Genomic DNA, 87,500 nt, shown 5'->3' on the forward strand with positions numbered 1-87,500 from the left:
CGAGGTCCTCACTACGCCCAACGCGAAACAACAACGCGCGCTCGATCTGCTCCAGCAGATCCGTCTGTAGACAGAAACCGGAACCCCAAACTCACGCCAAGTGCTTGTCGTGCAAAGACAAACTCGCTCGGCGATTGGAGGAACTTCGGTCTAGAAGCCCGCCCGGCCTCAGACTTCCGTATCGATCCTGCCGCCGACCAGCGCGTTGCTGTTGATTCGCGTGGTCTTGGCCGCGGCCTTGGCACTTTCGAGCGCCTTGATGCTGTTGTCCTGGACCGGCCTGGCGGCCTGTTGCTGCAGCTGCCCGATCTGCTGCTGGATCATCTGGATCTCGTTCGTCAACTCGGTGAGCTGCTGCTGGACGGCCTTCTTCGCATCGCCTTCGGCCATGGTCGTGAGGGTCTTCTGCAGATCCCTCGACTGCTTCTGCAACGCGGTCGCCTGGCGCTGCAGCGCGGCGATCTGCGCGCTGATCTTGCTGCTGTCGACACCCGAACTCCCACTTACCGACCCTACTGCGGAGACCATGCTTCACCCATTCGTTGAACGATCATGATCGGTTATCGGCACGGCTCGCGAAAACTTGAGGGCCCGTGATCAGATCTGCGCGTTCTCCTTGTGCGCCACCTGCTGCAGGCTCTCGTAGATGAGCCGGCGCGGCGCGACCTTCCACTCCAGCAGCGCGTCGATGGCAGCCACGCAGCGCATTGCGAGCAGCGAATGCCCGCCGAGGTCGAAGAAGTTGTCGGTCCGGCCCACGTTCTCCACGCCCAGCAGCTCCGACCAGATGCCCGCGATGACCTCCTCGCTGTGCGTCGCCGGCGCGATGTAGGCGCGGCCGTCGGCCAGCACGATCTCCATGTCTGGCGCGGGCAGCGCGGCGCGGTTGATCTTGCCGTTGGGCAGCAGCGGCATCGCGTCGAGCCGCACGAAGTGCTGCGGGATCATGTACTGCGGCAGGCGCGCGCGCAGGTGCTCGCGCAGCGCGGCCGGGCTCGGCGACTCGCCATCGCGGGCGACGTGGTAGGCGACCAGCCGCACGTCCTCTTCGCTGCGCGCGCGCGTGACCGCCACGCAATGGGCCACGCCGGAGTGGTCGAGCAGCGCGGACTCGATCTCGCCCAACTCGATGCGGTAGCCGCGCAGCTTGACCTGATGGTCGGCGCGTCCCAGGTGTTCGAGCACCCCGTCGTGCCGCCAGCGGCCGAGATCGCCGGTGCGGTAGAGGCGGCCACCCGCGTCGCCGCTGAACAGGTCCTCGACGAAGCGTTCGGTCGTCAGGGTTTCGCGCTGGTAGTAGCCGGCCGTGACGCCTGCGCCGCCCACATGCAGTTCGCCCGGCACCCCGATCGGGCACACGTGGCCGTGTTCATCGAGCGGCCATACGGTCGTGTTCTCGATCGGCCGTCCGATCGCGATGCCCTTGCGTGGCGACTCGACCTTCCAGGCGGTGGTCCAGACCGTGGTCTCGGTCGGGCCGTAGATGTTCCAGAGTTCGCCCGTGCGCTCCATCAGGCGCTCCGCCAGGATCGGTGGCAGTGCCTCGCCGCCGATCAGCGCGCGAAAGCCCGGCGCTCCCATCCAGCCGGCTTCGATGAGCATGCGCCATGCGGACGGGGTGGCCTGCAGCAAGGTCGCGCCATGGCGCTCCAGCAGGGCGCGCAGTGCCACCGGGTCCTGCGTCTGCGCGTGGGACGCGATGACGAGTCTGGCGCGTGCGGCGAGCGGCAGCATCAGGTCGAGCACCGAGGGATCGAAGGACGGGCTGGTGATGGCCACCACGCAATCGTCGGCCGAGAGGCCTGGCATCTTCCGCATGCCCGCGAGGAAATTGACCACGCCGCGGTGCGGCACGCGCACGCCCTTGGGCTGACCGGTGGAGCCCGAGGTGTAGATCACGTAGGCGTCGTCCGCCGGTGTGGGATCCAGACCCGGCCTGGGGTCCAGCGCCCGGCTCGACATGCCGCTCGTCAGGCTGGTGTCGTCGAGCAGCAGCATCGGCAGGCCGAGGCCTTCGAGAATGGCGCCGGTGTCGCGCCGCGTCAGCACCGCGGCGAGGTCGGCGTCGGCCGCCATGTAGCGCAGCCGGTCAGCCGGATATTCGGGGTCCAGCGGCACGTAGGCCGCGCCGGACTTCATCACGGCCAGTTGGGCGATCAGCATCTCCGGACCGCGTTCGATGCACAGTCCGACGCGCTGGCCCCGCGCGATGCCGCGCTCGCGCAGCGCGCGGGCGAGCATGTTCGAGCGCGCGCCGATGTCGCCATAGCTCAGTTGGGCGCCATCGGCATCGATGACGGCCACGCGCGCCTGGATCTCCGGCGCCTCGATGTCGACATGGCGGTGCACCAGCAGCTGCGCTGGCAGTGGCGCGCGGGCGCCGTTCCATCCGTGCCGCAGGAGGTTCATTTGCGCAGGCGACAGCATTTCGTGCTCGGACAGAGGGCGCTGCGGCTGCGCAAGCAGGCGGTCGACCAGCGCGAGATAGTTCTCGAGCATGCGCGTCGCGCTCGCCGCCGCGTAGAGGTCCGTCGCATATTCGAGATGAATGCGCTGCGTGAACTCGGTGTCGACGTGCATCGAAAGGTCGAACTGGGCGGCCGTCCGCTCGAAGTCGAATTCGTCGACTTCCAGGCCGGAAAAATCGAGTTGCCCGACGGGCGCGTTCAGCACGTTGAACAGCACGCGCACCGGCCCTTCGGGCCGCAGGCTGCGATCGTGTCCGAGCGCGTCGATGAGTTCATCGAAGGGCGCGTCCTGGTGCGTGAATGCTTCAAGCGCATTCCTGCGCACGCGGTGCACGAGCTGCGTGAAACCGGGGTTGCCCGACAGGTCGGTGCGCATCACGAGCGTGTTGACCAGCGTGCCCACCAGATGCTCCGCGGCGAAGCGGTGGCGGTTGGCGATCGGTATGCCCACCGAGACGTCTTCGCTCTTCGTCTGGCGCGACAGCATCAGGGCGAAGGCCGACAGGAGGATGACGAAGGGAGTGACGGCCTCGCGGGTGCCGAATTCGCGCATGGCCTCACGCAGTCGCCGCGGCAGCTCGGCCGAGGCGCGCGCGCCCTTGAAGCTCGCCTTGGCCGGACGCGGGAAGTCGGTCGGCAGGTCGAGGTCGGGCAGGTCGCGCAGGCGCTCGCGCCAGTAGGCCAGATGCGGCCGGCGAGCCTCCACGGAATCCGGGTGCCGCTGCCAGGCCGCGTAGTCCGCGTATTCGATGGGCGGCGGCGCGGACATCGGGGCCCGGCCTTCCACCAGCGCGGCGTAGGCGCTCAAGGCCTCGCGCATCAGCAGCGCGGCTGCCCAGTTGTCGGTGATCGCGTGATGCATCAGCCAGAAGAGCACATGCTCGCGTTCGTCCAGCCGCAGCACGGTTGGCCGGTGCAGCGGCGCCTTCGAAAGGTCGAAGGACTGCGACGCCCGGTGCGCCAGCAGCGCCCGCGCGTGCGCATTGCGCTGCGCGCCGGGCAGATGCCTCAGGTCGATGAACTCGATCGGCACGGCAAGCTCAGGCTCGATCCATTGCATCGGCTCGTTGTCGCCCATCACGAAGCAGGTGCGCAGGCCTTCATGCCGCGTCACCATCGAATCGAAAGCCTGCTGGCACAAGGCCAGGTCGAAGGCGCCGCGCAGGCGGATCGCGATCGGCACGTTGTAGGCCGTGGAGGTGGGTTCGAACTGCTGGATCACCCACATGCGGCGCTGCGAGAGCGAGGCGGGCAGGGCCGCGCCGCGGGCCACGCGTGCGATGCCGTCGCCGATGCCGGGCGCCCGCGCGTCCCGCAGGTGCCTTGCCACTTCCACCGTCATTGCCGCGACGCTCGCATACTCGAACAAGCCGGCAAGCGGGAGCTCCACACCGAAGTGCGCCTGGACGCGCGAGAGCACCTGCGTCATGCGCAGCGAATGCCCGCCGAGATCGAAGAAGCTCTCGTGCACGCCGAATGCGCGCGTGCCGAGCACTTCCGCCCAGATATCCCACACGGCTTGCTCGTTGGTGTCGCGCGGCATCAGGTGGCCAGGGCGACTCTCGCCGCCCGCGTGCTCCTGCGGGGCCGCCGTGTCATCCGCATCGGCGCCCGTCGAAGCGATCAGCGACAGCTCGCCGGCGAGGAAGGCGTCGCGGCAGCTCTGCCGCTGGATCTTGCCGCTGGACGTTCGCGGCAGCGTGCCGGCGCGCACCAGGGCCACGGTGTGCACCGTCACGCCGTGTTCGAGCGCGATCGCGCGGCGCACTTCGCGCAAGACGGCCTGCGTGTCGGTGGCGGCGGCGCGCCGGTCGAGTTCGAGCGTCAGCACCACCGCCTCGCCCGCGGACGTGTCGATCGCAAATGCGGCGCCGTGTCCGGGACGAAGCGCGGGGTGGGCGCGTTCGGCGGTCCATTCGAGATCCTGCGGATAGTGGTTCTCGCCGTGGACGATGATGAGGTCCTTCAGCCGCCCGGTGACGAACAGCTCGCCCTGGTCGAGGAAGCCGAGATCGCCGGTGCGCAGGAAGGGCCCCGCGCCATCGGGCAGATAGCCGCCGAAGCTGGCCTCGCTGGCCTCCGGCTGCATCCAGTAGCCGCCGCCCACGCTGGGCGAGCGCACCCAGATCTCGCCGATCGCGCCATCGGCGTGGACCTGCCTGGTGTCGGGGTCGACGATCATGATCGCGGTGTCCTGCATCGCGCGGCCGCAACTCACCAGCCGACGCACTTCGCGCGGACTCCAGGCATGCGCCGGCACGGCCTCGAAGCGGTTGTGCAGCAAGGCGGCAGGATCCGCCGCCACGATGCGCGGCGGTGTGTCGGAGGTGGAGGAAGACACGCCCAGTACCGCCTCGGCAAGTCCGTAGGACGGCATGAAGGCTTCGGGGCGCAAGCCCGCGGGCCCGAAAGCCGCGAGCAGCTTCTCGACCGTGTCGGCGCGGATCGGTTCGGCGCCGCAGCTCAGGCACAGCAGGCTGTCCAGACGTGCCTCGACGGCCTTGCCTCCGAGCGCCTGCAGGCAGGCCGCGAAGGCCGACTCCGGCGCGCCCGAGTGCGTGATGCGATGTTCGCCGATCGCCTCCAGCCAGCCGAGCGGCCGGCGCACGAAACTGACAGGCGACATGAGGAAGCTGCTCGCACCCGCGAGGACGGGCGTCAGCACGCCGCAGACCAGACCGTAGTCATGAAAATGCGGCAGCCAGCTCAGCGCGCGGGTGGTGTCGTCGCATCGGCCCGCCGCGATCAGCGCGCGCGTATTCGCAAGCACGTTGGCATGGCTCAGGCGCACGCCGCGCGGCGAGGAGGTCGAGCCGGAGGTGTACTGCAGGTAGGCAAGGGTGTTCGGCCCGAGCGGCGGCGGCTCGAAGGGCCGCGGGTCGGCCGCCAGCCGCGCCGCATCGGGCAGCGCCTGCCAGCGGGCCATGGCGAAGGTGCCGGGGTCGAGCGCCGCGGCGGCTGCATCGAGCAGCGAGGCGGTGCTCAGCACCAGCGCGGCGCGCGAATCGGCGATCACGCTGCGCAGGCGTGGCGCCGCGCGATGGAGGCGCATCGGATCGGGGGACGGCACCGGCACCGCCACACGGCCGCTGAGCAAGCAGGCCCAGAAGACGCGCACGAAGTCCAGCCCCGGCGGAAAGGCAAGCAACACACGGTCGCCCACCCGGGTCGATGTCGCGAGCCATGCCGCGGTCTGCCGGACATCGCGCAGCAACTGCTCGTAGCTCGTCTGCGCCGGCGGTGTCCTGGCGTCCGTCAGGAAGGCGAAGGCCAGCTTCTGAGCATGGGCGCGACATCGCGCTTCGAAGACGGAAGCCAGCGTATCGCCATGATCGGCGACGCGAAGTGGCGGGAGCGAGGGAGTGGATTGCGAGTAAAGCACCGGATCAGGCCGTTGATGGCGCATGCCGAGACCTCGACAGGCAATAAGAAGGAAGATTTCTTCATTATGTGTGTCGAAGGGGATTCAAGCGCGCGCATCGGTCGCCTGACCGTGTAGTAGTTCGCCTACGCGCCGATGGGATCAGTCCTTTTCAGGGACCTGCGCGCGATTCGGCCGCGCTCAGAGTCTGGCTTCGGCGTGCCCGATGCCCGGGAATTCGACGCGCACCGAGTCGCCAGGCGCCAGCGGCAGCAGTCCCACCCACGAACCGGTCGTGACCACTGTGCCCGCCGGCACGCTGCGACCGTCGCGCGTCGCATGCCGCAACCAGGTGGGCAGGCCCCACGCCGGGTCGCCCAGCGGATGGGTGCCGATGTGCACCAGCGGCTCGCGCGAGCCGATGTGTGTTTCGCAGCGCTGCGCCGCCCAGTCGCGCGCGGCGTAAGGCACCCATTCGCCCAGCACCAGCGCGCCGTGGGATTGCAGATCCACCAGGCGCAGCAGGGCGGGTGCCAGAGAGCCCTCTTCCCATCGGGAGTCGACGATCTCGATCGAGACCGTCATCGCGTCGACCACCGTGCCCGCGTTCTGCGGCGTGAGCGCGGCCGCGCGCTCGGGCGTGACGGTTTCGCCCAGCCGCAAGGCGATCTCGCTTTCCATGCCCGGCGTGTTGAAGCGCATGTCGCCGAAGCTGGCGGGACTCGATCTCACGCCGGCGGGCGGCAGCGGCGCATGGGTCAGCACGGCCTCGCGCGAAGCGCCGCCGGATTTCCAGTGCACAGGCATCGCAGCAGCCCCGAACCATGCCATGGCATCGGCCAGGCGCTCCTGCGCGACATAGGCCTGCGCGGCATCCATCACGCTGTCGTGCCACGGCGCGGCGCTGATCGCGCGGCCCTCGCGCCAGGCCGACGCGAGCGCTTTCACCAACCCGTCCACTGTCTTGCCCATCATCATCCTAGCCTTCCACCCTCACGTTGCCGTCCTTGACGACCTTGGCCCATTTTGCGATCTCGCTGCGGATGAACAGGGCGAACTTCTCCCGCGAGCCGCCGCCGTCCTCGGCGCCATACATGTCCATGCGCTCCTGCACATCCGGCATCGCCAATACCGTGTTGACGTCGCGATTGATCTTGTCGGCAATGTCGGCGGGCAGCTTGCCCGGGCCGGCCAGACCGTACCAGGTGGTGGCATCGAAACCCGGGAAGCCCTGCTCGTCCATGGTCGGAATCGTCGGATGGCCCTTGGCGCGCTTGAGCCGCGTCTGCGCCACGCCGATCACCTTGCCGCTTTTCACGTGCGGGGTGGCGGCCGTCATGGTCTCGAAGCTGTACTGGATCTGGCTGCCCATCAGGTCGGCCAGCAGCGGGCCGCTGCCCTTGTAGGGCACATGCAGCGCATCGACGTGCGCCTGCAGCTTGAACATCTCCAGCGCCATGTGCTGCGCCGAACCCGCGCCGGCCGAGCCGAAGCTCACCTTGCCGGGCTCGGCCTTGCAGAGGGCCACGATGTCCTTGACGGTCACCGCCTTCTGCGTCGGGCTGGCGATGAGCAGATTGGGCGTCACGCCCACCAGCACGATCGGCACGAAGTCGCGCTCGACGTTGTAGCGCAGCCTGGGCTGCAGGCTGGGCGCGAGCGCGTGGCTGTTGATGTGCGCCATCATCAGCGTGCTGCCGTCGCTGGGCTGCTGCGACACGTACTCGGCCGCGAGCACGCCGGCCACGCCGCCCTTGTTGTCGACGATGACCGACTGGCCCCACATGATGGAGAGCTTCTGCGCCACCACGCGGGCCAGCGCATCGGTGCCGCCGCCGGGCGGAAAGCCGACCACGATGCGCACCGGGCCGGAGGGCCATTCCTGCGCGAAGATGGCGGGCGCGCCCAGGGCGGCCACCGCGGCGCCCGCCGCCTGGATGAGGGAACGTCGTTGCATGGGTTTGTCTCCGTTGTTGTTGTTGCTCAGGCCGCCTGGCGCAGCGCGGCCGTCGCCGCGTGGCTGGCGAAGTGGTCCATCGTGGCCTGCACCCCGCTGCCGGCGAGCTTCACGCCGCAGAGCTTCAGGCCCATCTCCACGCCGGCGACCATCGCGACCAGCGTCAGGTCGTTGCTGTCGCCCAGGTGGCCCATGCGGAACATGCGGCCCTTGAGCTTGCCCAGGCCGGTGCCGAGCGAGAGGTCGAAGCGCTGGTGGATGAGGCGGCGCAGTGCGTCGGCATCGACACCCTCCGGCGTGATCACGCCGGTGAGCACCGGCGAGTACAGGGCCGGGTCCGCGCACTGGATCGGCAGGCCCCAGGCCTCGACCCCCGCGCGCACACCCGCGCCCCAGCGCAGATGCCGCGCGAAGACGTTCTCCAGCCCCTCGCCGAGGATCATCTCCAGCGACTCCGCCAGGCCGTAGAGCAGGTTGGTGTTCGGTGTATAGGGCCAGTAGCCGTCCTTGTTCATCTCGAGAATCTCGTCCCAGGCCCAGAAGGCGCGCGGCAGCCTGGCGCTCCTGCTCGCCTCGATGGCGCGCGGCGAGAGCGCATTGAAGCTGATGCCCGGAGGCAGCATCAGGCCCTTCTGCGAGCCGCTGACCGTCACGTCCACGCCCCATTCGTCGTGCCGGTAGTCGGCGCTGGCGAGCCCGGAGATGCTGTCCACCATCAGGAGCGCCGGATGGCCCGCCGCATCGATGGCCTTGCGCACGGACGCGATGTCGGAGGTGACGCCGGTCGAGGTCTCGTTGTGCACCACGCACACGGCCTTGATCTTCCTTTCGGTGTCCTTGCGCAGGCGCGCCTCGATCAGCTCCGCCTGCACGCCGTGGCGCCAGCTCGCGGCGTTCGGGAGTTGCGCGTCGCTGCCGGGCCAGGCCAGGAACTCGGTGGCGACGCCCAGCCGGGTCGCCATCTTCTGCCACAGCGTGGCGAAGTGGCCGGTCTCGTACATCAGCACCTGGTCGCCGGGGCTGAGCGTGTTGGACAGCGCAGCCTCCCAGGCGCCGGTGCCCGAAGCCGGGTAGATGACCACCGGATGCCGGGTCTTGAAAATCTGCCGGATGCCCGCGAGCACCCGCAAGCCGAGGGCCCCGAACTCGGGACCGCGGTGGTCGATGGTGGGCAGGCTCATCGCCCGCAGAATCCGGTCCGGGACGGGGCTCGGGCCGGGGATCTGCAGGAAGTGCCTGCCGGTGGGATGGAAATCGAGTTGGAGCATCGGAGCTGTCCTTTCTTTATTCAGTTTTGCATTCAAAAATCAAACCGGCATGCAGGTTATCCCCTAGAAGCACAGGCTTGAGACACCCCAACTTTGCATTCAAAATGCATTCAAGAGAATCGATCCATGGCAGAAATCATTGAAATCTCGCGCCTCGCGCTGCATGACCAGGTGGCGTCGCGGCTGCGCACGATGCTGGTCGAGGGGCTGATCGCGCCCGGCGCCAAGCTCAACGAGCGCGAGCTGTGCGAGCAGCTGGGCGTGTCGCGCACGCCGTTGCGCGAAGCCATCAAGCTGCTGGCCGCCGAAGGCCTGGTGGACCTGTTGCCCAACCGCGGCGCGGTGGCCGTCAGGCTGACCGAGGCGGATGTGCTCAACACCTTCGAACTGCTCGCCGCGCTCGAAGGCCTGTCGGGCGAACTCGCGGCGCGGCGCATCAGCGACGAAGCGCTCGCCGAACTGCGCGCCCTGCACTACGAAATGATGGCCTGCTTCGCGCGGCGCGATCTCTCCGGCTACTACCGCATCAATGCGCGCATCCACACCGCCATCAACGACGCCGCCGGCAACCCGGTGCTGGCGAGCACCTACCGCTCCATCAATGCCCGCGTGCAGTCGCTGCGCTTTCGCACCAACCAGAACGAGGCGAAGTGGAAGAACGCGGTCGCCGAACACGAACGGATGATCGAGGCCCTTGCCGCGCGCGACGCGGCGGCGATGCGCTCGGTGCTCGTCGAACACCTGCTGCGCAAGCGCGACACCGTGCTGGAGCTGATGCGCGCCGGCGAGATCTATCCCCCAGCCCGAACGAACGCCAACGCCAAGAGCTAGACCCATGCGCATCGACCCCGCGAGCCATCTCCAGCCGGCCGGCACCGTTCTTCCGCCCAACGAGACTTGCGAGGCGCTCGCGCGCAGGCTGCGAGCCGAGACGCAGGGCGAGGTGCTGTTCGACGATGCATCGCGCGGACGCTACGCGACCGACGCGTCGATCTACCAGATCATGCCGGCGGGCGTGCTGGTGCCGAGGACCGAGCGCGACGTGGCCATGGCCATCGACATCGCGCGCGATCTCAAGGTGCCGGTCCTGGCGCGCGGCGGTGGCACCAGCCAGTGCGGCCAGACCACCGGCGCGGCGCTGGTGATCGACAACAGCAAGTACTTGCGCCGCGTGCTGGCTCTCGACCCCGAGGGCCGCACCGCCACGGTCGAGCCCGGCATCGTGCTCGATCACCTCAACGCGCAGCTCAGGCCGCACGGGCTCTGGTATCCGGTGGATGTGTCGACCAGCGCGCAGGCCACGCTCGGCGGCATGGCGGGCAACAACTCCTGCGGCTCGCGCTCCATCGCCTACGGCAACATGGTCCACAACGTGCTGGGCGCGAGCGCCTGGCTCTCCGATGGCGAACTGGTCGACTTCGGCCCGGTGGCCACGCTGCGCGCGCGCGCGACGGACATCGCGACCACCGTGCGGCAGCTCGCCTGGCAGCTCGGCGGCGAGATCGATGCGCGCTGGCCCAAGGTCATGCGCCGCGTCGCCGGCTACAACCTCGACATCTTCGACAACCAGAGCGAGAAGCCCTACACCAGCGACGGCAGCGTCAACCTCGCGCACCTGCTGGTGGGCGCCGAGGGCACGCTGGCCTTGACGCGCAGCCTCACGCTCAAGCTGGCCGAGCTGCCGCGCGCGAAGGTGCTCGGCATCGTCAACTTCCCGAGCTTCCGCGAGGCGATGGATTCGGCGCAGCACATCGTGAAGCTCGGGCCCACCGCCGTCGAGCTGGTCGACCGCACGATGATCGAGCTTGCCCTGGCCAACCCCGCCTTCCGCCCGACGGTCGAGACCGCGCTGATCGGCCGCCCGGCGGCGATCCTACTGGTCGAGTTCGCGGGCGGCGACAAGGCCCCGCTGCTGCCCAGGCTGCGGGCGCTGGTGGAACTGATGGGCGACCTCGGCCTGCCGGGCAGCGTGGTCGAGATGGCCGACGATGCCCGGCAGAAGAACCTGTGGGAGGTGCGCAAGGCCGGCCTCAACATCATGATGAGCCTCAAGGGCGACGGCAAGCCGGTGAGCTTCATCGAGGACTGCGCCGTGCCGCTCGAGCACCTGGCCGACTACACCGATGCCCTGACCGAGGTGTTCGCCCGCCACGGCAGCCGCGGCACCTGGTATGCCCATGCGTCCGTGGGCACGCTGCATGTGCGGCCGATCCTGGACATGCGCGCCGATGGCGCGGCGAAGATGCGCGCCATCGCCGAAGAGGCGAGCGCGCTGGTGCGCAAGTACAAGGGCGCCTTCAGCGGCGAACACGGCGACGGCCTGTGCCGCGGCGAATGGATCGAATGGCAATTCGGCCCCGCCATCAACGAAGCCTTCCGCGCCATCAAGCACAAGCTGGACCCGATCGACCTCTTCAACCCCGGCAAGATCATCGACCCGCCGAAGATGGACGACGGCGCGCTGTTCCGCTTCGCGCCGGCCACCGCCCCGCGCCCCTACAGGCGCATCGCGCTGGTGCCCGTGCTCGACTGGTCCGCATGGAACGTGCGGGCCGACCCGGTGACCGAGGTCACGACCGAGCCCGGCACCGGCGGCGACGTGACGGGCGGCTTCGCCATGGCCGTGGAGATGTGCAACAACAACGGCCATTGCCGCAAGTTCGACGCCGGCACCATGTGCCCGAGCTACCGCGTGACGCGCGACGAGAAGCACCTGACGCGCGGGCGGGCCAACACGCTTCGCCTCGCGCTCTCCGGCCAGCTCGGCCCCGAGGCCTTCACCGGCGAGGCCATGCACGAGACGATGGACCTGTGCGTGGGCTGCAAGGGCTGCAAGCGCGACTGCCCCACGGGCGTCGACATGGCGAAGATGAAGATCGAGTTTCTCGACCACTACAAGAAGAAGCACGGGCACAGCCTGCGGGACAAGCTGGTCGCCCGCCTGCCGGAGTACGCCCATGCCGCGAGCCGCGTGCCCTGGCTGATGAACCTGCGCAACACCGTGCCGGGCGCTGCGCGCCTGGCGCAGAAGCTGCTGGGCATCTCCGCGAAACGCTCGCTGCCCACATGGCGCGGCGACACCTTCTGGCACGCCAGGGATGCATCGATGTTCGTGAGCCGCGAGGTCGCCATCGCATCGGCATGCAACGGACGCAAGGTCGCCGTGCTCTTCGTCGACACCTTCAATGGCATCTTCGAGAGCGAGAACGCATTTGCCGCCGCGCGGGTGCTGAAGGCCGCAGGCTACCTGCTGCACACGGTCGAGAAGGCGGGCGGCCACCACTGCTGCGGCCGCACCTACCTGGCCAGCGGCATGGTGGCCGAGGCGAAGGCGCGCGCCGGTGCGCTCATCGATACGCTGCTGCCGTTGGCCGAGGCGGGCATCGCGATCGTCGGACTCGAGCCTTCCTGCCTGCTGACGCTGCGCGACGAGACCCTGGCCATGGGCCTGGGCGCCAAGGCCGAGACGGTGGCGATGCAGGCGCTGCTGTTCGAGGAGTTCATCGCGCGCGAGGCGGCGGCCGGCCGCTTCAAGCTCTCGTTCAAGGCCGCGGGCCAGCCGATCCTGCTGCACGGTCATTGCCACCAGAAGGCCTTTGGCGCGGTGAGTCCCATCCTCGACGTGCTTCGGCTCATTCCGGGCGCGAAGCCGGAACTCATCGAGAGTTCCTGCTGCGGCATGGCCGGCAGCTTCGGCTACGAGGCGTCGCACTACGAGGTGTCCATGCAGATGGCCGAGGCCGGCCTGTTGCCCGCGGTGCGCAAGAACCCGGATGCGATCGTGGTGGCCGACGGGACGAGCTGCCGCCACCAGATTGCCGACGGCGCGCAGCGCGAGGCGGTGCATGTCGCGCGCCTGCTCGATACCCTGCGCGCCTGACGCGCGCCAGTCGATTCCTACACGCGCAGTGGTCGTGCGCGCATTGGCACGCCGCCGCATGGCCCTAGATTGAAGCAGCGCCAGGGAGTAGCGCGGCAAGCATGACAGACGCAGCCGGCATGCCGCACGAACAGCACGTCAGGATCCCGACCATGCCCTGTCACTCTGTGGCCGCAAGGCTGTGCGCGCTCGCGACGCTGGCCGTCGCCGCCTTCTTCGTGGCGCCGCGCGTTCGCGCCGAGCCTTCTCCAGCCCTGGACCGCTTCAGCTTCTCGATCGGCGCCTTCGATGCGGATCCGACGCTCAACGCTTCGGTGAACACCCGCTTCGGCAGGCTGGACACGGGCGACATCGGCCACAGCAACGTGACCATGCCGCGCATCCAGGCCGACCTGCTGCTTGGAGACAGCCAGGGATTCTCGTTCGACTACTTCCGCTACAGGCGCGACTACTCGCGCTCCTTCGCGGGCAGCGCGGCGCTCGGCTCTGCGCAGCTGAACGCAGTGGGCAACGTGGATCTCGGCCTGCAATTGGACTTTGCCAAGCTGGCCTACCAATGGTGGATCGGTACCGGCAACACGGTGCTGGGCCTTGGCGCCGGCGCGGCCTACTACCGTGCGACGCTGGACACCCATGCCCTCGCCTCGGTGGATGGCACGACCGGCATCGTTTCCCAGCGTGACAGGGACGACGCCGTCGCACCCTTGCTGCAGGCGGGGGTGCGCCATGCGATCACGCCCGACCTGCGGCTGTTCGCCGACGCTTCGGGCGTGTGGAAGAGCAACGGCAACTTCCACGGCAGCATCTACAACGCCGCGCTCGGGGTCGAGTGGTTCCCCGTGAAGAACGTCGGCGTGGTCCTCTCGTACAACGTGACGGATATCGACCTGAAGCGGGACTTCGACAACGGGGAGGCCAGCGCGCGCCTGCGCGTGAAGCTCAGGGGGCCGTCGGCCTTCCTCAAGGCGCGATTCTGATCCCGCCACCCGGGCACGCGGCCCGGGTCCTCCTGCTACAACCGGACCGGCGAGATCTTCGCGCCCTGCACCGAGACACCGGCTTCCAGGCCCACATTGGTCAGCACGAAGCCGACCACGGGCTGGCGCATCGTGTTGGTGTCGATGTTGCCGTTGGCGCCGATGGTCGCGACCGCCACCGTGGCATCCACGCCCGCCGTCCAGCCGCTGCTGTTGCGGAACTTGTCCAGCGCTTCCTGCGTGGTGAACAGATAGATGACCGCCTTCGATTGCGCGCCGGCCTGGAAGCCGATCGAGCCCGCGGTGGTGCTGTAGTAGCCCTGCGTGCGGCCGCCCACGCGCAGCGCGCCGCGGCCGTATTCGGCACCCACGACCAGACTGGCACCGACGACCGCCGGGAACACCAGCACGCCCCTGGACTTGCCCACCAGTTCGCGCGAACCGGCGACGGTGTCGTACAGCTTCGACAGCGTGGCATCGACCTGGGCGTCGATGGAGCTGCGTGACGAGGTCGCGCTGGCGCGGTCGTCCGGACGGGTGGTGGTGCAGCCGACAAAGGCGATGCTGCAGAGCGCGACGGCGGCGACGGCGCCGAAAGTGCGGAGGTGTTTGGTGTACATGGAGAGATCCTTTCGAAGATTCTTTCCAGATGGTAGATCGGCAAGAGTGCCTCCAGGCGCGCTTGAGAAGCCCTCCTACGCGAAGTCGGGCGATCAGGGAAGGGAGGCTTGCGCCGCCTCCTGCAGGATCCAGCTCTCGAAGGCCTGCACCCGCTCGGGCAGGGGCCGCTCGCTGTCGTACGCGAGGTAGTAGGCCCCCTGCGTTTCCACCTGCAGCGCAAAGGGCGCCAGCAGCCGGCCGGCCGCGATGTCGTCGCGCACGAAGGCATGCAACGCGACCATCACGCCCAGCCGGTCCGCCGCCGCTTGGTAGGCCAGCGCCGCATTCTCGAACTTGAGGCCGCTGTTGCCATCGATGCCCGGCGCCCCCGCGGCGGCGAGCCAGGTCGGCCAGTCCTTCGGCCGGTTCATCGAGCACAACAGCACGTGGCGGGCGAGGTCGGCGGGCCTGGCCAGCGGCGGCCCGCTCTCGAGCAGACCCGGCGCGCAGACCGGCAGCAGTGTTTCGCCGAAGAGCCGCCGGTAGCCCGGACCCTCCGGCGGGCTGGACTCGGAATGAATGCTCACATCCACTTCTTCATGCGCGAAGTCCGCGCGCTGGTGTGAGGTGGTGATCTGCACGTCGATGCGCGGATGCAGCGCATGGAAGCGCGCCAGCCGCGGCACCAGCCAGCGGATGGCGAAAGTGGGCGGCAGCTTGATGCGCAGGCGCCGCTCGTCCGGGCTGGCCTGCAGCTGGCGCGTGCCGTATTCGATCTGGTCGAGGGCCGAGCGCACGGTGCCGAAGTAGGCCTGCCCCGGCTGCGTGAGCTGGATGCCGTGGCGCCCGCGGTCGAAGAGCCGAACCTTCAGCCAGTCCTCCAGTGTCGCCACATGCCGGCTCACCGCGCCTTGCGTGACGAACAGTTCCTGGGCCGCCCGCGTGAAGTTGCCGCAGCGCGCGGCGGCCTCGAAGGCGCGCAAGGCATTGAGGGGCGGAAGACGACGCGACATGGTGGGAACCCTGGTTGAGGCATGAGCTTTAGTCATGCGATGCATGCCTTAATTGTCATTGATGGCTGGCGGCTTCACAACATAGCATCGAGGCCATTCAAAGACCGACCGGAGACAAGACTATGATGAAGAAAGCGCATGCCTGCGCGCACCTTGGCCTCAGGGCCTGCCTGCTGGCGGTGACGCTCGCCGCGGGCACGGCGGGGGCCCAGTCCGGCGCGGCGGCCTACCCGACGCAGCCCATCAAGCTCATGGTGCCCTGGCCTCCCGGCGGCGGCGTCGACACCACGGCCCGGATGATCTCGGAGCCGATCGCGAGGCGGCTCGGACAGCCCATCGTCGTCGACAACCGCGGCGGCGCCGGGGGCAACATCGGCACCGAGATGGCGGCCCGCATGAAGCCCGACGGCTACAACCTGCTGATGGCGTCCATCAGCCCGAACGCCGTCAACGTCCACCTCTATTCGCGGCTGGGCTTCGACCCCATCAAGGACTTCGCGCCGATCGTCTACGTGTCGAACGTGCCGAACATCCTCGTGGTGCCGGAGGATTCGCCGGCCAGGACCGTGCAGGACGTGATCGACATGGCGCGCGCCAATCCCGGCAAGCTCAACTACGGCTCCGGCGGCATCGGCTCCTCGCAGCATCTGGCCGCGGTGCAGTTCATGAGCGCCGCCAAGATCGACATCGTGCATGTGCCCTACAAGGGCACCGCGCCGGCCGAGTCCGATCTCGTGGCGGGCCACATCTCGCTGATGCTCGACACCACCACCTGCCTGCCCTTCGTCGCCGCGGGCAAGCTGCGCGCGCTGGCGGTGGCGTCGAAGAAGCGCAACCCGCAGCTGCCGAACGTGCCCACCTTCGACGAGGCCGGCCTGCCGGGCGTCTACGCGTCGTCGTGGTACGGGCTCATGGCCCCGGCCGGCACGCCGCGCCCGATCATCGACAAGCTCAACGCCGAGGCCAACCTGGCGCTGCAGTCGCCCGAGCTGAGGCGGCGCATGGCCGATTTCGGCGCCGAGGTCGGCGGCGGCACGCCGGAAGAATTCGGCCAGTTCATCGTCTCCGAGATCAAGCGCTACGAATCGATCGTGCGTCTGTCCGGCGCCAAACTGGATTGACCCCCAGGCTGCGCGCCCTTCGTCTCGCCCGGCGGAGCCGGTTCCGCGGGGTTCCTGAAATGGATCTTCCTTCATGACTCTCACAACTTCGCCGCCGGGCACCCTGTTCGACAAGATCTGGGCGCGGCACGTCGTCATGCGGCGTGACGACGGCCAGAGCCTGCTCTACGTCGACCGCCACCTGGTGCAGGACGGCTCGGCCCCCGCGTTCGAGATGCTGCGCCAGAAGGGCCTCGGGGTGCGCGCGCCGCAGCGGGCCTTCGCGACGCCCGACCACTATGTGCCCACCGACGCGCGTTCGCTCGACAAGATCGCCGACCCTGAGAAGCGCGCGATGGCGCAGGCCCTGGAGGACGACTGCGCCGACGCGGGTATCCGCTTCTTCGGCCTCGGCGACGAGCGCCAGGGCATCGTGCATGTGGTTGGACCCGAGCAGGGGCTGAGCCTGCCGGGCACGCTGATGGTTTGCGGCGACAGCCACACCTCCACGCATGGCGCGCTGGGCGCGCTGGCCTTCGGCATCGGTGCGTCGGAAGTGGCGCACGTGCTGGCCACGCAGACGCTGTGGCAGCGCAAGCCGCGCACGCTGCGCGTGAACGTCGAGGGACGGCTGGGCGCGGGTGTCACGGCCAAGGACATCATCCTCGTAGTCATCGGCCGCCTCGGCACCGCCGGCGCGATCGGCCATGTGATCGAGTACGCCGGCGAAACGATCCGCGCGCTTTCGATGGAAGCGCGCATGACCGTGTGCAACATGTCCATCGAGGCCGGCGCGCGCGCCGGGATGATCGCGCCCGACGACACCACCTTCGAATGGCTTGCCGGCCGCCCCCACGCGCCGCAGGGCGCCGCGTGGCAGGAGGCCGTCGCGCGCTGGCGCTTGTTGCCCAGCGATGCGCAGGCGTCGTTCGACAAGGAAGTCACGCTTGCCGCCGGCGACATCGCGCCCATGGTGACATGGGGCACGAGCCCCGAGGACGTGCTGCCGATCTCCGGCCATGTGCCCGACCCCGCGAACGCGGGCAACGACGAGCGCCGCGCCGCCATGCGCCGCGCCCTCGCCTACATGGGCCTTCGGGCCGGCCAGCCGCTGACCGACATCGCGGTGCAGCGCGTCTTCATCGGCTCCTGCACCAACGGCCGCATCGAGGACCTGCGCGGTGCCGCCGAGGTCGCGCGCGGGCGCCGCGTGGCCGAGGGCGTCGAGGCCTGGGTCGTGCCGGGCTCCGGCCTCGTCAAGCGGCAGGCCGAAGCGGAAGGCCTGGACGACGTGTTTCGCGCGGCGGGCTTCCAGTGGCGCCACGCCGGCTGCTCGATGTGCCTCGGCACCAACGGCGACCAGGTCGCGCCGGGCGAGCGCTGCGCTTCCACCTCCAACCGCAATTTCGTCGGCCGCCAGGGGCCGGGTGCGCGCACCCATCTCATGAGTCCGGCCATGGCGGCCGCCGCGGCCGTGACCGGGCGTCTCGTCGACGTCCGCGCCTTGATGCGGGGACATTGAACACCATGGAAGCCTTCACCCGACTCGATGCCATCGCCGCCCCGCTGGGCCGCGTCAACGTGGACACCGACCAGATCGTGCCCGCGCTCTACCTGCAGAAGCCGCGTTCGGCCCCCTTCGGCGATTTTCTCTTCCACGATGTGCGCCATGACGCGCAAGGTGCGCCGCGGCCCGACTTCCCGCTCAACGAGGCGGTGTACGCCCGCGCGCGCATCCTCGTGGCCGGGCGCAACTTCGGCTGCGGCTCCTCGCGCGAGCATGCCGTGTGGGCGCTGTACGACGGCGGCTTCCGCGCCGTCATCGCGCCGAGCTTCGGCGACATCTTCTTCTCGAACGCGCTCAAGAACGGCCTGCTGCCGGTGCGCCTGCCCGAAGACCGGGTCGACGCCCTGCTGGACATGCTGCGGCGCGCGCCCGGCGCGCACCTGTGCATCGATCTTGTCGCGCGCACCGTGAGCGCGCCCGATGGCAGCGAGGACGCCTTCGACGTCGATCCCTTCGCGCGGCACTGCATGCTCGAAGGCCTCGACGAACTCGACTACACGCTGAGCCAGTCCGCGCGCATCGACGCCTTCGAGCGCGAGCGCGAGCGCATGGCCTGAGCTTCCCACCTCCCCTGTTCAGAAAGAAGTGTCCCAAGATGAAGATCGCAGTGATGCCGGGCGACGGCATTGGCCCCGAAGTGACGGCGCAGGCCGTGAAGGTATTGAAGGCCGTGCTCGGCACGGCGCATGCGCTGGAGCTGGTCGAGGCGCCCATCGGCCAGGCCGGCATCGACAGCGCCGGCGACCCCCTGCCCGCGGCCACCAGCGAGATCGCGCGCAAGGCCGATGCCATCCTCTTCGGTTCGGCCGGCATGCCCGGCGACGAGGCCATCCCTTTCGCGATGCGCCCGGGCGCGAGCCTGCTGCGGCTGCGCAAGGAGCTGGGCCTGTTCGCGAACTTCCGGCCGGCCTTTCTCTTTCCGGAACTGGTGGGGGCCTCCACGCTCAAGCCCGAGGTGGTCGAAGGCCTGGACCTGATGATCCTGCGCGAGCTCACCGGCGACGTCTACTTCGGCGAGCCGCGCGGCAGCGGCATCAACGCGCGCGGCGAGCGCGAGGCCTTCAACACCATGCGCTATTCGGAGCCCGAGGTGGAGCGCATCGCGCATGTGGCCTTTCGCACGGCGCGCGCGCGCGGGCGCAAGCTGTGCTCTGTTGACAAGGCCAATGTGCTGGAGGTGATGCAGCTCTGGCGCGAGGTCGTCACGCGGGTGGGCGCGGAGTATCCGGACGTGGCGCTGAGCCATCTCTTTGTCGATGCCGCCGCGATGCAGCTCATGCGCGCGCCCAAGCAGTTTGATGTGATCGTGACCGGCAACATCTTCGGCGACATCCTCTCCGACGCCGCCGCGATGCTCACCGGCTCCATCGGCATGCTGCCCTCGGCATCGATGGCCGCGGGCACCAAGGGCCTGTACGAGCCGGTGCATGGCACGGCACCCGACATCGCTGGCAAGGACCTGGCGAATCCGCTCGCCTCCATTCTTTCGATGGCGATGATGCTGCGCTACTCCTTCGGGTTGACCGAGCATGCCGAGCGTGTCGAGAAGGCGGTGCGCGCCGTGCTGGCGAAGGGCTTGCGCACGGGCGACATCTTCCAGCCGGGGTGCGAGCGCGTGGGGACGCGCGACATGGGGGAGGCGGTGGTGGGGGCGTTGGGCCTTTGAGCCGGTTTGACGCAGGTGCGGGTCGCGCAGCGCCTGAAGCGTCCCCAATCGTTCGTCTCGAAGTATGAGAACGGCGAACGTCAGCTCGATGTGATCGAATTCGTCGCCGTCTGCAAGGCGATCGGTGCACCTGCGTCGGTGCTGATCGCTCAACTCTCCTGAGCTGCGCCGCGTCACACGCCCTGCGGCTTCTCCTCGCGCCCATCCGGATGCCGCGCGAAGCGCGCCGGATCCCGCCCATGCACCGGCGCGTCATCGCCCCACGGCCAGCCGCCGAACCGGGTACGCCGGTAGTCGGCCATGGCCTGCGCGATCTCGGCCTGCGTGTTCATCACGAAGGGGCCGTACTGCGCCACCGGCTCGCCGATCGGACGGCCTTGCAGCACCAGGAATTCACTCGGCGCGTCGCCGTTGGCCAGCTCGACCTCGGCGTCGGCGCGCAGTTCGATGGCGGCATGCGCATCCACGGGTTCAACGCCAATGCGCACCGAGCCGCCCTTGAAGAAATACAGGCTGCGCCGAGTGCCCTCGCCCTTCGCGGCCGGCAGCGTCCAGCGCGCGCCGGCCTCCATCCGGATCGTCCAGATGGCAAGGTCGGCATCGGGCTGCGAGGCCCATGAGTTCGGCGGCGGCGCCAGCGGTCCGCTGGCGCCGGGAGCGCCGTCCGCCGGCGCGATGCGCCCGGCGATGCTCGCGACCTGCGTCGTGCGGCCGTCGGGATCCGTCGCGGTGAAGCGCGGAATGTCCTCGGCCCAGAACATCGTGAAATGCGGCTCGGCCATCTTGCTGCGCGGGGGCAGGTTCAGCCAGATCTGGAATAGCTCCAGCGGATTCGGCGCGCCCGTATCCAGCAGCGGGAACATCTCGGAATGCACGATGCCCTTGCCGGCCGTGAGCCACTGAACGTCGCCGCCACCGAAGCGCGCCGCCGCGCCCAGCGAATCGGCATGATCGACCAGGCCCTTGCGAACGATGGTCACGGTCTCGAAGCCGCGGTGCGGATGCCCCGGAAAGCCGGGCACCGGATGGCCGTGGTACATGCTCCAGCCGTCCTTGCGGCTGAAGTCCCGGCCCAGGTCGCGCCCCGCCAGCGGGGCGTCGGGGCCCATCTGCGGGTTGGCGCGCGGATAAGCGTCGTCGTGGTAGACGCAGAAGAGGAAGGGGTCGATCGTCTCCCACGGAAAGCCGAGGGCCTTGATCTGGAGGATGGGGCTGGTGGTGCTCATGCGCCTCATGTGGGGGCGACACATGGCCGCGAAAGAGCCGCGCGCAGGACGCAGTGGCGCGATGGGCGCAACAATCTACGCGTCTCGCCGCGCGAGCGGCAAGGACAACCGGAACAGCGAGCCGTTCTCGTTGCTGCGTACCAGCTCGACGTCGCCGCCGTGCTGGCGCGCAACCTCGCGGGAAATGTGCAGGCCGAGGCTGGTGCCCGGCCTGCGCCGATGGTCGCTGGCCCTGAAGTACTTCTGAAAAAGATACGCCTGCTCCTGCGCGGGGATGCCGGCGCCCCTGTCGCGCACGTCGATCCGCGCCACCTGATCGTCGGCTTCGACGGTGATGGCAACTTCGCTGTCCGGCGGCGAGTACTTGAGCGCGTTCTGCGCCAGGTTCTGGAGCACGATCTCCAGCAGTGCCCTGTCGCCATGAAGAGGGATCGATGCGGCAGCGGTCTTCACGTCGAGGCGTTGACCCTCGCGTTCGCCGATCGCCGCTTCGACGCCCTGCACCAGCTCGCGGGCCTCGAAGGACTCGCGCTGCTTGATGGACAGCACGCCCATGTCCAGCTTGTCCTTGGTCAACACGTTCTCGATGAGCAGCGAGAGCCGATCCACCGAGCGCTTGATCTTCTCCATGCGCGGCTTGATGAAGCTGTCGTTGCCCAGCGGCGATTGACGCAGGGAATCCGCTGTCGCTCCGATCACCGCCAGGGGCGTGCGGAATTCGTGCGACACCATCGAGACGAACTGCCGCTGCTGCTCCAGCGCCGCGTGTTCCGCTTCCAGCGAGTTCACGAGTCCGCCCTCCAGGGCGCTGCGGCGGGCCACTTCGCCGCGAAGCGCCGCGTTGGTCTCTGCCAGCTTCTTGGTTCGCATGCGGACCTCGGCCTCCAGTTCGCGCTCGCCGCGTCGCGCCAGCGCATAGGCCCGTTGTCTTTCACGTCGATAGCTGGTCTCGGCCACACGCGTGGCCGCGTGGGCGCGCGCGTGGTGCGCAAGTGGTACGAGCCGGGCTCGACCGTGGCGACGGGTTCCGCATGGGTGCGGCTCAACGCCTGGCACGAGTTCTCCGGCGACACCAGCGTCAGCTACCAGACCGCCGCCGGCCCCCTGGCCTTCGACTCGCACATGCGGGGCACCTGGGGCGAACTGGAAGTCGGCTTCAGCCATGCGATTTCGTCGACCACCTCGATCTTCGCCAGCCTGGACTACCAGCACAGCGTGAACGGAGCGGGCCGCGAGGGCGGCAGCTTCAGCGCGGGCGTGGCCGATGGCGGGCTGCCGGCCGTCGGCCTGGGACTGAGCACGCAGCTCTCGCCCAATGCCAGGCTCAGCACCAAGGCTTCGTACGGCACCGGCGGCAAGGGGCAGCCCAACGTCGCGGCGACCATGGTCGAGCTGGCCCTGAAGTGGTGAGAACGAAGCGGTCGGACCGCGCACGGAGCATCGCATGTCGAGCGATCCCGAAAGTCAGCTCCCCGGCTTCGGGTCACTGCTGCTGCGCACGGCGTTCGTGGTGGTGCCCCTGCATCTCTTCGCGGTGGTCGCCAACGTGCTGTGCCTGGTTGAATTGCTGCCCGACCTGTCCGCATCGGCGCCGGGCCTGCGCGAGCGGCTGTTGATCGGCGCGTTGACGCTGCTGGAGCGGCCCGCGCGGTGGTTGCTGAACAGCGTGAGCGCCGTCAATCCGGCGCTCGATCCGACCATGCTGATCGAATGGCTGCTGGCCATGGTCTGCAACGGTGGCCTCTGGAGTCTGGCGCTGGTGTGCCTGCAGATGTGCATCGTGCGTCCCATCCTGCGAAGACGAGCGAAGGCGCGGCGCCTGGAAGCCTTGCGCCGGCCACAGGACATGGCCGCGCCGTGGTCGCACTGAACGCCCCGGCGCCGCGTGCGCGTCAGATGCCGCCCACGCTCCCCGTGATCGGCAGCACGATGCCTGTGATGTAGCTGGCGCAGCAGGGCGCCGCCAGGAACACATAGGCCGGCGACAGTTCCTCCGGCTGGGCCGGGCGCTTCATGTCGGTCTGCCCGCCGAAGTCCTTCACTTCCTCGGCCGAGCTGTCCGCCGGGTTCAGCGGCGTCCATACCGGGCCGGGGGCGACGGCGTTCACGCGGATGCCCTTGTCCAGCAGATTGCTCGCCAGTGATTTGGTGAAGGCATGGATGGCACCCTTGGTGGTCGAGTAGTCCAGCAGGTGCGCGCTGCCCTCCAGCCCGGTCACCGAGCCGGTATTGATGATCGAGCCGCCCTTCGGCAGATGCGGCACCGCCGCCCGCGCCATCTGGAAGTAGCCCGATACGTTGGTGCGCAGCGTCAGGTCCAGGCGCTCGTCGGTGATGTCCTCGATGGCGGCGGCGTGAAGCTGGAAAGCCGCGTTGTTCACGAGGATGTCGAGCCTGCCGAAGGCCTGCCGCGTCTCTTCGACCGCGCGGTTGCAGAAGGCGGGGTCGCGCACGTCCCCCGGGATCAGCACGCAGCGCCTGCCCTCCGCCTCGACGCAGCGCCGGGTCTCCTCCGCGTCGACCTGCTCCTCGGCCAGGTAGACGATCGCCACGTCGGCGCCCTCGCGCGCATAAAGGATCGACACCGCGCGGCCGATGCCCGAGTCGCCGCCCGTTACCAGCGCCGCCATCCCGTTGAGCTTGCCGCTGCCGAGGTAGCCCGAGGCCATGAAGAGCGGCTGCAGCACCATGTCGGCCTCGATACCGGGCTTCTTCAGGTGCTGCGCGGGCATCGGGTTCTCGGGCTCCGGGCGGTGGCCGGCCTGCATCGGACGCTTGTGCCCGGGGGTGTTGCTCGTCGCGCGGTCCTTGGCGTCCTGCTCGCGCTGCACCTTGCGGTGCTGACCTGCGACGCCCGCTTCGCATCGGGAGTGTGTTTGGAAGGTGGTGTCATGACGGCTCCTGCGAATGAGTGGGGAGAGGGTGAAAGAAGCACTCACCCTAGACCCGCCGGCGCCGCGCGCCGTGTCATCCGATGCCGCATGAGCCGCGTAGACTCGATGAATTCCCACATGGCGCCGGCGCCCGAACCTATGCGTGCGGGCGCCGGCGTCGGCGCAAGCTGCCTCCCTTCCTCCGGAGCCCCCATGAGCACACCACCGACGAGCGTCGACGCGAGCCCTTCCAGCGCCGAGGAGCGCTGGTGGGACAAGCTCGGCCCTGGCCTGATCACCGGCGCGGCCGATGACGACCCCAGCGGCATCGCCACCTATTCGCAAGCCGGCGCGCAACTGGGCTACGGGGCCGGCTGGACCCTTCTCTTCACCTATCCGCTGATGGTGGGCATCCAGCTCGCCAGCGCGCGCATCGGCCGCGTGACCGGCAAGGGCCTGACCGAGACCTTCGCCCGCTTCTGCCCGCGCTGGCTCGTGGCTTCGCTGGTGCTGCTGCTGGTGGTTGCGAACGTGATCAACCTCGGTGCCGATCTCGGCGCCATGGGCGACTCGGCCGCGCTGGTGCTGCATGGCCGCCCCGCCTGGTATGCCGCCGGCTTCGGGCTGGTGTCGCTGCTGCTGCAGGTCTTTCTGCCTTACGAACGTTATGTGCGCGTGCTCAAGTGGCTCACCCTGTCGCTCTTCGCCTATGTGGGCGTGGTGTTCTCGGTCAAGGTCGACTGGGCCGCCGCGATGAGGGGCACCTTCGCGCCCAGCTTGCAGTGGGACAAGGACTACGTCACGACGGTCGTCGCCATCCTCGGCACGACCATCAGCCCCTATCTCTTCTTCTGGCAGGCGTCGCAGGAATGCGAGGAGATCCGCCGCGTGCCGCAGGACCACGCACTGCGGATCGCGCCCGAGCAGGCGCGCCGACAGTTGCGCCGCCTGCGTATCGATACCGTCGTTGGCATGGGCTTCTCGAACCTCATTGCCTTCTTCATGATCATCGCCACCGCCGCCACGCTGCATGCCAGCGGCCATACCCACATCGAGACCACGGCTCAGGCCGCGGAGGCCTTGCGACCGCTGGCCGGCGACACCGCCTTCGTGCTGTTCGCGCTCGGCATCCTCGGCACCGGCATGCTGGCGCTGCCCGTGCTCGCAGGGTCCGCGGCGGACGCGGTGGCGAGCTACTTCCATCTTCGCAAGGGGCTGGACCTGCCGCTCGCCAAGGGCCGCAGTTTCTACGGCATCCTCGCCGCGGCCATGGCGATCGGCATGGCGATCAGCCTGGGGGGCCTCAATCCGATCTCCGCGCTCTACTGGGCGGCGGTGATCAATGCGGTGATCTCGGTGCCGGTGATGGTGGCGGTCATGATCGCCGCCTCCAGCGCCAAGGTGATGGGCAAGATGGTGCTGCCGCTCAAGTGGAAGACGCTGGGCTGGCTCGCCACCGCGGCAATGGGGGCGGCCTCGCTGGCGCTGCTGGTGGTGTCGGTCGCCTGAGCCATGCTCATACGACATCGAACCACTTCGTCTGGTCGAAGGACACCTGGTTCAGATCCCGCTGCGGCGCGATCGGGGTGACGGGGGCTTCGGGGCGCGGCGCGGGCTGGTGCTGCGGCTGCGGTTGCGGCTGCGGCTGCGGCTGCGGCATGGGCCGAGACGCAGGCAGGGGCGTGGCGTGGTCGGGCGGGCTGCGCGTCGCCGTCGCTCGCGGGGTCGACCACGCGCGCTCGATGTGCGGCACCCCGCCGTGGGCCGTCGCGGGCTGCTGCGCGCTGGTGCGCACCCGGCTGGAATCGCGGTCCATCCCGGCACTCAGGGCACTGGCGAGTTCCGCGCGCGCAGCCTTGTCCTGGGCGTCCCAGGTCGCGGCCAGTTGCCGTGCTCGATGCTGGATGTCGAGCGCGAACTCCCCCAGCACGGCGCTGACGGGAGCGCCCGCCAGGCTCTCCAGCATGCGATGGAACTCGCCGTACTCCTCGGCGCGGTAGGGCATTCCGGACGCCACGAGTGCGGTCTTCACGGCCTTGCCCTGGAGCGTGGACATCAAGCAATCGCGCACGCTGTGCACGAGCGCGGTCGGTACATGCGTGGCGATCGATGCGTCCGCGCACGCATGGGGGGCCGTCCGCGCGATTTCCTTGCGCACCTTGCCCGCAAGCTGCTCCCATCGCGCATTCACCGCGCTGTCCACGGCGCTGTAGATCTCGAAATCCGCCTGCTCCTCGCGCTGGCGCCGGGCCCGTTCGTGGGCTTTCTCGGTGGCCTTCGCCCGGTCGGCCGCGCGCGCCTCGGCAACGCCCAGCCGCGCCAGCTCGCGCACCCTCGCTTCCAGCCCGCGAGGGGCTTCGGGCCGCGCGGGTGCGTGCTCCCTGTCCTTGTCGGCCTTGCGTTCGAAGGCGGCGAGCTTGTCCGCCCGCGCGCCGCTCAGTCCCGCATTCTTGATTTCGCGCCGGCTGGGCATCAGGTTCAGCTTCCGCAGAGAGCGCACCGCCTCCAGGGTGGCCCGCGGCGGCGTGCGCGTGGGCTCGCCCAATGCCAACTGGCTGTAGAAGTCCCCATAGCGGTGGTCGGGCTTGCGCTGCGCCCCTCGGGCCGGCATGAGCAGGGCCCGGCACATCCGGCCTCGCGCCTCGGCGCTGTCGCCTTCGCCTTCGAGTACGCGGGCAAGCGTGTCCAGCAACTCCATGAGCGCTTCCACCAGCTGCGGTGCTGCCTGGCGATGCTCGTACTGCCCGATGCGCGTGGCAAGCTGGAGCAGGTAGGACGCGTCCTCGGGGCCCGCCGCGCCGGCGGCGCGCAGGCCATCGAAGATCTCGCGCGCACCGAGGAGCCGCCGCTCCGCCAATTCGGCGAGCAGACCCATGAAGTGCGCGTTTGCGATATTCATGGCGCTTGCTTCGCCGTCGCCCACGATCGTGCGGCCCTGGTTCCAGGCGCCATTGAGCTGCGTGAGCAACTGGGGATCTAGCAGCTCGGACGCCAGCGCGCGCGCACGCTCGTTCTGCTCCTGCGCGACAAGCTCCAGGATGCGCGCCGCATTGCCCGCCATGCGCACCACCGCGGCCACGTGCGGGGCGGCCGCGGGCGCGGGGTCGGCCCCGCCCGGGCCCATGCCACCCGACCTGCCACCCGTGCCCCCCGAGCCGTCCGGCGTGCGCGGGCCCGCGCGTACCGATTTCACTTTCTCCGCGATCTCCTGCGGCAGCGTGTGCGCCTGGATGTCGATGTCGACATCGAAGACCCGCTTCATGGCTTCCTTGTGGCCATGGACGCAGTTGGCCTCGAGTTCGCCGCTGGTCTCGTAGACCGTGAGGAGCGGCGCCTTCGCCAGCCCTTTCAGTATTTCCGCCTGGGCGGGCGAGAGCTCGCCGTGATCGACCTCGATGTGGCCGGCGATGGGCTTGTCCGCGCCGTAGGCGGCGGGCTCCTTGACGAGCCCCTTGACCTTGAAGGTCGTGCCGTCGCTCAGCGTGCCCACCACCGTTCGGATGGAGGTGGGCGTTCCGGGCCGAGGCCCATGGCCGAGGGCTTCCGGCAGCCCATACATTTCCTGCTCCCTTCGGGTCGGGCGCAGCTGCACATGCCCGGGGTCGGTGACGTTCGCCACGCTTTCGCCCGCCGCGTTCTTCCTTACCTTGAATGTCGTGTTCAAGGCCACGGTCCATATGTTGCGGCCGTCGGCGGCGGGGCGCGGGGGAGGTGTGCTGCCGAGCAAGCCGCGCAGCGGCGGAGAGCCGGGGTCGGACGACGGCGACGGGCTCAGGCCCGGGGAAAGGGCCGCATGGCCGGCGGATGCGAGGCCGACGGTCTGCTGGTCGTTCGTCGGGTTCAACTCCAGGCGCGACAAGGAAGGGATTCTTCGCAAGGGTCTTCTCTCAGGGAGGGTTCGGAGGCCTCGCATGCTGTTCGCCCCTGCCTGCGCAAGCCCTTGCGAGGCCCGACGATCTTGTCGAGAAGCCGAAGCTCCAGGGTGCGAGGATCGCCGATACCCAGACGCGCAGACCGGGCTTGACGCCGCCGGATCGACGCGGCTAGGTGCCCGCCGCCGTCACGTTCGGCACAGGGAGAACGCTTGAGATCAACAATTCGCGCAACGCGACGCGCAGCCATGCGCCTCGAAGTCCTATCGGGCTTCGCTTCTCGTCTTCAGTACGCAACACCCCCAACCGACGCCGAGCTTCTGGCGCGCTCGGCGCGAAGAAGGTTGCGGCGCCGAGAAGGTGTATGCATGGAAGACCGCGCCACCGCCGACCGCCGTGTTGACCTGCGGGTCATGCGGCCATCGCCGCTCAGTGGGGCCAGAGCATGGATGCGACGAGAGCGACTTCCTTTGCTGACGCGGGCCACCCGGCGCGACAACGCTGACAGGGCATTCCTCTTCTCGCCGCCGAGCCCGCACAAGGCACCGCACTTCGCTCCCCACAAGGGCAGGACAGGCCTCCCACAGCGAACGGAAGCAACGCGCGGTCCTCGCTTGAGCCTCCGTCCGACAGGCGGACGGGCACTTTTTCGCCCGCTCTTGTAGGCTTGCGCGGTTACAAGAAGAGTTCTGCTGATTCTTGCGGAGGAGCCAGCCTGTGACACTTCATGCCCCCTTCGGTGACACCGATGCGTATCTGTTCCGCGAGGGAACGCACGCGCGGCTGTACGACCGCCTCGGCGCCCATCTGCGGCCCGATGGCGAAGGCGCCTTCTTCGCCGTCTGGGCCCCCAATGCCGCCTCGGTCTCGGTGATCGGCGCGTGGAATGGCTGGGACGCGCGCGCGGACGCGCTGCAGCCGCGGCACGATGCGACCGGCGTGTGGGAAGGCCGCTGCGACGGCGCCCGGCGCGGCGACGCCTACAAGTACCGCATCGTCTCGCAAGGCGGCCAGGTGCTCGAGAAGGCCGATCCGCTCGCGCTCTGCAGTGAGGCACCCCCCGCCACCGCCTCGCGCATCTGGTCGCTCGAATACGACTGGGGCGACGCCCAGTGGATGGAAAGCCGCGCGCCGCGCAACAGCCTCGACGCGCCGATGTCCATGTACGAGGTCCACCCCGGCTCTTGGCGCCGCAAGGACGGCCAGTTCCTGAACTACCGCGAGCTGGCCCATTCGCTGGCCGACTACGTCGTATCGCTCGGCTTCACCCACGTCGAGCTGATGCCGATCACGGAGCACCCGTTCTACGGCTCCTGGGGCTACCAGACCACCGGCTACTTCGCGCCCACCGCGCGCTACGGCACGCCGCAGGACTTCATGTACTTCGTCGACCACCTGCACCAGCGCGGCATCGGCGTCGTGCTGGACTGGGTGCCCTCGCACTTCCCGACCGATGCGCACGGGCTCGCCTCCTTCGACGGCACGCACCTCTATGAGCACGCCGACCCGCGCCAGGGCTTTCATCCCGAATGGAGCTCGGCCATCTTCAACTATGGCCGCGACGAGGTCCGCAGCTTCCTCATCTCCTCCGGCCTCTTCTGGCTCGACCGCTATCACATCGACGGTCTTCGCGTGGATGCGGTGGCCTCCATGCTCTACCTCGACTACGCGCGGCGCGACGGCGAATGGATTCCCAACAGTCGCGGCGGCCGCGAGAACCTGGAAGCGATCGATTTCCTGCAGGAACTCAACCGTGCGGTCTACCGCCAGCACCCCGACGCCTTCACCGTGGCCGAGGAATCGACCGCCTGGCCCAACGTGTCGCGGCCGATCGAGATGGGCGGCCTCGGCTTCGGCATGAAGTGGAACATGGGCTGGATGCACGACGTCCTCGCCTACATGAAAGAGGACCCGGTCAACCGCCGCTACCACCATCACAAGATCACCTTCTCGATGATCTACGCCTTCAGCGAGAACTTCGTGCTGCCGCTCTCGCACGACGAAGTGGTCTACGGCAAGGGCTCCCTCATCAACAAGATGCCCGGCGATTCGTGGCAGCAGTTCGCCAACCTGCGCGCGCTGCTGGGCTTCATGTGGGCGCATCCGGGCAAGAAGCTGCTCTTCATGGGCGGCGAGTTCGCCCAGCGGCGCGAGTGGACGCACGAAGGCGAACTCGAATGGTGGGTCACCGCTCAGCCGGAACACCGAGGCATGCAGCACCTGGTCGGCGAACTCAACAGGCTGCTGCGCGCGGAGCCCGCCCTGCATGAGCTGGACTTCGCGCCCGAGGGCTTCCAGTGGATCGAGGCCGACGACCAGGCCCAGAGCGTCATCGCCTTCCTGCGGCGCGGTCGTGGCCCCGGCGGCGGCGACACGCTGCTGGTGGTCTGCAACCTGACGCCAGTGCCGCGCCAGAACTACTGCCTGGGCGTGCCGAGCGGCGGCACCTGGCACGAGGTGTTCAACAGCGACGCGCTCGCCTTCGGCGGTTCGGGCTGGGGGAACCTAGGCGCGGTACGCGCCGCACCGATGCGATCGCACGGCCAGAAGCACTCCGTCTGCCTGACGCTGCCGCCCCTCTCCACCCTCATCCTGAAGGCCAGCGCCGATGCCTAAGACCCAGAGCCCGATCGTCCAGGCAAGACCCTCCCCGAAGCCCGACCCGAAGACCGCTTCGGCACCCGCTCCACAGCCCGTACCCATCGGCGTCGACGACGGCCGAATCCGTGCCGTCGTCGACGCCGTGCTGCCCGTCGTCGACGGCGGGCGCTTCGCGGCGAAGTGCGTGGCGGGCGAGCGCATGCGCATCACCGGCTACTGCTTCACCGACGGGCACGACGCGCTGCGCGTCATGCTGCGCTGGTGGCGCGAGGGCGAGTCGACTCGGCACGAAGTGCCGATGACGCTGCTCTACAACGACGAGTGGCACGCGGACTTCACGCCGCCCAAGCCGGGGCGCTACTTCTACACGGTGGTGGCCTGGGTCGATGCCTTCGAATCATGGCGGCACGAGCTCGTGCGTCGCGTCGATGCCGACGACATCCGTCTCGCCGCGCGCGTGGGCGCGCTGGACATCCGGGCGGCGGCGCAGCGCGCCACGGCGGGGGACCGCGAGGTGCTGACCGAGTGGGCGCGCTCGCTGGAGGCCGGCGCGGCAGACGCGACGATGGACGCGATCTCCCTCAAGGCCCTGGCGCTCGACGAAGAGCTGGCCGCGGCCGCCGGCCGCCATCCGGACCGGCGCTTCGAAACCCGCTTCGCCGCCGACCTCCCGCTCATCGCCGATCGCCTTCGCGCGCGCTTCAGCAGCTGGTACGAACTCTTTCCTCGTTCGACCGCGCCGGAGGCTGGCGTGCACGGCAGCTTTCGCGATGTCGAGAAACGCCTGCCGCTGATCGCCGGCATGGGCTTCGACGTGCTGTACTTTCCCCCCATCCATCCGATTGGCCGCGCGCAACGCAAGGGCAGGAACAACGCGCTGACGACCGAGCCGGGCGACGTCGGCAGCCCCTGGGCCATCGGTGCGGCCGAGGGCGGGCACAAGGACATCCTGCCCGCGCTCGGCACGGCCGAGGACTTCCGGCACCTGGTGGCGGCCGCCGCGCAGCACGGCCTGGAGATCGCGATGGACATCGCCTTCCAGTGCGCGCCCGACCATCCCTACGTGAAGGCGCACCCGAGCTGGTTCCGCTGGCGCCCGGACGGCAGCGTCCAGTATGCGGAGAACCCGCCCAAGAAGTACCAGGACATCTATCCCTTCAACTTCGAGAGCGAGGATTGGCGGGCGATGTGGGTCGAGCTCAAGAGCGTGATGGACCACTGGATCGCGCAGGGTGTGGGCATCTTCCGCGTCGACAACCCGCACACCAAGTCATTCGCCTTCTGGGAGTGGGCCATCACCGAGATCAAGCGCGCGCACCCGCAGGTGATCTTCCTGGCCGAGGCCTTCACCCGGCCCAAGGTCATGCACCGGCTGGCCAAGCTCGGCTTCTCGCAGTCCTACACCTACTTCACCTGGCGCAATACGAAGGAGGAGCTGACCCGCTACTTCACCGAGCTGTCGCAGGGCCCGGGCAGCGCCTACTTCCGGCCCAACGCCTGGCCCAACACGCCCGACATCCTCCACGCCGAGCTGCAGACCGGCGAGGAGGCGGTGTTCAAGTCGCGCCTCGTGCTGGCCGGGACGCTGTCGGCCAACTACGGCATCTACGGCCCCGCCTACGAGCTGCTCGACCATCTGCCGCGCGGCCCGTCGAGCGAGGAATACCTGGACTCCGAGAAGTACCAGCTACGGGCCTGGGACTGGGGCGCGGACGAAGGCATCCGGCCTTTCATCGCCCGCATCAACCAGATCCGCCGCACCAACCCCGCGCTGCAGGCCGACCACGGCCTGCGCTTCCTCGACATCGGCAATGACCAGCTCATCGCCTACATGAAGGCGTCGGCGGACGGCGCCAACATCGTGGTGACGGTGGTCAACCTCGACCCCCACCATGCGCAGTGGGGCTGGCTCTCGCTCGATCCCGCCGACATCGGCGTGCCGGCGGACCATCCCTTCCAGATGCACGACCTCCTGAGCGAGCAGCGCTTCACCTGGCGCGGGGACCGGCACTACATCCTGCTGGACCCGGGGCGCCTGCCGGCGCACATCCTCGCCGTGCGCCGCCGGCTGCGCGACGAGCGCGATTTCGACTACTACGCCTGAGGCCGCAGACCATGAACGCACCCCTGCCGACCCTGGCGCTCGAGACCACGGAGATCGATACCACCGGCGATCCGACCTGGTATCGCGATGCGGTGATCTACCAGCTCAACGTCAAGGCCTTCTTCGACTCGAACGACGACGGCGTCGGCGACTTCAAGGGGGTGGCGGCCAAGCTCGACTATGTGAAGGACCTGGGCGTCAACACGATCTGGCTGATGCCCTTCTATCCCTCGCCGCTGCGCGACGACGGCTACGACATCTCCGAGTACGAGGACGTGCATCCGCAGTACGGCACGCTGGACGACTTCCGCCACATGCTGGAGGAGGCCCACAAGCGCGAGCTGCGCGTGATCACCGAACTGGTCATCAACCACACCTCCGACGCGCACCCCTGGTTCCAGGCCGCGCGCCACGCGCCACCCGGCTCGCCCGCGCGCGACTTCTACGTCTGGAGCGACACCGACCAGCTCTACGCCGGCACGCGCATCATCTTCACCGACACCGAGCGCTCCAACTGGACCTGGGACCCGGTCGCCAAGGCCTACTACTGGCACCGCTTCTTCAGCCACCAGCCGGACCTGAACTTCGACAACCCGGCGGTGCTGGAGGCGGTCTTCAAGACCATGCGCTTCTGGCTCGACATGGGGGTCGACGGCTTCCGCCTCGACGCCATTCCCTACCTCATCGAGCGCGACGGCACCAGCAACGAGAACCTGCCGGAGACGCACCAGGTCATCAAGAAGCTGCGCGCGGCCATCGACGCCGAGTACACCGACCGCTTCCTGCTCGCCGAGGCCAACATGTGGCCCGAGGACGTGCGCGAGTACTTCGGGGAGGGCGACGAGTGCCACATGGCCTACCACTTCCCGCTGATGCCGCGCATGTACATGGCCATCGCCCAGGAGGACCGCGACCCGATCGTCGAGATCCTGCAGCAGACCCCGGACATCCCGGAGGGCTGCCAGTGGGCCATCTTCCTGCGCAACCATGACGAGCTGACGCTGGAGATGGTGACCAGCCGCGAGCGCGACTACATGTACACCACCTATGCGGCCGACTTGCGCGCGCGCATCAACCTGGGCATCCGCCGGCGCCTGAGTCCGCTGATGGACAACGACAAGGACCGCATCAAGCTGATGAACAGCATGCTGCTGTCGATGCCGGGCTCGCCCATCATCTACTACGGCGACGAGATCGGCATGGGCGACAACGTCTTCGTCGGCGACCGCAACGGCGTGCGCACACCGATGCAATGGAGCCCCGACCGCAATGCCGGCTTCTCGCGCGCCGACCCGCAGAGCCTCTACCTGCAGCCCATCATGGACCCGATGTACGGCTACGAGGCCGTCAACGTCGAGACCCAGCTGCGCGACAAGAGCTCCCTGCTGCACTGGACGCGGCGCATGCTCGCCGTGCGCAAGACCAGCCGCGCCTTCGGGCGCGGGCGGCGCACCTTCCTCAAGCCCGGCAACCGCAAGATCCTCGCCTACCTGAGCGAGCACGACGACGACGTGATCCTGTCGGTGTTCAACCTCTCGCGCGCGGCGCAGCCGGTGGAGCTGGACCTCTCGGCCTTCAAGGGCCGGGTGCCGGTGGAGATGCTGGGCCGCACCTCCTTCCCGCCCATCGGCGAGCTGCCCTATCTGCTCACCCTGCCCTCGCATGGCTTCTACTGGTTCCGCCTCGCCAGCGAGGTGCCGATGCCCAGCTGGCACCAGGAAGGCGTCGCGCTCCAGGACCGCCCGGTGCTGGTGCTCTTCGACGGCTGGACCAGCCTCTTCAGGGAGCGCGTGATGCCCTGGCGCATCGGCTTCGCCGACCGGCTGCGCAAGCAGTTCGAGACCGAGACGCTGCCGCCCCACATCGAGGCGCAGCGCTGGTATGGCTACAAGGGCTCGAAGATCACGCGCGCGCGGGTGCTCGACCAGGCGGTGTGGGAAGCCGACGGCCTGAGCTGGCTGCTGCCCATGCTGGAGCTCGACGGGCCGCCCGAGCACGCCGTCTACTTCATGCCGCTCGCGCTGGCGTGGGAAGACCGCGAGGAAGAGCGCATGAAGAGCCTCGCGCCCGGCGCCGTCGCCAAGATCCGCCAGCAGGCCAACGTCGGCGTCATGGGCGATGCCTTCTTCGACGAGGCCTTCTGCCGTGCCATGGCGCGCGCCATCGTCCGGGAAACGAAGCTGCCCACGGTGGCCGGGAAGCTGCACTTCCGGCCCACGACGCTGGGGCGCGAGCTCGCGATCGACATCATCGCCGAGCTGCCCGTCAGCCGGCCCAGCCTCCTGAGCAGCAACACCGTCATCACGCTGGGCGAGACGCTGTTCCTCAAGGGCTATCGGCAGCTGCGCGGGGGCATCAATCCCGAGCTGGAGATGGGCCGCTTCCTCACCGAGGAGGCCGGCTTCGTGAGCGCCGTGCCGGTGGCCGGCGCGCTCGAATACCTCGGCAACGACGGCACCGTCATGACGCTGGCGCTGCTCCAGGCCTACGTGCCCAACCAGGGCGACGGCTGGGACTACACCCTGGCCTATCTGGAGCGCTTCTTCGCGGAGCTGCGCGATGCCAACGGCGACGCGCGCGCCAATCCGCACGGCGCCTTCCTCGCGCTGATCCAGGTGCTCGGGCGCCGCACGGCCGAGCTGCACAACGCGCTGGCCCGGCGCACCGGCAATCCGGCCTTCGAGCCCGAGCCGGTGACGCAGGCCGATCTTTCCAGGGTCCGGGACACCGCGCGCGTCGAGGCCGAGAGCACGCTGAAGATGCTGCGCGACGCCGCGAGCGCGTTGATCCCCGCGGCACAGGAGGATGCGGCGCGCCTGCTGTCGCGCGCGAGCGAGGTGCAGGCGCACATCGATGCGGTGCGCATCGAAGGCAAGAGCGGCTGGCGCACCCGCTTCCATGGCGACTACCACCTGGGCCAGGTGCTGGTGGCGCGCAACGATTTCGTGATCATCGACTTCGAGGGCGAGCCCGCCCGCTCGCTCGAGGAGCGGCGCGCCAAGCGCTCGCCGCTGCGCGACGTGGCGGGCATGCTGCGCTCCTTCAACTACGCGCGCTGGGCCGCGCTGCGCCGCGCGGCGCAGAACCACGAAGAGCTGGCGCGCCTCGACCAGGCGGCGCGCATCTGGGAGCAGGAGACGCGCGCCGCCTTCCTGGCCGGCTACACCGCGGCCCTCGCGCCGGAGGCCGGCGCCTCGGCCATCGATGCGGAGCTTCTCGATCTCTTCGAGCTCGAGAAGGCCTTCTACGAGCTGCGCTATGAGCTCAACAACCGGCTCGACTGGGTGCCTGTTCCGCTGCAGGGCATCCTGGCCCTGCTCGAGCGCGGCGCGGCCAGGCCGCCGCAATCGCCATAAGACTTCAACCGACGGGAGAGTATCCATGGACAGTTTCGCCATACACCTGGAGCCCTTGCGCGCCTTTCTCTTCCAGATCGGCAGCTACATCCCGCGGCTGCTGTTCGCGGCGCTGGTGGTCGTCGGCGGCTGGCTGATCGCGAAGGTCGTGCGGCTGGTGGTGATCAAGGCGCTGCGGGCCGTCAATTTCCACGTGCTGACCGAGCGCGCCGGCATCGACACCTTCCTGCGCCAGGGCGGCATGGTGGCGGACGCCACCACGGTCTTCGGCGTGCTGGCCTACTGGCTCGTGATCCTGGCTTCGCTGCTGATCGCCTTCAACGGCCTCGGCCTGAGCTACGTGACCGACCTGCTCGGGCGGGTGATGTGGTTCGTGCCCAATGTGTTCGTCGCGCTGCTGATCCTGGCCTTCGGTGCCTATTTCGCGCGCTTCGTCGGCGAGGCCGTGACCACCTACGGCCGCAACGCCGGCATGCAGGATTCGCTGCTGCTGGGCAAGCTCGCGCAGTACGCGATCCTGCTCTTCGTGGTGCTCATCGCGCTCGACCAGATCAAGGTGGGCGGCGACATCGTGCGCCAGAGCTTCCTCATCATCCTGGGCGGCATCGTTTTTGCGTTGGCATTGGCCTTCGGCCTCGCCGGCAAGGATTGGGCCGCCGATCGCATCGAGGAATGGTGGCCGAAGGAGCGCCCGCCCCGGCCCCGGCGGCCGATCGACACCGCCGTGACGCGGGAGACCGCCCCTCGCCGCCCGCCCGGCGCCCTGTGGCCGCCCCGACCGCCCGCTGACAAGGATTCCCCGCTTCCATGACCAAACGCCCCCATGTTCCCCTGACCGCAGTCTGGCCCGGACGGCCCTATCCTCTGGGTGCGACCTGGGATGGCCAGGGCGTGAACTTCGCCATCTTCTCCAAGCATGCGGAGAAGGCCGAGTTGTGCATCTTCGACGACAAGGGCCGCCACGAGCGGCAGCGCATCACGCTGCGCGAACGCACTAACGACGTCTGGCACTGCTACCTGCCCGAGGCGCGCCCCGGCATGGCCTACGGCTATCGCATGCACGGGCGCTACAAGCCCGAGGAAGGTCATCGCTTCAACCCGCACAAGCTGCTGCTCGACCCCTACGCCAAGGACCTGATCGGCGACCTGCGCTGGAGCGATGCGCTCTATGGTTACTCGGTGGGCAGCAAGCGCGGAGATCTTTCCTTCGACCGCCGCGACAGCGCCGCCTTCATGCCCAAGGGCCGCGTGCTGGAGACCGCCTTCACCTGGGGCGAGGACCGCCGCCCCGAGGTGCCGTGGCAGGACATGGTGATCTACGAGCTGCACGTGCGCGGCTTCACCATGACCCACCCCGGCATTCCCGAGCACCTGCGCGGCACCTACGCCGCGCTCGGCTGCGCGCCCGTCGTCGACTACCTCCAGCGCCTGGGCGTCACAACCATCGAGCTGCTGCCGGTGCATTCGTACCTCAACGACCGCCACCTGGCGGAGAAGGGGCTGCAGAACTACTGGGGCTACAACACCCTGGCCTACTTCGCGCCCGAGATGCGCTACAGCGCATCGGGCAAGGTCAAGGAATTCAAGACCATGGTCAAGACCCTGCATTCGGCGGGCATCGAGGTGATCCTCGACGTGGTCTACAACCACACCTGCGAAGGCAACCAGCTCGGCCCCACCCTGTCGATGCGCGGCGTGGACAACGACTCCTACTACATCATCAACGTCGAGAACCGCCGCTACTACGACGACTTCACCGGCTGCGGCAACACCGTCAACCTGGAGCACCCGCGCGCGCTGCAGCTGGTGATGGATTCGCTGCGCTACTGGGCCGAGGAGATGCACGTCGACGGCTTCCGCTTCGACCTGGCCTCGGCGCTGGCGCGCGAGGCGGGCAAGGTGGAAAACCTCGGCGGCTTCTTCGACGCCATCCGCCAGGACCCCACGCTCAACCGCGTCAAGCTCATCGCCGAGCCCTGGGACCTGGGGCACGGCGGCTACCAGGTCGGCAACTTCCCGCCGGGCTGGGCGGAGTGGAACGACCAGTACCGCGACGGCCTGCGCGGCTGGTGGAAGGGCGACGCCGGCCTGGTCGGCGACGTCGCCAACCGCCTCGCGGGCTCGCAGGACCTCTATGGCTGGTCGGGCAAGGGCCCCCATGCCAGCATCAACTTCGTCACCGCGCACGACGGATTCACGCTGCACGACCTGGTCTCCTACAACGACAAGCACAACGAGGCCAACGGCGAAGACAACCGCGACGGCAACAGCAACAACGTGTCGTGGAACTGCGGCGCCGAAGGGCCGACGGACGACCCGGAGATCGACGCGCTGCGCGAACGGCAGAAGCGCAACTTCCTTGCCACGCTGCTGCTGTCGCAGGGCGTGCCGATGCTGCTGGCCGGCGACGAACGCGGCCATACGCAGAACGGCAACAACAACGTCTATTGCCAGGACAACGCGCTCGGCTGGCTCGACTGGACGCCCGACCCCAAGGCGGAGGCGCTGCGCGACTTCGTCGCCAAGCTGATTCACATCCGTCGCCAGCATCCCTCGTTCCGCCGCCGCAGCTTCTTTCGCGGGCAGCCGGTGGGCGACGGCGTGCCGAAGGATGTGGTCTGGCTCAAGCCGGGTGGAGAGGAGATGAACCCGCCCGACTGGGACGACCCGCACGTGCGCTGCCTGGGCATGCTCTTCTCCGCCACCGGCATCATCGATGTCGGGCCGCGCGGCGAGGAACAGCGCGACGACGACTTCCTGCTGCTGCTCAACGCCTATCACGAGCCCCTTCCCTTCGCCGTGCCCGAGCACGAGGGCGCCCGGTGGACCTGCCTGGTCGACACGGCGCGCGACACGCTGGATTCGGTGCCGGTCGCGGACCCGAGCTATCCCTTGCAGGGCCGCTCGCTGGTGCTGCTGCGTCGTGACCGGGTCGCGCCATGAAGCACCTGCATCCCATGCCCTTCGGCGCCGAGGTGCTGGCGTCTGGCGGCGTGCGCTTCCGGCTGTGGGCGCCGGCGGTGGACCGCGTCGTCCTCGAATGGACGCGCGCGCCGCATGCGTGGCGCTCGGCCGCGATGCGCCGCGATGCGCGGGGCTGGCACGAAGCCACCCTGCCCGAAGTCTCGGCCGGAGACCACTACCGCTACCTCCTGCCCGACGGCCTGCGCGTGCCCGACCCGGCCTCGCGCCGCAACCCGGAGGACGTGCACGGCCCCAGCGAAGTGGTCGATCCGCGCGCGCACGAATGGCGCGATGCGGGCTGGGCGGGGCGGCCTTGGAACGAGGCGGTGATCTACGAGATGCACGTCGGCACCTTCACGCCCGAGGGCAGCTTCATGGCGGCGCAGTCGCGCCTGGCCGAACTCGCATCGCTCGGCATCACCGTCATCGAGCTGATGCCGCTGGCCGACTTCCCCGGCAAGCGCAACTGGGGCTACGACGGCGTGCTGCCCTTCGCGCCCGACACCAGCTACGGAACGCCGGCGCAGCTGAAGGCCCTGGTCGACGCGGCGCACGCGCTGGGCCTGATGGTGCTGATCGACGTGGTCTACAACCACTTCGGCCCGGAGGGCAACTACCTGCACGCCTACTGCCCGCAGTTCTTCAACCCGGCGCACCAGACGCCCTGGGGCGCCGCCATCAATTTCGATGGCGCGCATTCGGGCACGGTGCGCGACTTCTTCATCCACAACGCGCTGTACTGGGTGGAGGAATACCGTTTCGACGGCCTGCGCATGGATGCGATCCACGCCATCCGCGACGACTCCCGGCCGGCCATCGTCGAGGAGATCTGTGCGGCCCTGCGGCAAGGCCCGGGCCGCGAGCGGCACGTGCACGTGGTGCTGGAGAACGACCTCAACGAGGCGCACCGGCTGGAGCGCGATGCGCTCGGCATGCCGCTGGCCGGCACCGCGCAGTGGAACGACGACCTGCACCATGCCGCGCACGTGCTGCTGACGGGGGAGGCCGACGGGTACTACGCCGACTACGCCCAGCGCCCGCTGGAGCAGTTCGGGCTGGCGCTGGCGCAGGGCTTCGTCTACAGCGGTCAGCCCTCGGCCTTCCGCGGCGGAGAGGCGCGTGGCGAGGCCTGCGAGCACCTGCCGCTCGGCGCCTTCGTGTCTTTCCTGCAGACGCACGACCAGATCGGCAACCGCGCCTTCGGCGAGCGCATCGACGCGATGGCCGACCCGGTGCTGCTGCGCGCCGCGCGCGCCTGCGTGCTGCTCTCGCCGCACACGCCGATGCTCTTCATGGGGGAGGAGTTCGCGGCCTCCACGCCCTTCCAGTATTTCTGCGACTTCGGCCCCGAACTGGCGGCGGCCGTCTCGGCCGGACGGCGCTCGGAGTTCGGCCGCTTCGCCGCCTTTGCCGACGCGCGCGCGCAGGCGCGCATTCCCGACCCGAACGACGTGCAGGCCTTCATCGACTCGACGCTGCGCTGGGACGAGCGCGAGAGGCCGCCGCACGACGAGGCGCTGCGCGAGACGCGCGCCCTGCTCGCGGCGCGCCACAAGGAGCTGATGCCGCGCCTGGGCGGCGACAGCCGGGTGGCGCAATGGTCCCGTGAAGGCGATACGCTGCGCATCGTCTGGCGACTGGCGCCGCGCGGCGAAGGCACCCTGATGCGCTTGCATCTGGTGGCGAATTTCGGCGCGAAGACGAGCCATCCCGCCGCCCCGCCGGGGCGCGTCATCTATTCGACGGCAGGGCCGCAGGCCGAACCCGCCGGCGGCACGATCGCGCTCGTGCGTGGCGGCGTATGCGCGACCATCGAGGAGCCCGTCGATGCATGAAGGTCAGGTGGATGAAGCGCTGCGGCGCCTGTGCGCCCGCTACGGCATCGCGACTGAATACCACGATGTCTGGGGCGCGCGGCACTCGGTACCGCCGGCGGCGCTGCTGGCCCTGCTGCGCGATGCCGGTGTCGAGCTGCCCGCGTCGGCGGATGGCCCTTGGCGGCAATACACCGAAGCCGATGCCGAGGCCGCCCGCGCCGTATGGCGCCGCGCCCTGCCGCCGGTGCAGGTCATCCCGGTCGGTGCTGCTTCCTTCGGCATCGCGCTGCGCCTGCCGGCGCAGACAGCGCACGTTCTATGGCGTCTGGTCGACGAGAGCGGCGCCTCCCATGAGGGGGCCGTGCAGGCAGCCACGCTCCATGCTGCCGAGCATGCCGACGTCGATGGCGTGCCCCATGTGCTCTATCACCTGGAGATCCCGCTCGCCTTGCCCCTGGGCTACCACCTGCTGAGCATTGCCGGCCTGCCCGGCGAGACGCTCGTCGCCTGCGCGCCCGCGCATTGCCATCGGCCGGCCGTGCTGGATGAAGGTGGCCGCCTGTGGGGCCTGACCCTGCAGCTCTACGGGCTTCGCTCGCAGCGCAACTGGGGCATCGGCGATTTCACCGACCTCGCGACCTTCGTCGCCCAGGCCGCGCGCGAAGGCGCGAGCGTGATCGGGCTCAATCCGCTGCACGCGCTCTTTGCGCACAACCCCGCGCATGCGAGCCCCTACAGCCCTTCGTCGCGCGCGAACCTGAACGTTCTGTACATCGATGTCGAGGCGGTGCCCGATTTCCTCGACTGCGCGCCGGCACGCGCGCGCGTGGGTTCGCCCGACTTTCTCGCGCGGCTGGCGGCACTGCGGGATGCGCCGCTGGTCGACCACGTGGGCGTCGCGGCGGTCAAGCACGAGGTGCTGGAGCTGCTCTACCAGCGCTTCCAGCGCAGGGCGCAGGACGACGCGGAAGTGCGCGCGCTCGCGCAGTTCCGCCTGCGCGGCGGGGAGGCCGCACGCCAGCACGCCCTGTTCGAAGCGCTGCAGGAGCACTTTCATCAGCTCGATCCCCGGGTGTGGGGATGGCCCGCTTGGCCGCCGGCCTACCAGGACCCCGCGAGCCCGCAGGTGGCTGCCTTCGCCACACGGCATGCCGAGCGCGTCGGCTACTTCGAATACCTGCAATGGCAGACCGCGCGGCAGCTCGAGGCGGTGGGCGCGCGATGCGGCGCGCTGGGCATGCCGATCGGGCTCTATCTCGACCTGGCCGTCTCGGTGGACCGCGGCGGCTCGGACACCTGGCGCCACCAGGCCTGCTTCGCCCTCGGCGCGCGCGTGGGCGCGCCGCCGGATGCGTTCAACCCCAACGGGCAGGACTGGGGCCTGCCGCCGCTGCGGCCGGACCGGCTGCGCGACAGCCGCTACGCCGTCTTCATCGAAGCGCTGCGGGCGAACATGCGCGGCGCGGGGGCGATCCGCATCGACCACGTCATGATGCTGATGCGGCTCTTCTGGATCCCGGCCGAGGGCACGGGGCGCGACGGCAGCTACGTTCACTACCCCTACGAGGAACTGCTCTCCATTCTCGCCCTGGAGAGCGAGCGCCACCGCTGCCTCGTGATCGGCGAGGACCTGGGGACGGTGCCCGACGCGATGCGCGAGGCGATGCGCCGCTTCGGCGTGCTCTCGTACCGCCTGCTGTATTTCGAGCGCGAAGCCGACGGCGGCTTTCGCGCGCCCGCCGACTACCCGCGCGAGGCCGTCGTGGCGGTCAGCACGCACGACCTCGCCACGCTGGCGGGCTGGTGGTCGGCGCACGACCTCAGGGCGCGCTTCGCGCTCGGCCTCTTCCCGGACGCGGAGGTCTTCGAGCAGCAGGTGCTGGAGCGCGCGCAGGAGAAGCTGCGCCTCTTGCGGACGGTGCAGCAGCATGTGGCGCTCTCGCCGGACAGCCTGGCCGCCGCGGCCGGCGGCGCGCTGGATGCCGAGGCCGTCGCCGCCGTGCACAGCTTCCTTGCGGCGGCGCCCTCCGGCATCATGATGGTCCAGCTCGAGGACGCGCTCGGCGAGATCGAGCAGGCGAACCTGCCGGGCACCATCGACCAGCATCCGAACTGGCGGCGCAAGTACGGCCGGGGCGTGGAAGAGATGGGCAAGGGCGCCATCGTGCGGCGCCTGTCGGCCGCGCTCGCGCGCAGCCGGCCGCGCCCCCTGCCGCACGGGCAGGCCGATCGGCCGCGCGACACGCTGGTGCCGCGCGCCACCTACCGGCTGCAGCTGCACAGCGGCTTCGACTTCGACGATGCGTCGCGCATCCTGCCTTATCTGTCGCGCCTGGGCATCAGCCACGTGTACTGCTCCCCTATCCAGCGCGCGCGGCCCGGCAGCATGCATGGCTACGACGTCGTGGCCCACAACGAGATCAGCCCCGACCTGGGCGGCATGCCGGCCTTCGAGCGCTTCACCACCGCGCTGAAGGCCCAGGGCATGGGCCAGCTCATCGATCTGGTGCCCAACCACATGGGGGTGCTGGGTTCGGACAACCCATGGTGGACGGACGTGCTGGAGAACGGCATGGGCTCGCTCTACGCGGAGCATTTCGACATCGACTGGCAGCCGCTCACGCCCGGTCTCGCGGGCAAGGTGCTGCTGCCGGTGCTGGGCGACCACTATGGCCGCGTGCTCGACGGCGGCGAGCTGAAGCTGCGATGGGATGGCGAGACGGGCGAGTTCTCGGTTCAGTATCACGAGCACGGCTTCCCGCTCGGCCCGCGCAGCTACCCGGGCATCCTGGAGCGCGCGGGCGCCTACCTGAAGGCGCCGGATGTCGCGGCGGCGCTCGCCAGCATCGCCACCGCCTTCGGGCATCTGCCGGGCGCGCATGAACTCACGGCGCAGGCGATGGGGGAGCGGGCGCGCGACAAGGAAGTGCTGAAGGCGCGCCTCGCCCGGCTGGCCGCCGGCCACACGGCCGTCATCCAGGCGATCGGCTTCGCGGTGCAGGCGCTCAACCGGCCGGGCGCGCGCGACGCGCTGCATGCGCTGCTCGAAGCGCAGGCCTGGCGGCTCGCGCACTGGCGCGTGGCGGCCGACGAGATCAACTACCGGCGTTTCTTCGACGTGAACGAACTGGCGGCCCTGCGCATGGAGCGCGAGGCCGTGTTCGAGGCGACGCACGCGCTCGCCCTCGACCTGGCCGCGCGCGGCTGGGTGGATGGCTTGCGCATCGACCACCCCGACGGCTTGCAGGACCCTGCACGCTACTTCGATCGCCTGCAGGACGGCTTTGCCCTGCGCAGCGGGCGCGGGCTGCGCCTGCCCGAAGTCGACGGCCGGCCGCACCGCCCGCTCTACGTGGTGGCCGAGAAGATCGCGGCGCCGGGGGAGGACGTGCCGGTGGACTGGGCACTGCACGGCACCACGGGCTACCGCTTCGCCAACGTGGCCAACGGCGTGCTGGTCGACCATCGCGCCGCGGCCCGCATCGAGCGCACCTGGCGCCGGTTCAGCGGCGTCACGCAGGGCTTCAGGGAGATCGTCCATGAGGCGCGCCGCGATGCGGCGCTCGGTACGCTGGCTTCCGACCTCGAAGTGCTCGCCATCTCGCTCCTGGGGATCGCCAAGGCCGACCGGCATACGCGCGACCACAGCCTGCACACGCTGCGCGACGTGCTCGCCACCGTGGTGGCGAGCTTCACCGTCTATCGCACCTACAACGCCGAGGAAGCAACGCCGCAGGACCTGCGCTACATCGACGAGGCCATTGCCTCGGCGCGCGAGCGCATGCAGCTGCCCGACCCGACGGTCTTCGATTTCGTGCGCCAGGCGCTGCTCGGGCAGGCGCCCGAAGGGGCGGCGGCATCGGTGCGGCCGAGGCTCCTGCGCTTTGCCAGGCGCTTCCAGCAGTTCAGCGCGCCGGTGGCCGCCAAGGGGGTGGAGGACACGGCCTTCTACCGCTACTTTCCGCTGAGTTCGCTCAACGAGGTGGGCGGCGACCCCGACCTGATCGGCATGACCGTGGCCGAATTCCATGAGGCGAGCAGCGACCGCCAGCGGCGCTGGCCGCACACGATGCTGGCCACCTCGACGCATGACAACAAGCGTTCGGAGGACGTGCGCCTGCGCATCGATGTGCTGTCGGAACTGCCCGCGCTCTGGCGGCTCGCGCTGATGCGCTGGCGTGCGATGAATGCGCCACTGCGCGGCGCGACCTCCGCGGCCCACGAGTACCTGCTCTACCAGACCCTGCTCGGCACAATCGACCCCGGCGAGGTGGATGCGGACGCGCAAGAGGTGTATATCGAGCGCATCGCCGCCTACATGCGCAAGGCCGCGCGGGAGGGCAAGACGCACACGAGCTGGACGCGGAATGACGAGGCCTACGAGCGCGGACTCGAGAGCTTCGTGCGCGCGGCCCTCGCCCTGGGGGAGGAGAACCGCTTCCTGCGCGATCTGCGCGCCTTCGCCGCCGCCCTGAACTGGTACGGCGCCCTCAACGGCCTGAGCCTGACGCTGCTGAAGTACACGTCGCCCGGCGTGCCCGACCTCTACCAGGGCTGCGAGTTGATTGAGCACAGCCTGGTCGATCCGGACAACCGCCGGCCCGTGGACTACGACAAGCGCGCCGAGTGGCTCGAACAACTGCAGGCGCAGGCCGGCGCACAGCCGCTGGAGCCGATGGCGCATGCGCTGGCCCTGGCCGCAGAGAGCGGGCGCGCCAAGCTGTGGCTGGCCTGGCGCCTGCTCTCGCTGCGCAAGACGACGCCGGAACTGTTCCGCGATGGGAGCTATGAACCCCTGGAGGTGCGGGGCGCGCGGGGCGGTCACGTCGTGGCCTTCATGCGCCGCCACGGGGATCGCGTGTTGGTCGCGATCACGGTCAGGCTGTTCGCCGCCCTGGACCGGGAGAGCGGGAGGCCCTGGAACGAGCGTGCGTTGCCCCTGGGCACGGAAAGCTGGGGCGACACCCAGGTCCTGCTGCCCGGAGATGTGGGCGCCGGGGACTTCCATGACTGCGTCGCCGGCGCGCGCTGTGCTGTCCATGGCCATGCCATCGCCGTGGGAGAGGCGCTGCGGGCATTCCCGGGTGCTGTTCTGATCCTGTAGGAAATCTCCGACAGGGGGAATTCGACTTTTACCGACAGACGGAGATATATTTTGCGACTATCGCGGGTGCACCGGTCAGGACGCTGACTCGGGCAAGACATCGGAGACATCGACATGAGCGAGGCGATTTTCTGTTTCGACACGGCGACGGTGAGGTTCGCGATTTATCCCCAGGGAAGACAAGGCCCGCGCATCATCGCCGCCATCGGCGAAAACCCGCTGCGCGACCTGTTCGGCGCGACGGGCGGCGGCGAGACGCTGCTGCGCGCCTACGAGGCCCACGCCGCCCGCATCAATGCCCGCGCGCTGGAGCGCCACCGCGCGAATCCGTGCAAACCGGTGGTGTTGGAGACGGCGGATTTCGAGATCGCGGAGCATCCGGAGTCCGTCTTCTAGAGGGGGCCAAGCCGGCGCATCCCAGGGAACTGTATATTCATACAGATTCCCCAAATGCCCTCCGACCCACTGACTTCACAGCCCGCCGATCAGCCCGCCACCGGGGCAGGCACGGTGTCGGTCCGGGCACTCTGCGCCTTCGCCGCTAAGGCCGGCGACCTCGATCTGCGTTTCGTCCCGGTGCCGAGCGCCCAGGAGGGGCTGGCGGGTCATCAGCTGGTGCAGGCCCGGCGCGGCGCCGGCTACGAGAGCGAGTTGAGTCTTTCCGCGTGCTTCGGCTGCCTGCGGGTGCGCGGACGCGCCGACGGCTACGACCCGCATCGTCGCAGGCTCGAAGAGATCAAGACCTTCCGTGGCGACTTCGACGCCATCAAGGCCAACCATCGCGCCCTGCACTGGGCGCAGGCCCGGACCTATGCCCACATGCTGTGCGAGCGCGATGCGCTCGACCGCATCGAGGTCGCGCTGGTCTACCTCGACCTCGCGACCCAGCAGGAGGTGGTGCTGGACGAGACCTGGACGCGCGAGGCCCTGCGCGAGAGCTTCGAGGCGCTGTGTGCCCGCTTCGTTGCCTGGGCCGAACAGGAGGCCCGCCATCGCGCGGAGCTCGACGCGGCGCTCGGCGCGCTGGACTTCCCGCACGCGGGATTTCGGCCGGGGCAGCGCGAGCTGGCCCACGCCGTCTACCGTGGCGTCGGCGCCGGCCGCCATCTGCTGGCCCAGGCGCCCACCGGCATCGGCAAGACCGTGGCCACGCTGTTCCCGCTGCTCAAGGCGCGGCCGGCGAAGAAGCTCGACAAGATCTTCTTCCTCACGGCCAAGACCTCCGGCCGCGCGATCGCCCTGAACGCGCTGCGCGCGCTGGGGCGCGACGGGCCGGCGCCGCCGCGCGTGCTCGAACTCGCGGCGCGCGAGAAGGTGTGCGAGCATCCGGGCAAGGCCTGTAACGGCGATGCCTGCCCGCTCGCGCGCGGCTTCTATGACCGCTTGCCGGCGGCGCGCGCGCAGGCGGTGCAATCGGCCTGGCTGGACCGCGCGGCGCTGCGGGACATCGCGCTCGCGCACGAGGTCTGCCCCTATTTCCTGGCGCAGGAGCTGGTGCGCTGGTGCGACGTGGTGGTCGGCGACTATAACTACTACTTCGACGGCAGCGCCTTTCTCTTCGCGCTGATGAAGGACGAGGAATGGCGCGTCGCGCTGCTGGTCGACGAGGCGCATAACCTGCTGGCCCGCGCGCGCGGCATGTACAGCGCGCAACTGGACGCCGACACCCTGGGCCGCGTGCGCGCCAAGGCACCGCCCGTGGTCAAGCGCTCACTGGGCCAGCTGGAGCGCGAATGGCAGCTGCTGCAGCGCGACCAGCTGGCCGCCTACCAGGCGCGGGACGACATTCCCGAACGATTCGCCCGCGCGCTGCAGGACACGGTCTCGGTGCTGGCCGATCACTTCACGGCCCAGCCCGAGGATGCGCAGGGCGCGCTGCAGCAGTTCTTCTTCGACGCGCTTCATTTCGCCCGCCTGGCCGAATCCTTCGGCAAGCATTCGGTCTTCGAGGCCACCCTGGGCGAGGGTGATGCGCGCGCCCTGGCGATCCGCAACCTGCTGCCGGCGCCCTTTCTCGAAGCCCGCTTCGCCGGCTGCGTGTCGGCCGCCTGCTTCTCCGGAACGCTCGCCCCCTTTTCCTTCTATCGCGACACGCTGGGCCTGCCCGAAGACACGGCGACCCTGGACGTGGGCTCGCCCTTTCGCAGCGAGCAGCTGCGGGTGCGCGTGGCGATGGACCTCTCGACGCGCTACCGCGACCGCGCCGGGTCGCTGGGGGCGCTCACCGGGATCATCGCGGCGCAGTTCGCGCAGCGGCCGGGCAACTATCTCGCCTTCTTCAGCAGCTTCGAATACCTGGCCAGCGCATCGGAGGCATTCGCCGCGATGCACCCGCATGTGCCGCTGTGGGCGCAGTCCCGCGGCATGCGCGAGGCGGAGCGCGAGTCCTTCCTCGCGCGCTTCGTGACGGGCGGCCAGGGCATCGGCTTCGCGGTGCTCGGCGGTGCCTTCGGCGAAGGGATCGACCTGCCGGGCGACAGGCTGGTGGGCGCCTTCGTCGCCAGCCTGGGCCTGCCGCAGCACAACGAGCCGAACGAGGTCATGCGCGAGCGCATGGAGGCGCTGTTCGGCGATGGCTACGAGTACACCTACGTGTATCCCGGCCTGCAGAAGGTGGTGCAGGCGGCCGGCCGCGTCATTCGCACCGAAGAGGATGCGGGCGTGCTCTACCTGCTGGATGAACGCTTCGCGCAGCGAGAGATCCGCGACCTGCTGCCCGGCTGGTGGCGCATCGAGCCCCTGTTCGCGCGCTGATCGGCCCCGCCGTGACGCACCCGCGCCGGACGCCACCGACGCCCGGCGCGGCCGACTTCCTACCCGCGGCACAAGGCGCGGGCGCACTATCCGGGACCTCGAATCATTGCAAGGAGCTGCCATGCCCAGAGGTGACAAGTCGTCCTATACGGACAAGCAGAAGCGCGAGGCCCAGCACATCGAGGAAGGCTACGAGAAGCGCGGAGTCGGCAAGGGCGAGGCCGAGCGGCGCGCCTGGGCCACCGTGAATGCCGAGACCGGCGGCGGCAAGAAGAGCGGTTCCGGCCGCGGCAAGGCGGAGAACCATGCGCCCGCGCACAAGGGCGGGCGAGTGGGCGGGGCCGCCTCCGCGTCGCGCAGCGCCGCGGCCCGCTCCGCTTCGGCGAAGAAGGCGGCCGCGACGCGCAAGCGCAACGCCGAGCATCGCGGCTGAGCGCGGGGCCGGCGAGGCGACAGGGCGTTCAGCTCATCGGGGATTCCTGGCGCTGCGCCAGCGCTGCCACCTGCTGCTCGATCGCGAACAGGCGCTCGTTGAGGATCGCCGTCTGCAGGCGGAGCGCCTCGATGATGGCGCGGGTCTGCGGATCGGGCGTGTTGGTCGACAGCACGTGCATTTCATGCAGCTTCTTGCGCAGTTCGTTGCTCATGGGGACTCCATCGGGTCGGTGGCCCCCATCGTAGGCTGCAAAGCGCCGTGCCGCCAATAGCCTGATCCGATAGGATTCACCTACCGGCGCCATGTGTGGTGGCGCGAAGGGGGTTGTTCCGATGGCGACATTCCTGGTGGTTCATGGCGCCTGGGCCGCGGCCTGGGCCTGGAAGAAGATGCGGCCCCTGCTGTGCGAGCGCGGGCACGAGCTGTTCACGCCCACGCTCACGGGCCTCGGCGAGCGCAGCCATCTGGCCCACCCGGACATCGATCTCGAAACCCATATCGCCGACGTCCTGGGCGTGCTGGAGTTCGAGGACCTGCGCGAGGTGGTCCTTGTCGGGCACAGCTATGGCGGCATGGTCGCCACCGGCGTGGCGGACCGCGCGCACGAACGCATCGCCCAGATCGTGTACCTCGATGCCTTCATTCCCCGCGATGGCCAGGCGGTTGTCGACCTGGGCGGCGACAAGGCGCGCGAACGCCTGGACGAGGCCGCGCGTGCCGGGGGGGACGGCTGGCGCCTGCCGACCCAGCCGATGCCGCCGGACACGAGCGAGGCCGACCTGGCATGGGCCAACCCGCGCCGCCGGATGCAGCCGCGCAAGACCTTCGAGCAGCCGCTGGCGCTGACCGGCGCGGTGGAGAGGCTGCGCCGGACCTACATCTATTGCACCCGCTTCGGCCAAGGCGACGTGTTTCGGCAGTTCGCCGACCGGGTGAAGGCGGAGCCGCGCTGGCGCTACGAGGACCTCGACGCCAGCCACAACCCCCACATCACGATGCCGGAAACGCTTGCGGCGCTGTTTCATGACATTGCCGGCGACACGCGGACCCGGTGATGAATGTCAGGCGGCGGGGCGGGCTCGCCGCAGCCCCTCGCTCATCGCATCCACGATGCCTGCGTTGGCGGCATCGCGCAGCCGCACCACGCCCACGGGCGGCAGGTTCCACTGAAGCCTCTGCGGCAGCACGCGCGCGCCGCTGGCATCGGCGACTTCCTGCGCGATGTCGTCGGGCAGGATGGTGACCGCATCGGCCATGCGCCTCAGCACCGACACCAGCGTGTTGTGCGCATAGGCTTCCAACAAGGGCACGGGGACCGGCTGCCCCGCCGAGGCGAAGATGGAATGGATCATCTGCCGGATGGGCGTGTCCGCCGGCGGAAAGATCCAGCGCAAGGACACGAGGGCCTCCCAGTCCAGCCCGCGCCGCGCAAGCCTGTCGGCGGCGGCGTGTGAGACCACGAGGCGCGGCTCCTGGTTGTAGAGAAGCTGCTGCACCAGCCCGGCTTCGGCGCTGGCCGGCGTGAAGCGGCAGATGGCGCAGTCGAGCGTGCGCGCCTGCACAGCCTGCAGAAGATTGTGGGTGGTGGCCTCTTCCACGACGAAGCCCATGGGCGGCTGCAGCGCGAGCAGGTGCTGCCAGAGCGCGTCCTGCGTGACGCGCGACAGAAAGGGAATGACGCCCAGGCGCAGCCGCCCCTGCAGTCCGGTGCGCAGGGCCGCAAGGTCCTGGCCGAGCGATGCCGCATCCGCCAGCGCCACACTTGCCCGGGCCAGCACCAGCGCGCCCGCGGGTGTGGGCTCGAGGCCGCGACGGCTGCGGGTGAACAGCGGCGTCTCGAAGACGTTCTCGATCTCGCCCAGCGCGCGCGTGATGGTGGGCTGGCTCAGGCCCAGTTGCCGGGCCGCGCGGCTGACGGAGCGTTGACGGTCGAGCTCGGCCAGGAGCGCGAAATGGCGCAGCTTCAGCCGGGCTGTCAGGTGTTGCAGGGTGGGCGCGGACATAGGGCCCATCCTAAGCAAGATCCATAGCAGCCAGTGCATGCGTGCATCAGGAAATATGCAGCCAGCGCTATCGAGGGTTCCTACACTGCCGGAATGTTCACGACCCGTCCTGAAATCGTCGGCACCCACGGGGTCGCCGCCTCTACCCATTGGCTCGCCTCGCAGACCGCCATGGGCGTGCTGGAGCGCGGTGGCAACGCATTCGACGCGGCAGTCGCCGGAGGCTTCGTGCTGCAGGTGGTGGAACCGCACCTCAACGGCCCCGGGGGTGAGGCGCCGATCCTGCTGTGGAGCGAGCGCGAGCGGCGCATGCAGGCCATCAACGGTCAGGGCTGCGCGCCCGCCGCGGCGAACCCGGCCGCCTTTCGTTCGCTGGGCTTCGAGCAGGTGCCGGGCATCGGCCTGCTGCCCGCGACAGTGCCGGGCGCCTTCGCCGCTTGGCTCACGATGCTGCGCGAGCACGGCACCTGGTCGCTGGCCGAGGTGCTGGCGCCGGCGATCGGCTACGCGCGCGACGGGTTTCCGCTGGTGCCGCGCGTTTCGCAGGCGATCCTGGCGGTGCGAGGCTTGTTTCTCGAACATTGGCACTCGTCGGCCGAGGTGTGGCTGCCCGGCGGCAAGGTGCCGCAACCCGGCGCGCTCTTTCGCCAGCCCGCGCTGGCCGTCACCTATCAGCGCCTCGTCGAGACCGCCGAGCGCGCGGCGGACGGCCGCATCGGCGTGATCGATGCGGCCATCCACACCTGGCACCGGGGCTTCGTCGCGAAGGAGATCGATCGCTACTGCCGGGAGACCGCCGTGCGCGACACCAGCGGTGAAGCCCACACCGGCCTGCTGAGCTACGAGGACATGGCCGCATGGACGGTCCGGACCGAAGCGCCGCTCACCATGGATTTCGGGCGCTACACGGTCGCCAAGTGCGGCTTCTGGAGCCAGGGCCCCGCTTTTCTCCAGCAGGTCGGCCTGCTGCGCCACGCGGGCCTCGAGGCGCACGCGCCCGGCACGGCGGGCTTCGTGCACCGCATCACCGAGGCAGCCAAGTTGGCGCTGGCCGACAGGATGGCCTGGTATGGCACCGCGCCGGGCGCGCGTGCCGATGCGCAGGGGGCCTTGCTGTCGGATGCGTATCTTCGCGAGCGGTGGGCGCAGGTCGACCCGCGACACGCATCTGCCGCATTGCGCCCGGGCCATCCTCTGGGCATCGCACCGCGCATGCCGGATCTGGACGTCAGCGCACGCACCCTGCGCACGGCCGACACGCGCTTCGGTGTCGGCGAGCCCACCTTCGCGGCATTGCCACCGATTGCCGAATGGGCCGACCGCGAGATCTTTGTCGGCGACACCTGCCATATCGACGTGATCGACCGGCACGGCAACATGGTTTCGGCCACCCCCTCGGGCGGCTGGCTGTCGTCGAGCCCCGTGATTCCAGCGCTCGGGTTCGCGCTCAACACGCGGCTGCAGATGACCTGGCTGGACGAGGGTTTGCCCAACGCCCTCGCGGCGGGCGTCGCGCCCTGCACCACCCTGTCGCCGTCGATGGCGTTGCGCGACGGCGAGCCCTACATGGCCTTCGGCACCCCCGGCGGCGACCAGCAGGACCAGTGGTCGGTCGGGTTCTTCCTGCGCCATGCGGTGCACGGCATGAACTTGCAGGAAGCCATCGATGCCCCGGCCTGGCACGTCAAGCACGCGCCCGGTTCCTTCTGGCCGCGACAAACCACGCTCAACATGCTCACGCTGGAGTCGCGCTTCGGCAGCGAGGTGTTCGACCAGCTCCGTGCGATGGGGCACGGCGTCCAGCCCGGCGATGCATGGTCCGAGGGCCGCATGTCGGCCTGCAGCCGCGAGCACGACGCGCAAGGCCGCCTGGTGCTGCGTGCGGCGGCCAATCCGCGCGGCATGCAGGGCTATGCCGCGGGCCGGTGATTCTTCTCTCTTCCTCCAAGGATTCATTCATGTTCAGACGCGCCCTCCGTTGCCTGTCCCCGCTGCTCTTCGCGCTCGCCGCGCAGGCTGCCTTTGCCGCCTATCCCGACAAGCCCATTACGCTGGTCGTGCCCTGGGCGGCCGGAGGCTCGACCGACATCCTAGCTCGCGCCATCGCCGAGCAACTGACCAAGTCGATGGGCCAGCCCGTCATCGTGGACAACCGCGTCGGCGCGTCCGGCAACATCGGCTCCAACTTCGTCGCCAAGGCCAAGCCCGACGGCTATACGCTGCTCGTGGGTTCGATGAGCACGCACGCCATGAACCCCTCGCTGATGCCCAACATGCCCTTCAAGGGCGCGGACGACTTCACGCCCATCGCGCTGGTGGCCAACGTCATCAACACAATGGTGGTCAATCCCTCGGTACCGGCAAAGAACCTGCGTGAGTTCATCGCCTACGCCAAGGCCAATCCGAACAAGCTGGCCTATGCCTCAGCGGGCGCGGGTTCCACCAACCACCTGAGCGCCGAGATGTTCAAGAAGGCGGCAGGCATCGAGATGCTGCACGTGCCTTACAAGGGCGGTGCGCCGGCCGTCCTCGACACCGTCGGCAACCAGACGCAGGTGCTTTTCTCTGCCGGCACGCAGACGCTGCCGCATGTCAAGACCGGAAAGCTGCGTCTCCTGGCCGTGACCGAGCCGAAGCGCTCCGCCCTGCTGCCCGATACCCCCACCGTCGCCGAAACCCTGCCGGGCTATGAGATCAGCGTCTGGTACGCCACTTTCGGCCCCGCGGGCATGCCGGCGGAACTGGTGACCCGCCTCAACACGGAGATCAACAAGGCCCTCGCCGTCCCCGAGGTGCGCGCCCGCATGGACTCGATCGGCGTCGAGCTGGTGAAGAGCACGCCCGAACAACTCGCCGCCACGCTGCGCAAGGACACCGAGCGCTACGACAAGGTCATCAAGGACCTGAACATCAAGCTGGATTGAGCCGCACCGCCATAATCATGCCGTCTTCCGATGCGGCGCCGGACGCGCCACGGTCCGTGCTGTCGCTCGCCGTGTGCGACCGGCTGTGCGATGCGCTGCCGGGCGCCGCCTCCTTCGAGGCCGCGCTGGCGCACATCGAGGCGGCACGCGAGGAGACGCTCGGCCGCGGGCTGCTCACGATCAACATGGACGCGACAACGCCGGAGGACCCGCCCGACGAAGTGCAGCTGCAGCGCCTCTGGTCTTCCGACGCGCTGGCCTACCCGGTGGCGGGTCGCAAGCGCAAGACGCCGACCGCCTGGACGCGGCAGCTTTTGCTGCGCGCCGAGGTCTTCATCGGCGAGGGCGACGCGGCCCTGGCCCAGGTGTTCGACGACCATGCGCGCATCGCTGCACTCGGGCTGCACGCCATCGTGAATGTGCCGCTGCTGGAAGACGGCCGCTGCGTGGCGACCTTCAACGTGCTGGGCGCGCGGCCGCGATGGCAGGCGCAAGAGATCGCCCTGGTGCGACTGCTCGCCTTGCTCGCCACTCCCTGGGTGCTCCAGGCGCGGCTCGACGCGATGCTGCGGCGCGTGCCCTGACCGCGCCCTCCGCCGCACCGGCTTTTCGCGTGCGGCAGGCGCATTTCGCGCCGGCATCGCCGCGTTTCGTCGCAAGCCGCTGGGCAAGGCGCCGCGCCTGCGGGATCGTCGGGTCTCCACTTCCAACGAGGCCCGTCCATGAAGAATCCCCTCGCCACGCTCCTGCCAGGCCCCACGGCCCACGCCTTGTGTGCTTTGCTCCTGGTTGCTCCGCTGGGTGCGGCCGCCGCTGATCTGCAGTTGACCGTCACCGACGGCCCCGCGACGCAGGCCACCTTGTACGTCGCGCTGTTCGACAGCGCCGAGGCCTATGCCGCCGACAAGGCGCTGGCCTCCCAGACCACGCCGTTGCGCGCGGGCGGCGCGCAGGTCGTCTTTCGCGGGCTGCCGCCCGGCCGCTATGCGGTGCGGATGTTCGCGGACGAGAACGGCAACGCGAAGCTCGACACCAACCTGATGGGCATGCCGACCGAGCGCTATGGCTTCTCGAACGATGCCATGGGCCAACGCGCCGCGCCGGCTTTCGACGCTGCGGCGATCGGCGTCGATGCCGATGTCAAGACCAGCGTCCATCTGCGCTGAGGCCGTCATGGAACGACGCGAACTCCTGCGCCTTCTCGTCTCGGCGGGCGCCGCCCCCTTCCTGAACGCGGCCCTGCCGGCGCTGGCGGGGGCCTCGGCGGACCCGGATGACTGGCAGGCCCAGTTCGAGGCCTCCAGCGCGCCGTGGAAGATCGGCTTCGTGACCCCGCCGGGCGACCTGCCGCGGGCGAGCGCCACGGTGCGCGGCCGCTTTCCCGACGCGGTTGCGGGCTCGCTCTACCGGATAGGCCCGGCCGGGCATGACCTGGGCGGCAAGCGCTACCGCCACTGGTTCGACGGCGACGGCATGGTGCAGCGGCTGGTGATCGAAGGATCGCAGGTGCATCACCAGGGCCGCTACGTCGCGACGTCCAAGCGGGTCGCCGAGCTGCGCGCCGGCCACCGCCTGACCGAAGCCTTCGGCACCGTGTTCGCGGACGTCGCGCCGCCGACATCGGCCGACAGCATCAACGTCGCGAACACCAGTGTGCTGCCGTTGCGCGGCGAAGTGCTGGCGCTGTGGGAGGGCGGATCGGCCACGCGCATCGACGCGCGCACGCTCGGCACGCTGGGCCTGAAGACCTGGCGCGCCGACCTCGCCGGCATGCCTTTCTCGGCGCATCCCAAGGTGGACTTGGACGGCACGATCTGGAACTTCGGCGTCGGCTCGGGCCTGGGCCTGCTCGCGCTCTATGAGATTGCCCCCGAAGGAACGCTGCGCCGCGCGGGCATGGTGCCGGTGGCCGAGGTGCCGATGGTCCACGACTTCGCCGTGACCGAGCGGCATCTTGTCTTCCTGATGCCGCCGCTGGTCTACGACGCCAAGCGCAAGGAGGCCGGCGCGAGTTTCCTCGACGCCCATGTGTGGCGGCCCGCGCTCGGCATGCGCGTGCTGGTGGTGGACAAGAAGGACTGGGAGAAGCGCCAGCTCCTCACGCTGCCGGCCGGCTTCCTCTTCCACGTCGGCAACGCGTGGGAAGAGATCACCGCGGGCGGCACGCTGATCCATGTGGACTATGTGCGCTCGGAGAATGCCGACTCGGTGTTCACCACGAATCGCGAGGTGATGCGCGGCCGCCGCGTGAAAAGCAGCGAGCCCCGGCTGACGGTGGCGACGCTGAATCTCGGCACCGGCGAGGCGACGCAGACGCCGCTGGCGGTGGATGCCGAGTTCCCTCGCATCGACCCGCGGCGCGTCGGCTTGCGGCACCGTGGCGTGGTGCATGCGACGCAGGGGATGCGGGAGATTCCGGGCTTCGGCGCGGTTGCGCGCACCGATGTCGAATCGGGTCGCACCGAACGCTTCGCCTACGGCGCGCAGGCGATCGCGGAGGAGCATGTCTTCGTGCCCGACGGCGCGGGGCCGGGCTGGATCCTCGGAACCGCGCTCGACCTGGCGCAAGGCAGGACGCTGCTGTCCTGCTTCGCGGCCGACCAACTGGCGGCCGGACCGGTCGCGCAGGCCACCCTGCCTTACGCCCTGCCTCTCGGGCTGCACGGAGCCTTCGTGCCGGCTTGAGCCGCGTGGGGGCGCACGGTTGGAGCGGCTGCGTCAGAATCCGCAGCTCGTTCCTTCCACGCACTTCCCATGAACCTCGCCGATTCCTTCGCGGACGTCACCCGTTTCGTCGCCATCCGCCGCGACATCCATGCCCATCCCGAGCTGGGCTTCGAGGAGCACCGCACGTCCGAGAAGGTGGCCAGGCTGCTGGAGGAATGGGGCATCGAGGTGCACCGCGGCATCGCCGGAACGGGCGTGGTGGGCGTGCTGCGCCGGGGCACCGGCGCGCGCAGCATCGGCCTGCGCGCCGACATGGATGCTCTGCCCCTGCACGAGGCCAACGAGTTCGAGCACAAGTCCATCCACGCGGGCCGCATGCACGCCTGCGGCCATGACGGCCACACGACGATGCTGCTGGCGGCCGCGTGGCACCTGGCGCAGAAGGGCAGCCAGTTCGACGGCACCGTGAACTTCATCTTCCAGCCCGCCGAGGAGATGGGCAAGGCCGGCGCAAAGAAGATGATCGAGGACGGCCTGTTCGACCGCTTCCCCTGCGATGCGGTGTTCGCGCTGCACAACTTTCCGGTCGGCGACGTCGGGCGCTTTGCGCTCAACGAGAGCGCGCTGATGGCCTCCAGCAACACCTACAGGATCACGGTGCGCGGCCGCGGCACCCATGCCTCGATGCCGCACACGGGCATCGACCCGGTCGGGGCCGTCATCGCCCTCGGGCAGGCGCTGCAGGCCGTCGTGCCGCGCAGCATCGCCAGCACCGAGCGCGCGCTGGTCGCGGTCACGCTGCTGCAGGGCTCGGACGCGCCCAATGTGATCCCCGACCAGGCAATGGTCGGCGGCACGGTGCGCACCTTCTCGATGGCCGCGCTGGACCGCATCGAGGAGCGCGTGCGCGCGCTGGCCAAGGGCATCGCAGAGGCGCACGAATGCACGGCCGAAGTGAGCTTCGTGCGCGCGTCGCCGCCGGTGGTCAACCATGCGGCGGAGGCACGCTTCGCAGCCGATGTGATGCGCGAGGTGGTGGGGAAGGACATGGTCACGGACGACTTTCCGGCGGTGATGGGCGCGGAGGACTTCGCGCACATGCTGCTGGCGCGGCCGGGCTGCTATGCCTTCCTCGGCAATGGCGACGGCGACCACCGGCTCGACGGCCACGGGCCCGGGCCTTGCATCATTCACAACACCTCCTTCGACTTCAACGACGAGATCATTCCGATCGGCGCGAGCTACTTCGTGAAGCTGGTGGAACGCTGGCTGCCGGTCGGCGCCTAAAGAAGCCATCACTCTCCCAACGACAACAAGAAAGCGGTCTTCACCATGTCCTCCCTGCTCTCCCGACGTTACCTTGCCGCGCTCGCGGCCATCGGCATGGCCCTGGGCGCCGCGCTCCCGGCGCACGCGCAGCGCGTGGTGCGCATCGTCGTGCCCTATGGCACCGGCGCCGTTCAGGACACGGTGGCGCGCGCCATCGGCAATGAACTGGGCGCGGCGCTCAATGCGAGCGTGATCGTCGAGAACCGGGCCGGCGCGGGCGGCACCGTGGGAGCGGCCGTGGTGGCCAAGGCACCGCCGGACGGCAACACGCTGGTCTTGGCGGCGGCCAGCCATCACATTGCGGGGCACCTCTATGCCAAGCTGCCCTATGACCCGCTCAAGGACTTCGTCGGCGTCGCGAACCTGGGCAATGCGGGCTACGTGCTGGTGGCGTCGAGCGGCATGAAGGTGTCGAACACGGCCGACTTCATCCGCGAGGTGAAGGCCCATCCGGGCAAGTACAACTACGCCTCGGCGGGCAACGGCAGCGCCACGCACCTGGCGATGGCGTCCTTTCTTTCCAAGGCCGGCCTGGAGATGACGCACATCCCGATGAAGTCGACCGGCGAGGCCGTCAACGAGCTGCTGGCCGGCCGGGTGGAGGCGATGATCTCGGCGAGCATCGGCGTGATCGGCTTCCAGAACGATGCGCGCATCAAGGCGCTGGCTTCCACCGGCAAGGTCCGCAGTCCCTTCCTGCCGAACCTGCCCACCGTCAACGAGAGCGGCCTGCCGGGCTACGACTTCGACTCGTGGATCGGCCTGCTGGCACCCTCGGCCACGCCGAAGGCGGAAGTCGACAAGATCAACGCCGCGGCGAACAAGGTGATGGCCGATCCGGTCATGCAGGATCGTTTCGTGCGGCTGGGCATCGAGCCGCGCACCAGCAGCGCGGCCGACTTCCAGAAGCTGCTGGCGGCCGACTGGGTGGCCATGGGCACGGTGGTGAAGGCCTCGGGCGCGAAGGTCGACTGACGGCCCTGCCCGCTCAGCCGTGGGGGCTCGGCGAGAGGCTCTTCAAGTACAGGTGGAGCGCGCGCACGTCGGTGTCGTTCAGCTCGCGCAGCGATCCGAAGGGCATCACCTTCACGGGCGTCCCGTCGGCACGCATGCCGGTCTTGAAGAGGCGCGCCAGGGCGTCCGCGTCGGCGTAGCGCGTCATGACCGTGCCCTCGCCCGGCGTCAGGTTGGCCGCCGGGGGCCAGTCGGGCGGACCGCCGGGGATCTTGCCGCCGTTGAGTTTCACTCCATGGCATCCCTGGCACATGTTCGCCACATAGGCGCCGTGCTTCACGCTCACGCCCTCGGCCACGGGCTGCTCGGGCGGCAGAGAGTGGTCGATCTTGTCGGCGGCGTCCTTGATCATTCCGAAGCCGTAGAGGACGCGCACGGGCAGCGGCAGTTCGAGAATGGGGCCGCCGCCTTCCGCCGGTGCGAGGTGGCGCACGTAGCCGACCAGCGCGGCGAGGTCGTCATTTGTCAGGCGGTTGTAGTCCTCGCTCGGCATGATCATGAGGGCATGGCCCTTCGGGTTCACGCCGTGCCGGATGGAGCGCTCCCAGTCCTGCGGGGTGTAGCCGGCGACCACGTTGCCGGGGCCGGGCGAGATATTGGGCCCGGCGATGCGCATGCCCTTGCCGTCGTCGATGATGGTCGCGCCGTTGCCCTTGGCGCCGTGGCAGTCGACGCAGCCGCGCGAGGCAAAGAGATAGCGGCCGCGCTCGAGCGCGGCGGCGTCTTCGCGCAAGGGCACCCCCTTGACGGCGATATCGACCTTGCGCTCCATCTTGTGGCGGGCCAGCTGGTCGCCGGCGAAGAGGGCGGCGGCCGCAAGAACGACCAGCGCGGCGACGGCGATGGCGATGCGCTTGAGCCAGCGCCGGGATGGGATCCTGCCTGTCGTTGCCATGCGACCTCCTTCGCGTGAGTTGTGGCGCCCGACACTTTACGGGCGCTGATGCCAGCCGCGCTATTTTTCTGCGGGCGCAGCCCGGCTCACGCAGGCGGGGCTTCGAGTGCGGGACAGTTCCAGCCCAGCAGCTCAGCCAGCCGTCGCACGATCCATTGCGCCTCCGCCGCCGAGACGCCGGCATCGGGCGAGTTCAGTCCGGCATGGATGCGCACCAGGATCTCGTCTTCCGAAGGCACTTCCACGTGATGCAGCAACTGCGCCTGTTGCACCAGGTGGCTGGCGAGGTCCTCGCAAACGTCATAGCGCGAACGCACGACGGTGATGCGCTCGCTCAGCCGCTGTCTCGCATCGGTGTAGACCGCGAAGAACGAGGGCGGGATGTCGATCTGGTAGTCGTCGGACATGATGGAACGGTGGGCTGCAAAAAGAAAAACGCGCCCGGGGGCGCGTTTCGAGGCTGCATCGCGGTGAAGCGACGCGCGTTCAGCCGCCCTTCTTGGCCCGCTTGCCCGGATTCTTCTTGCTGCGGGTAGCGGTGCCGCGCTCCAGGCTGACCTTCTGGCCGCCACCCGACTTGGGGACGTTGTAGCCAGGTTGCGGGACGGGCTTGGGAGTGGCAAGACGGTCTGCCTCGGTGCGGATTTTCTTGGGCATGGGAAGCTCGGGTTAAAGAATTTCGAAGGGTGTAATTAGGCCACATCGTCGAGCAGCCGTACCTTGACGGACTTGCCCTTGACGCGGCCGGTGGAAAGCTTGTGCACGGCCTCGCGCGCAATGCGCCGATCGACCGCCACATAGGTCGAGAACTCGTTGACGTTGATCTTGCCCACCTGCTCCTTGGTGAAGCCGGCCTCGCCGGTGAGCGCGCCCAGCACGTCGCCGGCACGGATCTTCTCCTTGCGCCCGCCGATGATCTGCAGCGTGGCCATCGGCGGCTGCAGCGGGCCTTGCGTGTCGGCCTTGCCGGCCGTGAGTTCGGCCAGGGGGTGCCACTCGGATTCGCGGCCCTGCAATTGCTCGATCTTCCCGACGCTGCCCATCTCGTTCATGCTGACGAGGTTGAGGGCCAGGCCTTCGGCGTCGCCCCGGCCGGTGCGGCCGATGCGGTGGATGTGGATCTCGGCATCGGGCGTGACGTCGACGTTGATCACGGCCTCGAGCTCGGCGATGTCCAGGCCACGCGCGGCGACGTCGGTGGCGACCAGGACGGAGCAGCTGCGGTTGGCGAACTGCACCAGGACCTGGTCGCGCTCGCGCTGTTCGAGCTCGCCGAAGAGCGCCAACGCGCTGAAGCCCTGCGCCTGCAGCACCTGCACGAGGTCGCGGCACTGCTGCTTGGTGTTGCAGAAGGCCAGGGTGCTGAGCGGGCGGAAGTGATTGAGCAACAGGCTCACGGCGTGCAGCCGTTCGCTGTCCTTCACCTCGTACCAGCGCTGCCGGATCTTGCCTTCCTCATGCTGGGCCTGCACCGTGACCTGCTGCGGGTTCTTCATGAACTGCGCGCTCAGCCTGGCGATGCCCTCGGGATAGGTGGCCGAGAAGAGCAGGGTCTGGCGTTCCTTGGGGCACTGGCGCGCCACTTTGGCGATGTCGTCGAAGAAGCCCATGTCGAGCATGCGGTCGGCTTCGTCGAGCACCAGGGTGTTGAGCGCCTCGAGGTTCAGGCTGCCGCGCTCGAGGTGGTCCATGATGCGGCCGGGCGTGCCGACCACGATGTGGGCGCCATGCTCCAGGCTCGCGGTCTGTCCGCGCAGCGCGACGCCGCCGCAGAGCGTGACCACCTTGATGTTTTCCTCGGCCCGCGCGAGGCGGCGGATCTCGGTCGTCACCTGGTCGGCGAGTTCGCGCGTCGGGCACAGCACCATCGTCTGGATGGCGAAGCGCCGCGCATTGAGGTTGGCGAGCAAGGCCAGCGCGAAGGCGGCGGTCTTGCCGCTGCCGGTCTTGGCCTGCACGATCAGGTCCTTGCCGAGCAACGCGGGCGGCAGGCTGGCCGCCTGGACAGGCGTCATCCGCACGTAGCCGAGCAGCTGGAGGTTCGCGAGCGTTTGCGGCGTGAGCGGCAGCGTGGCGAAATCGGTGGCGGGACCGGTCACGTCGTCGATCAGCGGCGCGGCGCGTTGTTGCCGGAGTTTGTCGGCGGCGGGCCGCGGCGCTCCAGGTGACGGAAGGTGATGCGCCCCTTGGTCAGGTCGTAAGGCGAGAGTTCGAGCGACACCTTGTCACCCGCCAGGATGCGGATGTGATGCTTGCGCATCTTGCCGCCGCTGTAGGCGATCAGCTGGTGACCGTTGTCCAGCGTGACGCGGTAGCGTGAATCGGGCAGCACTTCGGTCACTGCGCCGTTCATTTCGATCAGTTCTTCCTTTGGCATGGATTACCTCTGAATGGTTGTCGTGATTGGATGAGAAATCGGGGGAATCGGTTCAGGCGGCACAGTGTGCCGGTGCTGCACGCGGCGCGGTGCGCTCGCGCACCCAGCCGAGGCCTTCATTGACGGCGTAGCGTACGGCCGCGGCATGGCTGCCGAAGCGCGGGGTGAAACGCATGACGCGGTCGTGGGTGCCGCTGCCGCGTCCGGAGCGGATCGACACGGAGGCCGCGAAGCCGCCGTCGTCCAGGTTCTTGATGAGGGGTGAGACAAGGTACTTGCCCACGGCGATGCTGTGTTGAATGATGTCCATGAAAGCCTTGCGTCGCGCGCTGCCGCGAAACGCTGAAAAATAATTGAAAAAACGAGCGCAGGCCGGCCGGGGATGACGCAATAGGCGCCCACCGGAGCGGACAGCGCGCTGTTCGCTTCAACAAGTACGAAGGCAGTGGTGGCAATCATGGGCGCCCGGTCTGGCGCTCCAACACACTGTGAGAGCCGGCTTGAGAATGTAGGGCCTGGGATTCCAGGCCAGCCGGCGAGATGACGAAAGTACTTCGTCGTGATATCGAAACGAACCCCGCATTCTAACCGATCTGGCATGACTGTTGCTATTTGCTATTTGAAGCGGGCATGCGGAGGCCGCTTGCAGGCGAGCTGCATGCGGCGCACCATGATGCCAGCATCGTTCGAAGGAGCGCGGTCATGGAAGCCCTCCGATCCCCCGTTCAGCGGCCGCCGCACGCCTGGCCTGCCCACGCTCGCTGGCGATGGCTTCTTCGGCTGCTCGCGGCGTGCATCCTGTTGCTCTTCGCCCTGCCGGTCGTGGAAGCCGCCGTTCCCGCCCTGGCGGCCAGCGCGCAGATCCAGGCGCTCAAGCGCGCGGGCGACGCCGTCGTCGCATTGAACGTCACCGTGACCGATGGCGCAACCTCCGCCGAAACGCTCGGCCAGCAGCGCTCCGGTTCGGGTGTGGTGATCGGCCCCGACGGGCTCATCCTCACCATCGGCTACCTGCTGCTGGAGGCCGAAACCATCGAGATCGTCACGCAGGACGAGCGCACGCTGCCGGCGCGCCAGGTGGCCTACGACCTCGCGACCGGCTTCGGGCTGGTACGGCCGCTGGTGCCGCTGCGCGGCATCGAGCCGGTGCCGCTCGCGGGCGTTTCGGCGCTGACGCCCGGCGAGCCGCTGCTGGTCGCCACCGGCAGCAGCAGCGGGACCGAGGTGGCCTTCACGCGGCTGGTCGCGACGCGACCCTTCTCCGGCTACTGGGAGTACTACATCGAGGTCGCGATCTTCACCAGCCCGCCGGTGCGCAACCACAGCGGCGCGCCGCTCTTCAATCGCAATGGCGAACTGCTGGGCATCGGCAGCCTGTTCACGATGGACGCGAGCGGGGGCGACAACCCGCTGCCGGGCAACATGTTCGTGCCGGTCGAGTTGCTGCGGCCGGTGCTGTCGGAGATGCAGACCACGGGCAGGACCCGCGCGAGCATGCGGCCGTGGCTCGGTCTTTCGTCCTACGAGCACAGCGGTCACGTCGAGATCATCCGCGTCGACAGCGCCGGGCCGGCGCTCGCGGCCGGGCTTCAGCCGGGGGATGTCGTGCTGGAGATCGACGGCGTCGCGGTCACGACGCTGGAGGGCTTCTACAAGCAGCTATGGCGGCGGCCGGTGCCCGACACGGATGTCGAGCTCACGGTGCAGCAGGGCTCGGAGGTGCACAAGGTCAGGATCCACGCGGTCGACCGCATGGAGACGCTGCGCAAGCCCGCCGGGATATAGAAGACAGAAGACGCGGCGGCCCTCTCAGGCCAGACCGAGGATCTTCTTGTTGGCGGCCGCGTCGACCGCGCCACCGGCGAAGTCGTCGAAGGCACGGTCGGCCACGCGGATGATGTGCTCGGCGATGAATTTCGCGCCCTCGCGCGCGCCGTCTTCGGGGTGCTTGATGCAGCACTCCCATTCGAGGACCGCCCAGCCGGGAAAGTCATAGGCCGCCATCTTCGAGAAGATCGCCCCGAAGTCGACCTGTCCGTCGCCCAGCGAGCGAAAGCGTCCGGCCCGGTTGATCCACGATTGGAAGCCACCGTACACACCCTGCTTGCCCGTCGGGTTGAACTCGGCATCCTTCACGTGAAAGATCTTGATGCGCTCGTGGTAGTGGTCGATGTAGTCGAGGTAGTTGAGCTGCTGCAGGACGAAATGGCTCGGGTCATACAGCAGGCAGGCGCGCGGATGGTTGCCGACGCGATCGAGGAACATCTCGTAGGTCACGCCGTCGTGCAGGTCCTCGCCGGGATGGATCTCGTAGCAGACGTCGACGCCCGCCTCGTCGAAGCGGTCGAGGATCGGCTTCCAGCGCCGCGCGAGTTCGTCGAAGGCCTCCTCGATCAGTCCGACCGGGCGCGGTGGCCACGAATAGAGATAAGGCCAGGCCAGCGCGCCCGAGAAGGTCGCGTGGGCGGTCAGCCCGAGCTTGGCCGAAGCCCGTGCGGCGTCATGCAGTTGTTCGACCGCCCATTTCTGACGCCTGACCGGATCGTTGCGGACTTCGGCCGCGGCGAACCCGTCGAAGCCCGCGTCGTAGGCCGGATGCACGGCCACGAGCTGGCCTTGCAGATGCGTCGACAACTCCGTGATCTCGAGGCCGTGGCTCGCGAGTGTGCCCTTCACTTCGTCGCAGTAGGTCTTGCTCTGCGCGGCTTTCTTCAGGTCGAAGATGCGGCTGTCCCAGCTGGGGATCTGCACGCCCTTGTAGCCCAGCCCCGCAGCCCAGCCGGCAATCGCATCGAGCGAATTGAAGGGTGCGGCATCTCCCGCGAACTGGGCCAGGAAGATGGCCGGTCCCTTGATGGTCTTCACGTGTGGTCTCCTGGAGTGGCGCCGATGATGCGGTGCCCGAAATCCCAAGTCAACGTCCGCCTGGGGCCCGCGCGTTGTAGGAGCGGCAGTCCTTGCGGGGCGCTGTCCGACGCACCTGCGGGTTGGTCGGCGGCCTGTGCGGGCCTTTGGAACACTCCACAATGGTCCTTCTTTCTATCAAGGTCGGCGCGCATCCCGCGCAGTCCTGAATGCGATGTCACAAACGGTTTCCGGGCGTTTGAAAATCGGCTTGTCCGCCTGCTTTCTCCACGCCGACCCGGAGCGTCCGCTCTTCACCAACAAGACGCTGCAGTACGTCGAGCAATCGATCGCGCACTGGCTGATGTCGGCGGGCGCGATGGTGGTGATGGTGCCTTGCCCGACGGGCGCCACCGCGCGCGGGGATACCAAGCTCTCGCACTACGCCGAATGGCTCGATGGCGTGGTGATGCATGGCGGGGCCGATGTGTGGCCGGGCAGCTACGGCGAAGTGCCGCTCAAGGAGGCCTGGATCGGCGACCGCATCCGCGATCTTTACGACCTGGCCCTGGTGGAAGCCTTCGAGCAGGCCGGCAAGCCGATCTTCGGCGTGTGTCGCGGGCTGCAGCTCATCAACGTCGCCTTCGGCGGCACGCTCTACCAGGACATCGAGGTGCAGCACCCCCAAGGCCTGCGGCACCGCGACCCGGTGACCTACGACCAGAACTTCCACGCGATCAGCATCACGCCGGGCTCGCGGCTGTCGAAGCTGTATCCGGGCGTGGAGACCGCCCGGGTCAACAGCATCCATCACCAGGGCGTGAAAGACCTCGCGCCGGGCTTCGAGGTCGACGCCTGGAGCATTCCCGACCGCGTGCCCGAGGCCATCCGCCGCCGGGCCGACCGGGGCCGCAGCTACATCGCGGCCACCCAGTGGCATCCGGAGTTCCATCAGGTCGGCGGCGGCGAGACGGTGGACGACACGGCCATCCTGCAGGACTTCCTGTGGGCCTGCGCGACCGCGAAAGTGAGCCCCAAGGGGCCGCTGCGCAGCGCGCCGGGCCGCATCCGCAACCGCGCCGCGCGGCTGCTGCGGCAGGCGCTGCTGATGCGCTGAACCGCGCGCTGCCTACGCCCATGGGCGTCGCGCAGGAAGTCGATCAGCACGCGCAGCTTGGGCGGCACCCGCCGGCGGTCGGGGTAATACAGGGTCAGGTCGGGCAGCGGCGGGCACCATTCGGGCAGCAGCCGCATCAGGCGGCCGTCCTCGATGGCGCGCTCGGTGTAGGCGCTGATCAGGTTGGCGACGCCGATGCCGTCGATGGCCGCATCGAGCATCACGGCGACGTCGTTGAGCACCAGCCGCCCCGTCAGCGGGAGCGCGAAGACCTCGCCTTCCTTGCGGAACTCCCAGCGCTCCAATTGGCCCGAACTCGCGAAGCGGTAGCCGATGCAATCGTGCGCCAGCAAGTCGCGCGGATGCGCGGGCAGGCCGCGCTCGGCCAAGTAGCGCGGGGAAGCGACGATGCAGTTGGCCAGCGGCGGTCCGACCTTGACGGCCACCATGTCGCGCTCCACCTTGCCGCCGAAGCGCATGCCGGCATCGAAGCCCGCGTCGACGATGTCGACCAGCGAGCTGTCGATCGAGATCTCCATGTCGATGTCGGGGTAGGCGCGCAGGAAGCGGCCGAGGACCGGCTGCAGCACGAAGAGGTAGGCAGCGCGCGGCAGGTTGAGCCTCAGGAGGCCCGAGGGGCGGCCGCCGGTATCGCTGAGTTCTTCCGCGGCCGAGCTCAGTTCCTGCAATGCCGGGCGCACGCGCTCCAGGAAGCGGCTGCCGGCCTCGGTCAGGGCCACGCTGCGGGTGGTGCGGTTGAAGAGCGGCACGCCCACCCTTGCCTCCAGTTGCCGGATGGCCTGGCTCACGGCGGAGGGCGATACGGCCAGGCGCACGGCCGCGGCCGAGAAGCCGCGCAGTTCCGCGACGCAGACAAAGGTGGCGAGGCCGTCGAGGGGGTGTTGTCGCACGGGATATACGGGCCGGTTGATCTTGAAGATCCGCTTCAAGGCTCTTCGTTGATTGAGCGGATTATCAACAAGGTCGATCGAGCGCAAAGTCCGTTCATCCCCTGGTCACCCCTACGAAAGGACTTCCCCATGTCATCCACCACCCCCAGGATCTGGTTCATCACCGGCGTCAGCAGCGGCTTCGGCCGGGCGTTGGCGACCGAGGCGCTGGCTGCCGGCGAACGCGTCGTCGGCACCGTGCGCAACGAGGCGGCGCGCGCCGAATTCGATGCGCTGCAGCCGGGCCGCTCGTTCGCCCGCGTGCTCGACGTCACGCACCATGCGGAGGTCGAAGGCGCGGTCGCCGAGGTCGAAGCCACGGTCGGCCCCATCGACGTGCTGGTCAACAACGCCGGGTACGGGCACGAGGGCACGGTCGAGGAGTCATCGCTCGACGACCTGCGCCGGCAATTCGACGTCAATGTGTTCGGCGCCGTCGCTGTCACCAAGGCCGTGCTGCCCTTCATGCGCGCACGCCGCCGCGGGCGCATCCTGAACATCACCTCGATGGGCGGATTCATCACCATGCCCGGGCTGGGCTACTACCACGGCAGCAAGTTCGCGCTCGAAGGCATCTCGGAGGCGCTCGGCAAGGAGCTGCGCGGCCTGGGCATCCACGTGACGGCCGTGGAGCCCGGAGGCTTCCGCACCGACTGGGCGGGCCGCTCGATGGTTCGCGCGCCGCAGAGCATCCCGGACTACGAAGCGCTCATGGGGCCGGTGCGCGCTTCGCGGCTGGCCCGCAACGGCAAGCAGTCCGGCGACCCGGCGAAAGCCGCGCGCGCGATGATCGAGATCACCCGGGTCGATGCCCCACCGGCCCACCTGCTGCTCGGCCCGGACGCGGTCAAGCTGGTGCGCGAGAAGCTCGGCCTGCTGCAGGAAGAGATCAAGCGGTGGGAGGGGCTTTCGTCTTCCACCGATTTCGCGCCGGCGGCCTGATCCCTGGCGTCAGCCGAGGTGCTTGCCGACGATGCCGGCCAGCTCGAACATCGTCACCTGGTCCTTGCCGAACACGGGTTTCAGCTTGGCATCGGCGTTGATGGCGCGTTTGTTGACCGCATCCTGGAGCTTGTTGGCCTTGATGTAGTCCCAGAGCTTCTTGATGACCTCGGTGCGCGCCACCGGTTCGGCGCCGATCACCGCCGCCAGCGCCTCGCTCGGCTTGAGCCCGGCGCCGGTCTTGCGAGGCGCCTTCGGCGCGGCGGCTTTCTTGGCCGCGGCCTTCTTCGCCGGCGCCGTCTTGCCTGCCGGCGCGGCCTTCTTGGCGGCGGCCGGCGCCGCCTTGGCGAAGGTCTTGCGCGGCGGGAACTTGCTGGTGCGTGGCTCGAATTCGAAGGTCACCTTGCCCTCTTCCTTGTTCCAGGCGAGGAAGGCCTTGAAGGCGCGTCGCGTGCGCATCGAAACGAACTTGTCGAGCAGGTCGGTCTTGCCGGTGGCGAGCAGCTTCTCGAGCTGCGCGCGCTCCACCGGCTGTTGCAGGATGATCTTGCCGGTCTTGAAGTCGCAACTCGGCGTCGGCTGTTCGTGCGTCGGCACCGACTTCTCGCAGACATAGTTGCTGCCGTACTCGAACACGCGCGAGGCGCACTTTGGGCACGGGCCCAGCGATTCCTGGCCGCTGAAGTCGACGATCTCGCCGGACTCGGCGTTCTTGTCGTCGCCGAAGTCGAACTCCAGCTTCCAGTTCTTCGCCTCCTCGTCGAACTTGAGGATGATCTCCGAGGTGAAGGGCCAGCCCGCCTTGGAGCGGAAGCCCTCCAGCGGACCGATGCGCTTGTCGCGCAGCAGCGCCTCGGCCTCGGCCACCTCGAAGGTCCGGCCGGCCGGCGATTTGCCGAAGGAGAAGCCGCAGGGTTCCTGGCCCGGCTTGCCGGTGCAGGTGTAGCGCCGGTAGTTCTCCTTCACCACGCCGCCGCAATTGGGGCATGGCGTGGAGAGCGTGGTGTAGTCGCCCGGGACGGTGTCGCGGTCGTATTCCTTGGCCTTCTTGACGATGTGCTGCGTCATTTCGGCGATCTCCCGCATGAAGGCATCGCGGCTGAGCTTGCCGTGCTCCATCTGGGCGAGCTTGTATTCCCACTCGCCCGTGAGTTCGGCCTTGGAGAGTTCTTCGACGCCGAGGCCGCGCAGCAGCGTCATGAGCTGGAAAGCCTTGGCGGTGGGAATGAGTTCCCGCCCTTCGCGCAGCATGTACTTCTCGGCGATCAGCCCTTCGATCGTGGCGGCGCGCGTCGCTGGCGTGCCCAGGCCCTTCTCCTGCATGGCCTCGCGCAGCTCGTCGTCGTCGATGGTCTTGCCGGCGCCTTCCATGGCGCCGAGCAGGGTCGCTTCGGAGTAGCGCGCGGGGGGCCTCGTCTTGAGGCCCTTGAGGTCGACCGATTCGGCGCGCACCACCTCGCCGGGCTTCACCGGCACCAGGCGCTTGCCGTCCTTGTCGTCTTCCTTCTCGTCGTCCTGGGCTTCCTTGCCGTAGATGGCGAGCCAGCCCGGCTTCACGAGCACCTTGCCATCGGTGCGGAACGGGTATTTCCTGCCGCCCTGCTCGACCGTGCTGATGCGCGTCGTCACCTGGTATTCGGCGCTCGGGAAGAACACCGACAGGAAGCGCCGCACGACGAAGTCGTAGAGCTTCTGTTCGGCATCCGACAGGCCGCTGGGCGCCTGCAGCGTGGGGATGATCGCGAAGTGATCGCTGACCTTGCTGTTGTCGAAGATGCGTTTCGTCGGCTTGACGTAGTTGCCGTCGATCGCCTGCCTGGCGAAGGGCGCGAGATGCTTCATGCCGCTGTTGGCGAGCATGCCCATGGTGTCCTTGACCACCGGCAGGTAGTCCTCGGGCAAGGCGCGCGAGTCGGTCCGCGGGTAGGTCAGGGCCTTATGGCGCTCGTAGAGGCTTTGCGCCAGCGCCAGCGTGGTCTTGGCGCTGAAGCCGAAGCGGCCGTTGGCCTCGCGCTGCAGCGAGGTCAGGTCGAAGAGCAGCGGCGAGGCTTGCGTGGTGGGCTTGCTTTCCTCGGTGACGGTCGCCGGCTTGCCGCACGCGGCATCGGCGATCTCGCGCGCTTCGCGCTCGTTCCAGACACGATCGGCGCGTTGCTCGGGGTCGGGCAAGCCGTCGGGGCCGGGCGGCGGCTTCTTCCATTGGGGGTCGAACCACTTGCCGGGGTAATCGCCAGCCTCGGCCGCGAAGCTGCCGTGCACTTCCCAGTAGTCTCGGCTCACGAACTTGCGGATCTTCTCCTCGCGCTCGACCACCACCGAGAGCGTGGGCGTCTGCACCCGCCCCACGGTGGTCAGGAAGAAGCCGCCGTCGCGCGAGTTGAAGGCGGTCATGGCGCGCGTGCCGTTGATGCCGACCAGCCAGTCCGCCTCGGAGCGGGAACGCGCCGCATCGGCCAGGCCCTGCATCTGCTTGTCGGTGCGCAGCTGCTCGAAGCCGTCACGGATGGCCTGCGGCGTCATCGACTGCAGCCAGAGGCGCTTGACCGGCTTGCCCAGAGGCGACTTGCCCCCGGCATATTGCTCGATGAGCCGGAAGATCAGTTCACCTTCCCGGCCCGCGTCGCAGGCGTTGACGAGCTGGGTCACGTCCTTGCGCTTGGCCTGTTTCACGACCGCGTTGAGGCGGGTCTTGGTTTTGTCGACCGGCTTCAGGTCGAAGTGCGGCGGGATCACGGGCAGGTTGGCGAAGCTCCACTTGCCCCGCTTGACATCGAATTCCTCGGGCGCCTGGATCTCGACCAGGTGGCCGACGGCGCTCGTGACGACGTACTTGTCGTTCTCGAAGTGCTCCTCGTGCTTTTCGAACTTGCCAGCTATGGGCGTGAGCGCTCGCACGATGTCCTGGGCCACCGACGGCTTCTCTGCAATCACCAATGTCTTCATCTCAACAATTCCATCCTAGGTTCGGGCCGGCGCCGGGCCCCGGGGGGGGGCGGCGGCGACACACAGTGCGGGCCCATGAGGGCCCACATCTACAATCTGGCGCTTCTCGCGTGCGTACGCGCACGCGCATGCGTACATATTCAAACTAACAGACTTCGGCGATGCCTTCCAAATCCCCCATTTCCGGCGGCCGCCGAATCCAGACGCGCCGCTCCAGCGTTCATGGCAATGGCGTCTTCGCCCTGCAGGACATCGCGGAAGGCGAGACGGTCATCGAATACAAGGGTGAGGTGATCAGCTGGAAGGAGGCCCTGCGCCGCCACCCGCATGACCCCTCCCAGCCCAATCACACCTTCTACTTTCACATCGATGACGGCCATGTGATCGACGGCAACGTGAACGGCAATGCCTCCCGCTGGATCAACCATTCGTGCGATCCGAGCTGCGAGGCCGACGAGGTGGACGGCCGGGTCTTCATCAAGGCGCTGCGCAACATCGCGGCCGGCGAGGAGCTGAGCTACGACTACGGCCTGATCATCGACGAGCCCTACACGAAGGYGCTGAAGGCCGAATTCCCTTGCTGGTGCGGCTCCGAGAGCTGCCGGGGCACGCTGCTGACGCCCAAGCCCAAGAAGAAGGACAAGAAGAAGGACAAGAAGGCCAAGCTGGCCAAGGCCGAAAAGAAGGACAAGGCCGCAAGAAAGGACAAGGCGGCCAGGAAGAAGGACGGCGCCGCGAAGGGCGCGAAGGCCGGCAAGCGCTGACCATGGCCGCTCCCTGGTTCGAGGAAGAGATTGCCGGCGCGCTGGCCCCGCTTCTGCCGGGGCTGGCGGTCGAGGTCGTCGAGGAGATCGATTCGACCAGCAGCGAACTGATGCGGCGCGCGCGCGACGGCCGTTGCCTGCCCGTGCTGCTGGTCGCCAAGCGGCAAAGTGCCGGGCGCGGCCGGATGGGGCGAAGCTGGCAGAGCGCACAGCATGCGCGCGCGGCCGCATCCCTGACGTTCTCGCTCGGCCTGCCGCTGGTGCCCAGGGACTGGTCCGGGCTTTCGCTGGCCGTCGGCGTCAGCGTGGCGGAAAGCCTCGATCCTGCGGGCACCGGGCGGCTCGCGCTCAAGTGGCCCAATGATCTCTGGGTCGAGGACCGCAAGCTCGGCGGCATCCTGATCGAGACCGCCCTGCTTCAGGCCGATGCCGCCGAGCGCTATCTGGTGATCGGCATCGGCGTCAACATCGGCCCGCGCGAGGCCAAGGGCCTGAGCACCGCGCCGGCCTGGCTTCAGGAGTCGCGGCCCCTCGCTACCCCGGCCGAGGTCTTGCGCGAGATCGCCGTGCCGCTGGTTCGTGACGTGTTCCTGTTCGCCGAACGGGGCTTCGTCCCCTTTGCCGAGCGCTTCGCCGCGCGCGACGTGCTGCGCGGCCGCGAGGTCTACCTCAGCGACGGGACCGAGGGCCTGTGCGAAGGCGTGGGCTGGGGTGGCGAACTGCTCGTGCGGACCACGTCGGGACTGAAGACGATCTCCAGCGCGGAAGTCAGCGTGCGGCCGCGCCGTGCGCCGCAATGACCATGCGCGCGTTCGCCGTATTCCTCTTGTTGCTCGTGGCCAACCTCGGTTACTACGCCTGGACCCGCGGCGGGCTGGCCGTCTTCGGCATGGAGCCGGCGCGCTTCACCGAAACCGAGCCGCAGCGCCTGGCGCAGCAGATCCGGCCGCAGCTGCTTCAGATCCGCAAGGACGAGCCCGCGGCCACCAAACCCTAGGCACGCCGGGGTGGCGCCGCCGCGGCGTTCGTGTCGAAGCGCAGGCTGAAGAGTGCCCCGGGCGGTCGCTGGCCGGGATGGGCATCTTCCAGCCGCACGGTCGCGAAGTGCTGGCGCGCGATCTCCCGCACGATCGGCAGGCCCAGCCCGGAGCCGTCGGCCTCGTTGCCGAGCACGCGGTAGAAGGGCTGGAAGATCAGTTCCCGCTCGCTCTCGGGGATGCCGGGGCCGTTGTCCTCGACCTGCAGCATGACGATGCGGCCGAAGGGGTCGGCCAGCACCCGCGCCGTGATCACGCCCGGCCGCTCCGGTGTCGAGGGCGTGTAGTTGATCGCGTTGTCGACCAGGTTGCGCACCAGTTCCTTCAGGAGCGTCGGGTTGCCTTCGAGCAGGACGCCCGGCGCGCCGGCTTCGGCGCCCTCGTAGCCCAGGTCGATGCGCTTGTCGATGGCGCGCGGCACGGCTTCGCGCACCACTTCGATCGTGAGTCGCGCAAGGTCGCAGGGCTGCCGCCCGATGTTGGCGCCGCTGCTTTCGGCGCGCGCCAGCGACAGCAGCTGGTTCACGGTGTGCGTGGCGCGCACGCTCGCGCGGCCGATCTGCTTGAGCGACTGCTTGAGTTCATCGGCGTTGGCGCCCTCGCGCTGCGCGAGATCGGCCTGCATGCGCAGGCCGGCGAGCGGTGTCTTGAGCTGGTGCGCCGCATCGGCGAGGAAGCGCTTCTGGGTGCCGATCGAGTCGTTGAGCTTGCTCAGCAGGTCGTTGACCGACAGCACCAGCGGCACCACCTCGAGCGGCACGGAGGATTCATCGAGCGGGCTCAGGTCTCCGGGCCGGCGTTCGCGGATGCGCGCTTCCACCACCGACAAGGGCTTGATGCCGCGCACCAGCGCAAGCCAGATGAGGAGCACGGCCAGCGGAAGGATCGCGAACTGGGGCAGCAGCACGCCCTTGATGATTTCAGTCGCGAGCACGGATTGCTTGTCGCGCGTCTCTGCCACTTGGAGCAGCGCGGGTGGCGCTTCGGGCGTGGCGCCATCGAGCCAGAGGGCGGCGATGCGAACGGGCTTGCCGTGGACCATGCCGTTGCGCAGGTAGACCACGCCGGGTACCGGCACATCGTCGGTGCCGGGATAGGGCAACTCCCGTTCACCGTCGGCCAGTGCGCCTTGACTATCGAGCAGCTGATAGAACATCTGGTCTGAACCATCGGTGCGCAGGACTTCACGCGCTACTGGCGCCAGTTCCAGGCGGCCAGGGCCCCCCTTCAAGTCCACCGACTTCGCCAGTGTCTGGATGTTGTATTCGAGTGCGCGATCGTAGGGGGCGTTGGCAATGCCTTGCGCCACCAGCCAGGTCACGCCGATGCTGACCGGCACCAGCAGCAGGAGCGGCGTGAGCATCCAATCCAGGATCTCGCCGAAGAGTGAACGCTGTGCGCGCTGAAAGAGCTTCAAGTGAGGGTGCCCCCTGGTTTGCCTTGGGGCGGCCCGGCGGCGGCCGCGAAGGCGCGCATCCGCGACGGCAACATTCAGGCCTGGATCTTCTCGAGGCAGTAACCCAACCCGCGCACGGTGGCGATGCGCACCGGGCCCTTCTCGATCTTCTTGCGCAGGCGGTGGATGTAGACCTCGATCGCGTTCAGGCTCACTTCCTCGCCCCATTCGCACAGCCGCTCGACCAACTGGTCCTTGCTCACCAGGCGCCCGGCGCGCTGCAACAGCACTTCGAGCAAGCCCAACTCGCGCGCCGACAGCTCGATCATCTTGCCGTCGATGGTGGCGACCCGCCCGGCCTGGTCATAGACCAGGGGGCCGTGCTTGATCGCATTGCTGGTTCCGCCCATGCCGCGCCGCGTGAGCGCGCGCACGCGCGCCTCGAGTTCCTGCAGCGAGAAGGGCTTGGCCATGTAGTCGTCGGCGCCGTAGTCCAGGCCCTTGACGCGTTCCTCGACGCTGTCCGCCGCGGTCAGCACCAGTACCGGCAGTTGCGAGCCGCGCGCGCGCAGCCGCTTCAGGATTTCGAGGCCATGCATCTTCGGCAGGCCGAGGTCCAGGATGAGCAGGTCGAATTCGCTGTTGGTCATCAGCGCGGCATCGGCCTGGGAACCCGTCGCCACGTGGTCCACCGCCGCGCCGGAAGTGCGCAGACTGCGCAGCAGGGCATCGGCGAGCACCTGGTCATCTTCCGCAATCAGTATCCGCATGCCGAGCCTCCGAACATTGTGTTCCCTCTCTTCTTCGGCCGGATTCTAGGCCGCTGCATACGCTTCGAGTCCGATCGTTACCACGGTGGCGATCTCGTCGCCGACGCTGGCGCGAAACTCTTTTTCCGCCTGGGTCACGGCCTTCTGAAAGGCCCCGAGCCAGGCCAGTCCGTCGGCGGTGAAGAGCACGCGCCGCGCGCGCGCATCGAGCGGATCGGGGCCGCGCGTGACCAGCCCCCAGGCCTCGCACTGGTCGACCAGCTTGCCCATGGCTTGCTTGGTCATGCCGGCGCGCTCGGCCAGTTCCGTGAGCCGGGAACCCTCGCGTGCGAGATGGCGCGTGATGTGCACGTGCGCGGCGCTGACCTGCGCGCGCGCCGCGAGGTTGGAAAGCGCGAGCGGCACGTCGGCGTCATGGGCCATTAAGGCCAGCACCCGCTCGTCGAAGCGGCGCATGGCGTGGCCCAGCAGGCGACCCAGGTGCGTCTGGCGCCAGGCATCGTGGTCGATGTGGAAGTCGGAGGCTGTCATGGCGCTTCGATAGTAAGGCAAGCTGACCAAAAAATGGGTTTACTCCGACCCATCAGCCCCTACACTACTGTTCAAGCATCCAGCCTGTAATTAAAAGCAGCGGGATGAATCGAATCCAACCCGTTGATATTCAAGGAGATTTCCACATGGACGCAGTCGTCAAGGGCACCAGCATCGCAGGCGCTAACACCGAAAAGGCCAAGGCTCTGCAAGCCGCCCTGGCCCAGATCGAAAAGCAGTTCGGCAAGGGCACGATCATGCGGCTGGGCGAAGGCGAGGCGCTGGAGGACATCCAGGTGGTCTCCACCGGTTCGCTGGGCCTGGACATCGCGCTCGGCGTCGGCGGCCTGCCGCGCGGCCGCGTGATCGAAATCTACGGCCCCGAATCCTCGGGCAAGACCACGCTCACGCTGCAAGTCATCGCCGAGATGCAGCGCCAGGCCGGCACCTGCGCCTTCGTCGATGCCGAGCATGCGCTCGACGTGCAATACGCGCAGAAGCTCGGCGTGAACCTGTCCGACCTGCTCATCAGCCAGCCGGACACCGGCGAGCAGGCACTCGAGATCGTCGATTCGCTGGTGCGTTCCGGCGCGGTCGACCTGATCGTCATCGACTCGGTCGCCGCGCTCACGCCCAAGGCCGAAATCGAAGGCGAAATGGGCGACTCGCTCCCCGGGCTGCAGGCGCGCCTGATGAGCCAGGCGCTGCGCAAGCTGACCGCCACCATCAAGAAGACCAACTGCATGGTCATCTTCATCAACCAGATCCGCATGAAGATTGGCGTGATGTTCGGCTCGCCCGAAACCACCACCGGCGGCAATGCGCTGAAGTTCTACGCCTCGGTGCGCCTGGACATCCGCCGCATCGGCACCATCAAGAAGGGCGACGAGGCGATCGGCAACGAGACCAAGGTCAAGGTGGTCAAGAACAAGGTCTCGCCACCCTTCAAGACGGCCGAGTTCGACATCCTGTTCGGCGAGGGCATCAGCCGCGAGGGCGAGATCATCGACATGGGCGTGACCGCCAAGATCGTCGACAAGTCGGGCGCCTGGTACGCCTACAACGGCGAGAAGATCGGGCAGGGCCGCGACAACGCGCGCGAGTTCCTGCGCGAGAACCCGACGCTCTCGCGCGAGATCGAGAACAAGGTGCGCGAATCGCTGGGCATTCCGCTGCTCGCGGAAGCTGCCGACGTCACGCCCGAGAAATAAGCAAGAGCAGGGGAAGTGGCTTTTGCAGGGCCATCGCTCAAGGGCCGCGCACTGCGCCTCTTGAGCCAGCGCGAGCATTCGCGTGTCGAACTCGAGCGCAAGCTCGCGAAATACGAAGAGGAAGCCGGCACGCTGGCCCGCGCGCTGGACGAGCTGGCCGCCAAGGATTTCATCAGCGAGGCGAGGGTGGTGCAGTCGGTGTTGCACCAGCGCGCCTCACGACATGGCGCGGCGCGCGTGCGGCAGGAACTGCTGCACAAGGGGATTGCACCCGACGCTGTCGCCGAGGCGGTCGCGGGCCTGCAGGAGAGCGAGTTCGACCGCGCACGCGAGGTCTGGAAGCGGCGCTTCGGCGAAGTGCCGCGGGACGCCGCGGAACGCGCGAAGCAAACGCGCTTCCTGCTGGCACGAGGGTTCGCTGGCGCGGTCGTTGCCAGGGTGCTTCGGTACGACCCTGACGAATGAACAGGCGGCCTGAGGCCCGATCGGCTCAGAGCCGGAGCATCAGCTTGAGGTTCTGCACCGCGGCGCCGCTGGCGCCCTTGCCCAGGTTGTCGAGGCGGGCGATGACGACCGCATGGCGGTGGTCTTCGTTGGGAAACACGCGGATCTCGAGTTCGTTGGTGTCGTTCAGGCCGAGCGCGTCGATTTTGCCGTCCGCACTGGGGGGCAGCACCTTCACGAACTTCTCCGGCGTGTTGCTCTTCGCGTAGTGGGCCGCCAGCGCTTCATGCAGGTCGCTGGCCCGGGGCCGCCCGGGCAGGTCGTCCAGGTGCAACGGCAGATTGACCAGCATGCCCTGCTTGAAGTTGCCGACCGAGGGAATGAACACGGGCCGGCGGGTGAGGCCCGTGTATTTCATGATTTCCGGGATGTGCTTGTGCTTGAGGCCCAGCGCATAGGTCTCGAAGAGGGGCGCTTCGCCCTTCTCGTAGGCCTCGATCATGGTGCGACCGCCGCCCGAATAGCCGCTGACCGAAGGCAGGGCGATGGGGTAGTCGGCCGGCAGCAGCCCGGCGTCGACCAAGGGGCGGACCATGGCAATCGCGCCGGTGGCGTAGCAGCCGGGATTGGCCACGCGCTCGGCCCTGGCCACGGCTTCCTTCTGGCCCGCCACGAGTTCGGGGAAGCCGAACACCCAGCCCGCCGCGGTGCGATGGGCCGTCGAGGCGTCGATGATCTTGGGGCGGCGGCCTTCGAGCTGGTCGATCAGCGCGACGGACTCGCGCGCGGCGTCGTCATGCAGGCACAGCACGACCAGGTCGACGCCGGCCATGAGGGAGCGCTTGGCGGCCACATCCTTTCGCAACTCGGGCGCGATGCTCACGAGTTCGATCTGCGGCATCGACTGGAGCCGCTCGCGAATCTGCAGGCCGGTGGTGCCGGCCTCGCCGTCGATGAAGACCTTGGGCATGGTAGGGGCCTATGGAAAACTACGTATTGACCGCAGCGGCGCGTTCGGCGTTGGTGCGGCGCACCATGATACAGTCCCCGGTTGTTCGCCGCCCCCGCCTTCCCAGGGCGCCGTGGCCCGTGGACAACAGCCAGATTCTCCCGCTCTCTTTTCGCTTCTCTTCTTCTCTTTCTTCTCAACTTCGTTCCGAGAGACACCCTCATGAAGATTCACGAGTACCAAGGCAAGGAAATTCTTGCCAAATTCGGCGTGCCCGTGCCGCGTGGCATCCCCGCGTACACGGTGCAGGAGGCGGTCGAGGCCGCCCAGAAACTCGGCGGCCCCGTGTGGGTGGTCAAGGCCCAGATCCACGCCGGTGGCCGCGGCAAGGGGGGCGGCGTCAAGCTCGCGCGCTCCATCGATGAGGTCAAGAAGCTCGCGGGTGAGATCCTCGGCATGCAGCTCAAGACGCACCAGACCGGTCCTGAAGGCCAGAAGGTCCGCCGCCTGCTGATCGAAGACGGCGCCGACATCAAGAAAGAGTATTACGTCTCCGCTGTGACGGACCGCGCGACCCAGAAGGTCGCGTTCATCGTCTCCAGCGAGGGCGGCATGGACATCGAGGAAGTGGCCCACTCCACGCCCGACAAGATCATCACCGACTTCGTCGATCCGGCCACCGGCCTGACAGACGCGCAGGCCAGGAAGCTGGCCGCCGGCATCGGCATCCCCGAAGCGTCGCAGGCGCAGGCCGTCGACGTGCTCCAGAAGCTCTACAAGATCTACATGGAGACCGACGCCTCCCTGGTCGAGATCAACCCACTGATCCTCGAAGGCAACGGCAATATCAAGGCGCTGGATGCGAAGTTCAACTTCGACCCGAATGCCCTGTTCCGCCATCCCGAGATCGTGGCCTACCGCGACCTCGACGAAGAAGATGCGGCCGAAGTCGAAGCCAGCAAGTTCGATCTCGCCTACATCAGCCTCGACGGCAACATCGGCTGCCTGGTGAACGGCGCCGGCCTGGCCATGGCGACCATGGACACCATCAAGCTCTTCGGCGGCGAGCCGGCCAACTTTCTCGACGTGGGCGGCGGCGCCACCCCCGAGAAGGTGACCGAAGCCTTCAAGATCATGCTGAAGAACAAGAACGTGAAGGCCATCCTGGTCAACATCTTCGGCGGCATCATGAAGTGCGACACCATCGCCACCGGCGTGATCGCGGCTTGCAAGGCGGTCAATCTGCAAGTGCCTCTCGTGGTGCGCATGAAGGGCACCAACGAAGTCGAAGGCAAGAAGCTGCTGGCCGACTCCGGCCTTCCCATCATCAGCGCCGACACCATGGCGGACGCGGCCCAGAAGGTCGTCGCAGCAGTCAAGGCCTAAGGAACAAGTCATGTCGATCTACATCAACAAAGACACCAAAGTCATCACCCAAGGCATCACCGGCAAGACCGGTCAATTCCACACGGAGAAGTGCCAGGAATACGCGAACGGCAAGAACTGTTTCGTGGCGGGCGTGAATCCGAAGAAGGCCGGCGAGTCGATCTTCAACATTCCGATCTTCGGCTCGGTCAAGGAAGCCGCAACGCAGACCGGCGCCACCGTGTCGGTGATCTACGTGCCGCCAGCCGGCGCCGCCGCCGCGATCTGGGAAGCCGTCGAGGCCGACCTCGACATGGCGATCTGCATCACCGAAGGCATCCCCGTGCGCGACATGCTGATGGTGCGCAACAAGATGAAGGCCAAGGAAGCCGCTGGCGGCAAGAAGACCCTGCTGCTGGGCCCGAACTGCCCCGGTCTCATCACGCCCGACGAAATCAAGATCGGCATCATGCCCGGCCACATCCATCGCAAGGGCCGCATCGGCGTGGTGAGCCGCTCGGGCACACTGACCTATGAAGCCGTGGCACAGCTGACCGAGATCGGCCTGGGCCAATCGAGCGCCGTGGGCATCGGCGGCGACCCGATCAACGGCCTCAAGCACATCGACGTGATGAAGGCCTTCAACGACGATCCCGACACCGACGCCGTCATCATGATCGGCGAAATCGGCGGCCCCGACGAAGCCGACGCGGCACGCTGGTGCAAGGACAACATGAAGAAGCCGATCGTCGGTTTCATCGCGGGTGTGACTGCCCCTCCCGGCAAGCGCATGGGTCACGCGGGCGCGCTGATTTCCGGCGGTGCCGATACGGCGGACGCCAAGCTCGCGATCATGGAAGAGTGCGGATTCACCGTGACGCGCAACTTCTCGGAACTGGCCGTGCGTCTCAAGGCACTTCTCTGAACTGAAGTCTGGCCTCACGCAAGCACATAAGAAGAAGCGCTCGCAATTCAGATTGCGAGCGCTTTTTCAATAAATAAGAGGTGGAGAAGAAGAGACATGGACTATTTGCAAACGGCGGAATTCTGGATCGGTCTGGTCAAGATTGTCTGGATCAACATCATCCTTTCGGGCGACAACGCGGTCGTGATCGCGATGGCGGCCCGTTCGCTGCCGCCGCATCAGCAGCGCAAGGCCGTAATGTGGGGCTCCGGGGCGGCCGTGGTGCTGCGGATCGCACTCACCGTGGTGGCGGCCAGGCTGCTTGCCCTGCCTTACCTGCAGATCCTCGGCGGCGCATTGCTGCTGTGGATCGGTCTTCAGCTTCTCGGCGACGAGGAAGAAGATGACGGTGGCGGGAAGGCGCACGGCAGCATGATGGCGGCGGTACGGACCATCCTGCTGGCCGACCTCGTGATGAGCCTGGACAACGTGATCGCGGTCGCCGCTGCCGCGCAGGGCAGCATGGTGCTGCTGGTTCTGGGCTTGGCGATCAGTATTCCGTTGGTGATTTTCGGCAGTACGCTGATGATCAAGCTCATGGAGCGTTTCCCGATCATCGTCATACTCGGCGCGGCCCTCATCGGCTGGGTTGGTGGCGAGACCATCGTCAGCGACACTTCGCTGAGCGGCGTTTTGGCAGCCAATCCCTTGTTGCACTATGCGGGCGCGGCCGTCGGGGCGGTTTTCGTCGTCGCCGTCGGCAAGTGGCTGCAGAAACGCAGCCACGCCACGATCTGATGGCTGTTTTTACCTGAACCCACCCATGGCGAACTTCGGCGCTCCTGTCTCTCCTGCCAACGGCTCCCTGACCTGGGACTTCGCCGCGCTCACGGACCCGGGCCGGGTGCGCGCCAACAACGAGGACACGATCGCCTTCGACGCTTCCCTGGGCCTGGTCCTGCTGGCCGACGGCATGGGTGGCTACAACGGTGGCGAGGTTGCCAGCGGGATGGCGATCGCGCTGTTACAAGCCAGCTTCGGCCGCTGGCTCGCTCACGCCGGACCGGGTGCCAATCCGAAAGCGGTTCGCCGCGCGCTGCAGGCCGGCACGGATGAGGCCAACGCCGCGATTCTCGAGGCAGGTGTTGCAAACGCGCAACTCCAAGGCATGGGGACGACGCTGGTGCTGGCGGCTTTCGGGCCGGAGCGGGCCATCGTTGGCCACATCGGCGATTCGCGCTGCTATCGCCTGCGCGATGGCCAACTGGCATTGCTCACCCGCGATCACTCCCTGCTGCAGGAGCAACTCGACGCCGGCGCGATCACGCCGGAGCAAGCGATCCAGTCGCCGCATCGCAACCTGGTCACGCGGGCGCTTGGCATCGAGCGCCATGTCGAGCTCGAACTGCACGAACACGACGTGAGGATTGGCGACCTTTTCCTGCTATGTTCCGACGGCTTGAGTGAGATGGTTTCCGACGCGCAGCTTTTCACGCTTTTGTTACAAGATATCGGCCTCCCGGAAAAAGCAACACTTTTGGTTGCAAGTGCGAACGACAATGGCGGCAGGGATAACATTTCGGTTGTCCTTGCCCGGGCGGGCGGCGTGTGAATACTGGGGATGTCGGGGTCGTCGGGCTCTTTGAACCATCCGCCGGAAGGGCCCGCTGTGAACAAAAGAACGAGATGCAGGAGTCGGCCATGCCGAAAATGATCGTTTCGATCGACGGCGTCGTCATCAAGGAGGTGACGCTCGCCAAGGACCGCACCACGCTGGGGCGGCGGCCCTACAACGACATCGTGATCGACAATCTCGCGATCAGCGGTGAGCATGCCGTGCTGCACATGATCGGCGGCGATGTCTACCTGGAAGACCTCAACAGCACGAACGGCACCTACGTCAACGGGCGTGCCATCAAGAAGCAGGCGCTTGAGCACAACGACGTCATCGAAGTCGGCAAGTACAAGATTCGTTATCTGGTGGGCACAACGGTACCCGAGACTGCCGCGCCCGCCCCGACCATTGTTCCTGCGCCCTCGGCCCCCATTCCTCTCTCGTCCGCACCCACGGTGCAGTCGCCCCTGGGCGGTGGCACTGCGGGGGTGGCCGTGATCCGCGTTCTTTCGGGCACCGGCGCCGGCCGCGAGCTTTCGCTGCAAAAGGTCGTCACCACGATCGGCAAGCCCGGCGTGGCCGTCGCTGCCGTCACAAGGCGTCTGCATGGCTATGTCGTGGCGCCCATCGACGGCGGCACGGCCCTCAACGGCGAACCCCTTGGCAGCGAAGCCGTTGCGCTGCAAGACGGCGATGTGCTCGAGCTCGGCGGCACGCGAATGCAGTTCGTCGCTGGCTGAGCGTTCCCTGGGGCGTCGCTGCCCATTGCGTGAGAGGCGATGATCGCGCTACGGCAGCATTGGGCCCGCATCGCCATCACCTTCGTGCCGGTCGTGCTGGCGCTGGCGCATGCGACCGGCTTCTGGCGGCCCCTTTTTCTCGACCGCCTCGACAATTTCATCTACGACGTCAGGCTGCGCGCGACCATGCCGCGCACCACCGATCCGCGGATCGCGATCGTCGACATCGACGATTCCAGCCTGCGGAAGTTCGGCCAATGGCCCTGGAGCCGCGACAAGCTGGCGCGCCTCAGCACCGGCGTAACGGTCCGGCAGCAAGCCGCCGTGCACGGCTTCGACGTGCTCTTCGCCGAAGCCGATGCCAGCTCCGGCCTCGACGTCTTGAAGGGACTCGCCAACGGTTCCTTGCGCGGCGATGCCGACTTCGTGGCTGAACCAGCGTTTCTCGCCCCAACTCGATCACGACGCCATCTTTGCGAGCGCGTTCGCCGGCCAGCCGGTCGCGCTCGGCTACTACTTCACCCAGACGCTCGAGCCTCATGCGGCCGGGCGTTTGCCAGCGCAGGTGCTTCAATCGAATGCCTTTCCCCCGGGCCGTGAATACGCCAGGCGGTGGAACGGCTTCGGCGCCAGCATCGGCCCGCTGGCCGACGCCGCGCCTGCGGCCGGCTTCGTCAACGTGTTGCTCGACGCGGGCGTGGACGGTGTGGTGCGCTCCCTGCCGCTGCTTGCGCGGTACGACGGCGTGCAGGCCTTGCCCGGCTACTACGAATCCCTCGCGCTGCTGATGTACCGACCCTCGGCCGGGCTGCCGTCCATCACACCGGCGTTCGCATCCGGCTTCAGCGACGCGCTCGACAAGGCGCCGCCGCTGGAAGCCCTGTTGCTGGCGACCCGCACTGCCGTTTTGCGCGTCCCCATCGACGAACACGCCAATATGCTGGTGCCCTTCCGCGGCTCGGGCGGGCCGCGCGGCGGCTCGTTCCGCTACATCTCGGCGGCCGATTTCATCCTTGGCACGCTGGCGCCCGGCGAACTCAAGGGAAAGATCGTGCTGGTCGGCGCCAGCGCGCCGGGTCTGCAGGACCTGCGCAGTACACCCGCAGGCGCGGCCTTCCCTGGCGTCGAAGTGCACGCCAACATCATCTCGGCGTTGCTCGACGGGCGCTCGCTGGCGGTGCCCGATTACGCGGTGGGACGTGGTCACCGTACTCCTCGCAGGGCTGGCGCTGGCCGTGGGCCTCTCGCTGCGCGCTGCGCCGCAGGCCGTCATGGTCGCGGCGCTTATCGGCGCCTTGCTGGTCGGGTGCAACACATGGCTCTATCTCACGGCCGGCCTGGTGCTCCCGCTGGCCGCCACACTGGCGATGACCGCGGTGGCCTTCGTGCTGAACATGAGCTGGGCCTACTTCGTCGAGGCGCGCGCCAGCCGCAGCATGGCAAGTCTCTTCGGCACCTATGTGCCGCCGCAGCTCGTCGAGGAGATGCGGGCCAATCCCCATCGCTACAGCATGCGCGCCGAGAGCAAGGAGCTCACCGTGATGTTTTGCGACATGCGCGGGTTCACGCGGCTTTCGGAGCAACTCGCGCCGGTCGAACTCCAGGCCTTCCTCAACGACGTCTTCAGCCGCCTGACCGAAGTCATCAGCGCTCACCGAGGCACGGTGGACAAGTACATAGGGGACTGCGTGATGGCATTCTGGGGCGCGCCCGTCGACACGCCGGAGCACGCGGCGCTCGCTGTGGAAGCCGCGCTCGAGATGGCTGCCACCGTGCATGCGATCAACGCCGCCCACCGCCAGACCGGGCGTCCGGAGATCAGCGTCGGCATCGGCCTGAACACGGGCGTGATGAGCGTCGGCGACATGGGCTCGGCGGTTCGCCGCAGCTACACCGTGGTCGGCGATGCCGTCAACATCGCCTCGCGGCTGGAAGGACTGGGCGTGCACTTCGGCGTGGATATCGTGGCCAGCGCGTCGACGCAGCGCGCGGCGCCTGACTTCGTGTGGCGGGAGCTCGACCTTGTGCAAGTCAAGGGCAAGGTGGAGCTTGTCCAGATCTTCACACCCGTCATACTCCGGCGTGATGCGAGCGAGGCCCTGCTCCAGGAACTTGAGCGGTGGGCGCGGGTCCTCTTCCTGTATCGTGTGCAGGAATGGGAGGAGGCGCAGGCCCTGCTGGCGCTGCTGCTTTCTGCGGATGCGCAAAAAGTCCTTTACCAGCTGTACGCGCAGCGTATAGCCTCGATGGCGTTGCTGCCCAAAGTCCCGAGCTGGGACGGCGCAACCCGGTTTCAAACCAAGTAACAGCCGACGGGCTGAAAGATAAAAAAGGGTCTCGCAATATGCAGGTGCGCGTGCTGGGGTGCTCAGGCGCCATCGCCAAGGACTGCCGCACGACCTCTTTCCTGGTCGACAGCGATCTGCTGGTCGACGCCGGCACCGGTGTCGGTGACCTGAGCCTCGATGAGATGACCGCGATCGACGACGTGGTGCTCACCCATTCGCACCTCGATCACATCGCCGCCCTGCCCTTGATGATCGATGCGGTGGCCAGCCGGCGCAGCAAGCCGCTGCGCGTGCATGCCCTGCGAGCGACCATCGAGGCGATGCGGGCCCATGTCTTCAACAACGTCATCTGGCCGGATTTCGCGAGCATTCCGAGCCTGGAGGCGCCGTTCGTTAGCTTTCACGACATCGTGATCGGGCAGCATCTGGAGCTGGGGACGCAGGGGCTCAAGCACATCGAAGTCTTGCCGGCCGTTCATACGGTGCCGGCCTGCGGGTATGCCGTCCGTAGTGCCAGTGGCGGGCCGAACTGGGTTTTCAGCGGCGACACCGAGCGGAACGCGCCCTTCTGGGATCGGGTGAATCAGCTCGACGTGGCGATGCTGGTGATCGAGACCGCGTTCAGCAACCGCGAGCAGGCATTGGCGAGGCGCAGCCTGCACTTGTCGCCCGCGACGCTGGCAGATGAGCTGGCGCAGATCGGCGCTGGCAAGAACTTTCCCATCTACATCACGCACACCAAGCCGGCCGAGACGGAAGAGATCATGAGCCAGATCGATGAGCTGGCGGAAAGCGCCCGGGTGCGTGGCACCCGGGGGTGGGACATTCGGTGGCTGCAGGCGGCGGGGGTGCTGCGGGTGTGACCAGGGTTGTTAGTTCCGGTGACAAAAATGTCATCGTATGTGGGTGCGTCGCAACGGTTTTCGTCACCTGTTGTAACTCAAACGTGAACAAATGCGCGGTAACCCGGGCCAGGAGAGACAAGCTTAGGGTGGCACAGATGCTGCGGATAGAAGACCGCACCGGGGGCCTTTCCTCGGGCCCCTCAACCAACCTGGAGCTTCTACATGAACCGCGCTATCCGTTCCGCCCAAAAGGGCTTCACGCTCATCGAATTGATGATCGTCGTAGCGATCATTGGTATCTTGGCCGCGGTGGCATTGCCAGCCTATCAAGACTACACGGTCCGCGCAAAGGTGAGCGAAGCGATCATCGCCGCGACCTCGCCAAAAGGTCTGATCAGTGAAGCATTTCAGACCGATGGTTTGGAAGGTGCAAAGGCCGCCGCTGCAACGTTCAATGCTAAGGCTGCGACCGAAATCGCAACGAAGTATGTGAGTACCATTGTTGTTGGCGTTACAGATGCAGATGCCGGTGTGATCACCGTGACGCTCCAGGGCGCAAGCGCTGGTCTGCCGACGGACGCTCAGGGCAAGAAGATTGTTATGTCGCCCAATGTCAATAAGGTTGCACTTGCTGCCGGGGTTTCTGGCCCTGTCGATTGGGCATGCGCTTCGACGACTGCAACGACCGCCGGCACGCGTGGCCTGGGTGCAGCGACTCTTGGCGATTTGCCCGCGAAGTACGCGCCCGCCGAATGCCGTTAAGCTCGTGTTCAGCTCAATAGAAAAAGCCGCCCCCGGGCGGCTTTTTCTATTTTCAGTTCGCCAAGCCATTCGTAAGTGACGAATACAAACGATAGGCGGCTCACATGGTTGACCGGCGAACGTGGATCGTGAGCGTCCAGTCGTCCATCTTGACCGCCCGCGCACGCGCCTCATCTGGGCCTGAGTTGCGCTCCGACGAAGGCAACGCACTCGACGAGGTTGCGTGCTGACACGAGCGAGACTTTTCGGCGTCAGTCCGTACGCTCAACAGGTGGTTCTCGCCGAGGTATCCATAGGACGCGAGCAGGTATCGCTCCGGATAATCGGCGCAGAACTGCTTGATCGTTTGGTCGACAAGGCTCGACGGCACACCCTCGGTGAACTTCATCGTCGCAGTGAGCCGCTGCATACAGGTTTCCTGGACGATCGTTGGCACCGCTTCATCGCCTGGAATGTCACCAGCAGCACGTGTATGGGAACTTCAAGTTGGCGGGTGTCCACCCCGAAGCGAGGCCGCACGAGGAAGGATCCGAGCAGGTTCGGCTGCCGGGCGTAGATTTCGTCTGCCAACTGAACCTTCTGTGCCGCGCTCATGCTGTTGACGTCGATGGTCGCTCTGACCATCACGGTCTGGGTGACCCTGCCTTGATTTCACATATAGCAAGAAGTTGGAAACATGAGCTGTATGGAGAATCGAAATGCGAGATAGCAAGCTGCCGAAACGGCAGTACACGGATGAATTCAAGGTCGAGGCGATCCGACTAGCCCGAAGTTCCTCCAATCGCCGAGCGAGTTTGTCTTTGCACGACAAGCACTTGGCGTGAGTTTGGGGTTCCGGTTTCTGTCTACAGACGGATCTGCTGGAGCAGATCGAGCGCGCGTTGTTGTTTCGCGTTGGGCGTAGTGAGGA

At 68.1% G+C, this 87,500-nt stretch carries 72 protein-coding genes and 2 pseudogenes; 47 read left to right on the forward strand and 27 right to left on the reverse strand.

Annotation, left to right across the window (positions count from 1 at the left end):
- Positions 1-168: 168 nt before the first annotated feature.
- From AC1DNF_RS21540 to AC1DNF_RS21560, 5 genes are all read right to left on the reverse strand, one after another.
- On the reverse strand, positions 169-528 hold the full coding sequence (locus AC1DNF_RS21540) for a FlxA-like family protein (RefSeq protein WP_478150662.1): 360 nt from the start codon (positions 526-528) through the stop codon (positions 169-171).
- Positions 529-597: 69 nt separating this feature from the next.
- Positions 598-5,850 carry an amino acid adenylation domain-containing protein gene (locus tag AC1DNF_RS21545; protein ID WP_478150663.1) on the reverse strand — a complete coding sequence of 1,751 codons (5,253 nt, stop codon included), beginning with the start codon at positions 5,848-5,850 and terminating at the stop codon, positions 598-600.
- Positions 5,851-6,030: 180 nt separating this feature from the next.
- Complete coding sequence (locus AC1DNF_RS21550; RefSeq protein ID WP_478150664.1) at positions 6,031-6,804, reverse strand: fumarylacetoacetate hydrolase family protein; 774 nt, start codon at positions 6,802-6,804, stop codon at positions 6,031-6,033.
- Between the two features lie 4 nt (positions 6,805-6,808).
- Positions 6,809-7,786, reverse strand: a complete 978-nt coding sequence (locus tag AC1DNF_RS21555) for a tripartite tricarboxylate transporter substrate binding protein (protein WP_478150665.1) — start codon at positions 7,784-7,786, stop codon at positions 6,809-6,811.
- 26 nt (positions 7,787-7,812) lie between these two features.
- Positions 7,813-9,054 carry a pyridoxal-phosphate-dependent aminotransferase family protein gene (locus tag AC1DNF_RS21560; protein ID WP_478150666.1) on the reverse strand — a complete coding sequence of 414 codons (1,242 nt, stop codon included), beginning with the start codon at positions 9,052-9,054 and terminating at the stop codon, positions 7,813-7,815.
- A 126-nt stretch (positions 9,055-9,180) separates the two neighbouring features.
- Here AC1DNF_RS21560 and AC1DNF_RS21565 point away from each other — a divergent pair, with 126 nt between their 5' ends.
- The 3 genes from AC1DNF_RS21565 to AC1DNF_RS21575 all read left to right on the forward strand — a co-directional run bounded on the left by AC1DNF_RS21565 (position 9,181) and on the right by AC1DNF_RS21575 (position 13,911).
- Positions 9,181-9,885, forward strand: a complete 705-nt coding sequence (locus AC1DNF_RS21565) for a GntR family transcriptional regulator (protein ID WP_478150667.1) — start codon at positions 9,181-9,183, stop codon at positions 9,883-9,885.
- 4 nt (positions 9,886-9,889) lie between these two features.
- Entirely contained in the window at positions 9,890-12,934 is a 3,045-nt protein-coding gene (locus AC1DNF_RS21570) for an FAD-binding and (Fe-S)-binding domain-containing protein (RefSeq protein WP_478150668.1), read from the forward strand.
- A gap of 152 nt (positions 12,935-13,086) precedes the next feature.
- On the forward strand, positions 13,087-13,911 hold the full coding sequence (locus AC1DNF_RS21575; protein WP_478150669.1) for a hypothetical protein: 825 nt from the start codon (positions 13,087-13,089) through the stop codon (positions 13,909-13,911).
- Between the two features lie 35 nt (positions 13,912-13,946).
- Here AC1DNF_RS21575 and AC1DNF_RS21580 read toward each other — a convergent pair whose 3' ends face one another.
- Positions 13,947-14,531: a BPSL1445 family SYLF domain-containing lipoprotein gene (locus AC1DNF_RS21580; protein WP_478150670.1), complete on the reverse strand. Its 585-nt coding sequence runs from the start codon at positions 14,529-14,531 to the stop codon at positions 13,947-13,949.
- 93 nt (positions 14,532-14,624) lie between these two features.
- Positions 14,625-15,524 carry a transcriptional regulator GcvA gene (gcvA, locus tag AC1DNF_RS21585; RefSeq protein ID WP_478150671.1) on the reverse strand — a complete coding sequence of 300 codons (900 nt, stop codon included), beginning with the start codon at positions 15,522-15,524 and terminating at the stop codon, positions 14,625-14,627.
- Positions 15,525-15,646: 122 nt separating this feature from the next.
- Here gcvA and AC1DNF_RS21590 point away from each other — a divergent pair, with 122 nt between their 5' ends.
- The 5 genes from AC1DNF_RS21590 to AC1DNF_RS21610 all read left to right on the forward strand — a co-directional run bounded on the left by AC1DNF_RS21590 (position 15,647) and on the right by AC1DNF_RS21610 (position 20,019).
- Complete coding sequence (locus AC1DNF_RS21590; RefSeq protein WP_478150672.1) at positions 15,647-16,645, forward strand: Bug family tripartite tricarboxylate transporter substrate binding protein; 999 nt, start codon at positions 15,647-15,649, stop codon at positions 16,643-16,645.
- Positions 16,646-16,718: 73 nt separating this feature from the next.
- A complete protein-coding gene (gene leuC, locus AC1DNF_RS21595) occupies positions 16,719-18,146 on the forward strand; it encodes a 3-isopropylmalate dehydratase large subunit (protein WP_478150673.1) in 1,428 nt (475 codons plus the stop codon).
- A gap of 5 nt (positions 18,147-18,151) precedes the next feature.
- Positions 18,152-18,748: a 3-isopropylmalate dehydratase small subunit gene (gene leuD, locus AC1DNF_RS21600; protein WP_478150674.1), complete on the forward strand. Its 597-nt coding sequence runs from the start codon at positions 18,152-18,154 to the stop codon at positions 18,746-18,748.
- A gap of 38 nt (positions 18,749-18,786) precedes the next feature.
- Positions 18,787-19,857 (forward strand): 3-isopropylmalate dehydrogenase, encoded by a 1,071-nt coding sequence (gene leuB / locus AC1DNF_RS21605; protein ID WP_478150675.1) that lies wholly within the window; start codon positions 18,787-18,789, stop codon positions 19,855-19,857.
- Between the two features lie 6 nt (positions 19,858-19,863).
- On the forward strand, positions 19,864-20,019 hold the full coding sequence (locus AC1DNF_RS21610) for a helix-turn-helix domain-containing protein (protein WP_478150676.1): 156 nt from the start codon (positions 19,864-19,866) through the stop codon (positions 20,017-20,019).
- A gap of 11 nt (positions 20,020-20,030) precedes the next feature.
- Here the strand turns inward: AC1DNF_RS21610 and AC1DNF_RS21615 are convergent, their stop codons facing one another.
- Positions 20,031-21,083, reverse strand: a complete 1,053-nt coding sequence (locus AC1DNF_RS21615) for a pirin family protein (protein WP_478150677.1) — start codon at positions 21,081-21,083, stop codon at positions 20,031-20,033.
- A gap of 75 nt (positions 21,084-21,158) precedes the next feature.
- On the reverse strand, positions 21,159-22,040 hold the full coding sequence (locus AC1DNF_RS21620; protein WP_478150678.1) for a sensor histidine kinase: 882 nt from the start codon (positions 22,038-22,040) through the stop codon (positions 21,159-21,161).
- Positions 22,041-22,052: 12 nt separating this feature from the next.
- Here AC1DNF_RS21620 and AC1DNF_RS21625 point away from each other — a divergent pair, with 12 nt between their 5' ends.
- Both AC1DNF_RS21625 and AC1DNF_RS21630 read left to right on the forward strand, forming a co-directional pair.
- Entirely contained in the window at positions 22,053-22,493 is a 441-nt protein-coding gene (locus AC1DNF_RS21625; protein ID WP_478150679.1) for an autotransporter domain-containing protein, read from the forward strand.
- 34 nt (positions 22,494-22,527) lie between these two features.
- Positions 22,528-22,953 (forward strand): hypothetical protein, encoded by a 426-nt coding sequence (locus AC1DNF_RS21630; RefSeq protein WP_478150680.1) that lies wholly within the window; start codon positions 22,528-22,530, stop codon positions 22,951-22,953.
- Between the two features lie 22 nt (positions 22,954-22,975).
- Here AC1DNF_RS21630 and AC1DNF_RS21635 read toward each other — a convergent pair whose 3' ends face one another.
- Entirely contained in the window at positions 22,976-23,851 is an 876-nt protein-coding gene (locus AC1DNF_RS21635; RefSeq protein ID WP_478150732.1) for an SDR family oxidoreductase, read from the reverse strand.
- Positions 23,852-24,169: 318 nt separating this feature from the next.
- Here AC1DNF_RS21635 and AC1DNF_RS21640 point away from each other — a divergent pair, with 318 nt between their 5' ends.
- Positions 24,170-25,465, forward strand: coding sequence for an Nramp family divalent metal transporter (locus tag AC1DNF_RS21640; protein WP_478150681.1), 1,296 nt, complete (start codon positions 24,170-24,172; stop codon positions 25,463-25,465).
- 7 nt (positions 25,466-25,472) lie between these two features.
- On the opposite strand, the gene AC1DNF_RS21645 is transcribed toward AC1DNF_RS21640, so the two are convergent.
- Positions 25,473-27,833, reverse strand: a complete 2,361-nt coding sequence (locus AC1DNF_RS21645; protein WP_478150682.1) for a hypothetical protein — start codon at positions 27,831-27,833, stop codon at positions 25,473-25,475.
- Between the two features lie 712 nt (positions 27,834-28,545).
- Between AC1DNF_RS21645 and glgB the strand changes: the two genes are divergently transcribed.
- The 10 genes from glgB (at position 28,546) to AC1DNF_RS21695 (ending at position 48,961) form a co-directional block, all read left to right on the forward strand.
- The gene (gene glgB / locus AC1DNF_RS21650) at positions 28,546-30,444 is read left to right on the forward strand and encodes a 1,4-alpha-glucan branching protein GlgB (RefSeq protein WP_478150683.1); all 1,899 of its coding nucleotides are present in this window, start codon (positions 28,546-28,548) and stop codon (positions 30,442-30,444) included.
- Positions 30,437-32,533 carry an alpha-1,4-glucan--maltose-1-phosphate maltosyltransferase gene (locus AC1DNF_RS21655; RefSeq protein ID WP_478150684.1) on the forward strand — a complete coding sequence of 699 codons (2,097 nt, stop codon included), beginning with the start codon at positions 30,437-30,439 and terminating at the stop codon, positions 32,531-32,533. The genes glgB and AC1DNF_RS21655 overlap by 8 nt, the downstream gene beginning before the upstream one ends.
- Before the next feature lie 11 nt (positions 32,534-32,544).
- Positions 32,545-35,889, forward strand: coding sequence for a maltose alpha-D-glucosyltransferase (gene treS, locus AC1DNF_RS21660; RefSeq protein ID WP_478150685.1), 3,345 nt, complete (start codon positions 32,545-32,547; stop codon positions 35,887-35,889).
- Between the two features lie 25 nt (positions 35,890-35,914).
- Entirely contained in the window at positions 35,915-36,700 is a 786-nt protein-coding gene (locus AC1DNF_RS21665) for a mechanosensitive ion channel family protein (RefSeq protein WP_478150686.1), read from the forward strand.
- Complete coding sequence (gene glgX / locus AC1DNF_RS21670) at positions 36,697-38,832, forward strand: glycogen debranching protein GlgX (RefSeq protein ID WP_478150687.1); 2,136 nt, start codon at positions 36,697-36,699, stop codon at positions 38,830-38,832. Before AC1DNF_RS21665 ends, glgX begins: the two co-directional genes overlap by 4 nt.
- On the forward strand, positions 38,829-40,688 hold the full coding sequence (treZ, locus tag AC1DNF_RS21675) for a malto-oligosyltrehalose trehalohydrolase (protein WP_478150688.1): 1,860 nt from the start codon (positions 38,829-38,831) through the stop codon (positions 40,686-40,688). The genes glgX and treZ overlap by 4 nt, the downstream gene beginning before the upstream one ends.
- A complete protein-coding gene (locus AC1DNF_RS21680) occupies positions 40,681-45,774 on the forward strand; it encodes a malto-oligosyltrehalose synthase (RefSeq protein ID WP_478150689.1) in 5,094 nt (1,697 codons plus the stop codon). The genes treZ and AC1DNF_RS21680 overlap by 8 nt, the downstream gene beginning before the upstream one ends.
- A gap of 114 nt (positions 45,775-45,888) precedes the next feature.
- Complete coding sequence (locus AC1DNF_RS21685; RefSeq protein WP_478150690.1) at positions 45,889-46,170, forward strand: hypothetical protein; 282 nt, start codon at positions 45,889-45,891, stop codon at positions 46,168-46,170.
- A gap of 54 nt (positions 46,171-46,224) precedes the next feature.
- The gene (locus AC1DNF_RS21690) at positions 46,225-48,528 is read left to right on the forward strand and encodes an ATP-dependent DNA helicase (protein ID WP_478150691.1); all 2,304 of its coding nucleotides are present in this window, start codon (positions 46,225-46,227) and stop codon (positions 48,526-48,528) included.
- A gap of 121 nt (positions 48,529-48,649) precedes the next feature.
- The gene (locus tag AC1DNF_RS21695) at positions 48,650-48,961 is read left to right on the forward strand and encodes a plasmid stabilization protein (protein ID WP_478150692.1); all 312 of its coding nucleotides are present in this window, start codon (positions 48,650-48,652) and stop codon (positions 48,959-48,961) included.
- A 28-nt stretch (positions 48,962-48,989) separates the two neighbouring features.
- On the opposite strand, the gene AC1DNF_RS21700 is transcribed toward AC1DNF_RS21695, so the two are convergent.
- Complete coding sequence (locus tag AC1DNF_RS21700; protein WP_478150693.1) at positions 48,990-49,175, reverse strand: hypothetical protein; 186 nt, start codon at positions 49,173-49,175, stop codon at positions 48,990-48,992.
- Positions 49,176-49,296: 121 nt separating this feature from the next.
- Between AC1DNF_RS21700 and AC1DNF_RS21705 the strand changes: the two genes are divergently transcribed.
- A complete protein-coding gene (locus AC1DNF_RS21705; RefSeq protein WP_478150694.1) occupies positions 49,297-50,019 on the forward strand; it encodes an alpha/beta fold hydrolase in 723 nt (240 codons plus the stop codon).
- A 6-nt stretch (positions 50,020-50,025) separates the two neighbouring features.
- Here AC1DNF_RS21705 and AC1DNF_RS21710 read toward each other — a convergent pair whose 3' ends face one another.
- On the reverse strand, positions 50,026-50,967 hold the full coding sequence (locus AC1DNF_RS21710) for a LysR family transcriptional regulator (RefSeq protein ID WP_478150695.1): 942 nt from the start codon (positions 50,965-50,967) through the stop codon (positions 50,026-50,028).
- A 93-nt stretch (positions 50,968-51,060) separates the two neighbouring features.
- On the opposite strand from AC1DNF_RS21710, the gene AC1DNF_RS21715 reads away from it, so the two are divergent.
- The 7 genes from AC1DNF_RS21715 to AC1DNF_RS21745 all read left to right on the forward strand — a co-directional run bounded on the left by AC1DNF_RS21715 (position 51,061) and on the right by AC1DNF_RS21745 (position 58,862).
- Positions 51,061-52,896: a gamma-glutamyltransferase family protein gene (locus AC1DNF_RS21715; protein ID WP_478150696.1), complete on the forward strand. Its 1,836-nt coding sequence runs from the start codon at positions 51,061-51,063 to the stop codon at positions 52,894-52,896.
- Positions 52,897-52,925: 29 nt separating this feature from the next.
- Positions 52,926-53,891: a Bug family tripartite tricarboxylate transporter substrate binding protein gene (locus tag AC1DNF_RS21720; RefSeq protein ID WP_478150697.1), complete on the forward strand. Its 966-nt coding sequence runs from the start codon at positions 52,926-52,928 to the stop codon at positions 53,889-53,891.
- Positions 53,892-53,908: 17 nt separating this feature from the next.
- On the forward strand, positions 53,909-54,475 hold the full coding sequence (locus AC1DNF_RS21725; protein WP_478150698.1) for a GAF domain-containing protein: 567 nt from the start codon (positions 53,909-53,911) through the stop codon (positions 54,473-54,475).
- A gap of 138 nt (positions 54,476-54,613) precedes the next feature.
- Positions 54,614-55,057, forward strand: coding sequence for a DUF2141 domain-containing protein (locus AC1DNF_RS21730; RefSeq protein ID WP_478150699.1), 444 nt, complete (start codon positions 54,614-54,616; stop codon positions 55,055-55,057).
- A 7-nt stretch (positions 55,058-55,064) separates the two neighbouring features.
- A complete protein-coding gene (locus AC1DNF_RS21735) occupies positions 55,065-56,576 on the forward strand; it encodes a carotenoid oxygenase family protein (RefSeq protein ID WP_478150700.1) in 1,512 nt (503 codons plus the stop codon).
- A 69-nt stretch (positions 56,577-56,645) separates the two neighbouring features.
- Positions 56,646-57,845, forward strand: coding sequence for a M20 aminoacylase family protein (locus AC1DNF_RS21740; RefSeq protein WP_478150701.1), 1,200 nt, complete (start codon positions 56,646-56,648; stop codon positions 57,843-57,845).
- Positions 57,846-57,890: 45 nt separating this feature from the next.
- On the forward strand, positions 57,891-58,862 hold the full coding sequence (locus tag AC1DNF_RS21745) for a tripartite tricarboxylate transporter substrate-binding protein (protein ID WP_478150702.1): 972 nt from the start codon (positions 57,891-57,893) through the stop codon (positions 58,860-58,862).
- Between the two features lie 13 nt (positions 58,863-58,875).
- Here AC1DNF_RS21745 and AC1DNF_RS21750 read toward each other — a convergent pair whose 3' ends face one another.
- The 6 genes from AC1DNF_RS21750 to AC1DNF_RS21775 form a co-directional block, all read right to left on the reverse strand.
- Positions 58,876-59,796, reverse strand: a complete 921-nt coding sequence (locus tag AC1DNF_RS21750) for a c-type cytochrome (RefSeq protein ID WP_478150703.1) — start codon at positions 59,794-59,796, stop codon at positions 58,876-58,878.
- 86 nt (positions 59,797-59,882) lie between these two features.
- The gene (locus AC1DNF_RS21755; protein ID WP_478150704.1) at positions 59,883-60,203 is read right to left on the reverse strand and encodes a hypothetical protein; all 321 of its coding nucleotides are present in this window, start codon (positions 60,201-60,203) and stop codon (positions 59,883-59,885) included.
- 79 nt (positions 60,204-60,282) lie between these two features.
- A complete protein-coding gene (locus tag AC1DNF_RS21760) occupies positions 60,283-60,453 on the reverse strand; it encodes a hypothetical protein (protein ID WP_174259910.1) in 171 nt (56 codons plus the stop codon).
- Between the two features lie 35 nt (positions 60,454-60,488).
- Complete coding sequence (gene dbpA, locus AC1DNF_RS21765) at positions 60,489-61,895, reverse strand: ATP-dependent RNA helicase DbpA (protein ID WP_478150705.1); 1,407 nt, start codon at positions 61,893-61,895, stop codon at positions 60,489-60,491.
- Between the two features lie 8 nt (positions 61,896-61,903).
- On the reverse strand, positions 61,904-62,173 hold the full coding sequence (gene infA / locus AC1DNF_RS21770; RefSeq protein WP_478150706.1) for a translation initiation factor IF-1: 270 nt from the start codon (positions 62,171-62,173) through the stop codon (positions 61,904-61,906).
- A gap of 52 nt (positions 62,174-62,225) precedes the next feature.
- Positions 62,226-62,483, reverse strand: coding sequence for a hypothetical protein (locus AC1DNF_RS21775; protein WP_478150707.1), 258 nt, complete (start codon positions 62,481-62,483; stop codon positions 62,226-62,228).
- Between the two features lie 392 nt (positions 62,484-62,875).
- Here AC1DNF_RS21775 and AC1DNF_RS21780 point away from each other — a divergent pair, with 392 nt between their 5' ends.
- Positions 62,876-63,958 (forward strand): S1C family serine protease, encoded by a 1,083-nt coding sequence (locus tag AC1DNF_RS21780; RefSeq protein ID WP_478150708.1) that lies wholly within the window; start codon positions 62,876-62,878, stop codon positions 63,956-63,958.
- Between the two features lie 24 nt (positions 63,959-63,982).
- Here AC1DNF_RS21780 and AC1DNF_RS21785 read toward each other — a convergent pair whose 3' ends face one another.
- A complete protein-coding gene (locus AC1DNF_RS21785) occupies positions 63,983-65,038 on the reverse strand; it encodes a sugar phosphate isomerase/epimerase family protein (protein WP_478150709.1) in 1,056 nt (351 codons plus the stop codon).
- A gap of 214 nt (positions 65,039-65,252) precedes the next feature.
- Between AC1DNF_RS21785 and AC1DNF_RS21790 the strand changes: the two genes are divergently transcribed.
- Positions 65,253-66,134, forward strand: a complete 882-nt coding sequence (locus tag AC1DNF_RS21790) for a gamma-glutamyl-gamma-aminobutyrate hydrolase family protein (RefSeq protein WP_478150710.1) — start codon at positions 65,253-65,255, stop codon at positions 66,132-66,134.
- A 35-nt stretch (positions 66,135-66,169) separates the two neighbouring features.
- On the opposite strand, the pseudogene AC1DNF_RS21795 reads toward AC1DNF_RS21790, so the two are convergent.
- Positions 66,170-67,045: pseudogene (locus AC1DNF_RS21795) on the reverse strand (LysR family transcriptional regulator); the annotation flags it as partial.
- A 129-nt stretch (positions 67,046-67,174) separates the two neighbouring features.
- Between AC1DNF_RS21795 and AC1DNF_RS21800 the strand changes: the two are divergent.
- Entirely contained in the window at positions 67,175-68,026 is an 852-nt protein-coding gene (locus tag AC1DNF_RS21800; RefSeq protein WP_478150711.1) for an oxidoreductase, read from the forward strand.
- Between the two features lie 9 nt (positions 68,027-68,035).
- Here the strand turns inward: AC1DNF_RS21800 and AC1DNF_RS21805 are convergent, their stop codons facing one another.
- Positions 68,036-70,969, reverse strand: a complete 2,934-nt coding sequence (locus AC1DNF_RS21805; RefSeq protein ID WP_478150712.1) for a DNA topoisomerase III — start codon at positions 70,967-70,969, stop codon at positions 68,036-68,038.
- A gap of 161 nt (positions 70,970-71,130) precedes the next feature.
- On the opposite strand from AC1DNF_RS21805, the gene AC1DNF_RS21810 reads away from it, so the two are divergent.
- The 3 genes from AC1DNF_RS21810 to AC1DNF_RS21820 are packed head-to-tail and all read left to right on the forward strand — an operon-like array spanning position 71,131 to position 72,730.
- Complete coding sequence (locus AC1DNF_RS21810; protein WP_478150713.1) at positions 71,131-71,733, forward strand: SET domain-containing protein; 603 nt, start codon at positions 71,131-71,133, stop codon at positions 71,731-71,733.
- 2 nt (positions 71,734-71,735) lie between these two features.
- The gene (locus AC1DNF_RS21815) at positions 71,736-72,533 is read left to right on the forward strand and encodes a biotin--[acetyl-CoA-carboxylase] ligase (protein ID WP_478150714.1); all 798 of its coding nucleotides are present in this window, start codon (positions 71,736-71,738) and stop codon (positions 72,531-72,533) included.
- The gene (locus AC1DNF_RS21820) at positions 72,530-72,730 is read left to right on the forward strand and encodes a sporulation protein (RefSeq protein WP_478150715.1); all 201 of its coding nucleotides are present in this window, start codon (positions 72,530-72,532) and stop codon (positions 72,728-72,730) included. Before AC1DNF_RS21815 ends, AC1DNF_RS21820 begins: the two co-directional genes overlap by 4 nt.
- Here AC1DNF_RS21820 and AC1DNF_RS21825 read toward each other — a convergent pair.
- The 3 genes from AC1DNF_RS21825 to AC1DNF_RS21835 all read right to left on the reverse strand — a co-directional run bounded on the left by AC1DNF_RS21825 (position 72,727) and on the right by AC1DNF_RS21835 (position 75,467).
- Positions 72,727-74,187, reverse strand: coding sequence for a sensor histidine kinase N-terminal domain-containing protein (locus AC1DNF_RS21825; RefSeq protein WP_478150716.1), 1,461 nt, complete (start codon positions 74,185-74,187; stop codon positions 72,727-72,729). The genes AC1DNF_RS21820 and AC1DNF_RS21825 overlap by 4 nt on opposite strands.
- Before the next feature lie 74 nt (positions 74,188-74,261).
- On the reverse strand, positions 74,262-74,936 hold the full coding sequence (locus AC1DNF_RS21830; protein ID WP_478150717.1) for a response regulator: 675 nt from the start codon (positions 74,934-74,936) through the stop codon (positions 74,262-74,264).
- 45 nt (positions 74,937-74,981) lie between these two features.
- Positions 74,982-75,467: a MarR family winged helix-turn-helix transcriptional regulator gene (locus AC1DNF_RS21835; RefSeq protein WP_478150718.1), complete on the reverse strand. Its 486-nt coding sequence runs from the start codon at positions 75,465-75,467 to the stop codon at positions 74,982-74,984.
- 146 nt (positions 75,468-75,613) lie between these two features.
- On the opposite strand from AC1DNF_RS21835, the gene recA reads away from it, so the two are divergent.
- Positions 75,614-76,678 carry a recombinase RecA gene (recA, locus tag AC1DNF_RS21840; RefSeq protein WP_478150719.1) on the forward strand — a complete coding sequence of 355 codons (1,065 nt, stop codon included), beginning with the start codon at positions 75,614-75,616 and terminating at the stop codon, positions 76,676-76,678.
- 15 nt (positions 76,679-76,693) lie between these two features.
- The gene (recX, locus tag AC1DNF_RS21845) at positions 76,694-77,143 is read left to right on the forward strand and encodes a recombination regulator RecX (protein WP_478150720.1); all 450 of its coding nucleotides are present in this window, start codon (positions 76,694-76,696) and stop codon (positions 77,141-77,143) included.
- A gap of 25 nt (positions 77,144-77,168) precedes the next feature.
- Here recX and argC read toward each other — a convergent pair whose 3' ends face one another.
- Complete coding sequence (gene argC / locus AC1DNF_RS21850) at positions 77,169-78,092, reverse strand: N-acetyl-gamma-glutamyl-phosphate reductase (RefSeq protein WP_478150721.1); 924 nt, start codon at positions 78,090-78,092, stop codon at positions 77,169-77,171.
- A 201-nt stretch (positions 78,093-78,293) separates the two neighbouring features.
- Here argC and sucC point away from each other — a divergent pair, with 201 nt between their 5' ends.
- From sucC to AC1DNF_RS21900, 10 genes and pseudogenes are all read left to right on the forward strand, one after another.
- On the forward strand, positions 78,294-79,457 hold the full coding sequence (sucC, locus tag AC1DNF_RS21855; protein WP_478150722.1) for an ADP-forming succinate--CoA ligase subunit beta: 1,164 nt from the start codon (positions 78,294-78,296) through the stop codon (positions 79,455-79,457).
- A gap of 10 nt (positions 79,458-79,467) precedes the next feature.
- The gene (sucD, locus tag AC1DNF_RS21860; protein ID WP_478150723.1) at positions 79,468-80,361 is read left to right on the forward strand and encodes a succinate--CoA ligase subunit alpha; all 894 of its coding nucleotides are present in this window, start codon (positions 79,468-79,470) and stop codon (positions 80,359-80,361) included.
- Positions 80,362-80,457: 96 nt separating this feature from the next.
- A complete protein-coding gene (locus tag AC1DNF_RS21865) occupies positions 80,458-81,138 on the forward strand; it encodes a TerC family protein (protein WP_478150724.1) in 681 nt (226 codons plus the stop codon).
- Between the two features lie 25 nt (positions 81,139-81,163).
- Positions 81,164-81,952, forward strand: a complete 789-nt coding sequence (locus AC1DNF_RS21870) for a Stp1/IreP family PP2C-type Ser/Thr phosphatase (protein ID WP_478150725.1) — start codon at positions 81,164-81,166, stop codon at positions 81,950-81,952.
- A gap of 89 nt (positions 81,953-82,041) precedes the next feature.
- Positions 82,042-82,695, forward strand: coding sequence for an FHA domain-containing protein (locus AC1DNF_RS21875; RefSeq protein ID WP_478150726.1), 654 nt, complete (start codon positions 82,042-82,044; stop codon positions 82,693-82,695).
- Between the two features lie 39 nt (positions 82,696-82,734).
- Positions 82,735-83,295 carry a CHASE2 domain-containing protein gene (locus AC1DNF_RS21880; protein ID WP_478150727.1) on the forward strand — a complete coding sequence of 187 codons (561 nt, stop codon included), beginning with the start codon at positions 82,735-82,737 and terminating at the stop codon, positions 83,293-83,295.
- Positions 83,213-83,803 (forward strand): annotated as a pseudogene (locus AC1DNF_RS21885) (CHASE2 domain-containing protein); the annotation flags it as partial. The gene AC1DNF_RS21880 and the pseudogene AC1DNF_RS21885, both read left to right, overlap by 83 nt.
- Before the next feature lie 91 nt (positions 83,804-83,894).
- Positions 83,895-85,001: an adenylate/guanylate cyclase domain-containing protein gene (locus AC1DNF_RS21890; RefSeq protein ID WP_478150728.1), complete on the forward strand. Its 1,107-nt coding sequence runs from the start codon at positions 83,895-83,897 to the stop codon at positions 84,999-85,001.
- A gap of 38 nt (positions 85,002-85,039) precedes the next feature.
- Positions 85,040-85,846 (forward strand): MBL fold metallo-hydrolase, encoded by an 807-nt coding sequence (locus AC1DNF_RS21895; RefSeq protein ID WP_478150729.1) that lies wholly within the window; start codon positions 85,040-85,042, stop codon positions 85,844-85,846.
- A 204-nt stretch (positions 85,847-86,050) separates the two neighbouring features.
- Complete coding sequence (locus AC1DNF_RS21900) at positions 86,051-86,590, forward strand: pilin (protein WP_478150730.1); 540 nt, start codon at positions 86,051-86,053, stop codon at positions 86,588-86,590.
- Between the two features lie 100 nt (positions 86,591-86,690).
- Here AC1DNF_RS21900 and AC1DNF_RS21905 read toward each other — a convergent pair whose 3' ends face one another.
- Positions 86,691-86,999 (reverse strand): hypothetical protein, encoded by a 309-nt coding sequence (locus AC1DNF_RS21905; RefSeq protein WP_478150731.1) that lies wholly within the window; start codon positions 86,997-86,999, stop codon positions 86,691-86,693.
- Positions 87,000-87,500: the final 501 nt, after the last annotated feature.

The sequence above is a fragment of the Variovorax sp. 01T432 genome (genome assembly GCF_056398605.1).

Excerpts from the sequence above, each read along its gene's own strand:
- AC1DNF_RS21540 (WP_478150662.1), bottom strand. The coding sequence starts at position 528 with ATGGTCTCCGCAGTAGGGTCGGTAAGTGGGAGTTCGGGTGTCGACAGC.
- AC1DNF_RS21550 (WP_478150664.1), bottom strand. The coding sequence starts at position 6,804 with ATGATGGGCAAGACAGTGGACGGGTTGGTGAAAGCGCTCGCGTCGGCC.
- AC1DNF_RS21555 (WP_478150665.1), bottom strand. The coding sequence starts at position 7,786 with ATGCAACGACGTTCCCTCATCCAGGCGGCGGGCGCCGCGGTGGCCGCC.
- AC1DNF_RS21560 (WP_478150666.1), bottom strand. The coding sequence starts at position 9,054 with ATGCTCCAACTCGATTTCCATCCCACCGGCAGGCACTTCCTGCAGATC.
- AC1DNF_RS21565 (WP_478150667.1), top strand. The coding sequence starts at position 9,181 with ATGGCAGAAATCATTGAAATCTCGCGCCTCGCGCTGCATGACCAGGTG.
- AC1DNF_RS21570 (WP_478150668.1), top strand. The coding sequence starts at position 9,890 with ATGCGCATCGACCCCGCGAGCCATCTCCAGCCGGCCGGCACCGTTCTT.
- AC1DNF_RS21575 (WP_478150669.1), top strand. The coding sequence starts at position 13,087 with ATGCCCTGTCACTCTGTGGCCGCAAGGCTGTGCGCGCTCGCGACGCTG.
- AC1DNF_RS21580 (WP_478150670.1), bottom strand. The coding sequence starts at position 14,531 with ATGTACACCAAACACCTCCGCACTTTCGGCGCCGTCGCCGCCGTCGCG.
- gcvA (WP_478150671.1), bottom strand. The coding sequence starts at position 15,524 with ATGTCGCGTCGTCTTCCGCCCCTCAATGCCTTGCGCGCCTTCGAGGCC.
- AC1DNF_RS21590 (WP_478150672.1), top strand. The coding sequence starts at position 15,647 with ATGATGAAGAAAGCGCATGCCTGCGCGCACCTTGGCCTCAGGGCCTGC.
- leuC (WP_478150673.1), top strand. The coding sequence starts at position 16,719 with ATGACTCTCACAACTTCGCCGCCGGGCACCCTGTTCGACAAGATCTGG.
- leuD (WP_478150674.1), top strand. The coding sequence starts at position 18,152 with ATGGAAGCCTTCACCCGACTCGATGCCATCGCCGCCCCGCTGGGCCGC.
- leuB (WP_478150675.1), top strand. The coding sequence starts at position 18,787 with ATGAAGATCGCAGTGATGCCGGGCGACGGCATTGGCCCCGAAGTGACG.
- AC1DNF_RS21615 (WP_478150677.1), bottom strand. The coding sequence starts at position 21,083 with ATGAGCACCACCAGCCCCATCCTCCAGATCAAGGCCCTCGGCTTTCCG.
- AC1DNF_RS21630 (WP_478150680.1), top strand. The coding sequence starts at position 22,528 with ATGTCGAGCGATCCCGAAAGTCAGCTCCCCGGCTTCGGGTCACTGCTG.
- AC1DNF_RS21635 (WP_478150732.1), bottom strand. The coding sequence starts at position 23,851 with ATGCAGGCCGGCCACCGCCCGGAGCCCGAGAACCCGATGCCCGCGCAG.
- AC1DNF_RS21640 (WP_478150681.1), top strand. The coding sequence starts at position 24,170 with ATGAGCACACCACCGACGAGCGTCGACGCGAGCCCTTCCAGCGCCGAG.
- AC1DNF_RS21655 (WP_478150684.1), top strand. The coding sequence starts at position 30,437 with ATGCCTAAGACCCAGAGCCCGATCGTCCAGGCAAGACCCTCCCCGAAG.
- treS (WP_478150685.1), top strand. The coding sequence starts at position 32,545 with ATGAACGCACCCCTGCCGACCCTGGCGCTCGAGACCACGGAGATCGAT.
- AC1DNF_RS21665 (WP_478150686.1), top strand. The coding sequence starts at position 35,915 with ATGGACAGTTTCGCCATACACCTGGAGCCCTTGCGCGCCTTTCTCTTC.
- glgX (WP_478150687.1), top strand. The coding sequence starts at position 36,697 with ATGACCAAACGCCCCCATGTTCCCCTGACCGCAGTCTGGCCCGGACGG.
- treZ (WP_478150688.1), top strand. The coding sequence starts at position 38,829 with ATGAAGCACCTGCATCCCATGCCCTTCGGCGCCGAGGTGCTGGCGTCT.
- AC1DNF_RS21680 (WP_478150689.1), top strand. The coding sequence starts at position 40,681 with ATGCATGAAGGTCAGGTGGATGAAGCGCTGCGGCGCCTGTGCGCCCGC.
- AC1DNF_RS21685 (WP_478150690.1), top strand. The coding sequence starts at position 45,889 with ATGAGCGAGGCGATTTTCTGTTTCGACACGGCGACGGTGAGGTTCGCG.
- AC1DNF_RS21690 (WP_478150691.1), top strand. The coding sequence starts at position 46,225 with ATGCCCTCCGACCCACTGACTTCACAGCCCGCCGATCAGCCCGCCACC.
- AC1DNF_RS21695 (WP_478150692.1), top strand. The coding sequence starts at position 48,650 with ATGCCCAGAGGTGACAAGTCGTCCTATACGGACAAGCAGAAGCGCGAG.
- AC1DNF_RS21700 (WP_478150693.1), bottom strand. The coding sequence starts at position 49,175 with ATGAGCAACGAACTGCGCAAGAAGCTGCATGAAATGCACGTGCTGTCG.
- AC1DNF_RS21705 (WP_478150694.1), top strand. The coding sequence starts at position 49,297 with ATGGCGACATTCCTGGTGGTTCATGGCGCCTGGGCCGCGGCCTGGGCC.
- AC1DNF_RS21710 (WP_478150695.1), bottom strand. The coding sequence starts at position 50,967 with ATGTCCGCGCCCACCCTGCAACACCTGACAGCCCGGCTGAAGCTGCGC.
- AC1DNF_RS21715 (WP_478150696.1), top strand. The coding sequence starts at position 51,061 with ATGTTCACGACCCGTCCTGAAATCGTCGGCACCCACGGGGTCGCCGCC.
- AC1DNF_RS21720 (WP_478150697.1), top strand. The coding sequence starts at position 52,926 with ATGTTCAGACGCGCCCTCCGTTGCCTGTCCCCGCTGCTCTTCGCGCTC.
- AC1DNF_RS21725 (WP_478150698.1), top strand. The coding sequence starts at position 53,909 with ATGCCGTCTTCCGATGCGGCGCCGGACGCGCCACGGTCCGTGCTGTCG.
- AC1DNF_RS21730 (WP_478150699.1), top strand. The coding sequence starts at position 54,614 with ATGAAGAATCCCCTCGCCACGCTCCTGCCAGGCCCCACGGCCCACGCC.
- AC1DNF_RS21735 (WP_478150700.1), top strand. The coding sequence starts at position 55,065 with ATGGAACGACGCGAACTCCTGCGCCTTCTCGTCTCGGCGGGCGCCGCC.
- AC1DNF_RS21740 (WP_478150701.1), top strand. The coding sequence starts at position 56,646 with ATGAACCTCGCCGATTCCTTCGCGGACGTCACCCGTTTCGTCGCCATC.
- AC1DNF_RS21745 (WP_478150702.1), top strand. The coding sequence starts at position 57,891 with ATGTCCTCCCTGCTCTCCCGACGTTACCTTGCCGCGCTCGCGGCCATC.
- AC1DNF_RS21750 (WP_478150703.1), bottom strand. The coding sequence starts at position 59,796 with ATGGCAACGACAGGCAGGATCCCATCCCGGCGCTGGCTCAAGCGCATC.
- AC1DNF_RS21755 (WP_478150704.1), bottom strand. The coding sequence starts at position 60,203 with ATGTCCGACGACTACCAGATCGACATCCCGCCCTCGTTCTTCGCGGTC.
- AC1DNF_RS21760 (WP_174259910.1), bottom strand. The coding sequence starts at position 60,453 with ATGCCCAAGAAAATCCGCACCGAGGCAGACCGTCTTGCCACTCCCAAG.
- infA (WP_478150706.1), bottom strand. The coding sequence starts at position 62,173 with ATGCCAAAGGAAGAACTGATCGAAATGAACGGCGCAGTGACCGAAGTG.
- AC1DNF_RS21775 (WP_478150707.1), bottom strand. The coding sequence starts at position 62,483 with ATGGACATCATTCAACACAGCATCGCCGTGGGCAAGTACCTTGTCTCA.
- AC1DNF_RS21780 (WP_478150708.1), top strand. The coding sequence starts at position 62,876 with ATGGAAGCCCTCCGATCCCCCGTTCAGCGGCCGCCGCACGCCTGGCCT.
- AC1DNF_RS21790 (WP_478150710.1), top strand. The coding sequence starts at position 65,253 with ATGTCACAAACGGTTTCCGGGCGTTTGAAAATCGGCTTGTCCGCCTGC.
- AC1DNF_RS21800 (WP_478150711.1), top strand. The coding sequence starts at position 67,175 with ATGTCATCCACCACCCCCAGGATCTGGTTCATCACCGGCGTCAGCAGC.
- AC1DNF_RS21805 (WP_478150712.1), bottom strand. The coding sequence starts at position 70,969 with ATGAAGACATTGGTGATTGCAGAGAAGCCGTCGGTGGCCCAGGACATC.
- AC1DNF_RS21815 (WP_478150714.1), top strand. The coding sequence starts at position 71,736 with ATGGCCGCTCCCTGGTTCGAGGAAGAGATTGCCGGCGCGCTGGCCCCG.
- AC1DNF_RS21820 (WP_478150715.1), top strand. The coding sequence starts at position 72,530 with ATGACCATGCGCGCGTTCGCCGTATTCCTCTTGTTGCTCGTGGCCAAC.
- AC1DNF_RS21830 (WP_478150717.1), bottom strand. The coding sequence starts at position 74,936 with ATGCGGATACTGATTGCGGAAGATGACCAGGTGCTCGCCGATGCCCTG.
- AC1DNF_RS21835 (WP_478150718.1), bottom strand. The coding sequence starts at position 75,467 with ATGACAGCCTCCGACTTCCACATCGACCACGATGCCTGGCGCCAGACG.
- recA (WP_478150719.1), top strand. The coding sequence starts at position 75,614 with ATGGACGCAGTCGTCAAGGGCACCAGCATCGCAGGCGCTAACACCGAA.
- argC (WP_478150721.1), bottom strand. The coding sequence starts at position 78,092 with ATGCCCAAGGTCTTCATCGACGGCGAGGCCGGCACCACCGGCCTGCAG.
- sucC (WP_478150722.1), top strand. The coding sequence starts at position 78,294 with ATGAAGATTCACGAGTACCAAGGCAAGGAAATTCTTGCCAAATTCGGC.
- sucD (WP_478150723.1), top strand. The coding sequence starts at position 79,468 with ATGTCGATCTACATCAACAAAGACACCAAAGTCATCACCCAAGGCATC.
- AC1DNF_RS21865 (WP_478150724.1), top strand. The coding sequence starts at position 80,458 with ATGGACTATTTGCAAACGGCGGAATTCTGGATCGGTCTGGTCAAGATT.
- AC1DNF_RS21870 (WP_478150725.1), top strand. The coding sequence starts at position 81,164 with ATGGCGAACTTCGGCGCTCCTGTCTCTCCTGCCAACGGCTCCCTGACC.
- AC1DNF_RS21875 (WP_478150726.1), top strand. The coding sequence starts at position 82,042 with ATGCCGAAAATGATCGTTTCGATCGACGGCGTCGTCATCAAGGAGGTG.
- AC1DNF_RS21880 (WP_478150727.1), top strand. The coding sequence starts at position 82,735 with ATGATCGCGCTACGGCAGCATTGGGCCCGCATCGCCATCACCTTCGTG.
- AC1DNF_RS21895 (WP_478150729.1), top strand. The coding sequence starts at position 85,040 with ATGCAGGTGCGCGTGCTGGGGTGCTCAGGCGCCATCGCCAAGGACTGC.
- AC1DNF_RS21900 (WP_478150730.1), top strand. The coding sequence starts at position 86,051 with ATGAACCGCGCTATCCGTTCCGCCCAAAAGGGCTTCACGCTCATCGAA.
- AC1DNF_RS21905 (WP_478150731.1), bottom strand. The coding sequence starts at position 86,999 with ATGCAGCGGCTCACTGCGACGATGAAGTTCACCGAGGGTGTGCCGTCG.